The sequence below is a fragment of the Nocardia sp. NPDC004582 genome, from assembly GCF_053602115.1.
Genome location: NZ_JBSGCY010000008.1, coordinates 1 through 99,991 on the forward strand (window position 1 = coordinate 1; position 99,991 = coordinate 99,991).

At 68.4% G+C, this 99,991-nt stretch carries 89 protein-coding genes; 45 read left to right on the forward strand and 44 right to left on the reverse strand.

Going from position 1 to position 99,991, the window contains the following annotated elements; all coding sequences use genetic code 11:
• Positions 1 to 70: 70 nt before the first annotated feature.
• Positions 71 to 946, reverse strand: a complete 876-nt coding sequence (locus tag ACWELJ_RS04240; protein ID WP_452364730.1) for a hypothetical protein — start codon at positions 944 to 946, stop codon at positions 71 to 73.
• 10 nt (positions 947 to 956) lie between these two features.
• A complete protein-coding gene (locus tag ACWELJ_RS04245) occupies positions 957 to 1,523 on the reverse strand; it encodes a TetR/AcrR family transcriptional regulator (RefSeq protein WP_452364731.1) in 567 nt (188 codons plus the stop codon).
• 78 nt (positions 1,524 to 1,601) lie between these two features.
• On the opposite strand from ACWELJ_RS04245, the gene ACWELJ_RS04250 reads away from it, so the two are divergent.
• The gene (locus ACWELJ_RS04250) at positions 1,602 to 3,173 is read left to right on the forward strand and encodes an MFS transporter (RefSeq protein ID WP_452364732.1); all 1,572 of its coding nucleotides are present in this window, start codon (positions 1,602 to 1,604) and stop codon (positions 3,171 to 3,173) included.
• A 73-nt stretch (positions 3,174 to 3,246) separates the two neighbouring features.
• On the opposite strand, the gene ACWELJ_RS04255 is transcribed toward ACWELJ_RS04250, so the two are convergent.
• Entirely contained in the window at positions 3,247 to 5,106 is a 1,860-nt protein-coding gene (locus tag ACWELJ_RS04255) for a DUF4407 domain-containing protein (RefSeq protein ID WP_452364733.1), read from the reverse strand.
• A gap of 882 nt (positions 5,107 to 5,988) precedes the next feature.
• Between ACWELJ_RS04255 and gltB the strand changes: the two genes are divergently transcribed.
• From gltB to ACWELJ_RS04280, 5 genes are all read left to right on the forward strand, one after another.
• On the forward strand, positions 5,989 to 10,638 hold the full coding sequence (gene gltB, locus ACWELJ_RS04260; protein WP_452364734.1) for a glutamate synthase large subunit: 4,650 nt from the start codon (positions 5,989 to 5,991) through the stop codon (positions 10,636 to 10,638).
• Between the two features lie 71 nt (positions 10,639 to 10,709).
• Positions 10,710 to 12,179, forward strand: a complete 1,470-nt coding sequence (locus ACWELJ_RS04265; RefSeq protein ID WP_452364735.1) for a glutamate synthase subunit beta — start codon at positions 10,710 to 10,712, stop codon at positions 12,177 to 12,179.
• 294 nt (positions 12,180 to 12,473) lie between these two features.
• Positions 12,474 to 13,133, forward strand: a complete 660-nt coding sequence (locus ACWELJ_RS04270; RefSeq protein ID WP_452364736.1) for a hypothetical protein — start codon at positions 12,474 to 12,476, stop codon at positions 13,131 to 13,133.
• 42 nt (positions 13,134 to 13,175) lie between these two features.
• Positions 13,176 to 14,195 carry an alpha/beta hydrolase gene (locus tag ACWELJ_RS04275; protein WP_452364737.1) on the forward strand — a complete coding sequence of 340 codons (1,020 nt, stop codon included), beginning with the start codon at positions 13,176 to 13,178 and terminating at the stop codon, positions 14,193 to 14,195.
• A 320-nt stretch (positions 14,196 to 14,515) separates the two neighbouring features.
• Positions 14,516 to 15,361: a cutinase family protein gene (locus ACWELJ_RS04280; protein WP_452364738.1), complete on the forward strand. Its 846-nt coding sequence runs from the start codon at positions 14,516 to 14,518 to the stop codon at positions 15,359 to 15,361.
• A 114-nt stretch (positions 15,362 to 15,475) separates the two neighbouring features.
• Here the strand turns inward: ACWELJ_RS04280 and ACWELJ_RS04285 are convergent, their stop codons facing one another.
• The 3 genes from ACWELJ_RS04285 to lysX all read right to left on the reverse strand — a co-directional run bounded on the left by ACWELJ_RS04285 (position 15,476) and on the right by lysX (position 19,828).
• Entirely contained in the window at positions 15,476 to 16,093 is a 618-nt protein-coding gene (locus tag ACWELJ_RS04285) for a histidine phosphatase family protein (RefSeq protein WP_452364739.1), read from the reverse strand.
• A 51-nt stretch (positions 16,094 to 16,144) separates the two neighbouring features.
• A complete protein-coding gene (locus ACWELJ_RS04290) occupies positions 16,145 to 16,342 on the reverse strand; it encodes a hypothetical protein (protein ID WP_452364740.1) in 198 nt (65 codons plus the stop codon).
• Positions 16,343 to 16,462: 120 nt separating this feature from the next.
• Positions 16,463 to 19,828 carry a bifunctional lysylphosphatidylglycerol synthetase/lysine--tRNA ligase LysX gene (gene lysX, locus ACWELJ_RS04295; RefSeq protein ID WP_452364741.1) on the reverse strand — a complete coding sequence of 1,122 codons (3,366 nt, stop codon included), beginning with the start codon at positions 19,826 to 19,828 and terminating at the stop codon, positions 16,463 to 16,465.
• 172 nt (positions 19,829 to 20,000) lie between these two features.
• On the opposite strand from lysX, the gene ACWELJ_RS04300 reads away from it, so the two are divergent.
• Positions 20,001 to 20,222 (forward strand): RNA-binding S4 domain-containing protein, encoded by a 222-nt coding sequence (locus tag ACWELJ_RS04300; RefSeq protein WP_357088410.1) that lies wholly within the window; start codon positions 20,001 to 20,003, stop codon positions 20,220 to 20,222.
• Positions 20,223 to 20,288: 66 nt separating this feature from the next.
• Here the strand turns inward: ACWELJ_RS04300 and rraA are convergent, their stop codons facing one another.
• The gene (gene rraA / locus ACWELJ_RS04305) at positions 20,289 to 20,780 is read right to left on the reverse strand and encodes a ribonuclease E activity regulator RraA (protein ID WP_452364742.1); all 492 of its coding nucleotides are present in this window, start codon (positions 20,778 to 20,780) and stop codon (positions 20,289 to 20,291) included.
• 5 nt (positions 20,781 to 20,785) lie between these two features.
• Complete coding sequence (locus ACWELJ_RS04310) at positions 20,786 to 21,292, reverse strand: nitroreductase/quinone reductase family protein (protein ID WP_452364743.1); 507 nt, start codon at positions 21,290 to 21,292, stop codon at positions 20,786 to 20,788.
• A gap of 176 nt (positions 21,293 to 21,468) precedes the next feature.
• Here ACWELJ_RS04310 and ACWELJ_RS04315 point away from each other — a divergent pair, with 176 nt between their 5' ends.
• Entirely contained in the window at positions 21,469 to 23,673 is a 2,205-nt protein-coding gene (locus tag ACWELJ_RS04315) for a serine/threonine-protein kinase (RefSeq protein ID WP_452364744.1), read from the forward strand.
• On the opposite strand, the gene ACWELJ_RS04320 is transcribed toward ACWELJ_RS04315, so the two are convergent.
• The 8 genes from ACWELJ_RS04320 to ACWELJ_RS04355 all read right to left on the reverse strand — a co-directional run bounded on the left by ACWELJ_RS04320 (position 23,666) and on the right by ACWELJ_RS04355 (position 28,589).
• Positions 23,666 to 24,118 (reverse strand): DUF1707 and DUF4190 domain-containing protein, encoded by a 453-nt coding sequence (locus ACWELJ_RS04320; protein ID WP_452364745.1) that lies wholly within the window; start codon positions 24,116 to 24,118, stop codon positions 23,666 to 23,668. The genes ACWELJ_RS04315 and ACWELJ_RS04320 overlap by 8 nt on opposite strands.
• A 95-nt stretch (positions 24,119 to 24,213) precedes the next feature.
• Complete coding sequence (locus ACWELJ_RS04325) at positions 24,214 to 24,594, reverse strand: DUF5313 family protein (protein ID WP_452364746.1); 381 nt, start codon at positions 24,592 to 24,594, stop codon at positions 24,214 to 24,216.
• 75 nt (positions 24,595 to 24,669) lie between these two features.
• Positions 24,670 to 25,152, reverse strand: a complete 483-nt coding sequence (locus tag ACWELJ_RS04330) for an SRPBCC family protein (RefSeq protein WP_452364747.1) — start codon at positions 25,150 to 25,152, stop codon at positions 24,670 to 24,672.
• A gap of 96 nt (positions 25,153 to 25,248) precedes the next feature.
• Complete coding sequence (locus tag ACWELJ_RS04335) at positions 25,249 to 26,217, reverse strand: copper resistance D family protein (protein WP_452364748.1); 969 nt, start codon at positions 26,215 to 26,217, stop codon at positions 25,249 to 25,251.
• Entirely contained in the window at positions 26,214 to 26,744 is a 531-nt protein-coding gene (locus ACWELJ_RS04340; RefSeq protein ID WP_452364749.1) for a copper resistance CopC family protein, read from the reverse strand. Before ACWELJ_RS04340 ends, ACWELJ_RS04335 begins: the two co-directional genes overlap by 4 nt.
• A complete protein-coding gene (locus tag ACWELJ_RS04345) occupies positions 26,741 to 27,394 on the reverse strand; it encodes a YcnI family copper-binding membrane protein (protein WP_452364750.1) in 654 nt (217 codons plus the stop codon). The genes ACWELJ_RS04340 and ACWELJ_RS04345 overlap by 4 nt, the downstream gene beginning before the upstream one ends.
• A gap of 48 nt (positions 27,395 to 27,442) precedes the next feature.
• Entirely contained in the window at positions 27,443 to 27,943 is a 501-nt protein-coding gene (locus ACWELJ_RS04350) for a hypothetical protein (RefSeq protein ID WP_452364751.1), read from the reverse strand.
• A 7-nt stretch (positions 27,944 to 27,950) separates the two neighbouring features.
• Positions 27,951 to 28,589, reverse strand: a complete 639-nt coding sequence (locus ACWELJ_RS04355) for a DUF6474 family protein (RefSeq protein ID WP_452364752.1) — start codon at positions 28,587 to 28,589, stop codon at positions 27,951 to 27,953.
• A 177-nt stretch (positions 28,590 to 28,766) separates the two neighbouring features.
• Here ACWELJ_RS04355 and ACWELJ_RS04360 point away from each other — a divergent pair, with 177 nt between their 5' ends.
• The 3 genes from ACWELJ_RS04360 (at position 28,767) to ACWELJ_RS04370 (ending at position 32,885) form a co-directional block, all read left to right on the forward strand.
• Positions 28,767 to 30,416 carry a TM0106 family RecB-like putative nuclease gene (locus ACWELJ_RS04360; protein WP_452364753.1) on the forward strand — a complete coding sequence of 550 codons (1,650 nt, stop codon included), beginning with the start codon at positions 28,767 to 28,769 and terminating at the stop codon, positions 30,414 to 30,416.
• Complete coding sequence (htpG, locus tag ACWELJ_RS04365; RefSeq protein WP_452364754.1) at positions 30,413 to 32,368, forward strand: molecular chaperone HtpG; 1,956 nt, start codon at positions 30,413 to 30,415, stop codon at positions 32,366 to 32,368. Before ACWELJ_RS04360 ends, htpG begins: the two co-directional genes overlap by 4 nt.
• A gap of 316 nt (positions 32,369 to 32,684) precedes the next feature.
• Positions 32,685 to 32,885: a cold-shock protein gene (locus ACWELJ_RS04370; RefSeq protein WP_033085228.1), complete on the forward strand. Its 201-nt coding sequence runs from the start codon at positions 32,685 to 32,687 to the stop codon at positions 32,883 to 32,885.
• A gap of 161 nt (positions 32,886 to 33,046) precedes the next feature.
• Here the strand turns inward: ACWELJ_RS04370 and ACWELJ_RS04375 are convergent, their stop codons facing one another.
• Positions 33,047 to 33,814: an SDR family NAD(P)-dependent oxidoreductase gene (locus ACWELJ_RS04375; RefSeq protein WP_040802270.1), complete on the reverse strand. Its 768-nt coding sequence runs from the start codon at positions 33,812 to 33,814 to the stop codon at positions 33,047 to 33,049.
• Between the two features lie 141 nt (positions 33,815 to 33,955).
• On the opposite strand from ACWELJ_RS04375, the gene ACWELJ_RS04380 reads away from it, so the two are divergent.
• Both ACWELJ_RS04380 and ACWELJ_RS04385 read left to right on the forward strand, forming a co-directional pair.
• Positions 33,956 to 34,864 (forward strand): SDR family NAD(P)-dependent oxidoreductase, encoded by a 909-nt coding sequence (locus ACWELJ_RS04380; protein WP_452364755.1) that lies wholly within the window; start codon positions 33,956 to 33,958, stop codon positions 34,862 to 34,864.
• A 28-nt stretch (positions 34,865 to 34,892) separates the two neighbouring features.
• Positions 34,893 to 35,537 carry a TetR/AcrR family transcriptional regulator gene (locus ACWELJ_RS04385; protein ID WP_452364756.1) on the forward strand — a complete coding sequence of 215 codons (645 nt, stop codon included), beginning with the start codon at positions 34,893 to 34,895 and terminating at the stop codon, positions 35,535 to 35,537.
• On the opposite strand, the gene ACWELJ_RS04390 is transcribed toward ACWELJ_RS04385, so the two are convergent.
• The 3 genes from ACWELJ_RS04390 to ACWELJ_RS04400 form a co-directional block, all read right to left on the reverse strand.
• Positions 35,478 to 36,218, reverse strand: a complete 741-nt coding sequence (locus tag ACWELJ_RS04390; protein WP_452364757.1) for a TMEM165/GDT1 family protein — start codon at positions 36,216 to 36,218, stop codon at positions 35,478 to 35,480. The two genes, ACWELJ_RS04385 and ACWELJ_RS04390, sit on opposite strands and share 60 nt — an antisense overlap.
• Before the next feature lie 291 nt (positions 36,219 to 36,509).
• Positions 36,510 to 37,031: a peptidase gene (locus ACWELJ_RS04395; RefSeq protein WP_452364758.1), complete on the reverse strand. Its 522-nt coding sequence runs from the start codon at positions 37,029 to 37,031 to the stop codon at positions 36,510 to 36,512.
• 214 nt (positions 37,032 to 37,245) lie between these two features.
• The gene (locus tag ACWELJ_RS04400; protein WP_357088365.1) at positions 37,246 to 37,869 is read right to left on the reverse strand and encodes a superoxide dismutase; all 624 of its coding nucleotides are present in this window, start codon (positions 37,867 to 37,869) and stop codon (positions 37,246 to 37,248) included.
• A 150-nt stretch (positions 37,870 to 38,019) separates the two neighbouring features.
• Here ACWELJ_RS04400 and msrA point away from each other — a divergent pair, with 150 nt between their 5' ends.
• A complete protein-coding gene (gene msrA, locus ACWELJ_RS04405) occupies positions 38,020 to 38,685 on the forward strand; it encodes a peptide-methionine (S)-S-oxide reductase MsrA (protein ID WP_452364759.1) in 666 nt (221 codons plus the stop codon).
• On the opposite strand, the gene ACWELJ_RS04410 is transcribed toward msrA, so the two are convergent.
• Positions 38,682 to 39,293 (reverse strand): hypothetical protein, encoded by a 612-nt coding sequence (locus ACWELJ_RS04410; protein WP_452364760.1) that lies wholly within the window; start codon positions 39,291 to 39,293, stop codon positions 38,682 to 38,684. The two genes, msrA and ACWELJ_RS04410, sit on opposite strands and share 4 nt — an antisense overlap.
• Before the next feature lie 310 nt (positions 39,294 to 39,603).
• On the opposite strand from ACWELJ_RS04410, the gene ACWELJ_RS04415 reads away from it, so the two are divergent.
• The 4 genes from ACWELJ_RS04415 (at position 39,604) to ACWELJ_RS04430 (ending at position 42,830) form a co-directional block, all read left to right on the forward strand.
• Complete coding sequence (locus ACWELJ_RS04415) at positions 39,604 to 39,975, forward strand: rhodanese-like domain-containing protein (protein ID WP_387304689.1); 372 nt, start codon at positions 39,604 to 39,606, stop codon at positions 39,973 to 39,975.
• A gap of 18 nt (positions 39,976 to 39,993) precedes the next feature.
• A complete protein-coding gene (locus ACWELJ_RS04420; RefSeq protein WP_452364761.1) occupies positions 39,994 to 41,085 on the forward strand; it encodes a DUF4328 domain-containing protein in 1,092 nt (363 codons plus the stop codon).
• Positions 41,082 to 41,849: a glycerophosphodiester phosphodiesterase gene (locus tag ACWELJ_RS04425; RefSeq protein WP_452364762.1), complete on the forward strand. Its 768-nt coding sequence runs from the start codon at positions 41,082 to 41,084 to the stop codon at positions 41,847 to 41,849. Before ACWELJ_RS04420 ends, ACWELJ_RS04425 begins: the two co-directional genes overlap by 4 nt.
• Before the next feature lie 66 nt (positions 41,850 to 41,915).
• The gene (locus ACWELJ_RS04430; protein ID WP_452364763.1) at positions 41,916 to 42,830 is read left to right on the forward strand and encodes a DUF5926 family protein; all 915 of its coding nucleotides are present in this window, start codon (positions 41,916 to 41,918) and stop codon (positions 42,828 to 42,830) included.
• 140 nt (positions 42,831 to 42,970) lie between these two features.
• Here ACWELJ_RS04430 and ACWELJ_RS04435 read toward each other — a convergent pair whose 3' ends face one another.
• The 4 genes from ACWELJ_RS04435 to ACWELJ_RS04450 all read right to left on the reverse strand — a co-directional run bounded on the left by ACWELJ_RS04435 (position 42,971) and on the right by ACWELJ_RS04450 (position 46,893).
• Entirely contained in the window at positions 42,971 to 43,522 is a 552-nt protein-coding gene (locus ACWELJ_RS04435) for a ferritin (RefSeq protein WP_452364764.1), read from the reverse strand.
• A 92-nt stretch (positions 43,523 to 43,614) separates the two neighbouring features.
• Positions 43,615 to 45,084: an LCP family protein gene (locus tag ACWELJ_RS04440; RefSeq protein ID WP_452364765.1), complete on the reverse strand. Its 1,470-nt coding sequence runs from the start codon at positions 45,082 to 45,084 to the stop codon at positions 43,615 to 43,617.
• Positions 45,085 to 45,135: 51 nt separating this feature from the next.
• Complete coding sequence (locus ACWELJ_RS04445) at positions 45,136 to 45,930, reverse strand: CPBP family intramembrane glutamic endopeptidase (protein ID WP_452364766.1); 795 nt, start codon at positions 45,928 to 45,930, stop codon at positions 45,136 to 45,138.
• A gap of 192 nt (positions 45,931 to 46,122) precedes the next feature.
• The gene (locus ACWELJ_RS04450) at positions 46,123 to 46,893 is read right to left on the reverse strand and encodes a DUF2470 domain-containing protein (protein WP_452364767.1); all 771 of its coding nucleotides are present in this window, start codon (positions 46,891 to 46,893) and stop codon (positions 46,123 to 46,125) included.
• A 147-nt stretch (positions 46,894 to 47,040) separates the two neighbouring features.
• On the opposite strand from ACWELJ_RS04450, the gene ACWELJ_RS04455 reads away from it, so the two are divergent.
• The 3 genes from ACWELJ_RS04455 to ACWELJ_RS04465 all read left to right on the forward strand — a co-directional run bounded on the left by ACWELJ_RS04455 (position 47,041) and on the right by ACWELJ_RS04465 (position 49,181).
• Positions 47,041 to 47,460, forward strand: a complete 420-nt coding sequence (locus tag ACWELJ_RS04455) for a hypothetical protein (protein WP_452364768.1) — start codon at positions 47,041 to 47,043, stop codon at positions 47,458 to 47,460.
• A 144-nt stretch (positions 47,461 to 47,604) separates the two neighbouring features.
• Positions 47,605 to 48,522, forward strand: coding sequence for a prephenate dehydratase (gene pheA, locus ACWELJ_RS04460; protein ID WP_452364769.1), 918 nt, complete (start codon positions 47,605 to 47,607; stop codon positions 48,520 to 48,522).
• A complete protein-coding gene (locus ACWELJ_RS04465) occupies positions 48,519 to 49,181 on the forward strand; it encodes a histidine phosphatase family protein (RefSeq protein WP_452364770.1) in 663 nt (220 codons plus the stop codon). Before pheA ends, ACWELJ_RS04465 begins: the two co-directional genes overlap by 4 nt.
• Here ACWELJ_RS04465 and ACWELJ_RS04470 read toward each other — a convergent pair.
• The 6 genes from ACWELJ_RS04470 to ACWELJ_RS04495 all read right to left on the reverse strand — a co-directional run bounded on the left by ACWELJ_RS04470 (position 49,178) and on the right by ACWELJ_RS04495 (position 54,985).
• The gene (locus ACWELJ_RS04470; protein WP_452364771.1) at positions 49,178 to 50,011 is read right to left on the reverse strand and encodes an ESX secretion-associated protein EspG; all 834 of its coding nucleotides are present in this window, start codon (positions 50,009 to 50,011) and stop codon (positions 49,178 to 49,180) included. The two genes, ACWELJ_RS04465 and ACWELJ_RS04470, sit on opposite strands and share 4 nt — an antisense overlap.
• Positions 50,008 to 51,294 carry a PPE domain-containing protein gene (locus ACWELJ_RS04475; RefSeq protein ID WP_452364772.1) on the reverse strand — a complete coding sequence of 429 codons (1,287 nt, stop codon included), beginning with the start codon at positions 51,292 to 51,294 and terminating at the stop codon, positions 50,008 to 50,010. Before ACWELJ_RS04475 ends, ACWELJ_RS04470 begins: the two co-directional genes overlap by 4 nt.
• A 9-nt stretch (positions 51,295 to 51,303) precedes the next feature.
• A complete protein-coding gene (locus tag ACWELJ_RS04480) occupies positions 51,304 to 51,615 on the reverse strand; it encodes a PE family protein (RefSeq protein ID WP_452364773.1) in 312 nt (103 codons plus the stop codon).
• 76 nt (positions 51,616 to 51,691) lie between these two features.
• Positions 51,692 to 52,045, reverse strand: coding sequence for a metallopeptidase family protein (locus tag ACWELJ_RS04485; RefSeq protein ID WP_452364774.1), 354 nt, complete (start codon positions 52,043 to 52,045; stop codon positions 51,692 to 51,694).
• Between the two features lie 20 nt (positions 52,046 to 52,065).
• Positions 52,066 to 53,226 (reverse strand): septum formation family protein, encoded by a 1,161-nt coding sequence (locus ACWELJ_RS04490; RefSeq protein ID WP_452364775.1) that lies wholly within the window; start codon positions 53,224 to 53,226, stop codon positions 52,066 to 52,068.
• A gap of 169 nt (positions 53,227 to 53,395) precedes the next feature.
• A complete protein-coding gene (locus tag ACWELJ_RS04495; protein ID WP_452364776.1) occupies positions 53,396 to 54,985 on the reverse strand; it encodes a GMC family oxidoreductase in 1,590 nt (529 codons plus the stop codon).
• A 154-nt stretch (positions 54,986 to 55,139) separates the two neighbouring features.
• Here ACWELJ_RS04495 and serS point away from each other — a divergent pair, with 154 nt between their 5' ends.
• From serS to ACWELJ_RS04510, 3 genes are all read left to right on the forward strand, one after another.
• A complete protein-coding gene (gene serS / locus ACWELJ_RS04500) occupies positions 55,140 to 56,399 on the forward strand; it encodes a serine--tRNA ligase (RefSeq protein ID WP_452364777.1) in 1,260 nt (419 codons plus the stop codon).
• 150 nt (positions 56,400 to 56,549) lie between these two features.
• On the forward strand, positions 56,550 to 58,343 hold the full coding sequence (locus tag ACWELJ_RS04505; protein ID WP_452364778.1) for a putative bifunctional diguanylate cyclase/phosphodiesterase: 1,794 nt from the start codon (positions 56,550 to 56,552) through the stop codon (positions 58,341 to 58,343).
• A 109-nt stretch (positions 58,344 to 58,452) separates the two neighbouring features.
• Positions 58,453 to 59,751, forward strand: a complete 1,299-nt coding sequence (locus tag ACWELJ_RS04510; protein WP_452364808.1) for an MFS transporter — start codon at positions 58,453 to 58,455, stop codon at positions 59,749 to 59,751.
• 57 nt (positions 59,752 to 59,808) lie between these two features.
• Here the strand turns inward: ACWELJ_RS04510 and ACWELJ_RS04515 are convergent, their stop codons facing one another.
• The 3 genes from ACWELJ_RS04515 to ACWELJ_RS04525 form a co-directional block, all read right to left on the reverse strand.
• Complete coding sequence (locus ACWELJ_RS04515; RefSeq protein WP_452364779.1) at positions 59,809 to 60,285, reverse strand: hypothetical protein; 477 nt, start codon at positions 60,283 to 60,285, stop codon at positions 59,809 to 59,811.
• A 281-nt stretch (positions 60,286 to 60,566) separates the two neighbouring features.
• A complete protein-coding gene (locus tag ACWELJ_RS04520; protein ID WP_452364780.1) occupies positions 60,567 to 60,773 on the reverse strand; it encodes a DUF397 domain-containing protein in 207 nt (68 codons plus the stop codon).
• Entirely contained in the window at positions 60,763 to 61,650 is an 888-nt protein-coding gene (locus ACWELJ_RS04525) for a helix-turn-helix domain-containing protein (protein ID WP_452364781.1), read from the reverse strand. Before ACWELJ_RS04525 ends, ACWELJ_RS04520 begins: the two co-directional genes overlap by 11 nt.
• 597 nt (positions 61,651 to 62,247) lie before the next feature.
• Between ACWELJ_RS04525 and ACWELJ_RS04530 the strand changes: the two genes are divergently transcribed.
• Together ACWELJ_RS04530 and ACWELJ_RS04535 are read left to right on the forward strand one after the other, a co-directional pair.
• A complete protein-coding gene (locus tag ACWELJ_RS04530) occupies positions 62,248 to 62,466 on the forward strand; it encodes a hypothetical protein (protein ID WP_452364782.1) in 219 nt (72 codons plus the stop codon).
• Between the two features lie 21 nt (positions 62,467 to 62,487).
• On the forward strand, positions 62,488 to 63,429 hold the full coding sequence (locus ACWELJ_RS04535) for a DMT family transporter (protein WP_452364809.1): 942 nt from the start codon (positions 62,488 to 62,490) through the stop codon (positions 63,427 to 63,429).
• A gap of 120 nt (positions 63,430 to 63,549) precedes the next feature.
• Here ACWELJ_RS04535 and ACWELJ_RS04540 read toward each other — a convergent pair whose 3' ends face one another.
• On the reverse strand, positions 63,550 to 65,094 hold the full coding sequence (locus ACWELJ_RS04540; RefSeq protein WP_452364810.1) for a Rieske 2Fe-2S domain-containing protein: 1,545 nt from the start codon (positions 65,092 to 65,094) through the stop codon (positions 63,550 to 63,552).
• A 143-nt stretch (positions 65,095 to 65,237) separates the two neighbouring features.
• Here ACWELJ_RS04540 and ACWELJ_RS04545 point away from each other — a divergent pair, with 143 nt between their 5' ends.
• Positions 65,238 to 65,990, forward strand: a complete 753-nt coding sequence (locus tag ACWELJ_RS04545) for a lysophospholipid acyltransferase family protein (protein WP_452364783.1) — start codon at positions 65,238 to 65,240, stop codon at positions 65,988 to 65,990.
• 88 nt (positions 65,991 to 66,078) lie between these two features.
• On the opposite strand, the gene ACWELJ_RS04550 is transcribed toward ACWELJ_RS04545, so the two are convergent.
• The 5 genes from ACWELJ_RS04550 to ACWELJ_RS04570 are packed head-to-tail and all read right to left on the reverse strand — an operon-like array spanning position 66,079 to position 72,245.
• Positions 66,079 to 66,687, reverse strand: coding sequence for a hypothetical protein (locus ACWELJ_RS04550; protein ID WP_452364784.1), 609 nt, complete (start codon positions 66,685 to 66,687; stop codon positions 66,079 to 66,081).
• A 38-nt stretch (positions 66,688 to 66,725) separates the two neighbouring features.
• Entirely contained in the window at positions 66,726 to 68,417 is a 1,692-nt protein-coding gene (locus ACWELJ_RS04555; RefSeq protein ID WP_452364785.1) for an ABC transporter family substrate-binding protein, read from the reverse strand.
• 44 nt (positions 68,418 to 68,461) lie between these two features.
• Positions 68,462 to 70,318, reverse strand: a complete 1,857-nt coding sequence (locus tag ACWELJ_RS04560) for an ABC transporter ATP-binding protein (protein WP_452364786.1) — start codon at positions 70,316 to 70,318, stop codon at positions 68,462 to 68,464.
• On the reverse strand, positions 70,315 to 71,268 hold the full coding sequence (locus ACWELJ_RS04565) for an ABC transporter permease (protein ID WP_452364787.1): 954 nt from the start codon (positions 71,266 to 71,268) through the stop codon (positions 70,315 to 70,317). Before ACWELJ_RS04565 ends, ACWELJ_RS04560 begins: the two co-directional genes overlap by 4 nt.
• A complete protein-coding gene (locus ACWELJ_RS04570; protein ID WP_452364788.1) occupies positions 71,268 to 72,245 on the reverse strand; it encodes an ABC transporter permease in 978 nt (325 codons plus the stop codon). Before ACWELJ_RS04570 ends, ACWELJ_RS04565 begins: the two co-directional genes overlap by 1 nt.
• 225 nt (positions 72,246 to 72,470) lie before the next feature.
• Here ACWELJ_RS04570 and ACWELJ_RS04575 point away from each other — a divergent pair, with 225 nt between their 5' ends.
• A complete protein-coding gene (locus tag ACWELJ_RS04575; protein ID WP_452364811.1) occupies positions 72,471 to 73,271 on the forward strand; it encodes an HAD family hydrolase in 801 nt (266 codons plus the stop codon).
• 1 nt (position 73,272) lies between these two features.
• On the opposite strand, the gene ACWELJ_RS04580 is transcribed toward ACWELJ_RS04575, so the two are convergent.
• On the reverse strand, positions 73,273 to 75,366 hold the full coding sequence (locus ACWELJ_RS04580) for an N-acetylmuramoyl-L-alanine amidase (RefSeq protein WP_452364789.1): 2,094 nt from the start codon (positions 75,364 to 75,366) through the stop codon (positions 73,273 to 73,275).
• Between the two features lie 318 nt (positions 75,367 to 75,684).
• On the opposite strand from ACWELJ_RS04580, the gene ACWELJ_RS04585 reads away from it, so the two are divergent.
• The gene (locus ACWELJ_RS04585) at positions 75,685 to 77,250 is read left to right on the forward strand and encodes a SpoIID/LytB domain-containing protein (protein ID WP_452364790.1); all 1,566 of its coding nucleotides are present in this window, start codon (positions 75,685 to 75,687) and stop codon (positions 77,248 to 77,250) included.
• Positions 77,251 to 77,418: 168 nt separating this feature from the next.
• On the opposite strand, the gene ACWELJ_RS04590 is transcribed toward ACWELJ_RS04585, so the two are convergent.
• Positions 77,419 to 77,919, reverse strand: coding sequence for a MarR family winged helix-turn-helix transcriptional regulator (locus ACWELJ_RS04590; RefSeq protein ID WP_452364791.1), 501 nt, complete (start codon positions 77,917 to 77,919; stop codon positions 77,419 to 77,421).
• A 110-nt stretch (positions 77,920 to 78,029) separates the two neighbouring features.
• On the opposite strand from ACWELJ_RS04590, the gene ACWELJ_RS04595 reads away from it, so the two are divergent.
• Both ACWELJ_RS04595 and ACWELJ_RS04600 read left to right on the forward strand, forming a co-directional pair.
• A complete protein-coding gene (locus ACWELJ_RS04595; protein ID WP_452364792.1) occupies positions 78,030 to 78,959 on the forward strand; it encodes an EamA family transporter in 930 nt (309 codons plus the stop codon).
• A gap of 30 nt (positions 78,960 to 78,989) precedes the next feature.
• On the forward strand, positions 78,990 to 79,628 hold the full coding sequence (locus ACWELJ_RS04600) for an NAD(P)-dependent oxidoreductase (protein WP_452364793.1): 639 nt from the start codon (positions 78,990 to 78,992) through the stop codon (positions 79,626 to 79,628).
• 91 nt (positions 79,629 to 79,719) lie between these two features.
• Here ACWELJ_RS04600 and ACWELJ_RS04605 read toward each other — a convergent pair whose 3' ends face one another.
• Positions 79,720 to 80,451 (reverse strand): S1 family peptidase, encoded by a 732-nt coding sequence (locus ACWELJ_RS04605; RefSeq protein ID WP_452364794.1) that lies wholly within the window; start codon positions 80,449 to 80,451, stop codon positions 79,720 to 79,722.
• A gap of 270 nt (positions 80,452 to 80,721) precedes the next feature.
• Here ACWELJ_RS04605 and ACWELJ_RS04610 point away from each other — a divergent pair, with 270 nt between their 5' ends.
• Complete coding sequence (locus ACWELJ_RS04610; RefSeq protein ID WP_452364795.1) at positions 80,722 to 81,174, forward strand: DUF4189 domain-containing protein; 453 nt, start codon at positions 80,722 to 80,724, stop codon at positions 81,172 to 81,174.
• Positions 81,175 to 81,286: 112 nt separating this feature from the next.
• The gene (locus ACWELJ_RS04615; RefSeq protein WP_452364796.1) at positions 81,287 to 82,042 is read left to right on the forward strand and encodes a MerR family transcriptional regulator; all 756 of its coding nucleotides are present in this window, start codon (positions 81,287 to 81,289) and stop codon (positions 82,040 to 82,042) included.
• Between the two features lie 112 nt (positions 82,043 to 82,154).
• On the opposite strand, the gene ACWELJ_RS04620 is transcribed toward ACWELJ_RS04615, so the two are convergent.
• The gene (locus ACWELJ_RS04620) at positions 82,155 to 83,378 is read right to left on the reverse strand and encodes a hypothetical protein (protein ID WP_452364797.1); all 1,224 of its coding nucleotides are present in this window, start codon (positions 83,376 to 83,378) and stop codon (positions 82,155 to 82,157) included.
• A 232-nt stretch (positions 83,379 to 83,610) separates the two neighbouring features.
• Here ACWELJ_RS04620 and glf point away from each other — a divergent pair, with 232 nt between their 5' ends.
• The 12 genes from glf to ACWELJ_RS04680 form a co-directional block, all read left to right on the forward strand.
• Complete coding sequence (gene glf, locus ACWELJ_RS04625; RefSeq protein ID WP_452364798.1) at positions 83,611 to 84,807, forward strand: UDP-galactopyranose mutase; 1,197 nt, start codon at positions 83,611 to 83,613, stop codon at positions 84,805 to 84,807.
• 23 nt (positions 84,808 to 84,830) lie between these two features.
• Complete coding sequence (locus tag ACWELJ_RS04630) at positions 84,831 to 86,759, forward strand: glycosyltransferase (protein WP_452364799.1); 1,929 nt, start codon at positions 84,831 to 84,833, stop codon at positions 86,757 to 86,759.
• Positions 86,756 to 87,340 carry a phosphatase PAP2 family protein gene (locus tag ACWELJ_RS04635; RefSeq protein ID WP_452364800.1) on the forward strand — a complete coding sequence of 195 codons (585 nt, stop codon included), beginning with the start codon at positions 86,756 to 86,758 and terminating at the stop codon, positions 87,338 to 87,340. The genes ACWELJ_RS04630 and ACWELJ_RS04635 overlap by 4 nt, the downstream gene beginning before the upstream one ends.
• Positions 87,341 to 87,366: 26 nt before the next feature.
• On the forward strand, positions 87,367 to 88,314 hold the full coding sequence (locus tag ACWELJ_RS04640; protein WP_452364801.1) for a decaprenyl-phosphate phosphoribosyltransferase: 948 nt from the start codon (positions 87,367 to 87,369) through the stop codon (positions 88,312 to 88,314).
• Between the two features lie 46 nt (positions 88,315 to 88,360).
• Positions 88,361 to 90,280 carry a flagellar motor control protein ZomB gene (zomB, locus tag ACWELJ_RS04645; protein ID WP_452364812.1) on the forward strand — a complete coding sequence of 640 codons (1,920 nt, stop codon included), beginning with the start codon at positions 88,361 to 88,363 and terminating at the stop codon, positions 90,278 to 90,280.
• 329 nt (positions 90,281 to 90,609) lie between these two features.
• Entirely contained in the window at positions 90,610 to 91,590 is a 981-nt protein-coding gene (locus ACWELJ_RS04650; protein ID WP_452364802.1) for an alpha/beta hydrolase, read from the forward strand.
• Positions 91,591 to 91,824: 234 nt separating this feature from the next.
• Positions 91,825 to 92,883: an alpha/beta hydrolase gene (locus ACWELJ_RS04655; protein ID WP_452364803.1), complete on the forward strand. Its 1,059-nt coding sequence runs from the start codon at positions 91,825 to 91,827 to the stop codon at positions 92,881 to 92,883.
• Positions 92,884 to 93,056: 173 nt separating this feature from the next.
• Positions 93,057 to 94,103 (forward strand): alpha/beta hydrolase, encoded by a 1,047-nt coding sequence (locus ACWELJ_RS04660; protein WP_452364804.1) that lies wholly within the window; start codon positions 93,057 to 93,059, stop codon positions 94,101 to 94,103.
• Between the two features lie 566 nt (positions 94,104 to 94,669).
• A complete protein-coding gene (locus ACWELJ_RS04665) occupies positions 94,670 to 95,629 on the forward strand; it encodes an alpha/beta hydrolase (RefSeq protein ID WP_452364805.1) in 960 nt (319 codons plus the stop codon).
• 86 nt (positions 95,630 to 95,715) lie between these two features.
• Positions 95,716 to 96,726: an alpha/beta hydrolase gene (locus ACWELJ_RS04670; RefSeq protein ID WP_452364806.1), complete on the forward strand. Its 1,011-nt coding sequence runs from the start codon at positions 95,716 to 95,718 to the stop codon at positions 96,724 to 96,726.
• A 173-nt stretch (positions 96,727 to 96,899) separates the two neighbouring features.
• Positions 96,900 to 97,925, forward strand: coding sequence for an alpha/beta hydrolase (locus tag ACWELJ_RS04675; protein WP_452364807.1), 1,026 nt, complete (start codon positions 96,900 to 96,902; stop codon positions 97,923 to 97,925).
• Between the two features lie 142 nt (positions 97,926 to 98,067).
• Positions 98,068 to 99,991, forward strand: a 1,924-nt coding sequence (locus ACWELJ_RS04680) for an alpha/beta hydrolase-fold protein (RefSeq protein ID WP_452364813.1), incomplete at its 3' end; no start/stop codon positions are given.

Genomic DNA, 99,991 nt, shown 5'->3' on the forward strand with positions numbered 1-99,991 from the left:
GCCGGGCCCAGCGCCGGCTCGGGCGGTGCGGTGTGGGGGTGCTCGGGCGGTGCGGCGTGCGGGTTTTCGGTCATCGGGCGCCTCCCGTGGGTACCCGGATGTCCCAGGCTTCGCGGCGGCAGCGCCGGTCCACGTAGGTGACGACCTGGGTCGCGGATTCCACCAGCTCGCCGACCGCCACGATGAGCAGCGCCACCGAGAAGATCAGCACCGTCACCGTCCAGCGGTGGGTGCCGGAGAAGTCGGCGATGAACTGCGGCAGCGCCAGCAGCGGCACGATCAGCACCAGCAGCAGCGCGCGCAAATACAGCCACAGCCCGACCAGCTGCCATTCCGTGCCGCCCGCAAGCAGTTTCGCCCGCCCGGCCGCCTCGCGATAGCCGACCGAGCCGTCGAAGATGCTGGGCACCAGGGTGAATCGCCGTCCGCGCAGCCAGGCCAGCCAGATCACCGCGAACGGCGCGGTGAACATCAGAGGCAGGCCCACGGCCAGTACGCCGACCCCGATCAGCGTGTACATCACCTGATAGGCGAGTAGCGGTCCCGCTCCGGATCGCAGCCGCCCCAGGACACCGCGCCAGGTCGACGGCCTGCGATGAATGACGTCCAGTCCGGCGGGCACGGTCACCCCGCGCACGAAAAACCGTAGCCCCCAAGCACACAGCAGGCTGGTGAGCAGCGCACCCCAGAAGGTGCCGAGGTCGGAATCGCCGGTGATCGCGGCCGCGGCCACGGTGCCCGCGACGGACACCAGCACGGCAGCCACCCACGCCACCCCGAGCAGGGCCGCCAGGATCGTGATCCGCGCCTGGATCAGTGCGAACGGCAGGTCCAGCAGTTCCCGGAACTGCATCGGGCGAATCGGAACAACCGCCGGTTCGGTCGAAGTCGGTTCCCCCACCGAGCCGGTCGGCGAACCGACGGAGTCGGCGGCGGTCGGCAACACGGGCCCGAGTCTATCCGGACTCGGGGCCCAGGAGCCGGGCGACGACCTGCCGGTACATGTCCGGTTCGATCGGCGGCAGTCCCAGCAGCGCGCGCAGGTAGACGCCGTCGCCGACCAGTCGCACGATCTCGGCCCGCACCGGGTCCTCGATCTCGTTGTCCAGGGCCGTCTTCCAGGAGGTCATGACCTCGGTGATGGCCCGATCGGTCTCGGCCTGGGCGCTGTCGGGCGGCGCGTCGACGGTTCGCATGGCGGCGAGCATGGATCGGTACAGCGCGAGTTCCACGGCGTCGGATTCGTCGTCCGGGTGCGGCGCCTGCAGGTACCACTCGGCCACCGATCGGCCCTGTTCGATCGCGGTGCGCACCTGCTGGTCGGCCCGTTCGGTGACGCGGCGCAGCAGTCCGGCGAGCAGCGCGTCCTTGCTCTTGAAGTGATAGAGCAGCCCGCCTTTGGAGACGCCCGCGGTGGCGGCGACGTTCTCCAGGGTCACCTGGGACAGGCCCTTGTCGAGCAGCAGGTTCTCCAGGGCGTCGAGGATCCGGTCGCGGGTGCCGGCGGGGTCGCGGGTGGTCACGGGGCTTGACTGTACCGGCTGGACGGTTCAGGCTGGTACTGTACCGTCTGGACGGTTCAGAACCGAAAGTGAAAGCTGATGACCACCCACTCGACCGCACGCTCCGGAACCCCTTCGACCATCGACCGGCCCGCGGCCATTCGAGCCGTGCCCCAGGCCCGGCCCCGGGACTGGGCCGGGCTCGCCGTGCTGGCCCTGGCGCTGCTGCTGATCGCCGTCGACGCCACCGTGCTCGACCTGGCGGTCCCCTCGATCACCGCGGATCTCGCGCCCACCACCCCGCAGCTGCTCTGGATCATCGACGTCTACTCGTTCGTGCTGGCCGGCCTACTGGTCACCATGGGCACCCTCGGCGACCGCATCGGCCGCCGCCGCCTGCTGCTCATCGGCGCGGCCGGATTCGCCGCCGCCTCCGCGCTCGCGGCCTGGGCGATCAACCCCGAGATGCTCATCGCCGCCCGCGTCCTGCAGGGTGTCGCCGGCGCGACTCTGATGCCCGCCACCCTGGGCCTGATCCGGTCGATGTTCGCCGACGCCCGCCAGCGCACCCTGGCCATCTCGGTCTGGGGCGCGATGGCCGCCTCCGGCGCGGCGTTCGGCCCGCTGCTGGGCGGCTGGATGCTCGAGCACTTCTGGTGGGGCTCGGTATTCCTGGTGAACCTGCCCGTCATGGCGCTGCTGCTGGTGCTGGCACCGATCCTGGTACCGGAATCGCGGGACCCCGACCCGGGTCGCTTCGACCTGGTGAGCGCCGGACTGTCGATGCTGGCCCTGATCCCGGTGGTGTACGCGGTCAAGGAATTCGCGGCCCACGGCCCGAGCCTGAACCTGCTGATCAGCGCCGGTGTCGGGGTGACGGCGGGCGTGCTGTTCGTGCGTCGTCAGCGCGGGCTTTCGGCGCCGCTCATCGATCTGGACCTGTTCCGGCTGCCCGCCTTCCGGGCCGCGGTGTTCACCAACCTGCTGGCGGTGTTCGCGCTGGCGGGGGTGCTGTTCTTCGGCTCGCAGTATCTGCAGCTGGTGCTGGACAAGTCGCCGCTGGAGGCCGGACTGCTGCTGATTCCGGGCACGGTCGGTTCCATGCTGGGCGCGCTCGCCGCGGCCTGGCTGGTCCGGTACTGGCGTCCGGCGACCGTCCTCGCGGGCTCGCTGGCGACGGTCGCGCTCGGCGCCGGCCTGTACTGGCTGCTGCCCACCGATCCCTCGGGTTCGGTGACCCCGTTCATCGTCGGCTTCCTGCTGATCGGACTGGGTGAGGGTGTGGCCCTGACGGTTTCGGCCGACATGATCGTGAGCACCGCACCGGAGGCGCGCGCGGGCAATGCCGCCGCCATCTCGGAAACCGCGATGGAGATGGGTATCGCCCTGGGTGTGGCGGTGCTGGGCAGCGCCGTGATGGCGGCCTTCCGCGGCGGTCTGGACCTGACGCACGTGCCGTCGGGTCAGGCGGACGCGGCGCGTGAGTCGCTGGGCGGCGCCATCGAGACCGCCCGGGCGCTACCGGAACCCGCGGCCGGGGAACTGCTGCACTCGGCGCACTCGGCCTTCGTCAGCGGCATCCATCTGGCGGCCACGTCGACGGCGGCCATCCTGCTGCTGACCGCGTTCGTCGCCTACCGCGCGGCGACCCGCAAGACCGCGGCGGCGTAGTCGAAAAAGGCTGTGGCCCGGATGTTTCCGTGTTCAACGTGAAACATTCCGGGCCACAGCGCGTTCCGAGGGGCTACTGCTGCCCCTTGCCCGGCGGCAGTTCACGCGGGGCGCGGTAGTCGAGTTCGGGATTGCGGCGGCCCGCCAGCGCGTCCTGCTGCGGGGCCGCGGGCAGCGGATAACCCGGATCCACCACAGGGCCCTGGGGGAGCGGGGCGTAACCCGGGTAGGCGGCATAGGGCTGATCCACCACGGTGGCGGCCACGCGCTGCGCGTAGACCTGCTGGGGCGCGCCCTGCGGCAGGTACCCGTACTGCTGGGGCTGCGCGAACATCTGCTGTTGATGCTGCTGCGGCTGCGCGGAATCCTCCGAGTCCACCGTGACCTTGCGCGTGCGGCGCAGGGTGAAGGTGATCTCCTCGGCCTCCTCGAACGCCTGCCGCACGGTGCGCAGCGGGTGGGTGGCGGTGTCGAGGGCATTGGCCACGAAGGACGGGACCAGCGGCCGGATCCACCGGGCGGCGGTGTCGGTGAACGGCACGGTGCCGATGATCGGCAGTTCCAGCCCGCCCCCCTTGGCGGGCTGCGGCGCTTGCCCGGCGGGCGCGAGCGCGCCGCCGGACGGCATGGGGGCCAGCGCACCCGAGGTGAGCTGGGCGGGCAGGTTCGGCGACTGTGTCACGATCCCCTCTTGGGACACGGTGCTGTCCTTTCGATCTCCGGCCGCGGTCCCGGCCGGAAGTTCCAGTCTGGTGGCGGAGTCGAATTCGGCCACCGCCCGCTGCGCGGGCTCGGTGATGCCGATCTCGAAATTGCCGATGGCGGCGATGATGCGGGTGCGCTGCCGTTCCCGGTCGATGGCGGTGTCGGCGTGCGCGGCCAGCCGCGCGGCGGTGAGTTGTTGTTCCGCGCGCAGGTTTTCGGTCTCGACCCGCACCTCGGCCTGTTTGACGGCGATGGCGGTGGCGGCGGCCTGGTCGATCCGATCGGTCTCGGTGCTGACCGCGACGCTGCGGTCGAACGCCGTCTCGCCGCGCCACCAGCGCAGCAGCAATGGCAGCAGGGCGAGCGTGATCAGGAGCAGCGCGGTCGCGAGCCGCAGGACGAACGGCCCGAAATGCGCTGTGGTGTAGTCGTTCATGGCCACCCACCGGGCCCCGAGTCCGCGGTCGCCGTCGGTGTAGGCGGCTTTGCGGGCCTCGGCGAGGCTCTTGTCCTGCTCGGCGACCTTGGCGTCGAGTCCGTCCACCTTCGCCTGTGCCGCCTTGAGCTGGCCGCGGGCGTCCTCGAGCATCTGAGCGGCGGTGCGTTCCTCCGGACCACGTCCGGGCACGCCGGTCCTGGGGACCCCATCGCAGTCCTGAGCCGGGTTGATCTCGCAGCGCGCGATCTTCAGCGCGGTGTCGACAGTGTTCTGCGCCTTGGTGATCTGCTGATCCAGTGCGGTGCGCGCGGTCTTCGCCTGATCGAGGTCGGTGCGGGCGGTGACCACGGCGGGCGCGGATTCCACCGCGCGCTGCGCGTTCTCGTCGAGCAGCCGGTGCACGGTGCCGGAGAACAGCAGGGTGCCGGCCAATTCGGCCACCACCACCCCGGCCAGCGCCGCGACGGCGATGCGCCCGGCGAATTCGGCCACGGCCCGCCGGTTCTCCCGCCGATCGGGCGTCGCGGCGGTGGCGAGGGCCCGGGACAGCGCCCCGACCAGGAGGGTGGCGATCAACGCGATGGCCACGACGCCGAGGGCGGGCCAGCCCGCGGTCCCGGTGGCGGCGGCGGTGATCGCTCCCGCGGTGGCCGCGAACAAGGCCACCACCGCGCCGGTGACGGTGTAGCCCGCGCGCTCGGGACCCACGGTGAGCTGCGGTTGCGCCCCACCCAGCCAGACCAGCAGGTCGCCGGGTCCGGCCGGGGAATGGACGTGGGGATCGGTCATGGGCGGCTCACATCCTCTACGTCCCAGGTGGTTCGGCAGAGCGAAACTGTCGCTGATTCGTTGTCTCAGCGTGACAGGCGTCCGGCGGTTACACCGACCGCGGCGGGTGTGATGTGGCCAGGCTCACATCGCCCGTTTCGGGCCGCTGACGTGGTGTTGATCACCTGGGCCCGGTCTCGGGTATCGCCGAAAACCGTGCCGGGAGACAGTTTTACGGTTTGCTGAACGTGTGCTGAATCCCACATTCAGGAAAAATTCCGTACGGTCCGCACGTTGCGAGGCCATGTCGCCGGGGCGGCCGCCGGAGCGACGGAACTTGTCCGGAAAGTTAGCGGCCTAACGCCCGGTTTGCCGGATCAGCTGGTGGGGAAACCTGTTTCATTGCAGGTGGGAGGCAGTCTGGAGCTGCGCTGGACCGTCCGGCCGTCGACCTCGCGCGTGTGCGTCACAGTGGTGAACTCAACTGAAACGCACGGGCACCCCTGCCTTACACTGGAGAACGCGCGTGTGTTGGAGGACCGGATGTAGAAGCCCAGCTAGAAGCTGGAATTAGCCTTACCTGAGTTGGTTGGGCTCCAGTCCTGACTTATCGTTTGCTCTTACGCCGAACTACACAATTCGGCATATCTCCCCATACGGACGAGGCCCGATCGGTGCTCAGACTAGCGGGCGAGAACGGCACGGTGTGTAGCCAACGCGTAAGAGTTCCGTTACCACCGAGCACCCGACTAGGTAATCGAAGCGGGTGGACAACTGCAAAGTTGACTGCACGGAGTGACCATCAGCGCCGCTGGTCTCCGAAACGTCCGGACGCAGTCCAGACCGGAGGCGTTCGACGAAGGCCGCATTCTTCGAAGGCCTGTTTTTTGTGAAGGCAGAGGCATGACGCAACTTCCTGGCCACAGGTCCCCTGGACCCATCGGGCTCTATGACCCGGCGAATGAACATGACGCCTGTGGCGTCGCATTCGTCGTCGACATGCACGGCCGCCGCAGCCGCGACATCGTCGACAAGGCTATTACGGCATTGCTGAACCTGGAGCACCGTGGTGCGGCCGGCGCCGAACCCAACTCGGGTGACGGCGCGGGCATCCTGATCCAGCTCCCGGACAAGTTCTTCCGTGCCGTGGTCGACTTCGAGCTCCCCGCTGAAGGTTCCTACGCGACCGGTATCGCGTTCCTGCCGCAGGCACGCCGCGAGGCCGCCCGCGCCGGGTACGGCGTCGAGAAGATCGTGCGCGAGGAGGGCCTCGAGGTCCTCGGCTGGCGCGAGGTCCCGATCGACGAGTCGTCGCTGGGCGCGCTGTCGCGCGACGCCATGCCGACCTTCCGGCAGATCTTCATCGCCTCCCCCAAGGGCGGCGCCGAGCAGCTCTCCGGCATGGACCTGGAGCGCCGCGCCTACGTCATCCGCAAGCGCATCGAGCACGAGCTCGGCAAGTCGGGTGCCGGTGAGGGCGCGACCGGCAAGGAGTCGGTGTACTTCCCGAGCCTGTCCGGCGAGACCTTCGTCTACAAGGGCATGTTCACCACCCCGCAGCTGCGGGCGTTCTACCTGGACCTGCAGGACGACCGGGTCGAGTCGGCGCTGGGCATCGTGCACTCGCGCTTCTCCACCAACACCTTCCCGTCGTGGCCGCTGGCGCACCCGTTCCGGCGCGTCGCCCACAACGGTGAGATCAACACCGTCTCCGGTAACGAGAACTGGATGCGGGCCCGTGAGGCGCTGCTGAACTCCAACGTGTTCGGCACCGATCACGAGGGCAACAACCGCCTGGAGAAGATCTTCCCGGTCTGTACCCCGGGCGCTTCGGACACCGCGCGTTTCGACGAGGTGCTCGAGCTGCTGCACCTGGGCGGCCGCAGCCTGCCGCACGCCGTGCTCATGATGATTCCGGAGGCGTGGGAACGCCACGAGTCCATGACCCCGGAGCAGCGCGCGTTCTACCGCTACCACTCCTTCCTCATGGAGCCCTGGGACGGCCCGGCCTCGGTGTGCTTCACCGACGGCACGGTCGTCGGCGCGGTGCTGGACCGCAACGGTCTGCGCCCCGGCCGCATCTGGGTGACCGAGGACGGTCTGGTCGTGCTGGCGTCGGAGGTCGGCGTGCTCGACATCGACCCGGCCAAGGTCGTCTACAAGAAGCGCCTGCAGCCCGGCCATATGTTCCTGGTCGACACCTCGCAGGGCCGCATCATCTCCGATGACGAGGTCAAGTCCTCGCTGGCCGCCGAGTTCCCGTACCAGCAGTGGCTGGACGAGGGCCCGACCAAGCTGAGCGACCTGCCCGCCCGCCCGCACGTGCACATGTCGCACGACCGCGTGCTGATCCGCCAGCAGATCTTCGGATACTCCACCGAGGAACTGAACATCCTGATCTCGCCGATGGCGCAGACCGGTGGCGAGGCGCTCGGCTCGATGGGCACCGACACCCCGATCGCGGTGCTGTCGTCGCGGCCGCGGCTGCTGTTCGACTACTTCTCGCAGCTGTTCGCGCAGGTCACCAACCCGCCGCTGGACGCCATCCGCGAAGAGGTCGTGACCTCGCTGCGCAGCATGGTGGGCCCGGAGGCCGACCTGCTGAACCCGGGCGCGGAGTCCTGTCGTCAGATCACCCTGACACACCCGATCCTGGACAACGACGAGCTGGCCAAGCTGGTCCACATCAACGACGACGGCTCGCGTCCCGACCTGCGTTCGGTCGTCGTGCACGGCCTGTACCCGGTCAAGAAGGGCGGCAAGGGGCTGCGCAAGGCCATCGAGGCCGTGCAGCGCCAGGTGTCGGCGGCCATCGACGGCGGCGCGCGGATCATCGTGCTGTCCGACCGCGAGTCCAACGAGAAGCTGGCCCCGATCCCGTCGCTGCTGCTGACCGCCGCGGTGCACCACCACCTGGTCCGGGAACGCACCCGCACCAAGGTCGGCCTGGTCATCGAGGCCGGTGACGCCCGCGAGGTGCACCACATGGCCATGCTGGTGGGCTTCGGCGCGGCGGCCATCAACCCCTACATGGCCTTCGAGTCCATCGAGGACATGCTGGAGCGCGGCGCGCTGCAGATGCCGGGCAGCACCGGCGATCACGCGGCCGACTTCAAGAAGGCCGTCTACAACTACAACAAGGCGGCCGGCAAGGGCGTGCTGAAGGTGATGTCCAAGATGGGCATCTCCACCATCGCCTCCTACCGTGGCGCGCAGCTGTTCCAGGTCGTCGGCCTGGCGCAGGAGCTCGTCGACGAGTACTTCACCGGTCTGCGTTCGCCGCTGGACGGCATCGGCCTCGACGACATCGCCGACGAGGTCGCGCAGCGGCACCGGATCGCGTTCCTGGAGAACCGCAACGAGCGCGCGCACCGCGAGCTGGAGATCGGCGGCGAGTACCAGTGGCGTCGTGAGGGCGAGTACCACCTGTTCAACCCGGACACGGTGTTCAAGCTGCAGCACGCCACCCGCTCGGGCCAGTACAAGGTCTTCAAGGAGTACACGAAGCTGGTCGACGACCAGTCCGAGCGTCTCGCCTCGCTGCGTGGTCTGTTCAAGTTCAAGAGCGAAGGCCGCCACGCCATTTCGATCGACGAGGTCGAGCCGGCGTCGGAGATCGTGAAGCGCTTCTCGACCGGTGCGATGAGCTACGGCTCCATCTCGGCCGAGGCCCACGAGACCCTGGCCATCGCGATGAACCGCCTGGGCGGTCGCTCGAACTCCGGTGAGGGCGGCGAGCACCCGGCGCGCTTCGAGCCGGAGGAGAACGGCGACTGGCGCCGGTCCGCGATCAAGCAGGTGGCCTCGGGCCGCTTCGGCGTGACCGCGCACTACCTGACCAACTGCACCGACATCCAGATCAAGATGGCGCAGGGCGCGAAGCCCGGTGAGGGCGGCCAGCTTCCGGCGCACAAGGTGTACCCGTGGGTCGCCGAGGTCCGGCACTCCACCCCGGGCGTCGGCCTGATCTCGCCGCCGCCGCACCACGACATCTACTCGATCGAGGATCTGGCGCAGCTGATCCACGACCTGAAGAACGCGAACCCGCAGGCGCGGATTCACGTGAAGCTGGTCGCGGAGCCCGGCGTCGGCACCGTCGCCGCGGGTGTGTCGAAGGCGCACGCCGACGTGGTGCTCATCTCCGGCCACGACGGTGGTACCGGTGCGTCGCCGCTGACCTCGCTGAAGCACGCGGGTGGCCCCTGGGAGCTCGGCCTGGCCGAGACCCAGCAGACCCTGCTGCTCAACGGTCTGCGCGATCGCATCGTGGTCCAGGTCGACGGTCAGATGAAGACCGGCCGCGACGTCATGATCGCCGCGCTGCTGGGCGCCGAGGAGTACGGTTTCGCGACCGCTCCGCTGGTGGTCTCGGGCTGCATCATGATGCGCGTCTGCCACCTCGACACCTGCCCGGTCGGCGTCGCGACCCAGAACCCGGTGCTGCGTGAGCGTTTCACCGGCAAGCCGGAGTTCGTCGAGAACTTCATGCTCTACATCGCCGAGGAAGTCCGCGAGCTGCTGGCGTCGCTGGGTCTGCGGACCCTGGACGAGGCCGTCGGCCGGGTGGACCTGCTCGACACCACCGCCGCCAAGGCGCACTGGAAGGCCGCCAAGCTCGATCTGTCGCCGATCCTGGACGACGTCGAGACCGCGTTCATGTTCCAGGACCGCCGCCGCACCAAGGACCAGGACCACGGCCTGGACAAGGCGCTGGACAACGAGCTGATCGCGCGTTCGGCCGACGCCCTGGAGCGCGGCAAGCCGGTCAAGTTCGAATCCAAGATCACGAACGTGAACCGGACCGTCGGCACCATGCTCGGCCACGAGGTGACCAAGCTGTACGGCGGAGTCGGCCTGCCGGACAACACCATCGACATCACGTTCACCGGTTCCGCCGGTAACTCGTTCGGTGCGTTCGTCCCGGCCGGTATCACCCTGCGGGTGGTCGGCGACGCCAACGACTATGTCGGCAAGGGTCTTTCGGGTGGTCGCATCACGGTGCGGCCGTCCGACGACGCGCCGGAGACGTACGTCGCGGAGCAGAACATCATCGCGGGCAACGTGATCCTGTTCGGCGCCACCAGCGGCCAGGCGTTCCTGCGCGGTGTGGCCGGCGAGCGCTTCGCCGTCCGCAACTCGGGCGCGACCGCGGTCGTCGAGGGTGTGGGCGACCACGCCTGTGAGTACATGACCGGTGGCCGCGTGGTCATCCTCGGTGAGACCGGCCGCAACTTCGGCGCGGGCATGTCGGGCGGTATCGCCTACGTGTACAACCCGAACGGCACCTTCGAGGCCAACCTCAACACCGAACTGGTCGACCTGGAGCAGCTCTCGGCCGATGACGCGCAGATCGTGCACGACATCGTCGCCCAGCACCGCGACGAGACCGGTTCGGCTGTCGCCGAAGGCATCCTGAGCGACTGGTCGCAGCAGGTGACCAAGTTCGTCAAGGTCATGCCGCGCGACTACAAGAAGGTCCTGCTCGCCATCTCCGAGGCCGAGAAGGCCGGCCGGAACGTGGACGAGGCCATCATGGAGGCGGCTCGTGGCTGACCTCATCCTTGCGGTGCAACGCAGCACCATCGTTGTTCCGTGCGCGCAGCGCATTAGTCAGGAGTTCGTAAATGGGTGACGCACAAGGCTTCCTGAAGCACACTTCCCGGGAACTGCCCAAGCGCCGTCCGGTTCCGCTGCGGCTCATGGACTGGAAAGAGGTCTACGAGGAGAATTTCTCCCACGAGACCCTGCAGAAGCAGGCCAGTCGCTGTATGGACTGCGGTATCCCGTTCTGCCACAACGGCTGTCCGCTGGGGAACCTGATTCCCGAGTGGAACGACCTGGTGTTCAAGGGCGCGTGGAAGGAGTCGTTCGATCGGCTGCACGCGACCAACAACTTCCCGGAGTTCACCGGCCGCCTGTGCCCGGCTCCGTGTGAGGCGTCCTGTGTCCTGGGCATCAACCAGGACCCGGTGACCATCAAGCAGGTCGAGGTCGAGATCATCGAGAACGGTTTCGACGAGGGCTGGGTCACCCCGGTCTACCCGACCCGTCTCACCGGCAAGCGCATCGCGGTCGTCGGCTCCGGCCCCGCGGGCCTGGCCGCCGCCCAGCAGCTGACCCGGGCCGGTCACACCGTGACCGTGTTCGAGCGCGACGACCGCATCGGCGGCCTGCTGCGCTACGGCATCCCGGAATTCAAGATGGAGAAGCGCTTCATCGACCGCCGCGTCGCGCAGATGGAGGCCGAGGGCACCATCTTCAAGACCGGTGTGAACGTGGGCGTGGACATCACCGCCGAGCAGCTGCGCAAGCAGTTCGACGCGGTCGTCCTGGCCGGTGGCGCCACCATCGCGCGTGATCTGCCGATCCCGGGTCGCGATCTGGACGGCATCCACCAGGCCATGGAGTTCCTGCCGCTGGCCAACCGCGTGCAGCTGGGTGACCAGATCACCGACGAGGACGGCCTGCCGCGCATCAACGCGCGTGGCAAGAAGGTCGTCATCATCGGTGGCGGTGACACCGGCGCGGACTGCCTGGGCACCTCGCACCGTCAGGGTGCGGAGTCGATCCACCAGTTCGAGATCATGCCGCGTCCGCCGGAGGAGCGGGCTGCGTCCACCCCGTGGCCGACCTACCCGCTCATGTACCGGGTCTCCTCGGCGCACGAGGAGGGCGGCGAGCGCGTGTTCTCCGTCAACACCGAGCGTTTCGTCGGTGCGGACGGCAAGGTCACCGGCTTGCAGGCGCACGAGGTGAAGATGGTCAACGGCCGTTTCGAGAAGGTCGACGGCACCGACTTCACCCTGGAGGCGGACCTGGTGCTGCTGGCCATGGGCTTCGTCGGCCCGCAGAAGAACGGCCTGCTCGAGGGTCTGGGCGTGGGTTACGACCAGCGCGGCAATGTCATGCGCGACCGGGACTGGGCCACCACGGTGCCCGGCGTCTTCGTGGCCGGCGACATGGGCCGCGGTCAGTCGCTGATCGTGTGGGCGATCGCGGAGGGCCGCGCCGCGGCCGCCGCGGTGGACAAGTACCTGGAGGGTGAGACGGCGCTGCCGTCGCCGATCACCCCGACCATGGTGGCGCAGCGCTGAGCCGAGCCCGGCTCGAAAGCCTGAAAAGCACCCCCGGACTTCGGTCCGGGGGTGCTTTTTTCATACCGAAATCGTATGTGAAATGTTTACTAGTCAGTAGCTTCGGGGAGTTTTTCGAAACCCTGGACAGGGGACCAGTTACACCTGTTAACTTACACCCCGTGTGGAGTCCACCACTCCGAGTCGTCCGCAGCGCTCGGTAAGTATGGATCGGTCCCGGAGGATCTCGGGACATCTTGGAGGAGAAAAATGTTCCGCAATCGCCGCGCGGCCGCAATCGCGACCTCTACCGCAATGGTTTTCGCCGGTATGGGCATGACCGCGCTCGAGACCGGTGTCGCTGCCGCCGATGGCACCTGTGCCATCAGCTCGCACGCCGAGAAGAATGACATCAGCACCGTCGGTATCACCATGACCTACGACAAGTCGGTCAACGGTGATTCGCTCGGCGTCGGCACCACCGCCACGTACAAGATCGTCGTCGGTACCACGGGCATCGGCAACCCGTACGTCAACACCATCACCGACTACCCGCCGGCCGGCTTCGGCACGCCGCTCGAGGCCAGCGTCACCGCCTACCACCTGGCCGGTGGCCAGCGCACCGAGGCGGTCACCCCGGAGCCCAACGGCGGCGGCTGGAAGGTCACCAACCCGGGTTGGTTCGTGAACTCCGGCAACCCGGTGACCTACACCATCACCTACCGCGTGCCCACCAACCTGTCGGCCGGCCAGCAGGTCACCAGCGGTGGCATCGGCGTCGCCGGCACCGTGGGCGTGAGCAACAGCCTGCCGAACCTGACCGCGTGCTTCACCGCCCGCCCGAACACCGTCGGCGAGTCCGCCCTGGGCAGCCTGAACAACAACGGCCTGGGCTCCTCGGACGGTCAGACCAGCTCGACCGGCTCGATCTCCGACATCATCTCGGACGCGATCCGCAAGTACATCGGCAGCTGATCCCCGACCGGGCCGATTCGATCGATAGGAACACCCGTACCGATGCGCACCCGTAAGTCACCGGCGCTCACCGCGATCGCGGGCCTGGCGTTCTCGCTGGCCCTCTCGTTGTCGCCGGAAGCCATCGGTACGGCCACGGCCGATCCCGCGAATTCCACGGAATCCCATCTCGTTTCGATCGATCGGCCCGGACAGCGGCAAGAAGAGTTCAAGGTCTATTCGGCCGCCATGGATCGGGAGATCACGCTCCAGGTCCTCACCGCATTCGACAACAGCGTGCCGCGGCCGACGCTGTACCTGTTGAATGGCGCGGGCGGCGGCGAAGATGCTGCGACCTGGTATCGGCAAACCGATATTGTCAGTTTCTTCTCCGACAAGAACGTGAATGTGGTATCGCCGGTCGGCGGTAAATTCTCGTATTACACCGACTGGCAACAGGATGACCCGGCGATCGGCCGCCAGAAATGGGAAACCTTCCTGACCGCCGAACTGCCGCCGATCATCGACAAGGCGCTGAACACTTCCGGGGTGAACGCGATCGCGGGCGTCTCCATGTCCGCGACCTCCGCGTTGAACATGGCCATCCTCGCGCCCGATCGCTACCGCGCGGTCGCCGCCTACAGCGGCTGCGCCTCCACCGCCGACGACAACAGCCGCAAGTACATTCAGATGGTGCTCGACCGCGGCAACGCCGACTCCCGCAATATGTGGGGTCCGCCCGGCGACCCGGACTGGGCCCGGCACGACGCGGTGCTCAATGCCGAAAAGCTGCGCGGCAAGGCGCTGTTCATCTCCAACTCCACCGGACTGCCCGGTCCGATGGACACGCTGGACTCGCCGTCGATCGGCGGTCGCCCGGCGACGCTGGCCAACCAGATCATCCTGGGCGGCCTGATCGAGGCCGCGACCAACGGGTGCACCCATCAGCTCGCCGACCGGCTGGGCGCGCTCGGGATCCCGGCGCAGGTCGAATTCCGGCCCTCCGGAACGCATTCCTGGCGGTACTGGGAAGACGCGTTGCACCGCTCCTGGCCGCTGCTCGAGGCCGCGCTCCAGGGCTGATCCGCCGAGGTTGCCGGATAATGCTGCGCCGGTGAATGTTCGGCCGGAATCGGACGTCTCGAGCCACTCGCCTGGCACTGCTGACTAGGCCCCTTTATGCTTGTCGGCGGTGTGTCGCTGATCTCGTCGACCAGTTTGTTTCGGCGAACTCATACGGGGCGGTTACGTGGGTTAACCCGGAGTGCACCGGAGTGTCATCCGGCGACCGCACCATGATCGGGAATACGGGACGGTGAGATGTCCCGGCACAAGCGTGAACTGGAGCAAGGGTGCGGTTGAAGAATATTGTCGCGGCTGCGGGGGCAGCGGCGAGCGTGCTCATGTCGGGAATCGTCCTGGGCAGCGGTCCCGTTTCGGCGGACCCGGGTTGCCCGCGTCTCTACACGGTCGCCGTCCCCGGCACCTGGGAGACCGGCCACGACAAGGACCCCAAGCCCGGCATGCTGGCCACGGTGACCAACGGTCTGCCCGGTGAGGTCGACTACGTGACCTACGCGGCGACCGCCTTCCCGTGGGAGGGCGACATCTACGCCGCCTCCAAGAAGGAAGCCGTCGACAACGCCCGCGGTCTGGTCCAGGCCATGGCCGCGCGCTGCGCGGGCACCAAGATCGCCATCACCGGCTACAGCCAGGGTGCCGACGCCGCAGGCGATCTCGCCGCCGAGATCGGCACCGGACACGGCGTGGTGCCGCCGGATCGCGTCGCGGCCGTCGCGCTGATCTCCGACCCGCGGCGTTCGCCCACCGACGCCCAGATCGGCCCGTTCGCCCCGGGCGCGGGCGCGGGCGGGGCGCGCGCGGGCGGCTTCGGCTGGGTCAGCGACAAGGTGCGCACCGTGTGCGCCATCGGCGACCTGTACTGCTCCACCGAGGAGACCGACTTCGTCACCCGCTTCGCGGGCTTCCTGGCGCAGGCCACCAACCCGAACAACTTCAACCCGTGGCAGACCCAGCTCGAGTTCGGGTCGATCCTCAATGACCTGATGGCCCAGGGCGGTTTCGGCACCCTGCAGGCGCAGCTGGCCGAGGGCGCCGACAGCGAGTACGCGCACCAGCTCGAGCAGTTCTACCGCAGCGGCAAGCACACCAGCTACGGCAGCTACGGCGTCGGCGGCGGCCAGACCGCGCTGACCTGGATGCACAACTGGATCGCGACCAACGCCTGATCCTGGAGTGAGAGGTCTTGCGCCGCAGGACCGCATCGCATCGAAAAGGCCGCTCCCATTCCGGGAGCGGCCTTTTCGATTGTCCGGGGGTTGCCGGCCGCAGGAGTACCGGGGTCAGGGCAGGGCGCGTTGCGCGCGCGGCAGCAGGTCCCAGACATGGCCGTTCTCGTTGACGGTGGCGGCGGTGCGGCCACCGGTGCGCGAGTACAGGATTCGGGTGATCGAGCAGTAGTCGATCGGGAAGGTGAGCGGCCGCGCCAGTCCCAGCACGTCCTGCAGCAGCACATTGATCACGCCGCCGTGGGCGAACACGACCACGGTGTCGGCGGGCGCGGCGGCCGCCACGATGCCGGTGACGCTGTCACGCACCCGCGCGACGAAGGCGTCGCCGTCGATCTGCTCGGGCAGGTGCCCGGCCTTGATGCGCGCGTAGGTTTCCTGGAAGTCGCGCTGCGCGTCCTCGATCGGGATGTACATCGGCAGATCGCGGTCGTATTCGGCGAGCCCGTCGACGATCTCGATGTCGAGTCCGAGCTTCTCCGCGGTGGGCCGCGCGGTCTCGCGGGCCCGCCGCTGCGGGCTGCTGACCACCCGCGCGATCCGGTGCTGGGCGAGTGCGGCCGGAACCCGGCCCGCCTGTTCGATCCCCAGCGCGGTGAGATCCGGGTCGGCGTGGCCGGACTCGGCCTGGACGCGCTGCGGCTGGGCGTGGCGGACGAGGATCAACTGCACACCCCCACTCTGCCGCACCCGGCCCGCGGCGCACCGCGGGGGTGCCGGGGGTCAGCTCTTCTTGCGGCGCATCAGGTAGACGATGCCCAGCACCAGGATCACGATGCCGATGCAGCAGACTCCCAGGAAGCCCCAGAAGCCCATGCCGCGTTTGCTGCTGGAGCGGCGGGCGGCGGTGTTCTCGAGGGCGGCGTTCCAGGTGTCGGGGTGGGTCCACACATTGTGGTCCAGCAGTGTCGCCTGGGTCATGAGATCTAGGTAGTGCATGGAATCCCCAATCGTGTGGCCGGCGGCCCCTCCCGGGCCGAACCCCCAGACTAACCGGGGAGACGGCCGCGGGAATCAGGGTTTACCCGGGTCCTGCCGGGATCAGCTGCCCGCGCCGCGCGGTTTCACCAGCGGGAACGGCAGGGTTTCGCGGATACTGCGACCGATCAGCAGCATGACCACCCGGTCCACGCCGACGCCGAGCCCGCCGGTGGGCGGCATGGCGTGTTCGAGGGCCTGCAGGAAGTCCTCGTCGAGTTCCATGGCCTCCGGGTCGCCGCCGGCCGCCAGCATGGACTGTTCGGTGAGGCGGCGGCGCTGTTCCACCGGATCGGTCAATTCGCTGTAGGCGGTGGCCAATTCGACGCCCCAGGCGACCAGGTCCCAGCGCTCGGTGACACCGGCGACATGCCGGTGCGCGCGGGTGAGCGGGGAGACCGAGGTCGGGAAGTCGATGTAGAAGGTGGGGGCCTCGGTGGTCGCCTCCACCAGGTGCTCGTACATCTCGAGCACGAGCTGCCCGGCGTCCCAGCCCAATTGGAACGGGACGCCCGCCTTCTCGCAGAGCAGTCGCAGCCGTTCGGCGTCGGTGTCGGGGGTGATGGTTTCGCCGATCGCCTCGGAGACGGCCCCGTGCACGGTCTTCACGGTCCAGTCGCCGGAGATGTCGATCTCGGTGAGCGCGCCGTCGGGTCCGGGCCGCAGCGCCACCATCTTTCCGTTGGCGGCGACCGCGGCGGCCTGGATGAGCTGGCGGCAGGCGTGCATCATGCGTTCGTAATCGCTGTGCGCCTCATAGGCTTCCAGGATCGTGAACTCGGGGTTGTGGCTGTAGTCGACGCCCTCGTTGCGGAAGACGCGGCCCAGTTCGAACACCTTCTCCATACCGCCCACGCACAGCCGCTTGAGGTACAGCTCGGGCGCGATGCGCAGGTACAGGTCCAGGTCGTAGGCGTTGATGTGGGTGGTGAAGGGCAGCGCGTTGGCGCCGCCGTGCACCTGCTGCAGCACCGGGGTCTCGACCTCGAGGAAGCCCCAGCCGTGCAGGCTGTCCCGCAGCGACCGCACCACCGCGCTGCGCTTGGCCAGCACCTCGCGGATATCGGTGTTGATGGCCATGTCGACGTAGCGCTGCCGCACCCGGGCTTCCGGATCCGACAGGCCCTTCCACTTGTCGGGCAGCGGGTGCAGGCATTTGCCGATCATCCGCCAGTCCTGTGCGAGCAGCGACAGTTCGCCGCGGCGGCTGCGGCCCAGCTGGCCGCTCACCTCGACCAGGTCGCCCAGATCGAAGAACTCGGTGAACGATTCGCTGCGGTCCGCGCCCACCCGGCCGCGGTCGATGAGCAGCTGGATATCGCCGGACCAGTCGCGCAGCACGGCGAAGATGACGCCGCCGTAGTCGCGAATCCGCAACAGCCGACCGCAGACTCGCACCGTGGTGCCCTGCGGGCAGGCGCGGGCGGCGGCCACGGTGTGGGTGGGCGGATAGGCGACGGGGTAGGCCTCGACCCCGGATTCCTGCAGCTTGACCAGCTTGTCCATCCGCACCCGCACCTGTTCGGGGCGGCGCGGGCCGTTCTCCTCGAGCTCCTCGGGCGGCAGGTCCGGCGGGCTGCCGTCGGCGTGTAAACCGTTGACGCCGGCCGGAACCGAGGGCCGCAGGCCGGTGTGGGCGGAGGCGTCGTGTTCGCGGCCGAAGCGGGGCAGGAAGCCCTCGGCGAGCGCGCTGGCGGTGGCGACCCGCAGCAGGTGGCGGCGTTCCTCGAACATGGAGAACCGCGGCACCCATTCGGGCTGGTATTTCACATTGGAGCGGTAGAGCGCCTCGAGCTGGTACCAGCGGGAGAAGAACATGAGCACGCCGCGCCACAGCCGCAGCACCGGGCCGGCGCCGATCCGGCCGCCCTCCTCGAAGACCGCGCGGAAGACCGCGAAGTTCAACGAGATCCGGGTGATGCCGTACTGGTCGGAGGTGAGCGCGAGCCGCGAGATCATCAGTTCCATCAGCCCGTTGGGGCCGGTGCGGTCGCGGCGCATGAGGTCGAGGGAGACGCCGGTGCGGCCCCACGGCACGAACGACAGCATGCCGAGCACCTGGCCGTTGGGCGCGACCGCCTCGGCGAGCAGGCAGTCGCCGTCGAGCGGGTCGCCGAGCCGGTCCAGGGCCATGGAGAAGCCGCGTTCGGTCTCGGTGTCGCGCCATTCGTTGGCGCGTCGCATGACGTCCCGCATCTCTTCGGGAGAGATCTCCTTGTGCCGTCGCACCCGCACCGTGATGCCTTGTTTGGCAAGGCGATTGGCGGCCTGGCGGACCGGCTTCATATCGGGTCCGGCCAGCGAGAAGGTGCGGGTCTCGAGGATGGCCTCGTCGCCCAGGCGCAGCGCGGACAGCCCGGCCCGGCGGTAGGCGGTGGCGCCGAGCTCGCTGGCGCCCATCACCGCGGGGGCCCAGCCGTACTGGTCGGCGAGCCGCAGCCAGGCGTCGATGGCGTGCGGCCACGCCTCCTTGGGCCCGATCGGGTCGCCGGAGGCCAGGCAGACGCCGAGCTCGACGCGGTAGGTGATGGCGGCCTTGCCGCTGGGCGCGAACACCACGGCCTTGTCGCGGCGGGTGGCGAAGTAGCCGAGCGAGTCCTCGACGTCGGATCGTTCGATGAGCCCGCGCAGCGCGGATTCGTCGAGCCCGGTGAGCGCGTTAGAGGAGCGCTGTGACCGGAACAGGGTGATCACCGCGGCCAGCAGCGCGATGGCGCCGAACAGGCCGAGCAGCAGGTTCACCGGATGCGGCGGATGCCCGTCGAAGTCCTCGTTGGACACCAGGATGGTGGCGGTCACCCGCGACACCGCCCACAGCGCGCGCTCGGTGTGGTCGGGCAGGCTGCCGGGGAACAGTTCGACCAGGCCCCACCCGGCGAGGCTGCCCAGGGCCAGCCCGCCCGCGAGCACGCCCAGCGCCCGCCACACCGCGCCCTGCTGCACGTGCGTGTAGAACTCCGACCAGGACGCGATCAGCACGCCGATCACCGTGAGGTGGATGATCAACGCCACCAGGGCGTTGATATCGCCCTCGGAGGCGAAGTCGAGGGCGTTGGCGAGCGCGAAGGCCGCCATGTAGCCGACCAGCAGCCACCAGGCGATCCGTTTGCGGCTGGCGGTCGCGCCCGCCAGCAATCCGATGACCAGGGCCCACACCAGGGAGGTGTCGGGGGCGTCGAAGTAGTAGGTGTCGACGAAGTGGCGCAGATGCGTGGTCAGGTAGCGCAGCCCGGGCGAGATGCTCCAGGCGAAGCACAGAACCGAGAAGATGCCGAGCGCGGTGCCCGCGAGGTGCGGCAGCTCCCGCAGCCGGCCGTGCCCGCGGTGCGGCACCTCCGGAGACCGCGGCTCCGGTCTGTGGTCGGAGTCGGGGTGCGGCCGGTCCTGCGTGGAAGTCACCGCACCAGTGTGAATGTTGCCCGTACCCATGTGCACTCAGAACCCGGTTCGTGTCTCGTCGCCGCGGTGCGGCCGGTAGCTATCGCCGCGGTGCGGCCGGTGGCTACTGCCGCGGTGCGGCCGGTGGCGGTTATCGCCGCGTGGCGGCCGGTGGTGGGGGCGCCGTTTGGTCTCGCGGCGGCCACGGGTGAGGATGTATCCCATGTCGGATCCATTCGATGTCCCGATCGAGGACGAGGTCATTCGACTCGGCCAGTTCCTGAAGCTGGCGAACCTCATCGATTCGGGTTCGGAAGCCAAGACGGTTATCGCCCAGGGCCTGGTACGTGTCAACGACGAGGTGGAGCTGCGCCGCGGGCGGCAGCTACACGCCGGGGATGTGGTGGCGTTGGCCGGGCACAAGGCTCGGGTCACCAGCGGCTGAAGGCACACGGGTTCCCATTGTCGGGGGTTCCGGGCTTCAGCCGCTGAGAGCTTCCCGAGAGTCGGCCTAGTCTTCGCTGCGAACCACGACGCCGTCATGGTCGCTGTAGAGCATGTCGCCGGGGACGAAGCTGACGCCGCCGAATTCGACGGTGACGTCCTTCTCCGCATTGCCTTCCAGCTGGGTGCTCTTGCGCGGGTTGGTGCCGAGCGCCTTGATGCCGATGGGCATGGTGCGCAGCACGGCGGAGTCCCGGACCGCGCCGTTGATGACGACGCCGGCCCAGCCGTTGTCCACGCCGCGGCCCGCGATGATGTCGCCGACCAGTGCGGTGTGGATGCTGCCGCCGCCGTCGACGACCAGCACGCGGCCCTGGCCGGGCTCGCCGAGGGTCTGCTTGACCAGCAGGTTGTCCTGGAAGGTCTTGATGGTCACGATGCGGCCGGCGAAGCTCTCACGGCCACCGAACTGAATGAACTGGGTGTCGCAGCTTCGGATCTCGGGGCCGATCTCGTCGGCTAGGTCGGCGGTTGCCACTACGTTCGTTGATTCGGTCACGAGAACTATCTTGTCAGGGCGAATATCCGCAAGTCACGGGCGGTGCGATTGCGGTAGGCGGTGTACGCCTCGGTGGTCTCCTCGAAGCGTTCGAAGATCGCCCGCTTGCGGTCCTCGTCGGTGACCAGGGTGGCGGTGACGGGCAGGTGCTGCCCGGCGATGGCGACCTCGGCGGCCGGGTTGGCGAGCAGGTTCGCGGTCCAGGCGGGGTGGTGGGCCTGGCCGAAGTTGGAGCCGATCACGTACAGGGTGTCGCCGTCGTGCACGTAGAGCAGCGGCGTGGTGCGGGGTGCCCCGGACTTGCGGCCGACGGTGGTGAGCAGGATGACGGGCGCGCCGATCGGGCCCAGGACGGTGTATTTGCCGCCGCTGCGTTCGAGCACCCGGCGATCGAGCGGGGTCAGCTTGCGGATGACCAGTGATCCGAGCTTGGTGGCGGCGAACGGGCTGGCCAGCCGGGACAGCAGGTTGGTACGGGAACCCCAGATCCGTTCCGGGAACTGCTCACTCATACCGCGACAATAGTGCTCCGCGACCGGCCGTGCGGTGGCTCGGGTCGGCTGCCTCGGGCCGGTGGTGATGCGCTCCGCGCTCGCTCCGCGATCTATCTACAGGAATGAATCAACCGCTCAGTCGGATTCTCGGGCGCATACTGGCGACCACCCGGTGAATCCAGGTCGGGGGAGGCATGAAAATGGAACCGGCGATCGACTCCGATGGCGTCGACGAGATCCGTTCGCTGCTGGCGTCGACCATCGCCGGATTCCAGGCCGCCTGGGAGGCCGCCGGATCCCCGCCGAACCTGGTCGAATTCCTGCCGCGCGCACCGCGATTGCGCCGCGTCGCGCTGATCGAACTGATCAAGGTGGACCTCGAATACCGCTGGATCCGCTACGACTTCCCCAAACGCCTGGCCGAATACCGCGGCGAGTTCGACGAATTGCGTTCCGGCCCACTGCCGCCGGATCTGGCCTACGAGGAGTTCCACGCGCTCGAGCGCTGCGGCGTCGCCCTCGACATCAGCTGCTATCCGACCGAAGCCGCCCCCACCGAATGGGCCGAGCACGACTACCGCAGCACCCTGATCGCCCGCCCGCAGGCCCAGCACGCGCTGGAGGGCATCGAGGTCGGCGACCGCATCGACGATTTCGATCTGCTGGTGGAGTTGGGCGCGGGCGCCTTCGCCCGGGTCTTCCTGGCCCGGCAGCGATCCATGCAACGCCTGGTGGCGGTGAAGATCTCGCAGAATCACGGCACCGAGTCCGAGACCCTGGCCCAGCTCGACCACGAGCACATCGTGCGCGTCTTCGATCAGCGGCTGCTGGCCGATCGGGAATTGAAACTGCTGTACATGCAATACCTTCCGGGCGGCACGCTGTCGAAAGTGCTGGCGCTGGTGCGTTCCCGGGAACCAGCCGAACGTGACGGCGGCATCCTGCTGGAGGCCGTCAACGCCGCCATGCGCGACAAGGGCGGCCTGATTCCGGGCGAATCCGCCACGCGCACCGCGCACGCGGACCGGACCTGGCCGGAAACCGTCGCGTGGCTGGGCGCCCGGCTGGCCCGCGCGCTGGACTACTCGTCCGCGAGCGGCGTCCTGCACCGCGATATCAAGCCGGCCAACGTGCTGCTCACCGCCGACGGCAGCCCGAAGCTCGCGGACTTCAACATCAGTTTCAGCCTGCACGTGGCGGGCGCGAGTCCGCTGGCCTACTTCGGCGGCTCGCTGGCCTACATGTCCCCCGAACAGCTGGCCGCCTGCCACCCGCAACTGCCGGAGACGGCCGAGGAGCTGGACGGGCGCAGCGACATCTACGCCCTCGGCGTGGTGCTGTGGGAACTGCTCACCGGCCGGCGTCCCTTCGACGACGAGACCCGCGCGGGCGATTCGGAGTCCTCGCTCGAGCGCATGCTGCGGCTGCGCCGCCACGAGGTGGATCCGGTCCACCTCGTGGCGCTGCCGCCCGACTGCCCGGCCACCCTGCGCCGGGTGCTGCTGAAATGCCTGGCCCCCGACCGCGAGAACCGCTGGGCCGACGGCGCGGCCCTGGCCCAGCAGCTGGAGCTGTGCCTGGACGAGCGGGCCCGCGATCTGGTGGATCCGCCCGAACACAGCTGGCGGGCCCGGGTCGGGCCGTGGTCGCTGCTGGCGTTGATCACGGTGGCCAGCCTGGTCGGTGACGCGCTCGGCATGGCGTACGCGAATCTGCACAACCATCCGCTGTGGGCGCTCTGGTTCACGCCCGAGGAGCGGGCGCGGTTGCAGGTGGTCGGCAACGCGCTGGTATTGATCTCGACGCCCGCGGCCATCGCGGTCACCAACTATCTGTGCCGCCGGGCCTTCATCGTGTGGCGCGGGCTGCGGCGGGGCCGCACCTATGATTCGGCCGCCCTGTCGCTGGCCCGCCGGGACACGTTGAAGAACGGTGACCGGGTGGCGCTGCTGGCCTTCGCGTGGTGGGTGCTGGCGGCGGTGGTGTCGGCGGTGTCGCTGGCCGTCCTCACCGACCTGTCGCCGGGGCGGATCGCGAATCTGGTGGCGACGCTGCTGGTTTCGGGCGCGATCGCGGTCGCCTACCCGTTCTTCGTGGTCACCTTCTTCATCGTGCGCTGCTTCTATCCGCGGCTGCTCACCCACGGCGAGACGGCCGAGGATCGGGACGCGTTGCGTGCGCTGGGCCGCCGCTGCACCCGCTATCTGGCGGTGGCCGTGGCGATTCCGCTGGTCGGGGTGATCGCCAGCCTGATGTTCCTCGACGCCGGGGAGGTGGCGCTGGTGCTGGTCCCGATCTACGGCCTCTGCGTGGCGGGCGTATTCGGCTTCCTCGGCGACTACTGGCTGTTCCGCCAGACCGAGGCCGACCTGCTGGCCTTCGAGCGCGCGGTCAGCTGAAGTAGACCCACGCGAAGATCAGCATCCACATCGCGCCCACCGCGAGCCCGGCGATCGCGAACCCGCGGTCGTCGCGGCGCTCGGGTTCGACGGTCAGCGCGACCAGGCCCAGCACCACCGCCGGAACCGCGGTGAGTCCGCACAGGAATCCGAACACCCCGAGCACGAACGCGGCGATCCCCATCCCCTTCGACCGCGCGGGCGGCGGCGTGTAGGGCGCGTAATAGGCGGGATACCGCATCGGAGTGACCGGCTGCCAGGGCAATCCGCTCATCACCCGATCGATTTCCCCGCAGGTCCGCGCATTGAGCGCGTGCCCGATGCGTTCGGACAATTCCTCGACCGTGATCCGCCCGGACTGAAAACTCTGTTTCAGCGCCTCGATCGCGTGTTCCCGATCGGCATCACTGGCCAGGAATTGCGGTGCCGCCCATTGAGGTTCCATCTGGTTCTCCATCGAACCCGAAGCCGACTGTCACTGCTTTCGAGCGTATTCCTCGCGGCGGTCGAGGGGTTCGAATCGAGACGGGGGACACAGGGTCAGGCGCGGCCGTGGCGCCGTTCGTAGGCGTTGCGGTCGGCGGCCTCGCGGGCGCGGCGGTCGGCGTCGGCCAGGGCGGGGTCCAGGCCGTTCTTGATCAGCCGGTTGCGCCGGAAGACGTAGGTGAGGGCCGCGGTGAAATAGATGAGCGGCAGGTACAGCAGCGCCATCATGGCCAGGCCCATCCAGAGCGGGCCGGGGATGAGCAGGAACAGGCACAGCACCGGGATGATCGGGATCAGCATGCGCGACAGATAGCGGCGGGTGGCGCCGGGGCCGGTGAGGTCGCGCAGCACCCAGTCCCGCATGGACGGCGGGAGCGGCCGGCCGCAGATGTAGCCGAGGCGCTGCAGCGGGCTGGGGGTCGTGCGTTCGGGCATGCGCCCAGGATCCCTCAGCGGGGGAGCGGTGGACAACCGCGGGGGGTCGGCGGCTCTGACGACCCGTGGGCTGGATCAGGCGTTGGTGCGGTCGGACTCGGCGGCGGCGCGCTCGGCGTGGAAGGCCGAGACCTGGCTGACCAGGTTGCTGGTGGAGCTCTTCACCGCGAGCTTCACGAAGGGCTCGATGGTCTTGCCGAGAATCTTGCCCGCCAGGCCGCCGGGAACCCGGTAGTCGACGATGGCGTCGATGGTGCAGGATTCGGCGCCCTTGTCGTGGAACAGGAAGGTGGATTCGATCTCGAAACCCTTGATGGATTTCACCGCGATGGCGTATCCGGGCTCGTGCCGCACGATCTTGATGGTGGAGTGCAGCGCGATCGGCCCGAGCTGAATGGTGCCGTCGAAGGTGGCGTCCACGCCTTCGATCTGGTCGGTCAGCGGGGTGAAGGCGCTGATCTCATTGATGAATTTCGGCAGGTGCCGGTAATCGTTGACATAGGCGAAGGCGGATTCGGCCGAGGCGGCGCAATCCGCGACGATCTTGACTTCGGTCATGGGCGCAACTGTAACGTGTTCTAGTTTTGTCCGCAGGTCTTGTGATGCATGCCATCTATGAGCCGGCGCACCCGAATTCGGCCCTCGCGACGCAGGTCACGCCGTCACGGCGAGCGTCGCGGCCAACCCGAACACTAGCGCCATCACCAGCACTTCGGCAATCGCGCGCCGCAAGGACTGCTCCGCAGTCATCCGATGATCGGCGGCCTTCGGCACCCAGCTGCGCCGCCACCACCAGCCCAGCCCGATCAGCACCGCCACCAGCAGCGTCTTCGCCAGCAGGATCCGCCCGTAGCCGCTGGTCACCAAGGGGCTCACGCCGCCGAGCCGCACCAGCCCGTTCACCAGACCGGTGAGGGCCACCGTCACCACCAGCGGCAGCGCCCGATCCGAGTACCTCGGCAGCAGCTCCGCCCACTCGCCACGGGTGCGCACGGTCAGCGCCAGCGCCAGCAGCAGCCCGAACCAGGCCGCCGCGGCCAGCGCGTGCACCGCCGCCAGCACCGACCCGAAGGCCTGCTGCGACATGTGCCCGGTGATCGGCCGCAGCGCCAGCGTGACGGCGGTGAACACCAGCACCAGATCCGCGGTGGCCCGATCCGGCCGCCGGAACCCGAAGGCGCTGTAGACCGCCACCACCCCGGTCCCGATGAGCAGCGCGATCCCGATCTGGCCGCCGCTCACATGCGCGAGATAGTCGCCGAACCGGGCCCCGGTCAGCCGCCGCGCCGGAATCCCTTGCACCTCCGCGGCTTCCAGCACCAGCATGGTGAATTCGGTAGCCGCCCACGCGGCGGCGGCCACGGTGAGCGCCCGCCAGTGCGGGGCCAACCGGTCCGAGAGCCGCGGCAGCGCCGCCAGCCCCAGCACGGTCGCCCCCGCGCAGTCCGCGAGCACCCGGATCGGAGCCTCGGCCTGCACCGGATCGTCGGCGGCCAGCGCCCAGGCCAGCGCGGCCCCGGCCAGGGCGGCCGGAATGACCAGCAGCAGTAGCCATCTCGGTGAGCTGCTGCCGCCGGTCGTCCCGCGCTCCCGGCGACGATCGATGCGGCCGGGCCGGTTCACGAGCGCCGCTTGCCCCGTCCGCCGAACAGGGCGAAGGCCAGGCCGCCGCCGAACAACGCCACCGCGCACACGATGAAGATCCACAGCGGCACCCCGCCGTCGGAACCGCCCGACTTGGCGCCCGCGTCCGACTTCGGGCCGGGAGTTCCGTTGCCCGCCTTGGTGAGCGTGAACGACCGGGTGCCGCTGACCGGGTGCCCGTCGGCGGAGGTGACCCGGTAGGCGATCTTGTACTCGCCCACCGGACCCAGCTCGCCGACCTCGACGCTGAGCGTCGCGCCATCCACCTTCGGCTGGCCCTTCGACCACAGATTGCCGTCCGGACCGGTCACCGTCATGGACGGGTAGGCGGGCTGCAGGCTCTCGTTGAAGGTGACGCTGACCGTCGCGGGGGAGGTGTCGATCTGCGCGCCGTTGTCCGGGCTGGACCCCACGACCGCCGAATGCGCGCCCGCGACACCGCCGCCGAGCAGCGCGAACACGGTCACCAGGAGACCGGTGATCAGACCGGCGAGTTTGCGGCTCATGACCGCCGTCCCCGGATGACGCTGCCCAGGCCGAGCGCCGCGCCCAGCGCGCCGAGCGCCAGGCCGACGCCGCCGAGCCAGCGGGCGGTGTCGTCGGTGGCCTTGTCGCCCTTGTCCGCGTCGGCCGCGGCGGGGGCGTCGTCATCGCCGCCGGTGCTCTTGGCCAGGGTGAGGGTGGGGGCCGGGTGCTCGGGCTCGGAGCCGTCGGCGTTCGCCGGCTGGTTCCAGTCCACGACCTTGCCGTCGCTGTAGGTCTGGCTGGCGTTGAAGCTGACCTTCGCCTGCTCGGGCAGCGGCCCGAGGGAGACCGCGAAACGCTGGAACTGCCCGGGCGCCACACCCGGGTTGCCCGGATCGGCGGTCCAGGTGACCGATACGGCCTGGCCCTGCGCGTTCTTCTCGACCTTGGAGGTCCAGCCCGCGATCGGCTCGGTGCGCGCGCTCGTCAGATTCGGCAGCGTCACCGAGACCTTGGTGGTGGAGGCGGTATCGGATTCGGTCGGCACCCGGAAGGTCGCGACCGTGTATCCCTTCTGGGTCGCGCCGGGGGCGTCGACCACCACGTGCGCGGAGGCGATGCCCGCGCCGGACAGCAGCAGCCCCGCGGCCGCCGCCGACGTGATCAGGGCACGTGAAAGAGCGGTGTTCATGATGTATTGCCTTCTCTGACAATGGTTACGGGAAGGTAGGAAGCGGGGTTACACCGTGACCGGGGGCGCGCGCGGTCCGGCCGCGCCCAGTGCGAGAAGGGTTTTCGAAGTGGGGGAGTGGTGCGCCGGGCGCAGCCGGGCGACCCGCGCGCGCGGACCGGCGGGGTGGGTGAGCGCGACCCGGACAGCCCGAGAGATCACCTCGTAGAGGCGCTCGGCGACCAGGATCCCGAACGCGCAGACCAGCCCCGCGATCGCGTGCGCGAACACCATCGGCCCGTGCGCGGTGAATTCCATTGCCCGCGCGGCGTGCCCGTGCTGCACCAGGCCGCTCAGCGCGACGTGGCAGACGGGCTGGCCCGCCAGCATGAGCAGCGGCAGCGCGGCGGGCGGGCGCAGCAGGGCGGCGATCGCGCCGAGGGCGGCCGCCGCCAGCATCAGCAGCATCAGCCCGGAGCTGCCGGGGTAGCCGCCGCCCGCGAATCCGTGCGCGCCGACCGCCAGGGCGGCCATGGCCACCCCGGCCGATCCGCCGCGCACCGAGCTCATGGGTGACTCAGCGCACGCCGAGGCGGTTGAGCACGTCGGCCTCGATGCCGGAGAGCTCGTTGGAGATCGAGGCGTGCACCGCGCGGCGCCGCGGCACCGGCATCTGGGCGGCGGTGCGCACCGCCGCGGACAGGCTGTCGAGCCGGTCGCGGCTGGCGGTCACGAACTTCTTGGTCTCGGTGTCGGTGTGCTTGGCCTCGATCTCGGCCAGCGTCGACTCCACGCCCGCGATCCGGGCCTGCAGCTTGGCGCCCGGCCCCGCGAACTCGCCGAGCTGATCCAGGCCGACGCCGAGCTGCTGGGCGCGGCGGGTGTCGAGCTGGCCGCGCACGAAGGTGGCGCCCCGGTAGGCGAGCGGCGCCAGCACCGGCACCAGGATCCGGGCCACGCCCAGGTACTTGCGGATCGAGGCCGCGCTGAACGGGTCCCGCTCGGCGCGGGCGGCCAGCTTCTCCGCCGCCTTCTCCTCGGCCTGCAGCTTCGCGATCTCGGCCTTGGCGACCTGCTTCTGGGTGCGCGCCTCGGCCCGGTTGCGCTTGCGCTCGTTGCGCGCCCCGAGCTTGGCCTCCATGCCGGCCTTGTGCTTGAGGGCTTTCGCCTCGGCTCGGCGGCTGACCCGCTTCTTGCGCTTGGTGAACAACCCCATTGATGGCCTCCGTCATGCTGGTTCGCCATGGCAGTACAGGGCCGGGGGAAATGCCTGTCCGCCCATGAAACACAGTGTGCGAATCACCCTAACGGGTGGGTTCCCGCCACAGCGAGCGCCTGGCGGAAACAGGGCGGCCCGCCGACCCTGTCGGGGGATGAGGCCATACTGACTGGCGTGTATTCGGGCATCGGTGACCATGGCCAGCGGGCCGCGTTCGTGGACGCGCGCGCTCTGATCGGGTGCCGGCACCGGCTTTTCCTGGACGCCACCCATCCGGGCGTGTTGACCGGAGTCGCCGAGGACGCCGGCGTGCAGCAGCGACGAGAAGCGGCGGCCGCGCACAGATCTCAGGTGCGCGACACCCTGGTCGCCGCCGCCCCCGAGAGCTGGACGGTGATCGATCCGCAGCAGCCCGCCACCGCGCGGGCCGCCGCCACCATGGCCGCCATGGCCGCGGGCGCCGACCGCATCTGGGGCGGGCTGCTGCCGCAGGAGACCGACACCGGCCGCCGCGGCGGCTGCGAAATCCTGTGGCGCGACGCCGATCGCGGCGGATACCGCCCGGTCATCGTGGTGAACCACAAGGTGACCGACCCCCGCCAGCCCGACCCGGCCGACCACCACCCGCTGACCAGCGACCTGTACCAGTGGAATCCCCACGAGGACAGGCATGTCCGCACCCGGCCGCAGCCGCGCGACCTCCAGCGCCTCGCGCACCTGTACCGCATGCTGCAGCGCCACGGCCTGGCCAGCCCGGCCCTGACCGGCGGCGCCATCGGCTACCACTTCGACCGCATCCTGGTGCACGATCTGGCCCCGCTGCTGGCCGACTACGACATCCGCTACGCCGACCGCATCGCGGTGGTGCGCGGCGAACTCCCCACCGTCCCTTCGAAAGTCCCCGAATGCCGCCAGTGCCCCTGGTTCACCAGGGCCCCTGAGGAGGGCGGCCGCAGCTGCGAGCAGTGGCTGGTCGCGCACCGCGACGTGAGCCTGGTCGCCCCGGGTTCGCGCGCCGAGGTGCTGCGCCGGCACGGCGTCGAGACCATCGACGAGCTGGCCGCCTGGAGCGGCGACGATCCGGACGACTGGCAGTACGAGCCGTTCACCGAGGCCGTGGTCACCGCCCGCGCCTGGGCGACGGGCGCGCCGCTGGTCCGCCGGGTGGACCGGGTGCGGGTGACCCGCGCCGACGTCGAGGTGGACGTGGACCTGGAGAGCTTCCAGGAGCACGGCGCCTACCTGTGGGGCACCCTGCTCGACGGCGTGTACCGCCCGTTCGTCACCTGGGATCCGCTGCCCACCGAGGACGAGGGCCGCTCCTTCGCCGAATTCTGGACCTGGCTGATGGGCGTGCGCGCGCAGGCCGCCGCCGACGGTAAATCCTTTGCCGCCTACTGCTATTCGCGCACCGCCGAGGACAAGTGGCTCTACGAGTCGGCGCGCCGGTTCGCGGGCCGCCCCGGCATCCCCACCGAACGGGAGGTGCAGCGGTTCGTTGACGGTCCGCAATGGGTGGACATGTTCCAGGCGGTGTCGGAGCAGTTCATCTGCCCGAACGGCAAGGGCCTCAAGAAGATCGCGCCGGTCGCGGGCTTCCACTGGCGTGACGCGGAGGCCGGCGGCGAGGCGTCGATGGCCTGGTACCGCCTGGCGGTCGGCTACGACGGCGGTGCGCCCGACCTGTCGCAGCGCACCCGCATCTTCGAATACAACGAGGACGACTGCCGCGCCACCCAGGTGCTGCGGGATTGGATGACCGACCGCGCGGACGCGGAGGTTCCCGCCATCGCCGACTTCGACCGTCGTAATATCGCGTCGTGACCGAACACGTCGAACACCTGGAGTTTCAGGCCGAGACCCATCAGCTGCTGGAGCTGATGATCCACTCGGTGTATTCGAACAAGGACACCTTCCTGCGGGAGTTGGTCTCCAATGCCTCCGACGCGCTGGACAAGCTGCGCCTGGAGACCTTCCGCGACAAGGACCTGCACGCCGACACCTCGGATCTGCACATCGAGCTCGAGGTCGACCGCGACAACCGCGTGCTCACCGTGCGCGACAACGGCATCGGCATGTCCCGCGCCGAGGTGGTGGACCTGATCGGCACCCTCGCCAAGTCGGGCACCGCCGCGCTGCGTCAGCAGCTACTGGAGGCCAAGGCGGGCGACCAGCAGGCCGAGGAGCTGATCGGCCAGTTCGGCATCGGCTTCTACTCGACCTTCATGGTGGCCGACAAGGTCACGCTGACCACCCGCAAGGCCGGCGAAACCACCGGCACCCGTTGGGAATCGGAGGCGGGCAGCCCCACCTACACGATCGAGGAGCTCGACACCGCCCCGCAGGGCACCGCGGTGTCGTTGCACCTGATGGCGGCCGACGAGGACGATCACCTCTTCGACTACACGCAGGAGTGGAAGCTCCGCGAAATCATCAAGAAGTACTCGGATTTCATCGCCTGGCCGGTCCGGATGGACGTCGAGCGCACCGTCATGGAGGGCGAGGGCGAGGACAAGGTCGAGAAGACCCTGGTCGAGACCCAGACCCTGAACTCCCAGAAGGCGTTGTGGACCCGCCCGCGCGGCGAGGTCACCGACGAGGAGTACACGGAGTTCTACAAGCACGTCGCCCACGCCTGGGACGATCCGCTCGAGATCATCCCGATGAAGGCCGAGGGCACCTTCGAATACCAAGCGCTGCTGTTCATTCCCTCGCACGCGCCGTTCGACCTGTTCACCCGCGAGCACAAGCGCGGTGTGCAGCTCTACGTGCGCCGGGTGTTCATCATGGACAACTGCGAAGAGCTGATGCCGGAGTATCTGCGCTTCGTCAAGGGCGTGGTCGACGCCCAGGATCTGTCGCTCAATGTGTCCCGCGAGATCCTGCAGCAGGACCGCCAGATCCAGATGATCCGCAAGCGCCTGGTGAAGAAGGTGCTGTCCACGGTCAAGGATCTGAAGAACGCCGAGGACCAGGCCAAGTACCAGGAGTTCTGGCGCGAGTTCGGCCGCGTGCTGAAGGAGGGCCTGCTCTCCGACGCCGACAACCGCGAGACCATCCTGGGCGTCTCGTCGTTCGCCTCCACACACTCCGAGAGCGAGCTGACCACGCTGGCCGGGTACGTCGAGCGCATGCCCGAGACCCAGTCCGCGATCTACTACATGACCGGCGAGTCCCGGCAGCAGATCGAGAACTCGCCGCACATGGAGGCGCTGCGGGCCAAGGGCCTCGAGGTGCTGGTGCTGACCGACCCGGTCGACGAGATGTGGGTCGGTTCGGTCACCGAGTTCGAGGGCAAGCCGATCATCTCCATCGCCAAGGGTGAGGTCGACCTCGAGACCGAGGACGAGAAGAAGGCCTCCGAACAGCTGCGCGAACAGCGGGAGAAGGACTTCTCCGAGGTGCTGGACTGGCTGCGGGGCGTGCTCGACGCGGAGGTGAAGGAGGTGCGCCTGACCAACCGGCTCACCACCTCCCCGGCCTGCATCGTCGGCGATGTGTTCGATTTCACTCCGATGCTGGAACGCATGTACCGCGCCTCCGGGCAGGAGCTGCCGCACAGCAAGCGCATCCTGGAACTGAACCCGGACCACGCTCTGGTGACGGGTCTGCGCGACGCGTTCGCGAAGGTGTCCGGCGACGAGGAGAAGCCGCTCGCTCTCACCGAGACGGCCGAATTGCTCTACGGCACGGCGGTTCTCGCCGAGGGCGGGGAGCTGAAGGACCCGGCGCACTTCGCCCGGATCCTCGCCGATCGCCTCACTCGCACGCTCTGATCGGGCGCGACGGATCGGGTCGTGGCGGCCTCGCCGGCACGTTCCCGATCCATAGCGAGCGGGAATCGGTCATGCTCGAGCGGGTCCGGGTGTGACGATGCACATGTCTTGGTGATTTCCGGGAACTCGAGGCGAGGGCGTACGTTGTATGTCTTGGTCGTTAGTTTTTCGTGTTCGTGTTTCAACATGCTCGCGCGGAACAGTGTGCGGGCGTCGCTTCACCTTGCCAGTCAAGTTGCAAGCCGCCTTCTGATCGACCCGGGTGCCGCAGCCGCGGTACCCACGCAATAAAGAAACACCTCGTCAGGAGAAGGTAATGGTTCAGGGCACCGTCAAGTGGTTCAACGCGGAGAAGGGCTACGGCTTCATCGCCCGCGAGGACGGCCCCGACGTTTTCGTCCACTACTCGGAGATCGAGGGCAACGGCTACCGTCAGCTCGAGGAGGGCCAGGCGGTCTCGTTCGAGATCACCGAGGGCAAGAAGGGCCCCCAGGCGGCCGCTGTTCGCCCGCACTAAGGGAGGCCGCGGGGTTTCCCCGCTCACCCAAACGTGAAATAACAAGGCCCGCACCGATTCTGGTGCGGGCCTTGTTGCTGTCCGGGGGCTCCGGGGGCTCGGGGGCAAGGCCCCCGAATTCCCTTATGGGGGTGTGGGGGCGAAGCCCCCAAGACCGAGCGTCAGCGCGGCGCCATGCGGAGAGCGCCGTCCATGCGGATGGTCTCGCCGTTTAGGTAGTCGTGCTCGGTGATGTACTGCGCGAGCTGCGCGTACTCGTCCGGGCGACCCAGGCGGGACGGGAACGGGACGCCGGACTCGAGGCCCTTGCGGTACTCCTCGGTGACGCCGGCCAGCATCGGGGTGTCGATGATGCCGGGCGCGATGGTGTTCACGCGGATGCCGAACTGCGCGAGGTCACGCGCGGCCGGGATGGTCATGCCGGCCACGCCGCCCTTGGAGGCGGAGTAGGCGATCTGCCCGATCTGGCCCTCGAAGGCCGCGACCGAGGCGGTGTTGATGATGACGCCGCGCGAGCCGTACTCGTCGACCGGATCGGTCTTGGCGATGGCGTCGGCGGCCAGGCGCATGACGTTGAAGGAGCCGAGCAGGTTCACGGTGATGACCGTGCGGAACAGCTCGAGGTCGTGCGGGCCGTTCTTGGACAGGATGCGTCCCGCCCAGCCCACACCGGCGCAGTTGACGACAATGCGCAGCGGCACACCGGATTCCACGACCTTGGCGACCGCGGCGGCCACCTCGTCACCGCTGGTGACGTCGGTCGGGATGAGGGTGACGCCGGCGGGGACGCTGTCACCCGCGCGCTCGATGGACTGAGCCAGATCCAGGCCGAACACGGTCGCGCCCGCGTCGGCGAAACGCTTGGCGGTGGCCGCACCCAGACCGGACGCACCTCCGGTCACAATGGCGGCGGAGCCCGAAATCTCCACGGTTTGGTCCTCTCGACAGTGGACGGCCCTCTCACTGGCCACCCGTCAATAGGCACCCTAGCCGGACTGTGTGCGGGCCTACACAACAGGCTCGCCAGATTTGCGAACATAGGTGTTCGTCTAAGTGGTAGCTTCGCATACATGAACGCCAGCACGGTCGGTCAGCGCCGTGGTTTCCGCCGCCGGATCCCGCGCGTGGCCGGCAAACGCATCCTCATCACGGGCGCGGCCCGCGGCATCGGGGCCGCTCTGGCCCGCCAGCTGCATGCGCACGGGGCGCACGTCGCACTGCTCGGCATCGAGGAGACGCTGCTGGCCCAGGTCGCGAGCGAATGCGGCGACGCGCCCTGGCGGTACTGCGATATCGGCGATCCGGCCCAGGTCGAGCGAGTGGTGACCTCGCTGACCGCCGAACTGGGCGGTCTGGACGCGGTGGTCTGCAATGCGGGCATCGCCCGGCAGCTGTCCCTGCTCGGTGGCGACCCGACCGTGCTCGAGGAGACCCTCACCGTCAACGTGCTGGGCGTCTACTACACGATGCGGGCGGCCGGACCGCACATCGCGCACCCGGGCGGGTACGTCCTGATCGTCTCCTCGCTGGCCGCCGCCATCCACCTACCCCTGGCCGGGGCCTACAGCGCCTCCAAGGCCGCGGTCGAGGCGTTGGGCGACACCTTGCGCATCGAACTGCGGCACACCGGGGCCAAAGTGGGCCTGGCCTATTTCGCCGAACTCGACACCGAGATGACCAGCCGTGGGTTCGGCACCGAGGCCGCCCGCAGTATTCTGGGCCGCTCGTCGGTCTCCGGCGTCGCCCCGCTGGGCCCGGCCATCGACGCCTGTGAGCGGGCGCTGGCCCGCCGTTCCCGCCATATCGTCTCGCCGTATTGGGTGAGCATGGCGCTGTGGTGCCGTCCGCTCACCCAGCACCTGATCGACTTCTCGCTGCGGAGGGGTGTAGCGAGTGGACTGGCTATCGCCGATACCGAACCAACGGGGTTCACCACCGAGCAACCGGCCCGGCCCCGCAGAATGAGAAAGCTCGCCTGAACGACCGAGGCCACCTGGAGTCCCCCGCATGACCGAATCGGCAACCCGCCAACTTCCCCGCGGCCGGCACGGCCTGTCCCGGGAGCACGTGGTGGCCGCCCAGCGTGACCGCATCCTGGCCGCCATGGCCGAGGCGATGGCCGAGAACGGTTATGTCGGAACGCCGGTGGCCGCGGTCATCAAACGCGCGGGGGTTTCCCGTGAAACCTTCTACGAGCAATTCCGTTCCAAGGAGGACTGTTTCGAGGCCGCCTACGAGCGGGCGACGGAACTCATGCTGACCGGCATCCTGGCGGCCACCGGCGCCGAGTTCGACGGGGAGACCCGTGCCGAGCGGATGGAACGACTGCTCCGTGCGTATCTGGAGGCGCTGGCCGCCCAACCCGCGTACGCCCGGGTCTTTCTCGTCGAGGTGTACGCCGCGGGTCCGGACGCCATCGCGCGGCGCACCCACCTGCAGGAGACCTTCGTGGCCATGGTCGCCGACGTGCTGGGCGCCGAGACCGAGTCGCAGCGCTTCGCCTGTCAGACCCTGGTCGCGGCGCTGAGCTCGATGGTCACCGCGCGCATCGCGGTCGGCGACCCGGAGGGGCTGCGCGAATTGCGCGCTCCGCTACTGGACCTCGTGCGGCGCAGCGGGGACCTGTTCGGCGACAACGTGCTCGGCGACTGAACCAGCCGGGCGCGCGGCGCGGCGGCGCAAGACCAGCAGCACGCCGCCGGCGAGCGCGGGGGCGACCAGCGACAGCAGCGCGGCCAGCGGGGTGCCCAGCCCGTGCGCGAAGGCCTCGAGCAGGGTGAGCGCACCGAAGTACAGGAACAGCAGGCCCGAGCAGACGGCGATGATCCGTTCCGGAATGTGCTTGCCGACGGTCACGCCGATCACGATGGCCAGCGCGCCCGCGGCCACCATGCCCGCGACCGAACCGATCCACACCGCGACCCAGTTGTTGTTGGTGGCCAGCGCCATGGTCGCGAACATGGTGCGGTCGCCGAGCTCGGCGAGCAGGAAGGCCGACAGCACCACCAGGAACGCGGACCGGGACCGCACCTGCGGAGCGACCTCGTCCTCGGCGTCCGCGGAGTTCGACAGGGATTCGCGCAGGGTCCACAATCCGACGCCGATCAGGGTGGCGGCGGCGAACAGCGAGATGACGCCGGTCGGCAGGGCCGCGCCGAGGAAATGGCCGACGCCGACCGCGATCAGGTTCACCAGCACGCTCGCGACGGTGATCCCGGACAGCACGGTCCACCAGTGGTAACGCAGCGCGAAGGTCAGCGCCATGAGTTGCGATTTGTCGCCCAGCTCGGCGAGGAACAGCACGCCGAAACTCAGCAATACCGTGGCGATCATGAAGTCAGCTCCCAGGTCTCCGGCCTGTCGGCTGAATGCGGGGGCGCTTCAGCCGACACCGCACCGGTAAATCGGTTTGGTTCTCGTCGGCCGAAGGTCTCGCCCACCGGAGGTTTCCGGTTCACGCGCCGGATCCCGGGGGATCAGTATGTCGACGGCGTGATTGGGGGCTACTCCCCTTCGCTCGGGGGCAACTTTACTCCGGCAAACCGGGCGCAGGCAAACCGATGTCGCCCAAATCGCAATGCGCACAATAAGTTTGGCGATGCTGCCGAAAGGTTTCGGGAACCCTTACGCGGCCAGCAGCATAGCCAGAACCGCGGTGTCGGGATCACTGATCGGATCCACCCCCACCCGCGAAACCATCGAGGTCACCACGCCGTCGGAATCGGTTTCCACCCAGGCCGCGCGGTGTTCCAGTCCCAGATGCGGCAGGCCCGGCAGCAGCAGGCATCCGGAGGCCGCGCCCGAGCATTCGGGCAGTGACGGCTGGGTCTCGCGCGGCGGATGCAACATGATCAGGGCCGGTGGCACATGTTCGGCAAACCGGCCGGGCCGCAACGCTTCCGCCCCGAGCACGGGTCCTTCCGCGATCACCAGCCCCACCATGGCCGGATCCGGGTCATCGGGCAGCTCCTCGCGCGCCCCGAACACCGTGGAGGTGGGCAGCAGGCCCGGAAGTCCGGCCACGCGCACGGCCAGCACCAGCAGTTGCGCCCATTCCTTGGTGGAGTCGGGCCAGCGCCCGGAGATCACGAATCCTTGCAGCGAGCCATGGGCCTGGAAGGGCATGACGCCGATCTGACCGCTCATGATGTGCCTCCCGAACTTCCCAGGGGGCGGCTGTGCCCGGTGTTGCTGGTGGGAACACCAGGTTGTACCCGAAGCTAACTGGCACACAAGTACCAAAGAGTGCTAGCACCCGGCCCCCTGAAATGCCGAAAGGCCCGCGAACCGACCGGTTCGCGGGCCTCCGCAAGCGATATCCCCCGACTCAGGGGGTGCGGGGGCGTGGCCCCCGACGGCATCAGCCGAAGATCAGGCCCTTGCCCTGGGAAACCGCCTTGGAGTAGCGGTCCTGGATCTCGGCCCAGTTGACGACGTTCCAGAACGCCTTCACGTAGTCGGCCTTGACGTTCTTGTACTGCAGGTAGAAGGCGTGCTCCCACATGTCCAGGCCGAGCAGCGGGATGATGCCGAGCGGCACGTTGCCCTGCTGGTCGGTGAGCTGGAAGGTGAGCAGCTTGTTGCCCAGGGTGTCGTAGCCCAGCCAGGCCCAGCCGGAGCCCTGCAGGCCGTTGGCCGCGGCGGAGAACTGCGCGACGAACTTGTCGAAGGAGCCGAACTCCTCGTCGATGGCCGAGGCCAGGTCGCCGACCGGCTTGTCGCCGCCGTCCTTGGACAGGCTCTTCCACCAGATGGAGTGGTTCACGTGGCCACCGAGGTGGAACGCGAGGTTCTTCTCGTTGAGGAAGATGGCGGCGTGGTCGTCCTTGGCCCGCGCTTCTTCCAGCTTCTCGAGGGCGGCGTTGACGCCCGCGACGTAGGCGGCGTGGTGCTTGGTGTGGTGGATCTCGTTGATCTGCCCGGAGATGAACGGCTCCAGGGCGCTGTAGTCGTAATCGAGTTCTGGCAACGTGTAAACAGCCACGATGTCCCTTTCCGTGTCGGGGCCGCGTGCCCTCGGCATGATCCGAGGCGCACCCAACCATCATTCGTACACCCGCTCGTTCGCAACCGGGCTGCGTGCCCCCACATTCCGGCCCAGATATATCTCTCGCACGTCCCGTAGCCTGGAGTCATGTCGTGGTACGACGAGTTCGTCGGTCGCGTACGACTACCGGAACCGACCATGGTGACTCCCGGGCAAGCCTTGCGCGGGCGTGCCGAACCCCTGATCGTCCCCGCCGAACACTTCGTCAGCGGTCATCCCCTCAAACCTCCGTTCCCGGCGGACATGCGGCTCGCGGTGCTGGCGATGGGCTGTTTCTGGGGCGCTGAACAGGGGTTCTGGGAGCTGGCGGGCGTGTACAGCACGGCCGCGGGTTACGCGGGCGGCTACACGCCGAACCCGACCTACGAGGAAACCTGTTCCGGCCGTACCGGTCACACCGAATCGGTACTGGTGGTCTTCGATCCGCGGGTGATCGACTACGCCGCGATCCTGCGGCGGTTCTGGGAGAACCACGATCCGACCCAGACCATGCGGCAGGGCAATGATCGCGGCACCCAATACCGTTCGGCCATCTACACCTTCGACGACGAGCAGGCGCGGACGGCCGCGGCGTCGCGGGCCGACTATCAGGAACGCTTGTCGGCGGCCGGGTTCGGGGAGATCACCACCGAGATCGCCCCGCTCCCGGACCTTTCCGCGTTCTTCTACGCCGAGGGTTACCACCAGCAGTACCTGGCGAAGAACCCCGGCGGTTACTGCCCCGATCACGCGACCGGGGTGAGCGCCGCCTAGAGCGGCGGGACCACGTCCGGGCGCAACGTGCGCGGGTCGCCCGCGTCGTGAGCCTGCCACCAGCGCACACCGCCGGCGATGAACTCCGGTAACGGGATCGGGTTGCCCTGCTTGTCGGTGACCTCGGCGTCGTCGAACCACACGCGGATGTCGAGTTCGCGCGGGTCGATGCCCTCCTCCTGGGAGAACTCCATCAGGTGGGCGCCGGGTTCGTCGCGCAGCACCGTGTCGAAGCTGAGCAGCTTGCGCCACTGGCTCCAGGAGCTGTCGCTGAGGTCGAGGAAGTCCCAGCCGTGCAGGGCGCCGCCGCCGAAGCTGTTCACGGCGTCGTGCAGGCCGTCGATCGTGAGCGGGAGCACAACCGGTTCGAGGTCGTCCCAGCGCTGGCGGCGCAGGGAGGCGGCGATCCGGCTGACGCCGCGGAGGTTGAGGTAGATGTCGCAGCCGGCCGGTGGCGGGCCGTCCGCGGGGAGGGTCAAGACGTCCAATTCCAGCCTCAGCGTGGCCGCCGCCGGATCGACGTCGATGCCGAGGCAGGTCGCCTCCGACAGCGCGAGGTTCAGTCCCTTGATATCCAGGCCGTCGAGTAGCCCCCTGCTCACAGTCATAGCGCCAGGCTACCGATCTTGCCTGGCTGGACCGAGGATTTCCGGTTTTCTCTAGTTATGTCGTTTTTTTCCGGTGCGAATGGAACCGCGGGCCGACCTGCGGCGTCAGACTGGATGAGGCCTTCTGAGACAGGCCTTCGGGTCGGCCGCTCCGGAACGGGGAGGGGACTTCCGGATCGGCCGACCCGGACGAATCAGTCGTCTATCAACCTGTGGATCAGGTTGTGGATTATGTGGATAACTCCCGAAACCAACCCTGTGCAGGTACGGAACTCCACAGCCCTCGCGCGCGCGTGGCAGGATCGAAACCGTGACGAACCCCCACGTGCCCTCGGTGCCCATCGATGAGGTGCCCGCGGAATTCGACGCCGCGGACGGCTGGGGGTCCGCCGCGCCCGCACCGGCCCAGCTCCTCGACGTCCGCGAGGACGACGAGTGGCAGCTCGGCCGCGCGCCCGGCGCCATCCACATCCCCATGACCGACGTCCCCGCCCGGCTCGACGACCTGGACATCGACGCCGAGATCTACGTGATCTGCCGGCAGGGCGGCCGGTCCATCGCGGTGGTGGAGTTCCTGAACCAGATCGGTTACGAGGCGATCAATGTCTCGGGTGGCATGGTGGCCTGGCAGCAGACCGGCCGTCCGCTCACCGGTGACGGTCCCGAGGCGAAGATCTACTAGGCGCGGAGAGGTGGAGCGATGAACGGGGGACAGGTGGGCCGATCGCGATCCGCCGTCGTACAGCCGTGCGCCCGCTGCGGCGCCCGCTGGGCGGTTCAGGGCAAACCACTGCACTGGTGCCCGCGCTGCCACGGCGTGCTGCTCTCACCGGCCCCGGTGGACGCGCCCGCCGACCGCCGCAACTACCGCTGGGTGGCCCGCCCGCCCGGTCGCAAATCCGCTGCGGCCCAGCCCGTCCGGCGGCCCGGTGCGACCGAGACACCGCGCTACCACCAGGTTCCGCGCTGGGGTTTGCAGGATCGGCCCCCGGCCGAAGCGCCCGAGCCGCATCGGCCGCTGGCCGCGTGGACCGACCGGCTGGACCGGTTGCTCATCGCGACCGCCGCCGTCTTCGTGGTGGCGGCGCTGGCCGAACTGGGCCGCTACGGGATCCTGCTGCGCAATCGCACCCGCCTCATCCAGCCCTGGCTGCTGTGGATCTCCGATGCGGCCGTGACCGTGTCGGCGGTGCTGGGCTTGGCGCTGGCTTTGTTGTCGGCGGTGGCGCTGGTCGGCTGGCTCGCCGAGACCCGCCGCGCCGCGTACGCGAATGTGGGCGAGTCGGATTCGCGGTCCCTGTTGTCGCTGGTGCTCGGCTGCGTGGTGCCGGTCGCGAACCTGATCTGGCCCGGCATCTACCTGACCGAGGCGGCGCGGCGCACCGGCGACGGTGATCCGCGGCTGCTGCGCGCGGTCCGGATCTGGTGGGCCGCTTGGCTGTTGAACGCGGTGCTGGTGCTGGTGGCGCTGGGTTACCGGCTGGCGCATTCGCTGCAGGTGCAGGCCGACGGCGTGCTGGTGGCGATGTGGACGGATCTGGTCGCGGCCGGTGTCGCGGTCGCTTCGCTGGGTTTGGTGCGCGAGTTCGCGGGCCTGGACCTGCGGGGTCATCCGAAGACGCCGCGGCGCTGGCTGATCGCGACCGGCCCGGCGCGCCCGGTGATCGAACCCGTGCGGCGCGCGCCCGCGGCTCCGGTCGGGGATGATGCTGTGGTCGGGGATGAGTCCGCCGCCGGCGAGGCCGCACAGGCGGCTCCGGGCGCGGAGCAACAGGAGGTAGTGGCGAAGTGAGCCGGGCCAGTCGCGCGCCGTTCGTGGTAGCGCACCGGGGGGCGTCCGCGGCGCGACCCGAACACACCCTCGCCGCCTACGATCTCGCCCTGCAGGAGGGCGCCGACGGCGTCGAATGCGATATCCGCCTGACCCGCGACGGGCATCTGGTCTGTGTGCACGACCGCACGGTGGACCGCACCTCGAACGGGACCGGCGCGGTCAGCGAGATGACCCTCGAGGAGCTGAAGGCGCTGAACTTCGGCACCGCCGCGGAATCCGAGGGCGTGCTCACCCTGCGCGAACTCATCGAACTGGTGCTGGACTGGAAGAGTCGTCCCACCAAGCTGTTCATCGAGACCAAGCACCCGGTCCGGTACGGCGCCCTGGTGGAGACCACCCTGCTCAACGAGCTGAACCACTACGGCATCGGCGCGCCCGCCTCCGCGGATCACTCACGCGCCGTGGTCATGTCGTTCGCCGCGACCGCGGTCTGGCGCATCCGCCGCGCCGCCCCGCTGTTGCCGACCGTCCTGCTCGGCGAGTCCTCCCTGTACCTGTCCGGCGGCGCCGCCCACACGGTCGGCGCGACCGCCATCGGCCCGTCCGTCCGCACCCTGCGCGAGCACCCCGACCTGGTCGACAAGGCCGCCGCCGCGGGCCGCGCCACCTACGTCTGGACCTGCGACGACCCCGAGGACATCCAACTCTGCGCCGACCTGGGCGTCGACTGGGTCGCCACCAACCACCCCGCCCGCACCAAAGCCGTCCTCACCACCGCGTGAACGCGCGGCTCACCACGGTGTGAGCGCACGTCTCGGTGATTCGCAGACCCTGTAGGTTCTGCTGTCATGGGTAAGAGCAAGCGCAACAGTCCCAAGCCGGACTCCAATCGGGCGCAGAAGCTGGCCGCCCGCCGTGCCGAACAGGAGGCGGCGGCGTCGGCGGTGACGCGGCCCTTCGCGGGCTTGGCCGCGGAATGCGATCTGGTCGCGCTACGGGAGTTCGTGCCGTCGGCGACCGCGACCTTGAAGCTGGCGCCGAGCGTCGGTGCGGAGCGCGAGGTCACCCTCGCCACCGTGCTGCCAGGTGCGGTCGCCGCGCTGGTGCGGGCCGGTGACGAGCCGGTCGGTTTCGTTGGCACGCAGGTGCAGTTCCAGTCCGCCGATCCCGCCGCGGATCTGGCCGCCGCCATCCTGTGGACCCAGTCCGCCACGCCCGGCGACTCGCTCGCCTCCGCGAGTGTCGGCGGCGCGCCGCTGACCGAGGTGCTGGATCCCGGTGCGGCGCTGGACCTCACGGTGCACCAGGACTTCAACTGGTGGGTGCCGGCGGGCGTCACCCCGGACCCACAGGTGGCCGCCACCATCGAGCAGGCCAACCGGGCCATCATGCCCTCGGCCCGCCTGGAGCTGGGCGCGGACGCGATCGGCGCGGCCTGGTGGGTCGACGCCGGCGAGAAGGCGCACATCCGCTGGGTGCGGCCCGAGGACGAGGATCAGCTGATGCTGGCCCTGGCCCGCCTGCACGCGGCCGGCGATCTGCACCTGGGCGAAGGTTCGCGGTTCGCGGGCTCGTTCCGCACCCACGGCCTGCTGGTGCCGGTCTTCGACCTGGACCGCGAGCGTCACGCCAGCGAATGGGAAGCTCCCGCACGCGAATTCGGCGCGAAGCTGGCGGCCGCGCTGCGGTCGGACGCCCCGCTGAGCTCCGACGAGCGCCGTTCCCGCGACGGCCTGCGGTCGCGTCAGGTCACCTTGCGCTGACCCTCCGCGGTTTCCCCGCGATTTTTCCCAGGGGGAAACAGCGACAGGCCCGGTCCGAGTTGCGGACCGGGCCTGTGCCGTCTATCCACCGGACGGAGCCGAATCAGGTTCGGCCCCACGGATTATCGCTGAGAGTCGCGCTAGGAGAGCGAGCCGCCCGCGGCGTGCGGCGCGCCGGACGCGTCCTTCGGGGCGCTCATTTCCCGCTGCACGAAATTCTCCAGGTCGAACAGATTCGCGCTGGCCCGCTCGGCGACGGTGAGCAGGGTCTTCATGGTGGCGACTTCTTCGACCTGTTCCTTGAGGAACCACTGCATGAACTGCTCACCCTGGTAGTCGCCCTCTTCGCGGGCGGTCTTGGCGAGCTGGACGATCTGGTCGGTGACCGACTGTTCCTGCGCGACGGCCAGCGCGATCGGTTCCTTCGCGTTCGCGAAATGCGAAGTGGCCGATTCGACCCCGGGCATCTCGACGTTGATGTCCAGGTCGATGAGGTACTGCGCGATCATCATCGCGTGATTGCGCTCTTCCACGGCCTGCTTGTAGAAATACTTGGCCAGGACCGGAAGATCGGCATTGTCGAACCACAATGCCACCGCGATGTACTGGTGCTCGGCATTGAATTCGTTGCGGATCTGATCCTGCAGCAGGGCGTGGAACTTGCTGCGCTTGGTCTGGGTTCGGGTGGACATGCGGAAGACATTAATCCTGGTAAAACCGCGTGTCATCCAAGTGCAGCCTTATTGAGCACAGCCTTAATGAGGCAAGTATTGCCTAATTCGAACTAACTTCCGACCGTGGTGATCAAGTCCGCCGGGATCTGCTGATCCTTGGCCAGCGCGTCGAAGAACGCACTCGCCTTGGTCTTGTCCCAGAGCAGCACATTGCCGCTGCCGGAGACATTCTCGAAACCGCCGACCGGCACCGTCGTGGTGATCGGATCGCTGCTCAGCGCATTGCCCAGGCCCGCCAGATTCCACACGTGCGCACCGTCGTCAACTTTCAACGCCGAGGTCAGATCCCTTACCAGCGGCCAGGATCGGAACGGATTCGCCAGCGTGGCCGGGCTGGACGCCTTCTTCAACAGGGCGCTGAGGAATTTGCGCTGATTGAGCATGCGATCCAGATCGGCGCGCGGGGTGGCGCGGGAACGCACGAAACCCAATGCGTTCGGGCCGTTCAGCGTCTGGCAGCCCGCGGGCAGATCGATACCCGCCAACGGGTCTTTCATCGGCTCGTCCAGGCACATGTCGATGCCGCCGACCGCATCGACGATATTGGCGAACCCGCCGAATCCGATCTGAACATAGTGGTCGATGTGCACGCCCGTCGCGCCTTCCACGGTGCGGGCCAGCAATTTCGCGCCGCCCACCGAGAACGCCGCATTGAGCTTGTCCTTGCCGACGCCCGGGATGTTCACATAGGAGTCGCGCGGCAGGCTGACCAGAGTGGGCCGACCGGATTTGGGAATGTGGACCAGGATCACGGTGTCGGTGCGTTCGCCCGCCACATCGGACCCGGTGGACAACTCGTCCTCCTGGGCCTGGGACAGCCCCGCGCGGCTGTCGGATCCGACCAGAAGCCAATTCGTCCCGGGCGTGTCGCCGACCCGTCCGGAGTAGTCCGCGAGCGCGTCGATCCGGGTCAGGTGGGTGTCGACGTAGATGGCCGCCGCGATGGGCAGCACCAGCAGCACCACCAGCAGGGACAGAATCCAGCGGAACCAGTGCCGTTTGCGGCGCGGCCGGGTTCCGCGCGGGGGACGGCCGTCACCGCCGCGGCGCTTGCCGGGCAGCGGCGGCGGGGGAGTGCGGGGCGGGTCTTCGCGGAAGGGGACCGGCTGCTGCGTGGGCGCGTGTTCCATGGGCGTCGCGCTCCGGGCGGGCATCCGATCGCCCTGGGGCGGAACCCGATTCCCCGGGGGCGGTACCCGGTTCCCGGGCGGCGGCATCCGGTTCCCGGGCGGCCGCTGCCGCGGGTCCGGGTTCCGGGGCGGCACCTGCGAATACGCCAGGGCCTGACCGGATTCATCGCGTCGGATCACCTGGGTTGGTTCTACCCGCGGCCCGCCGTCGTTAACAGGCCGGTCGAAGTCGCGTCCCCGATCGGGCATGGGCTGCCGGGGAGCCGAAGGCCGCTGCGGTTGCCCGGGATTCGCCATCGGGCGCTGCGGGTGGGCCGGGGGCTCGCCCGGGCGTCCCGGCGGCGGCTCCCGGCGCATCCGTGCAAAGTGCTGGGGGTCGTCGCCGTTCATTACTGGAAACAGTACCGACCGTGCTCGCGCCGCGCCGCTTTCCGGGCGGATTCACGGCAGCCAGGAGACATGTCCGCGCAGGAAGGCGTACCCGAGGTAGGCGATGGTGTCGATGAGCGCGTGCGCCAGCAGCAGCGGCCACAGCCGGCCGGTGCGCTGCCAGTAGCGTCCGAAGATCAACCCCATCACCAGGTTTCCGAGCCCGCCGCCGAGGCCCTGGTACAGGTGGTAGCTGCCGCGCAGTAGCGCCGAGGCCAGCAGGGACCGGTTCTCGGTCCAGCCGAGCGCTCGCAGCCGGGTGATGAGATAGGCCACAACGAGCACCTCCTCGGCCGCGGAGTTGGCCCAGGCGGCCAGCACCAGCATGGGTAGTCGCCACCAGTGTTCGAGCGAGCTGGGGACGATGGTCACACTCACGCCGAGGGCGTGGGCCGCCAAATACAGCCCCAGCCCGGGTATTCCGATCACCGCGGTGAGCAGCAGTCCGGGCAGCACGTCCGCGCGCCATCGCAAGGACCGTGCCAGTCCGATGGCCCGCGGCGCGATCCCGCTGCGCCACAACAGATATATCCCGAGCGCCGCCCATCCGAGCAGTCGCGCCACGCTCAACAGCTGGAACAGCAGGTCGATGGCCGATTGGGTGGCGCGCGAGGGATTGAGGGCGACCGTCTGCCCGCCGACCCCGCCGGGGGACAGCGCGCTCTCCAGCAGTGACAGTGCCGCGTTGGCCCCGCTCAGCCCGAAGGTGACGACCAGCACCACCGCGATCTCGAGTGTGATCGCCCGCCGTCCCTGTTCGGACGATTCGGGCGCGGGCCACGCGGGTGCGGGATCAGCCGAAACCATGCCGCCAATCTAGGCGTGCCGTGCCGCGTCCATCCCTATCGCGGGGTCGGGCGCGCGTATCTCTCCGGTCGGACGCGAGTATCTCCGCGGTCTGCGGCGCTGCCCGGAAATCGGGTCCGAGGCGCTGCCCGGAAGTCGACTGGCGCGCCGGGCCCCCGCGGCGCCGGTGTCGGACCACGCGCCGCGGCCGCGTCAGATCCGGTGCATCCCGCCGTGGAATGGGTTGCCCGCCAAGGCGTGTACCGCGCGGCTGAGCGATTCGACGTCGTCGGCCGGGGCCTCGAAGGGGATGCGGATGTCGTGGTCGGCGTCGATCGCCTCGACGCGCAGCGTGACGCCGTACCGGTCGATGGCCAGCGGGTGGATGAGCGCGCCCCGGCGCAGCGCGTGCGGAAGCCGGCGAGCCAGCCGGTCGACCACGTCGGGGTGGTCGGCCTGAAGGTGTTGCAGCCAACCGGCTTCCAGCGCGCAGAACGGGTCGGGCCGGGCGTCGCGGAGTTGTTCGCGGTCGACCGAGGCGGCCCCGGAGGTGTCGGCCACCACCGCGGAGTCGACGACCAGCCGCAGCAGGGTGGCGGTGTGGCCGATGTCGAGCAGGTCGGGGTGCGGGTGGTCGGCGGCGATGGCTCCGGCGAGGGCGCGTTGCGCGTGCGTGGGCACCGCGTGCGCCCAGCCGCGCAGCCAGACCAGGGCGCGGACGCGTTCGCGCAGGGCCAGCGGCGCCTGGTCGGTGAGTTCGAGCACCGCCGGGGATCCGTTCGCGCCGCAGCCCCGCACGAGTCCGGCGGCGGTGGAGTTCATCGGCACCGCCATCACCATGTCGCCGCACTGGCGCAGCAGGTGCACGGAGGTGGGCACGGGGTCGAGGCCGGGTAGGGCCAGGACCGCGTGTTCGGCGTGCGCGCAGGCGCTGTGCACGCGTTCGGCGGTTGTGGGCGCGACGACCTGGGCCGCGTGCGTCATGGACACCTCCGGAATTAGTTAGGTAAACCTAAGCTAAGTGACGTGGGTCGCTCGCGCAAGACCTTCCTGGGCCCGCCGGGATCGCGCCCCGCCGCACACCCTCGGGGGCGAGGTCAGGTGGCCCGCCGCGGCCATTACCGTGGGGGCGTGCCGCACGATTCATCGCACGCGCCCGAACCGGTCGCGCTGAGCCTGTCCGTCCCGCCGCGCCCGGCGCGCGGGCTCACCGAGGACCTGGTCCGCCCGATCACCGACGACCCGGGCGTCGAGATCCTCGACCTCACCGCCGACGACGAGGCGGTCTCCGAATTCCTGGTGCGAATCGTGCACGGCGACACCGGTTTCGTGGCCCGCACCGACTCCGGCGAGCGCGCCCTGGCCATCGTCGCCGCGACCGTCGCCGCACTCTGCGGTGAGGACATCCGCACCGCGCTGACCGCCCCCGACACCGTCTTCCTGACCGGGCTGCGCCCGCCCGCCGTCGAGGCGTTCCGCGATGTCCTGCTCGCCATCGAGACCGCGGACGCGGTTGCCGTGCGGACCGGATTGGCGGTTCTGGGCGGCTGAATCGGCCCCGCCGCTGGTCGCCGTGCCGCCCTCCCGCCGCCCGGGCCTGCGGTTTTTATGGCGACACCGGGGATTTCGCCGAAAGTTACCCAGGAGTCGCACAAAGCCGGAGGTGACCGGGCGCACGCAAGTAATGTCGTAACCGTGCCGCGTATCGCCTACTTCGGGCCGTCGGGAACCTTCACCGAGATGGCCCTCGCCAAACTCGAGTCCACCGGAACCTTCGATGGACCGGTCGAGCGTGTCCCCGCCCCGAGTCAGGGCGCTGCCGTCGAACTGGTGCGCGCCGGTCAGGCGGCGGGCGCGGTGGTGCCGATCGAGAGCTCGGTGGAGGGGTCGATCGCGCCCACGCTGGACGCGCTGGCCGTCGGCCCCCGTCTGCAGATTCTCGCGGAGACCGATCTGGATGTGGCCTTCACGATCCTGGGCCGCCCCGGCATCGCGCTCGACCAGGTGCGCCGCATCGCCGCCTATCCGGTCGCGGCCGCGCAGGTCCGCATGTGGCTGGCCGTGAACATGCCGCTCGCCGAGCTGTACACCTCGGCCTCCAATGCCGCCGCGGCCGAGGACGTGGCGGCCGGGCACGCCGAGGCGGCGGTCTCCACCGCGCTGGCGGGCGAGCGCCTGGGACTGACCACCCTCGCCGACGGCGTCGCCGACGTGGAACGCGCCATCACCCGCTTCGTCCTGGTCGCGCCGCCGCGACCGGCGCCGCCGCGCACGGGTGCGGACCGCACCTCGATCGTGCTGGAACTGGCCAACGAGCCGGGTTCGCTGATGCGGGCGTTCGCCGAGTTCGCCACCCGCGGTATCGATCTCACCCGCATCGAGTCCCGGCCGACGCGCACCGGCATGGGGACCTATCGCTTCTACCTGGACTGTGTCGGACACATCGACGACACCGCTGTCGCCGAGGCCCTGAAGGCATTGCACCGCACCGCCGCCCGGATCCGTTTCCTCGGTTCCTGGCCCGCCACCGCGGCCACCGGCACCCCGCCGCCACCGGACGCGCCCGCCGCGGCCTGGCTGGCCGATCTGAAGAAGGGGGTGGCCGACCTGTGAGCGGCAAACTCATCCTGGTCCGCCACGGCGAGACCGAAGGCAATGTGGGCAAGATCCTCGACACCCGGCTGCCCGGGCTGCCGCTCACCGAACGCGGTGTGGCCCAGGCCAAGAACTTCGGCGCGACCCTGATCGCGCCGCCGCAACAGCTGTTCTCGTCGCAGGCGCTGCGGGCCCGCCAGACCGGCGGCTACATCGAGGCCGCCACCGGGGTCGCCCTGAAGGTGCTCGACGATCTGCAGGAAGTGCAGCTCGGCGAGCTGGAGGGCCAGACCAGCCGGGACGCGCACCTGGAATTCCAGAAGGTCTATCACGCCTGGCATTTCGGTGATCTGAGCGTGCGGATCCCGGGCGGCGAATCCGGCGAGGACGTGCTCGCCCGCTATCTGCCCGCGCTGCGGCGACTACGCGACGACTACCTGACCCGGCCCGGCGCCGGCGATGTCATCGTGGTCAGCCACGGCGCGGCCATGCGCCTGGTGTCGCGTGAACTCACCGGGGTGCCACGGCTTTTCGCCGCCAACAATCACCTCGACAACACCGAGACCATCGAGCTGCAGCCGTTCGAGGACGACCGCTGGGAATGCACCCGCTGGGGCCGCTATCCGGCACCGTTCACCGGCGCGTTCGCCGCCGGCGGCGACGACCCGATGGGCTAGCACCCGAATTCGATACGCGGCGGCAGGGATTCGATGAGATCCCGCACCGCCGTGCGCAACCGCGCGGGCGTGCCGCTCGCGAACGACGTCCACTCGGTTCCGTCGTCGGCGGCCGTGGTGATGGCGAGGAACCGGCCGTGCCGGGTGTTGTAGACGGCGACGTGCTTCCCGGCGACCTCACGAGTGCCGTCGCCGTAACCCACACCGACGATCTCGGCGTGTGAATGCACCTGCACCAGCGCCGATGCGATCGCCTGCGCGTCCCGCGCCGGATCGCACACCATGCTCAGCCGGGCCGCCGTGGTGGCGGCGTCGCCCGCGTCGTCGAAGATCGGCACCAGATCCGCGGTGGGCGCGTGCATTCCGGACAGCTCCAGCGCATCGGCCGGGCCGAGCGCGGCCAGCACGGTGCCCGGGAGATCGTGGCCGGCCTCCTCGACGACAAAGGACCCCGGGCCGCGCAGCGCGACCACCTCGATGTCGTCCCCCTTGGCGATACAGAACCGGTTGACCTGGCCCTCCACATACCAGCGCGACGCCAGCACCCAATGCGGCCGGTAGAGCACCCGCAGCCGTCCGGCCAGTTCCGGATGGACCTGACAGCCCTCGCCGTCCGGATCACCCGCGAGCAGTTCGCGTTCGGCGAGCGCGCCGGCCGCGGCGGCCATGGCGGCATCGTGGCCGGCCGCATTGTCATAGCGCCCCAGGGCATTCAGCACCACCGGCAGCTCGTCGATCCCCAATGTCTGCTGGAGATACCGCATTTCGTCGAGTGCCAGCGTGACCGAACCCAGTAACGACGGCCCGCGCCCCGCGCCGAGAACGGTCACCGGATCGCCCGGGCAGCGGTATCCGCGCAGGCGGCCGCATGCCTGACGGCCGTGTCCCCGCCGACGGCCATGTTGCCGCCGAAGACTGTGTCCCCGCCGACGGATGTGTCGCCGCTGAAGACCTTGTCGCCGCCGATGACCGCGGGCGCGACCACCCGCCCGTCCGTGAACACCTCGGCCGAGCGGCCGTAGTCGTGGCCGCTGTGCGTCTCCTCCTCGTCACCACCCCGAGTGCCGAGCAGCGGACCGGTGCCGGTCGACCGCACCGGCACGGTCGCCTCAGGAGACATGGGGCGTGCGCCCGGGGGTTCGGCGGCCGGCGCGGCCGGAGCCATTGCGCCGCCAGGGTTTCCGAGACCCGCGCCCCAGCCCTCGGGTAGACGCAGCGTGCCCGCGCCCTGGCCGATGTGCACCGATCCGCCACCGCCGGAGTAGGACACTGCCTGCGTGGTGAGCGCCGCCCCGCCCGCGGGTGTGGCCGCCGTGGTGCCGGGCAGACCCGGCGTCCCGAATCCTCGGGTCGGCGTCATCGCCGTGGCGACGGCCGTAATCGCTGTGCTCGCAACATCTCCCATGCTGGTCACACCGCTGGTCGCCACGGTCCCGGCTACCTGCGCGACCTGGGACAGCGCGCTGGTGACAGCCGGATTCTGGGCCGGCGCGGCCGCCGCGCCCAATGCCGCCCCGACCGGATCACCGCTATTCGTGAACGCGTCCCCACCCGCATTCGCCGAGCCCGCGCCCATCGCGATGGGCGGCGGCATCAGGAACTGGCCGGGTGTGGCGACCATCGAACTCGTCGCGGCCTCATAGGTTTCCATCACCAGCGCGGCCCGGATGTCGAGCGCCAGCTTCGCGGCCTCGGCGGCCTCCGCGCTGCCGTTGAGCGCGCCCCCCGTGGAGTAGGCGGCCATCCGCGCGGTCTCCACGAGCGCGATTTCGGGCAGGCTCGGCATGGCGATCGAGGCCACGGTGTAGGCGGTGGCGTTGGCGCCGGCCTTGCCCGCCATCACACTCGCCATGACGGCCTGCTGCTCGGCCCAGACGGTGAACCCACCGAGCCGGGCCAGCACATTGAGCCCGTTCGCGCCCTCGAGTCCGACGCCGATCTCGGCCATGACTCGCGCCACGGTGGTGGTGGCGTCCACCCAGGCGGCGGCGAGCCCGCCCCAGGCGCTGCCGGCGGCCGCGATCGGAATCGCGTGCGCCCCGGCATTGAGGGAGAGGGAGTTGAGCTCGGCCATGCGGGGCAGCCAGAACACCCCGGTGATTCCCAGCGTCATGGGTATCCCCTACACCTGGATCGCCGCGATAGCGGCCGCCCGCATCGCGTCCTGGGCGAGGTACTGGGCCAGCTGGCCGCGCAGGGTGGCGGCGGCGTGGTGCAGTTCGAGAATGCCCTGGGCGACGGATCGGTCGTGGGTCAGCGCGGCGGTGTTGAAATGCGCGGCGGCCAGGAAAGACACCTCTTCGGCGCCGGAGGGGAGCACGTGGGTCGCCGGCGCGGTCGCGCTCGCGGCGGCGGCCAGGCGTTCGGCGAGCAGGTCGAGTTCCAGGGCGGCCGCGAGGATCACCTCGGGCTGGACGAGGACGTGACCAACCATGATCGGGCTCCCTCTCCGCGTTCTTCTCCGGTTGTGAGGATTGGACGCGGAGGTTCGCCGATCGGTTCCCCGTGAATCAGCCCCAACCCAGCTGATGGAGGCGCTCGTCGTCGATCCCGAAATAGTGCGCTATCTCGTGAATCACCGTGATCGCCACCTCTTCGACCACCTCGTCTTCGCTGCGGCACAGCTCGAGGATGGCGTCGCGATAGATGGTGATGGTGTCCGGCAACGCGCCCCCGTAGTGGGTGAAGTCCCGATCGGTGAGCGCGATGCCGTGGTAGAGACCGAGCAGGTGGGGGTCCTCGTCGCTGCGCGGTTCGATGAGAACCACCACATTGTCGATCGCGCGGGCCAGCTCCGGGGGAATCAGGTCGAGCGCGTCGCCGACCAGCTCTTCGAAGCGGTCGTCGGACATGGAGACGGACATGACTGCGGTGTCCCCCGGGACTAACGCGGCTGGGGGATGACCGGCGGCACCGCGCCGGGCAGCGGCGGCGGGGTGTAGCGGCCGCTGTTGGGCGGCGGCACCGGGGCCTGACCGTCGATCTGGATGTCGCCCTTGGCCGATCCGGTGATGGCCGCGAAGCCTTCCTGATCCGCGCCCTTGCCGACCATGCAGTTGAGGCTGCGGCTGCCGGCCACCCAGCTGCGGGTGTCGAGCGCGTCCCAGAACAGGGTCAGGGTCTTGTTGCGCAGCGCGTCGGGGGAGCCGAGGTAGTCGGCGGCGTCCTTGGCGCACTGGTCTTCCATGAACTTGTCCTGCTCGTCCTTCGAGGGCGGGCCGCCGTTGAAGTGGGTGGCCAGGTCCACGGTGGAGACGATCTCGAAGGCGTGCGACTGGGTGCAGTCGACCGGATCGGTGGGCAGGTTCGATTTGATGCCGATGCAGGTGCCCACGTCGTAGACCTTGGACTGGTTGATGTCGCGCACGCTGCCGGTGATCGGCTTGGTGGCCAGGCCCTGGCTGCCGGAGACCTGCAGGCCGCAGCGCAGCGTGCGCTCGCCCGCCTTCCAGCCCGCCTCACCCGGATTGATCAGGCCGACAACGAATTTGCCGCGTGGGTCCAGTCGGCCGCCGAGGTACTCCTGGGCGGCACTGACGCAGTGCTCGTCGCGCAGTTCGGAGAAGCGCAGCGAGTCCGGGAAGCGGGAGCCCGGCCCGAATTCCTTGCCCGGGTACTTGCTCAGGTCGATGTCGGCGGTTACTTCGAACAGGTGCTTGCTGCCGCACTCCACCTTGGACAGGTCGCTGGCATTGGACTTGCTCCAGGTCAGGCAGTCGCCCTCCTTGGCCGTGCCGAAGGCCGCGCCCGCCACCGCGCCGGTGGGCTGTGCGGCCCCCGGCGCGTGCGCCTTGACCCGGTTGGAGTCGAAGCCGTGCGAGACGAACATGGTGATGAGCACGGCGAGCGTGACGCCGACCGCCATGGCCAGCAGCCCCCACCGCACGGTGGACGCCGAGAGCGGACCGTTCTTGTCCAGCTTGGCTTCCACCGCGCGGAAGGGCGTCAGCAGTCGATCCGTCGCCGTCGGCTTGCGACGGGACGGCGACCCGGGGCGCTGCGAGGACGGCGCGGACCACTGCGAAGGCGTCTTGTGCTCAGGCATCGCAGCCGAGCTTAATTGCCTCCGCTGCGCTCCGGCTGGTTCGCGGCCCCGTGGTCTCGATTCTTCCCTCCTCCGCTCCTCCGCTTCGCTCCCCCGCTCCGTCAGTCCAGAATCGAGACGGCCGCGAACCTCTAGGTGCTGTTTCAGTCCTTTGAGCGGGGCAGGACCCTCACGACAAGATCAGGTCGGCCGCCTTCTCGCCGATCATGACGGCCGGGGCGTGGGTGTGGCCGCGGGTGATCACCGGCATCACCGAGGTGTCGGCCACGCGCAGGCCCTCGATGCCGCGCACCCGCAGTTCCGGGTCCACCACGCTGGATTCGTCGCGGCTCATCGCGCAGGTGCCGACCGGGTGGTACAGCGTGTGCGAGTGGTCCTCGAGGCAGCGGCGCAGCACCTCGTCCATCGGGGTGTCGGCGGGGACGGCGGGCTGCATGAGTTCGCCGATGTGCTCCTTCATCGAGGGCTGGCCGGCGATCTCGACGCAGGTGCGCAGACCCGCGAGCAGGGCGGCGCGGTCGGCCGGTTCGGCGCAGTAGCGCGGGTTGATGCGCGGCGCGACGAACGGATCCGGCGAGGTGATGGTGACGCTGCCGATGGATTCCGGCTTGAGCAGCACCGCGGCGAAGGTGAGCGCGTGCCCGTCCGGTTCGCCCAGTCCCTCGGCGATGTAGGGGGCGGGCGCGAAGATGAGTTCCAGATCGGGCAGGTCGAGGTCCGGGCGGCTGCGCGTGAATCCGTACGCCTCACCGATATTGGAGGTGAGCTGCCCGCGCCGCAGCACGAAGTAGCTGGCCAGTTCGAGCAGGTTCTTGTCCGCGCCGTAGAGGCTGCCGCCCTGGGTCCGGTAGACGATGGGCGCGGCCAGGTGGTCGCGCAGGCCGCGCCCGACCTCGGGCAGGTGCCGCACCACGGGGATGCCGAGTTCCTGCAGCCGGTCGCCGTCGCCGATGCCGGAGAGGTTGAGCAGCTGCGGGGTGTTGATCGCGCCGCCGGACAGGATGACCTCGCGTTTGGCGCTGATCTGCTTGGTCTCGCCGCCGATCCGGAATTCCACGCCGATGGCGCGGGTGCCCTCGAACAGCACCCGGGTGGCGTGCGCGTCGGTGACGACGGTGATATTGCGCCCCTGCTGGCGGGCGGGCCGCAGGTAGGCGTCGGCGGTGCTCCAGCGGGCGCCGCGCTTCTGGGTCACCATGGTCTGCGAGAACCCTTGCGGCCGATCGCTGTTGGCGCGTTCCACCGGGTATCCGGCTTCGGCGGCGGCCTGCAGGTAGGTGTGGGTGAGCGGGCGCGGGCTGCGCTGGCGGGAGATGTGCAGCGGTCCCTTGCGGCCTTCGCCGGGCTCGCCGGCCTCCTCCACGGATTCGATCCGCTGGAAGTACGGGAGCACTTTCTCGAAGGACCATTCGGGTCCGGCGTAGCGGGCCCATTCGTCGTAGTCGGCGGCGAAGCCGCGCACCCACATCATGGCGTTCATGGAGGAGGATCCGCCGAGCATCTTGCCGCGCGGCCAGTAGACCCGCCGGTTGCTGAGTTCGGGCTGGGTCTCGGTGCGGTAGTTCCAGTCGTTGTCGCCCTGGAACAGCTGGTTGAACGCCGCGGGGATGTGCGCGAACTTGTCGTTGTCCTCGCCGCCGGCCTCCAGGACCACGACGCTGACGCCGGGTCGCTCACTGAGTTTCGCGGCCAGTGCGGCCCCCGCCGATCCGGCTCCGACCACGACGAAATCGGCGGTGTGCGGGGTGTATTGGGGCATGGTGACTCCTCGGAAAGACCACGGCGGAGCCCCTCCCGGGCCCCTGCCGTCCCATCGGGCTAACCCTATGGCGGAAATCACCAGGTTGTGGGGTGGATGAATTGATCGGACCTACACGAAAACCGGTAGCGCCTTCCCACTAGGCTGAATACCCATGATCGACCTTCGATTCCTGCGGGAAAACCCCGACGTGGTCCGTGCTTCGCAGCGTGCTCGCGGTGAGGACCCGTCTCTGGTGGATGCCCTGCTCGAGGCGGATGCCGCCCGTCGTGCGGCGGTCGCGACGGCCGACAATCTGCGCGCCGAGCAGAAGGCCCTGGGCAAGAAGGTCGGCAAGGCTTCCAAGGAGGAGCGCCCGGCGCTGCTCGCGGTCGGCCAGGAGCTGTCGGCGAAGGTGAAGGAGGCGGAGGCGGCCGAGCATGCCGCGAACGCCGACCTCGACGCCGCCCAGCGTGCCCTGTCGAACGTGGTGCAGGAGGGCGCGCCCGCCGGCGGCGAGGACGACTACATCGTGCTCGAGACCGTCGGCACCCCGCGTGAGTTCGATTTCGAGCCGAAGGATCACCTGGATCTGGGTGAGTCGCTGGGCGTGATCGATATGGAGCGCGGTGCGAAGGTCTCGGGTTCGCGCTTCTACTTCCTCACCGGTTACGGCGCGCTGCTGCAGATGGGTCTGTTGCAGCTGGCCGCGCAGAAGGCGGTGGCGAACGGTTTCACCATGATGATCCCGCCGGTGCTGGTGCGCCCGGAGATCATGCAGGGCACGGGCTTCCTGGGCCAGCATTCCGCCGAGGTCTACCACCTGGAGGAGGACGACCTGTACCTGGTCGGCACCTCGGAGGTGCCGCTGGCGGGGTATCACTCGGGCGAGATCCTGGATCTGAGCGCCGGTCCCAAGCGCTATGCCGGCTGGTCGTCGTGCTTCCGCCGCGAGGCGGGCAGCTACGGCAAGGACACCCGCGGCATCATCCGCGTGCACCAGTTCGACAAGGTGGAGATGTTCGTCTACACCACCCCGGAGCAGGCCGACGAGGAGCACCGGCGGCTGCTGGCCTGGGAGCGGGAGATGCTGGCCGCGATCGAGGTGCCCTACCGGGTGATCGATGTGGCCGCGGGCGACCTGGGCAGCTCGGCGGCCCGCAAATTCGATTGCGAGGCTTGGGTTCCCACCCAGCAGACCTACCGCGAACTCACCTCGACCTCGAATTGCACGACGTTCCAGGCCCGCCGCCTGAATGTCCGGTACCGGGACGAGAACGGTAAGCCGCAGATCGCCGCCACCCTGAATGGCACATTGGCGACAACGCGCTGGATTGTCGCGCTGCTGGAAAACCATCAGCAAGCCGATGGTTCGGTGCGGGTGCCCGCTGCGCTGGTGCCTTTCGTCGGCGCCGAGGTTCTGGAGCCCCGCTGAGTATTCGCTACTCGGCGTGGCTTATTCCGCCGGATGTGTCTACCGCTGGCTGGGCTTGTGGCTAGGCTGGGCAGCGTGCGAGGAATCGGGTCTCGCGGCGATGCCCGAACCCGGGTCCGGGCGGCATCGGCGCTGGCGACGGCAATGGTCATGGCTCGGACCACCGGGGCGTTCTACGTCATGGGTGGCTTGCTGGGTCTGGCCCTGACCGCCGTCGCTCCGGGTGATGAGGGCAATCGGCCGCTGGTGGGCGCGGCGGCGTTCGTGGCGCTGCTGCTGGGTATCAGTCTGCTCATCTGGGGTCCGCGGCTGCCGCATTCGGTGCATCACGCCTATGTGGCGACCGCGACGGTGCTGGTGACCGTTGCGGTGCATTGGTTTCCGAACACGGTCGGCGCGATCAGCCTGGCCGCGTTCTATGTCTTCGTGGCCTGTGACGCCGCGATCTTCTTCTCCTGGCGCTGGCTGGGCGGGCATCTGGCGTTCGCCATCGCCTGCTGCCTGTGGGTGGTGCCGTCGCGCGGGCTGCCGTGGTGGTCGGGCATCATTCCGGCGGGCATCACGTTCGGAATCGGCATCGTGGTCGGCATTTTGACGCGCATGGCGTCCGACGCCGATATCGACGTGCTGACCGGTCTGCTGAATCGCCGCGGGTTCGATCGCGCGCTGAGCAATGCGATCGCGCACGCCACCCGCACCGGTCAGGGTCTGGCCCTGGTGCTGGTGGACCTGGACCGCTTCCAGAAGATCAACGATCACCTGGGTCACCGGGCCGGTGACGCCGTGCTGCAGCGGGTGGCCGACACCTGGTCGAAACTGCTTGCGCCGGATCAGCGCCTGGCCCGCTACGGCGGTGACGCTTTCGCGCTGCTGCTGCCCGGCACCACCGAGCAGGCCGCGATCCTGTTGACCGAGGAGCTGCGCGCCGCCGTCACCACCGGGTGCTCGGCGGGTGTGACGTCCTGGCAGCCGGGCGAATCCGGTTCGCTGCTGGTGTCGCGCGCGGATGTGGGCCTGTACCGGGCCAAGCAGGCGGGCCGCAATCGCACGGTGCTGGAGTCGTCGCGGCAGCTGCCGCTGGCGGTGGAGCTGCGTGAGGCCATCGACCGCGGCACCCTGGACGTGCAGTACCAGCCGATCGTGAGTCTCACCGACGGCAATACCCGCGCGGTCGGTGTGGAAGCCTTGCTGCGCTGGTCTTCTCACGCGCAGCCGGAGGTCACCACCGAGGGCCTGATCCGGGTCGCCGAGGAGTACGACCTCATCTCCGATCTGGACGAGCTGGTGTTGCGCCGCGCCTGCGCGGACGCCGCCCGCCTCCAGGAGACGTTCGCGCAGCTGGATCTGACCCTGAACGTCAATGTGAGCGGTCTGGAGCTGGCCGAGTCCGAGTACGCCGCCCGGGTTTCCGGGATTCTCGAGGAAACCGGCTGGCCCGCCGCGCAACTGGTGCTCGAGGTGACCGAGAGCGAGCTGGCCGCCGAATCCGAGACCGCGATCGCGAACCTGCACAAGCTGCGCGAGTTCGGCGTCCGCATCGCCATCGACGATTTCGGCACCGGCTACTCCTCGCTGAGCCGCCTGGCCACGCTGCCGTCGGACATCCTCAAGGTGGATCAGTCCTTCGTGGCGTCGATCCGCTCCGATTCCCCGGCCCCGCCGCTGCTGGGCGTGATCGCCGCATTGAGCAAGTCCCTGGATCTGCAGGTCATCGCCGAGGGCGTGGAAACCGAATACCAGGCCGCGGTCCTGACCGAACTCGGTTTCGCGCTCGCCCAGGGCTACCACTACAGCGACTCGCACCCGGTCACCGAACTCATCAACGACCTCAACGACCGCCACGGCCTGGTCGGCGCGTCGGTGTCGGAGGGCGAGCCGGCCGGCAACGGCTGGATCCCGCTCGATAATCCGGTTGACGGCGGTACGCCCGGCGCGCAGAGTTGATCGCATGCGGATGCTGATCTACGCCTGTTGATTCGTCCTTCGTAGTGCTCTGCCCCGAACCCGCACCGAGCGTGCGGGCTCGATTCGGGCGCTCACCGTCCGAGCGGTCCTGTTCGCGTTCACCGCGGACCTGATCCCGCTCTACGCCATCTATGCCCTGCTGTTCGCCGACCACGGCCTGAACCCCGCGCAGATCTCCTCGCTGTTCGCGATCTGGTCCGCCACCGCGTTCCTCCTGGAGATCCCCTCCGGCGCCTGGGCCGACACCGTCTCGCGGCGTGGCCTGCTCATACTGTCCGGCGCACTGCTGGCGGCAGGCTTCGCGGTCTGGACTCTCTACCCGTCCTACCTGGGTTTCGCTCTCGGCTTCGTGCTCTGGGGCACGTCCGGCGCGCTTCGATCGGGCACGTTCGAGGCACTGATCTACGACGACCTGCACGCCCGCGCGGCAACCGGCGAATACCCGCGTCTGATGGGCTATGTCCGCGCCGCCACCGAAGCGGCCGCGCTCGCGGGCATTCTCGCGGCCGCCCCGCTGTACGCCTGGGGCGGTTACGCCCTGGTCGCGTGGTCGAGTGTCGCGATCGCCGCGGCGCACACGTCGACGGCGGTACTGCTGCCCCACGCACCGAAGTCCCTGTCCACCACCGAGATCGAGGGCCTCGAGGACGCGGAGGGCATGCTCGACGCGGGGACGGCGCCCGTCGATCAGGGGCTCGGCTGGGACGGCGAGCCGGATCGGCCGTGGCGCACCGTGGAGTGCCGCGATGCGCCCGAGCTGGAATCGCCTCCCCGCGGGTACGTCGCCATGCTGCGCGCCGGCATGCGAGAAGCGCTGCGGGTGAGGGTGATCCGTCGCGGTGTGATCCTGGTGGCGCTGCTGAACGGCATCACCGCGTTCGACGAGTACTTCTCGCTGCTGGCCGCCCACGCCGGCGCCGGACCATCCTTGGCGGCGGTGCTGGTCGGCATCACGGTCGCCGGATCTCTCGCCGGTGCGATGCTGGCGGGCCGCACCGAGCGAATATCCGCCCGCGTCATGGCATGCGTCCTGGCCGTGGCCGGTGTCCTGTTCATCGGCGGCGCGCTGCTGGCCGGAGCGGCTGCCGTTCACCCGACCGCCCTGTATGTGCTGACCGCCGTGGGCTTCTCGGCGGTGAGCGTCGCCTACGGCATCGACTACAACGCCGACGTCATAGCCTCGGCCCGGCTCCAAGACGCCATCACCGGCCCCGCCCGAGCCACAGTGACCTCGGTAGCGGGCTTCACCACGGAGGTGATCGCCCTGCTGGTCTTCGTTTTCGCCGCCGTAGCCACCGCCTGGCTTCCCTTGCCGCTCATGGTCGCGGCACTCGGCGCACCCCTTCTCCTGGCCGCCGCCCTCACCCCAACCTGGCTCCCGCGCTGAACACCTCGGCTCCTGCCGAACCGATGATCTGGTTATCGCCGAGGCGATGGTCCGAGCTCAAGGAGTGTTCGCTGCGTACCCCCCGTCGAATTCCTCTTGGAAGATCGGCGCAGCGATTTCGAACAAGGTTGCGCGAGGGCCGGTGAGGTTCCGGTCCAACGACTCATCGAGCTTGTTGTGGGCCCCCTTGTGAAGTACTTCGACGAAGGGCAGGGCAGCATCGCGGATCGCCCGCGGGCAGAACACGGCGACCTCTTGCCATCTGAGCCACATCGCCGAAGTCGCCGCCGAAACGTCCGAGTCGTCCAGCGTCTCGCCGTTTTCACGACGTTCGACGATCAACTCGACCTTCTTGCCGGCCGCAAGCATGTCACGGAAGACCGCAATGCTCAGTGCGTTTACCCGTCCAATGGCGACATGACGCAGCTTCTCGCGCTCGAGCAGGACCATTTGCCGCTGTATGAGGATAGTTGTCAGCGCTCCAAGGCTCGCGCCCAACAGCGCAAACGCCCCAGATGCCACAGCAGTCCACATGGCGATAATCCTACGCACTCACTACCGCTCTCGCCCTGTGGCACAAGCGAACTCGTCCCAGGAACAAACCCAGCCACGCCCCTCTCCTCGGCCAGCACCCCTGAAATGCCGAGTGGCACTTGGTGGAGGCAAACCGGACACACCCCCTCCAGGCGGTGCCACTCGGCGAGCTCGAGGGGGCGCGATGAAGATCGACCGACATGGCGAACCCTCCCCGGTTTCGCAGCGGACGAGGCCTCCGGCATGAGCTCCCCGCACCGGCGAGGAACGCCCTACGTCGCTCAGGCCCGGTCGAATTCGCCGCGTCGCACGCCGCCGGTGAACGCATTCCACTGGGCCGGAGTGAACACGAACGCCGGCCCGTGCTGATCCTTGCTGTCACGTACGGCGACACGTCCGCCCTCGACGAAGGCGACCTCGACGCATTCCCCGCCGCCCTGGCTGTAGGTGCTGGTGAACCAGTTCGCCTCGGCAAGATCATCTTTCACGGTTTTCATACTCTCTCGTTAGCCACGTCAGGAGCTTGGCGGCGTCGATGTCGGACAGACTGGCTTGTTCGAGCAGCCGGTATTTCCGAGTGTAGAAGTCGACGTCGTCCTGGTCCTCGAGGTACATGCCGCCCACGGTGACCTCCAGGAAGACCAGAGGTGGTTCCGTTGGCTCTCCGGTTGCTTCGGTCGCGAAATTCAGGACAACGAAAGCGGGCATCGATACGCCGCCTGGGAATCCGGCATCGAACGGCAGGATGTGCAGGTGGATGTTCGGATGTAGTGCTGGGAGCTCGATCAGCCGCCGCAGTTGGTTCGCCATCGTGGCGGGAGATCCAACCATGTGGCGCAAGGCAGCTTCGCCGATGACCACGTCCAAAGTGGTCGGCTCGAGCTTGCGCAAGATCATGTTCTGCCGATGGGCTTTGATTCGCCCACGGCTGATCCACTCGTCCACCGGTGCGTCTGGCCAGATCTGTTGGACCAAGGCCCGGTCGTAGTCCTCCGTCTGCAGTAGGCCAGGTATCAAGTTCGGCTGGTACGAGACGATCCGGCGCGCAAAGGCTTCGAGGCTCATGTACACGTCGAAGTCCTTGGGGATGACGTCGCCGTACGCGTGCCACCAGTTGGTACCCGTCGCGGCCTGTTTGGCCAGACCGACCATGCCCTCCCGGATATCGGGCGGAACGCCGTATAGCTCGCAGGCCTTTTCGACGAAGTACGACTTGATGCGCCGGTTGCCGCCCTTCTCGGCGCGATGCAGGGTGGTCGACCCGACCTCGAGCACCTTGGCGGCTTCCTCGAGGCTCATCGAGGATCGAATCCGCCAGTCGCGCAAGTACCGCCCGAGCTGGCGCAGCGGCAGCGTCAAACCCATGTCCGGCATGACAGTCCTTCCGTTTCGGATGGCTGCTTCTTCCCGCTTCGGGATAAGCATGGCACTCATCTCGGAAGGCGTGCTGGGCATTTGGAAATTGCGAGTCGGAAATCCCGAATCTGGCTGACACCCGGCGTATTCCAGGCGTCTCATGGGATTGCGTCCGGTTGAGGGTGCACTCCACTCCGACACCCTCGCCGGGCGCTTCTATTCGCACCGATTGAGAGGTTTGCGATGAATCTGCTTGATTGCGAATCGGATCCGGGACCGTTGACGAGGGGCGACGCTCGGCTGGCGTGGCAGGTGCACCGGTTCTGTGACCGGGAGGTGTGCCGGGTGCGGCGGCGGGCGCGGGCCGTGCTGGAGGGATTCGTCAGTGCGGCAGGGGATTTCGGGGGAGAACGGCAATGAGCGGGGGAGAGTCTGGGACGCGGGTGGGGGATCACTGCGCTGATGGGCGGATTGTCCCTATTTCTCGGGAGCGGGCGGAGGGGATTCTCGTTATTCACGCCGGCTGTGATCCGGCGTGTGCGCGGAAGGCGAGTGCGGCCGCGTATTTGCGCGGGCGGACGGTGGAACCGAGCGAAAGGCATTCCGATGCTGGTTGAACTGTTCTTCGCGGCGGCGACGGTGATTCTGTGCGCGCTGGCCGCGGTGCGGATGACCCAGGACGTGCCCGTGCCGGCGGCGCGGCATGGGCGGGACAGGTACTCGGTCGCCGCGATCCGGGCGCGCATCGAGGCCGAGAATCGGGCGGAGGGCCGGGCCGCCGCCGCGCACACGATCCGGCCGGTCGGGCGTGGAAGCGCCCGATGAGAGCAGAATCGGGCGGTGGCGATGCGGCGTTGGGTGGGGTTGGGGTTCGGGGGTGCCATCGGCGCGGCGGTGGCCGTGCAGGCGCGGATCAATGGGGAGTTGGGGCACCGACTCGGGGATGGGATCGCGGCCGCGGCCATCAGTTTCGGGAGCGGGTTGCTGATTCTGGCGGTGGTCTTCGCGCTCAGCGGCCGTTTGCGGGCCGGGATCGGCCACGTGCGGAACGCGCTGGATACGGGCGAGTTGCGCTGGTGGCAGCTGCTCGGCGGCCTGTCGGGCGCGTTCTTCGTCGCGTGTCAGGGGCTGACGGTGGCGACCATCGGGGTCACGGCGTTCACGGTGGCCACGGTGGCGGGGCAGCTGGCGAGCAGCTTGGTGGTGGATCGGCTGGGTTGGGGGCCGGGCGGACCCACGCCGGTGACCGGGCTGAGGGTCGGTGCGGCGTTGCTCGGTCTGGTCGCGGTGCTACTCGCGGTCGTCGGCCGCAGCGGAACGGGCACGGCCGTGCACTCCGCGACGTCACTGCTCCTGGTCCTGCTGCCGTTGGTCTCGGGTGTGCTGGTGGCGTGGCAGCAGGCGGTGAACGGCCGGGTGGGCGCGGTCGGCGGTCCGCTGACGGCGACCCTGGCGAATTTCGCGACCGGTACCGCCGCGCTGCTCGTCGTCGAGGCGGTGGTGCTGGTTCGGCGCGGTGGTCTGCACAGCCCTCCCACCGAGCCCTGGCTGTATCTCGGTGGGTTGATCGGGATTTCGTTCGTCGCGCTGGCCGTGGCCGTGGTGCGCTGGATCGGCGTGCTGCTGCTGGGCCTGGCCTCGGTGGCCGGTCAGCTGCTCGCGTCGGTGGTGCTGGATGTGGTCGCGCCGACCGGTGCCGGTGTGTCCGCGCTGGCGGTCACGGGTTGCGCCTTGACCTTCGTGGCGGTGGCGGTGGCCGCGAGGTCCCGCGCGGGACAGCCCGCGTGAGTACCCCCGGATCATCAGGGAGGTGCTGCCCAGGATGGCGCCAGATCCCGATAGATCCGCTGTGTGACAACGGTTTCAGGTTCGCGGCCGATACCCCTGGCACCGCCCGCGATCACGCTGTCAGGCCAGTTTCTTCGACCGCAGCTCGTGCCCCTTGGACGTCTTGCAACGCCCCGACTCCAGATCCCACTGCCACCCGTGCAGGTTGCAGGTCAGCGTATTGCCTTCCACCACACCGAACTTCGACAGATCGGCCTTGAGATGCGGGCAGCGGCGCTGCACTTCCCAGCCGTCGAGTTCGGTGGAGGCGGTGTCGTCGTGGGCTTCGGAGAACCAGCCGTCGGCGTAGGCGATGCGCTCGTCGGTGAGGCACTTGAAGAAGGTGTAGAGGAATTCGTTGTAGCCGCCGATGCGCCAGGTGGTGAAGCGCGTGGACAGGAAGATGGTGTTGACCCAGTCGGGTTCGTCGTCGCGCAGCACGGTGCGGACCAGCTGCGGGGCGATGCGGAATCCGTAGCGGTACTTGCCTTCGCCTTCGACGGGAAGGCGAACCTCGCGCTTGGGGAAGTCGAGCACCACGGTCTCGTCGCCCATGACCAGGCCGACGGGGTAGCCGATGCCGTCGCAGATCAGGTCGCTCTGCTTCATGATCGGCTCGAACTTGGTCTTCAGCGCGGGCAGCAGCGGTTCGCCCTCGGCGGGAGCCCAGGTGGCCTTCTCGGCGGCCAGCACCGGAGCCATGCGCTGGGCCATGTCCTCGATGTAGGCGGCCTTGTCGCCGTAGATGGTGTCCGGGTCGACCGGGTGGGTGAGCGAAAGCAGTTCCTTGCCACGCAGATCCGCGGTCGAGCCGGGGATCAGCAGCAGTCCGCCCTCGTTGCCGTGGATCTTCATCTGATCCAGGAACGTGATCTGGTCGGGGAAGATGTTGCCTTCGTCGCCGCGGTCGTCGTTGAGGTAGCGCAGCTCGTCGTCGAGGAATACCGGCGGTCCGGCGGACGGGACGACCCAGGTGGCCCCGACCTGTTCGATGTAGGAGCGCGCGCGGTCCATGCCGCGCTGCCGCTTCTGCTTGCCGAAGTTGGCCTTGGTCTTGGTCGGAATGTCGTAGACCATCGGGTACCAGATGGCCCCGGAGTACTGCAGCAGGTGGATGTCCACATGCCCGAAGGCGTCGTGCAGCACATCCATGTCGACGGGCCGCGCGTCGTTCATGTTGAAGCAGACGGTTTCCCCGTCGGCCACGACGAGCGCGGAGTCGCCGATCGGTCCGTCGGCGGGCGCGCGCAGCGCGATGATCATGATGTCGAGGTCGCCGCCGGGACCGGTGACAGTGGTCTTGACGGAATCCTCGGTCTCCACGAACTTGGTGAACCCGAGCGCTCGCAGCTCCCGCTCGAGATCCGGCACCGGATAGTCGGGGAGCAGGACGGTGGCGTCCTTGTTGATCTTGTCCGCGAGCAGCTTGGCGTCCCAGTGATCGCGGTGCAGGTGCGATACGTAGAGGAAGTCGCAGTTGCCGAGCTCGTCCCAGTCCAGCTGGGTGTTGTCGGGGAACGGGAACCATGATCCGAAGTAGGCCGGATTGACCCACGGATCACAGAGGATCGTTCCGGCCGCGGTCCGGATGTGGAATCCGGCGTGTCCGACGCTGGTGATCTGCACGAGCTTCATTCCTCCCTGACCGTTACCAGCCACCCAGACTACTGGCTGGCCGGAGACGGCACCGATGCAGTAACCGCATCAATCGAATCGCTGTTACCTGGATCACTGGATGCCGCGCGGGCAGCGACTACGCTAGCGGAACTGTGGAACCCGTCTACTACCCGATCATCGGGCTGGCCCGCACCGTTTTCGCGCTGCAGGGCCTGAAGTTCGCCATCAAGGGCGATGAGAACATTCCGGCCACCGGTGGTGCGGTGATCGCGATCAACCACACCGGGTACATGGACTTCACCTACGCGGGCCTGCCCGCCCGTGCCACGAAGCGCTACATCCGCTTCATGGCGAAGAAGGAAGTCTTCGACAATTCCATCACCGGTCCGATCATGCGTGCGCTGAAGCACATTCCGGTGGACCGGTCGGCGGGCGCGGATTCCTATCACGAGGCGGTGGCCCGCCTGAAGGCCGGCGAACTGGTCGGCGTCTACCCCGAGGCGACCATCAGCCGCAGCTTCGAGTTGAAGGACTTCAAGTCCGGCGCGGCCCGCATGGCTCTCGAGGCGAATGTCCCGATCATCCCGATCGTCATCTGGGGCGCCCAGCGCGTCTGGACCAAGGGCCACCCGAAGCGCCTGGGCCGCACCAACACCCCCATCTCCATCGCGGTCGGCAAGCCCATCCAGCCCTTCGAGCCCGCTTCGGCCCTGACCGAGCAACTCAAGGGCACCATGCACGACATGCTCCTGGACCTGCAGCAGGGCTACTCCCACGAGCCCGGCGCCTACTGGGTCCCGTCCCGCCTCGGCGGCGGCGCCCCCACCCTCGACGAGGCGAACGCCATGGACCAGGCCGAGGCGGCGGAGAAGGCCGCTCGCCGCGCCCAGCAGTCCGGCGACTAGCCGATTCCCGCGAATCGCGACGGCCTGCCTCGGGACGGAGCACTCCCGAGGCAGGCCGTGCTCGTCCATGCGCCCTCCGCCGCGCGGCTCAGCTGGGGTCGGACCCCCGCACCGCCGACAACCAGGTAGCGGCGGCCATCGCGACCACCGTCGCCCCCGCGAACGCGGCGATCCCCCCGCCATCCACGTACACCCACAACAACCCTGCGAACGGCCCCGCAACGGCCGACTGCGCATCGAACACCAGCCGCCGCCCGAACCCGGTGCGCGCCAACGCCTCCGGATCGGGCCGCATCGGATTGTCGACCAGCCGCCCCACCGGCTCCGAATCCCGCGCCCGGCCCGACGGATACACCCGCCGCCCGCCGATGGACACGGCCCGGCCCGAGATCTCGGCCGTCTCCCGCGCCCATGTCACCAGCTCCGGTTCGAAATACACCGGCAGCCACCGGTCCCGACCGTCGACATTGATCTCCAGCCACGACCGGCTCACCAACCGATGCTGCTGCCGAACCCGCCGCACCCCCACTTCTCTCGCCCTACCCCGCACCCCCGCGGGCAGATACCCGAGCGCGACCATGAACCGAAACCCGGTGTAGCCCAAGATGACCGCCACCACGGCGACCAGCATCGCCACCTGCTCCGGATCAGCGAACGGGACCCAGGCGATGGTGATCGCCAGGGTCCCGATCGTCACGAGCGCCGGATAGGCCAGGGGATGGCCCACCCGGGAATTCACTTCAGGAAGCCGATTTTGGTGTAGTCAAGGCTGGCCAGACCGGCGGCACCGTAGTTGGCGAGGTTGGCGCGAACGGCCACATTGCCCGCCGACTGCATGAGCGGCAGGGAGTGTCCTTCCGCGAAGATCTGCTTGTCGACCTGGTTGGCCAGTTCGATGGCCTTGTCGGGATCGAGCTCGGAGACGGTCTTCTCGATCAGGTCGTTGAGTTCGGGCGAGCCGATCCGGCCGTAGTTGCCCTGCAGGTCATTGGTTTCGGGGTGGTAGCCCCAGATCTGATCGATGCTGCCGAGCGGGAACAGGTCTCCGACCCAGCTCCAGTGCGCCATATCGAAGTCGCCGGGCTGGATCACCTTGGTGAAATAGTCCTGGCCGGGCTTGGTGACGATGTTGAGCTTCACGCCGATCGAGGCCAGATTCTGCTGCATGACCTGTGCCATCTGCACCCAGGTGTCGGCGTTGTACATGACATCGCGGAACTCGAGCTTCTTCCCGTCCTTCTCACGGATTCCGCCACCGGCGGGCACCTTCCAGCCGAGATCGTCGAGTTCCTTGGCGGCCTCGTTCGGGTCGAAGGCCGGAGCGTTGTCCTGATAGCCCTTCTGTCCCGCCATATAGATGTGGTTGTTGAGCGGCTTGGGATCGATGACCAGGCCGGTCTGGATGGCGGTGGCGATACCCTGCCGGTCGATGGCCTTGCCGATGGCCACGCGCAGCTTGGGGTCGGCGAAGATCGACCCGGGCGCGCCGTTGAAGGTGATGTGCGACCACGAGTTACCGGGCGAGTGGCGAATGACCACGCCCGGAGTGTTCTCGGCGGTCTTGCGATCGTCGCGCGAGCCGATACCGACCGCGTCGATCTCGTTGTTCTGCAGGGCCGGCATGGTTGCCTGGTCATTGAGCACGCTGAAGGTGATGGTGTCGAGTTTCGGGGTGTCACCCCACCACTTCGGGTTGTGCCCCAACACGATCCGGCCCTGCCCACGATCGGTGGACTGGACGATGAACGGTCCCGAGGTCAGCCCGATGGCATCCACGGATCCCTTGTTGAAGGACTCCGGCGTGCCGGTCACGGACTTCGGGTAGAGGAAGGAGTTGCCGGCGAACTGGCCCTTCCACTCCGAGAAATGCTTGTTGAAGGTGAGGACGGCCTGCCGGTCGTCGGTCCCGCGCTCGATCTTCTCGACCCGGTCCCAACCCTGGTTGTTGGCGAGCAGGAAGTCCTTGTTGCGCCCGCTGAGCGCGTTGCCCTGGGCGGCGATGTCCTCCCAGGTGATCGGCGATCCGTCGGACCAGACGGCCTTGGGGTTGATCGTGTAGGTGACCTGCTGCGGATTGGTATTCGTCAGCTGGACATCGGTGAAGTAGTTGGTGTCGAGCGAGAGGTTGCCCGACGCATCGGATTTGAAGGCGCGCGGCATCATGGACCGTTCCAGGCCCATGACCTCGGCGTCATTGCCGTCGATGTTCAGCGTGTTCCAGTTCGCCGGGAACGCCGACATGGCCAGCCGCAGATTGCCGCCGTCCTTCAGGTCGGCGACGTCGTGCGGATTGATATCGCTGGTGGTGCCGAGCTCGGCTTTGCCCTGCGGCGCGGTGCCGTCGTCGCCGCCACCGCATCCGGTCGCCACCATTGTCACGGCGACCAGTGGGACCGCGAGCTTCGTTCCGATCGAGCGAATCCTCACCGGTTGCTCCTTCCGTTGGAGTTCTGCTGGAACACTCTCCGCTCCTATCCCGAGACGACCGGGACGGGAACGGCGTCGATGAGGGCGCGGGTGTACTCGTGCCGCGGATCGCTGAAAACCTGCTCGGCCGCACCATATTCGACGATCTGACCGCGGTACATGACGGCAATGTCGTGGGCTAGATTGCGTACGACCGACAGGTCATGGGAGACGAACAGATACGACAGTCCGCGTTCGGCCTGCAGGTCGCGCAGCAGATTCAGCACGCCGGCCTGGATCGACACGTCCAGCGAGGACACTGGTTCGTCGAGCACCAGGATCTCCGGATCCAGCGCCAGGGCTCGCGCGATATTGATGCGCTGCTTCTGCCCGCCGGAGAAGTCGGCCGGATAGCGGTCCGCGTGTTCGGGGCGCAGGCCGACGAGGTTCAGCAGTTCTTTGACGCGGCGCTGGATTTCGTCCTGGGGGCGGCCGTTGATGCGCAATGGCTGGGCGAGCGCGTCGGAGATCGGAAGCCGGGGATCCAGCGAGGCCGCTGGATCCTGGAACACGATCTGCAGCTTGCGCCGGATCTCCCGCCGCCGGGCTTTGGTGATGGTGGCGACATCGCTGCCCAGCACCTCGATGCGGCCGCTCTCCGGCGCGATGAGGTCCATGATCTGGGTCAGCGTCGTCGATTTCCCGGAGCCGGACTCACCGACGAGGGCCAGCGTGCGACCCGACTTGATCTCGAAGCTGACGCGGTCGACCGCCTTCACCTCGCCGGTGCGGCGTTTGAACACCACACCGGAGGTGATCGGGAAGGTCTTCTTCAGGTCCGAAACCCGGAGCACCACTTGCTCATCGGTGGGTACCGGGGTTTCGGCGGGCGGGACCTCGCGGCGGTAGGCGGTGAAGAGGTCGGCGGTGCCGACCTCGGCGACCCGGATGCAGGCCGCCCGGTGTCCGGGTCCGGTGTCCTGCAGGGGAGGTTCCGCCGCTCGGCAGTCGTCGATCGCGACGGGGCAGCGCGGGGCGAACGGGCAGCCCGGCGGCAGCGCGTGCATGGCCGGAGGCGCGCCGACAATCGGCACCAGCGGCGCCCGTGCCGGACCGTCCAGTCTGGGGATGGAGCCCAGCAGACCGACCGTGTACGGCATTCGAGGAGCGTTGAAAAGCTCGGTGGTGCGCGCGGTTTCGATGATCCGACCGGCGTACATGACGGCCACGCGATCCGCGAGGGTGGCCGCGATGCCCATATCGTGGGTGATGAAAACGACGCCCGCGCCGGTGATATCGCGCGCCTTGCGCAACAGATTCAGGATCTGCTTCTGTACGGTGACGTCGAGCGCGGTGGTCGGTTCGTCGCAGATGATCAGTTCGGGATCATTGGCGATGGCGATGGCGATCACCACGCGCTGGCGCATACCGCCGGAGAACTCGTGCGGGAAGGCTTTGGCGCGCAGTGCGGGATCCGGGATGCCGACCAGGTCCAGCAGCTCCACCGCCTTCTCGGCGGCTTCGCGCTTGCTCATCTTGCCGTGCGCCAGTAGCGCTTCGGCGATCTGGTCTCCGACCCGGTACACCGGCGTCAAGGCCGAGAGCGGGTCCTGGAAGACCATGGAGATCTTGCTGCCGCGCAGTGTGGACAGCTGCCGGTCACCCATGCCGACCAGTTCCTGCCCGCGCAGCCGAATGGATCCCTGCACTCGGGCCTGATCCGGGAGCAGCCCCATGACGGCCAGGGAGGACACCGATTTGCCGGAGCCGGATTCACCGACGATGGCCAGCACCTCACCGTCCTGCACGGTGTAGTTCACTCCGCGCACGGCCTCGACGCGGCCCTCCTCGCTCGGGAAGCTCACCCGGAGATCGGAGACCTCGAGCAGCGGTGCGGTGGTGGTCCGGTTCGTGTCGGTCATGCCGCGGCCCTTCCGGCGGATTTCTTACCGGCGACCCGGTTCTTGCGGCGCGAGCGCGCACGTCCCGCGCTGGGGTCGAAGGCATCGCGCAGACCGTCGCCGGCGACGAACGTGCAGAGCACGGTCAGGATCAGGAATCCACCCGCGAAGAGGAACAACCACGGATACGTGAGGGCCGACTTGGTGCCCGAGGCGATCAGCGTGCCCAGCGACACATCGGGCGGCTGCACGCCGAATCCCAGGTAGCTCAGCCCGGTTTCGCCCATGATCGCCGCGCCCACCGCCAGGGTGGTGTCGATGATGAGGAAGGAGGCGACATTCGGAACGATATGGGTGGTGATCACCGTCCAGGTGGACGCGCCCATATACCGTGCGGCCCTGACGAATTCACGCTCGCGCAAACTGAGGGTGAGACCACGAACGATGCGCGCGCTGATCATCCAGCCGAATCCCGCGAGCAGCACGATGAGCAGCAGAATGCTGCCACTGCCCTTCGCCCGCGGCGCGAACAGCGCGACGATGATGAAACTGGGCAGGACCAGCAGCAGATCCACCAGCCACATGATGGCCATATCGGGCCAGCCGCCCAGCAATCCGGCCACCGAGCCGGTCACGGTCGCGATCAGGGCCGAGATGAACGCCACCGCGAAGCCGATCAGCAAGGACTTCTGCAGGCCCCGCAGTGTCTGGGCGAGGACGTCCTGACCGATCTGGTTGGTGCCGAAGGGATGCCGTGAGCTCGGAGGCTTGAGCAGCGCGGTGTAATCGAGCTGCTGATAGTCGTACTTCAGGAAGGGTGGGAGCGCGAACGCGAGGATCAGCATCAGGATGAGCAGCGCCAGCCCGATCACCGCCGGCTTGTTCCGCAGGAAGCGCCGCACCACCAGCTTGCGACGGCCCGCGGCCATCGGCTCGGGGGCGCCCTGAACGATCAGTTCGGTTTCGGTCATCACGCACGCACCCTCGGGTCGAGAATGGCGGTGACGATATCGGACAGCAATCCGGACAACAGGATCACCAGCGCGATGAATCCGGTGATCGTCACCACGGGATAGATGTCCTGCAGAGTGATCGAATCCACCAGCCACTCACCGACACCGTGCCAGCCGAAGATCTTCTCCACGAAGGCCGCGCCGGTGATGAGCCCGCCGAAGCTGTACGCGAACAGCGTCGCCATCGGGATGAGCGCGGTGCGCAGGCCGTGCTTGTACAACGCGCGGGACCGGGTGAGGCCCTTGGCCCGCGCGGTTCGGATGAAGTCGTTCTGGAAGACGTCGAGCATGGCGGCCCGCTGGTAGCGGCTGTACCCGGCGGCCGCGCTGAGAATCAGGGCGGCCGTGGGAACGATCATGTGCTGCAATCGATCGACGAACTGATTCCAGGTGCCGTGCACCGCGTTCGCCGAGGTCTCGCCCGTGTAGTAGAAGATCTGCTGCCCGGTGGCCGTATTGATCTCGTACGCACCGTATTTCAGCAATGTCGCGAGCAGGAACACCGGCGTGCTGATGATCAGCAGGGAGATCACCGTGGTCAGGTAGTCGCTGAACTTGTATTGCCGGATCGCCCCGGCCGCACCGATGAGCACGCCGAGGATCGACCCGACGATCGAGCCGACCAGGACGAGTCGCAAGCTGATGCCGATCCGCCGTGGCAGTTCCTCGCTCACCGGCTGTCCCGCCAAGGTCTTGCCGAAGTCTCCGTGCGTGACGATCCCGCCGACCCACTCCGCGTACCGCTGCGGGATCGGCATATCCAGCTTCAGTTCCTCGCGCTTGGCGTCGATCACCGACTGCGGCGGCCGCGGATTGCGATGTTCGAGGCTGTCGAGCGGGCGAAACGTGAGGGACGCGAGCCCGAACGCCAGGAACGACGCCAGCACCAACAGCACGACATAGTTCAGCGCACGTCGCAGCAGAAAACCGGCCATCATTCCCTTTCGGGGTCGAGTTCTGCCCCAGATCATAGGGAGTGGAGTGGGGAAACGCGGGGTACGGACCGCGGACGCCCCGGCAATCCGTGTGTTAACCGGTGCGGCCGGGGTGGTGCCGGAAAGGTCTCGTTTGTACGGCGGGGTCCGTAATCCACGGGCGCACGGGTCGCGGCTCGAGGCAGGATGGAGTAGGTGACGCTCTTTCACCTGCCCAAACCCAAGATGGTCGCCTCCGACGTGGACGGCACGCTCATCGACCACCGTGAGCAGGTGAGCGCCCGCACCAAAGCCGCTGTCGATGCCCTGATCGCGGACGGGGTGCCGTTCGTGCTGGCGACCGGCCGGCCGCCGCGCTGGATCGATCCCGTGGTCGAGGGGCTCGGCTACGCGCCGCTGTGTGTGTGCGGCAACGGTGCGGTGATCTACGACAGCGCCTCGGATCGGGTGCTGGACAGCCGGACCCTCGATATCGAAACCCTCACCTGGATGGCCGATCTGGCCGAGCGCTTGCTGCCGGGCTGCGGACTGGCGGCGGAACGGGTCGGCGCGACCGCGCACGATGCCGCGACCCCGCAGTTCGTCAGCTCCCCCGAGTACGAGCACGCCTGGCTGAACCCGGACGACACCCAGGTCTCGCGCGCCGAGGTGATCTCCGCCCCCGCCATCAAGATGCTGATCCGGCTACCCGGAACGTCCAGCGCCGTCATGCGCACCACCCTGGAACCGCACCTGGCGGGCCGCGCGGACCTCACCTACTCGACCGACAACGGCCTGATCGAGTTGTCGGCGCCGGGCGTCACCAAGGCGACCGGTCTGGCCGCGGTCGCCCAGCGCCTGGGCGTCCAGCATTCCTCCCTCATCGCCTTCGGCGACATGCCCAACGACGTGCCGATGCTGCACATGGCAGGTCACGGCGTCGCCATGGCGAACGCCCACCCGGAGGCCATCGCCGCCGCCGATGAGGTGGCTCCCTCGAACGTCGACGACGGCGTGGCCCGCACCCTGGAACGCTGGTGGTCCTGACCTAGTTGGGGGCTACCGCGGGAATGGGTTTGATGGGGTCCTGGACCGCGCCGTAGTTCTTCAGCACGGTGGTGACGATTCCGGTCATCTTGTCGAAAATCAGTGCGCCGTTTTGGAAGTCGGTGCGGATGCCGTTCGAGACCGGGTATTCATTGCTCGTGGGCAGGCCGAGAATGCCTGCGTTCGAACCCAATTGCAGGAATCGTTCCAGGATCTTGCCGACCACCGAGACGATTCGGCCGGTCGAATTCGCGTAGACGAAGCCATTGGTGAATTCGCCGTATTGGCCGCCGTCGGCGAGTGCTACCGGTTCCGCTTTCGGTTGTCCCAGTGGGCCTTGGGCGCCACCCTGCTCGTTCCAATAGCGGGCGACGGCACTCCGGTCGAGCATGCCGAGGATCCGCTGCGTGAGATCGGCGAGCGTGGCCAGGTCCGCTTGGCTGGAACTGGGTGCGGGCGGCGCCGGGGCGGCCTGGACCTGCGGGTTCGCGCCCGCGTTCTGGCCGGGTCGGCTCCGGTTCGGGCTGGTCGGGGCGACGGTGTCGGTGCCGCCCGCGGCGTCGGCGGCGATCTGCCGGATCTTGTCCATCAGGGCGTAGGCGGCGTCACCGGGGCAGGTGGTGTTGCCGACGTCGCGGTGGGCGAAGATGTTCGGCAGCTTCACCGCCTGTCCGAGCGCGTATTTCGTGTAGTCACTGCCCTCGGAGTACATGGTGGTGGAGCCCTGCGGGTCGAAACCCGCCACCTTGGCCCGCCAGCCGATGAACTTGCCGAGCGCCTGGATGGAGACGTCGGTCGGATCGTCCTCCTCATAGTCGCCCATCAGCGCGACGCCCGCGGTGTCGATATTGAACCCGCCCGCGTGCGCGCCCTCGACCGGGCGGTCCAGGCCGCCGTAGCGTCCTTCGAAGATCTGCCCGTACTTGTCGACCAGCGCGTTGTAGCCGATGTCGCACCAGCCCAGCGTTTTCGCGTGATACGAGTAGATGGCGCGCACGATGCCCGCGGACTCGGCCTTGGTGTAGTCGTTGCGGCCCGCGGTGTGGTGCACGGTGATCGCGGAGACGCCGTCGTCGTAGGTGGGTTCCTCGCAGCGCAGCGACTCGTCCGCACCCCACTGCGCCCGGGAGATCACCTTCGGTCCGCCGCCGGGCAGCGGGGCGGCCACCGAGGTGAGGTTCTCGTCGATGCCGCCGCGGCCCGGATCGATCAGCACCGCGGCCAGTTTCTCCAGGTTGATCTGCGCGGGATCGGCTTTGCTGTCGTCCAGCGGTGTCGGTTCCGCGGGCGTGGCGACCGCTTTCGCCTTGGGCGTCACCAGCATCTGCACGGTCTTGGTGTTGCCCACGTAGATGGGTTCGGTGCCCTTGCGCTTACCCGGCTGGGCCTTATCGCTGCCGGATTCGGACTCCGCGTCATACCAGGGACCCCAGGTGCCGTCGGGGCGCTGTGCGCGAATCTTGGTGGTGGCGTTGAGAACATCGGCCGCGGTGAGCGCGACCATGCTGAACGGGGTGTCGCGGGTCAGTTCCTTGACCTGCGCTCCGACCTTGTCGACCAGGTCGGTGGGGACCGCGCCGGGGGAGAGGGCGGGGGTGCGCAGGTCACCGGTGAGGCCGGGAACCGGGTGTGGGCCCGGGGCCGCCGGGTTGTCCGCGGCCGGGACCGGGGCCGGTGCCACGCCGCCGGGGGCGGGAGTGGCTGGAGCGGAGGGGTTTTCGGCGTTCGGCGCCGCCGGAATCTCAGGACCCGGTTCGGCGATGAAGCTGGGTGCGCCCGCCGGGGCGGCCGGTTTCGCGGAGCCGGGCACGACCGGTGTGGCGTTGGGGAGGGAGCCCGGCACAGTGGGCCGGACGGCGTGTGGAGCGGGGGCCGGGGCGGGCCCGACCGGCTGCTGCTGGGAATTGTTGAGCTTGGGCAGCGGGATCTCGGTCGGCAGCGGCACGCCCGGGATCAGGTTCTGCGGGATCTGAATCGAGCTGGGCAGCGGCAGCATCCGCAGATCGGACAGGCGCAGGTCGGGCAGGTTCAGCCCGGTGAGGTCACGCAGCGGCAGCACGATGTCCGGCGCCGAGGACAGGGCGACTTCGGCCATTTGTGCTGGTATAGCTGCCAAATTGCTTTGATCCGCGTTCCGGACATCCCGGGAATCGCTCAGTGCGAGGACACCGACGGGCACGGTCAGCGCGAGGGCGGTGACAACCGGGAGCGTGTAGGCATGTTTCGGTCTGCGATACGGCACAAGCATCTCCCATTCAGGTAAATCGGTCTAACCGCGCCCCGAGCACAAGCTTGCTACTTGGCGCATCAACGATCACACTAGTCCCTACTGTCACATTCCCTGAACGTATGGTTGAGGCTTAGCTTTGGATAACTCGAATGTAGCTTCAGCCCATGAGAGAACGGGTATGACATGCCGAACGGGTACCTAGCCGAGCGCCGTAGACGGCGCGGCCTGCTCACCCTGTCCCTCGCAGTCGCCGCCACCACCGGCGGCGCCGCCCTCCTCGTGTGGGCCTGGCCCGAGAACGCCCTGAACCTGACGGTGGGCGCCGGCCACGGCCGCGGCTTGAGCCAGCACGGTGCGTTCGAGAAGGCCGCCGCAGGCTGGACCGCCGACCGCATCCTCGCGAACTACTACTCCGGAGCCGATCTCGCCGACATCGGCGCGACCTCCGTCCGAGTCCGCATCATGGAGCAGGACGACAAAACCCTCGATGTCGTCTCCGACTCCGTCTTCTACGTCGCCGGCCGCCGTGTCATCCCCGGCCAGGCCGCCCACCTCACCCCCACCGCCTCCGGCGCGGACGTCACCATCACCCAGGGCTGCGACGGCAACACCCTGTGGGAAGGCGCCACCGACGACCCCTGGGCCTACCCCGTCGCCGAGGGCACCGCCCGCCCGGCCGAAGAACAACTGGAGATCTGCGGCGGCAACGCCTTTCGCGGCGTCCTCGGCGTAGCCCTCGAAGGCGACGCCTTCCGCACCGTCAACGAAGTGGACCTCGACGACTACCTCAAAGGCGTGGTCCCCGCCGAAATGATCCCCGGCTGGGCCGACCAGGGCGGCGCCGAGGCGCTCAAAGCCCAAGCCATCGCCGCCCGCTCCTACGCCCTGGCCGAAGACCGCTACACCTACGCCCAAACCTGCGACACCACCGACTGCCAGATGTACCTAGGCACCGACAAAGAGGACCCCCGCACCACCGAAGCCGTCGAGTCCACCTCCGGCCGAGTCCTGGTCCGCGACAACCACGTCCTCCGCGCCGAATACTCCGCGGCCCCCGACGGCGGCCTCCCCACCCCCGCCGCCGCCATGGAAATCGGCCCCGCCCTCTCCGACTTCCCCGCGGTCCAATCCCCAGGCGTCCTCCCCAGCCTCCCCTTCCTCAACACACCCCAAACCCAACCCGCCCCAACGGAATCCACCCCGGACTCCGCCTGCACCCCGGACGTCGCCACCCCGCCGGCCCGCACCCCGGCCGCCGCCAAACCTCACGCGACCACCCCGACCCCCAGCGCCCCGATCGCCCCCACGGTGAACGCCGGCGCACCAGTCCTCCCCACTCCGAACTCCGGCGCACCAGTCGCCGTTGCTCCGGACCCGAGCTCCCCCGCGACCGCCACTCCGGATTCGCTCGCACCCGGCCCCGAGGCTCCCGCCCATCCGGACCAAACCTGCGCCGCAGTCACTGTCCCGAGCGCTGAAACCCCTACCACCCCAGACAATTCCACCCCAGCGCACCCAGACCCCGGCAACCGCGCCCGAGCCGCCGTCCCCCTACCGAGCCCAGGCAGCGCCGACCCGAACTCGATGTACTCCGATTCCCACCGATCCCCGGACCCGGCCACCCCACTGACCCCGCTCGCGCCGGCAACCCCCGCCGCGCCACCCCGAACGGCCCCCGGACCCAACTCACAGACATCTCCGTCGCCGTCCCACGCCCCGGTCGCGCCCGCCAACCAGTCACCGGAGTAGTTGGCACGAATTGTGATCGGTTGTCTGATGGAATCCATGCACTCCGATCGTCGGCCTTGGTTCGAAGGTGTTGGCCTACGGTGACGGCGGTTGAGCTCGCCCGGATGGAGGGTGAGGTGGACGCGGGTATCGACGCCAAGGTCGCGGAGCTCTCGGGGCATTCGTGTTTCAGTCCAGGGAGAGGTCGCCGAGGGATTCGGAGAACTTGCGGAGGAGGGGGATCAGGGCTTCGCGGTCGGTGGGGGTCAGGTCGGTGAGGAGGCGTTGTTCGTTTTCCATGTGCAGGGGGAGGACGTTGTCGACGAGGGTGCGGCCGGTGTCGGTGAGGCGGACTCGGATGGCGCGGCGGTCGGTGGCGTCGGGGACGCGTTCGACCCAGCCCTTGGCGGCCAGGCGGTCGATGCGGTTGGTGATGGCGCCGGAGGTGCGCATGGACGCCTTGTTGAGGGCGCCCGCCGTGAGGCCGGATTCGTTGCCGGAGCGGCGGAGGGTGGCGAGGACGTCGAACTCCCAGAACTCCATGCCCTGGGCGCGGAAGAAGTCGGTGAGTTCGCGCTCGATGATGTGGGCCAGGCGGGAGATGCGGCCGAAAATCTCCATGGGGGAGCTGTCGACGTCGGGGCGCTGCTGACGCCAGGCGGCGGTGATCTGGTCGACTGCGTCGGGCATGTGACCTGCTCCTTTCGGTCTCGGAAATAATCTCAACGTTGAGATACTTGACGCTGAGGTATCCGGGATGGTGTTATCTCAACGCTGAGATTATCAATGAGGAGCTATCGATGACCACCACACGCGCTGGAGCCGCAGGACTCGCGGGAACCCTCGCCGTAACCGCCCTCGCCCCGCTGGTCTTCGGATCGACGTACGCGATCACCACCACGTTCCTGCCGCCGGACCGGCCCATGTTCACCGCGCTCATGCGCGCGCTGCCCGCCGGACTGCTGCTGCTGGCCATCACCCGCAAGCTGCCGCACGGGCAGTGGATCGGCCGCGCGGCCGTGCTGGGCGCGCTCAATATCGGCATCTTCATGCCGCTGCTCTTCCTCGCCGCCTACCGCCTGCCGGGCGGCGTCGCCGCCGTACTCGGCGCGGCCGCACCGCTTTTCGCGCTCGGCATCGCCAGCGTGGCGCTCAACGAGCGGCTCACCGTCCGCAAGGTGCTGGCGGGCGTGATCGGACTCTTCGGCGTCGCGCTCGTAGTCCTGCGGGCCACAGCGGTTCTCGACACCGTCGGCGTGATCGCCGGTCTGCTCGGCGCGGCCTCCATGGCGGGCGGCACCGTGATGACCAAGCGCTGGGGACGCCCGGACGGCGTGAGCCCCTTGGCCATGACCGGCTGGCAGCTCACCGCCGGCGGCCTGATGCTACTGCCGCTGGCCGCCATCATCGAGGGCGCGCCGCCCGCGCTGGACGCCCGCAATATCGGCGGCTACCTCTACCTGGGCCTGATCGGCACGGCCGCCGCCTACGCCATCTGGTTCCGCGGCATCGCCAAGGCCCCCGCCACCTCGGTCTCGTTCCTCGGCCTGCTCAGCCCGCTGTCGGCGGCCGTCATCGGCTGGGCCGCGCTCGGCCAGGCACTGGCCCCGCTGCAGATCCTGGGCATGGCGATCGCGCTGGGCGGCACCCTGCTCGGCCAGACCGGAACCGCGCCCAAGGCACCCGAACCCGTCACCGACACGCCCGCACCGGCCCGCACCGCGGCCTGATCCGAAAACCTTGCGAAGGAGCGAAACATCATGCAGATCACAGTGTTCGGAGCCAGCGGAGACACCGGCAGCCGGGTCGTGGCCGAAGCGCTGAGCCGGGGCCACCGGGTGCGGGCCGTCGCCCGCGACGCCGAGCGGCTGCGGCACCTGCCCGAGCAGGTCGAGGTGTGGACGGGCAATGCCGCCGACCCCGCCGCGGTCGAGAAGGCCAGTGCCGGTAGCGATGTCGTGGTCAGTGCCACCCGCCCGGTCCCGGGCAGCGAACACGAGCTGGCCGAGGTCGCCGCCGCGCTACTGGAAGGGCTGGCGGACAGCGGAATTCGGCTGCTGGTGGTCGGCGGCGCGGGCACTCTCACCGTCGCCGGCACGGGCAAGACGCTGGCCGAGCAGACCGGCTTCCCGGCCGCACTGGGTCCCATCGCCGAGGGCGGCCGCCGCCAGCTCGAGGTGTTCCGGACCACCGCGCACCCGGTGAACTGGACCTATGTCAGCCCGCCCGCGCTGTTCGAGCCCGGCGAACGGACCGGCGGTTACCGGCTCGGCCTCGACGAACTGATCGCCGACGAGCAGGGCAATTCCTCGATCTCCATGGAGGACATGGCCATCGCGCTGCTCGACGAGATCGAGCATCCTCGCCACCACCGCGTCCGATTCACCGTCGGCTACTGAAAGCCGCTACCGCACAACGAGAACACCGCGGGGCGTGACCGATGATCCGGTCGCGCCCCGCGGTGTTCGCCGATTACCCGGCTCGAAATGCTTACGCCACGCGGAAACCCGCGCCCGCCCCACCGTGGTGGTCGATGTCGGCCAGCACGGCGGTGATGTTGGTGGACAGCTCCGGCTCGTGGATCAGGTTGCCGCCACCGGTGCACAGCGGCAGTTCGACGGTGATCGGCCCGGCCCGGAAGTCGGTGCCCGCCACCACCATGCCGACCAGCTGGTCGCCGCGCAGCACGGGCGCGCCCGAGTCACCGTGGTTGGCACACACCTGGCTACGGAAGTAGGTGGACTTGGTCTCCCACACCGGACCGCAGGTGAAACCGGTGGTGCGGCCGTTCTTGCAAACGTTCTCGCCGATCTGCGGCGGCGCGCCCACCGAGTTGATGACCGACTGCGCGACCTGACGGGTCGGGATCACCCGCTCGGGGTTGAAGACGATGATGGCCCAGTCCATCTCCTCGTCCTTCTCGGCGATGACACCGATGCCGCCGGAGCGGGTGTACTCGGCGGCGATGCGCGCGCCGACCTCACCGCAGTGGCCGGCGGTCAGTCCGACCAGCTGGTTCTTGTTGTCGTAGCCCATCGCGGTGATGGTGCACTCGCTGACCGAGGTGGCGTCCTGAAGGTCTTCGACGTAGACGCCCGAGCCACCGCCGAGCGTCACCACCGGGGCGGCGTCCGCGGTGCCGGCGAACAGGAGGGTGGAGCTCACCGCGGTGACGGCCGCGGCCGCCCAGTGCAGAACTCGGGCGCGGCCCGCAGACTTCATCAGGTTTTCCCCATCCCACGAAAAGTCGATTCCTGCGCGCCGAAATCGGGAGTCCGGGGGCGCGCGCGTGGAGCATGTCACGCCCGCAAGTGATTGGCAAGTCCCGACTTCCGGAGCCATTCGGAAAAGCTATGCCCGGCAGCCGGTTCCGGCGGAAACAGACTTGGACGTGTCGGTGGCCCGTGATAGAAATCGGGCAGTGGTGATCGCACCACCGAGAGCAGTAGCGGCCCATGCGCAGCGGCCGCTGCGAAATTGGGGAGAATTCGAATGGCTTTCTCGGGCAAGCTCGCCTTGACCATGTTCGTATCCGCGGCCGCCGTGCTGGTGACGTCGCTGGGGGCCGGTACCGCCAACGCCGAGCGGGGACCGGATGGATCGCTCTACGGCACGCTCGCGCTGAGCACCGACGGCGGCACCTTCTACGGCGCCGCCTGGAACTACCCGAGCTGGGGCGCTTCCGACACGGCCGCGCTGAACAAGTGCGCCCACCGCGGCTGCAAGGTGATGGTGCAGTTCGCCAACGGCTGCGGCGCCATCGCCGAAAGCGCCGACCACGCCTACTACTACGGCGGTTCCGGCCGCAACCGCGCCGAGGCCGAGCGCGATGCCATGGACCGGCTCACCAACTGGATGCCGTCCCCGCCCGCCCTGTTCGGCAGCTCGGCCCCGCCGAAGCAGTCCGTGCACGTGCGCTACAGCGAGTGCACCGCCGGCGCGTAAGCCCTCGAACCAGCCCCGACCGGCGCATACTGGTCGGGGCTTGACCTTGACGCTGCGTCAACTTGCATCCTGAATTCGTCGAGGAGAACGAGAGGATACGAAAGGCCGGAACGTGGCAGCCGAATGGTCCATCCAGCAATTGGCAGCGGTCGCCCGAACCACCAGCCGCACCCTGCGGCATTACGGTGAGCTCGGGTTATTGCCGCCGAGCCGGATCGGATCGAACGGTTACCGCTATTACGACCAGGAATCCCTCGTCCGGTTGCAGCGCATCCTTTTACTCCGAGAACTCGGTCTCGGCCTGCCGGCCATCGCCGAAGTGCTCGCCGGGCAAAAGGACACCGCCGCCGCCCTGCGCACCCATCTGGAATTGCTGAAAAACGAGCAGGACCGGATCGCGCGCCAGATCGCCTCGGTGCAAACAACATTGCGCAAGACGGAAGCAGGTGAACAACTGATGGCAGACGAGGTATTCGACGGATTCGACCACGCCCAGTACAAGGACGAGGTCATCGAACGCTGGGGCAAGAACGCCTGGGACAGCGGCAACAAGTGGTGGAACGCTCTGACCGACGCCGAGAAGAAGGCGTTCCAGCAGGTCCACCTCGATATCGCCGCCGACTACGGCCGCGCCCACGCGGCAGGCCTCCCGGTCGACAGCGCAGAGGTGCAGGCCATCGTGCAGCGCCACTACGACTGGCTCGGCGCGTCCCCCACCGGCGGGCCGGTGACCGCCCAGTACTTCAACGGTCTCGGCGACATGTATGTCGCCGACCCGCGCTTCGCGAAGAACTACGACAAGCACGGCGACGGCACCGCCGCGTACGTCCGTGACGCGATGCGGGTGTACTCCGCCGCCCGGCTGTAGTCCTCGGGCAGTGCCTCCGGTCACGGGGGAGTGGGCCGAGAAGTGAACAGCCGCCCGGTCTTTCGGCCGGGCGGCTGTTTCGGTACTCGATCGAGCTCAGGTCAGGGCCCGGTCAGGCCGCGCACATCGACTGCATGACACCGCGCAGGATCGGCGCGCCGTAGGTGGTGGGCGCGAAGGCGATGGTCTGCGCCATGCTCAACGGGGTCGTGATGACCGAGCCCACCCCGGTGAACCCGGCGATCGTGGTGCCCGCGGTGAGCAGCAGGCTGGTGGCGTCGAGGGCGAAGGTGATGAGCGAGAAGAGGTTCTCCACCTTCACATCGGCCAGCGCCACGGTGTCGAGCGCGCGGCCCTCGTAGATGTCGAAGCCCAGGTTGGCCAGGAAGGTCAGCGGGCCGTAATCCATGGCGTCCACGATCGGGCCGAGCTGCTCGGTGCGGCGCAGCATCATGATGTCGGCGACCCGGTTCTCGTGCAGGAAGCCCTGCAGCGCATCGGCATTGGCGTTCACCGACGCGGGATCGACGGGCAGCCCGGCCGCGGTGGTGAGGAACGCGCGGGTGCGCTCGACCAGGTCGGCGGTCTTCAGCTCGGCCAGTGTGGTGCAGGTGCCGTCGGCCTTGGTGAGCTGGTTGGCCAGGTCGATGAGCGGCTGCGGCACGTCCACGTGCTCGTCGGGCAGCTCCAGCCGCAGCTTCTGATACGGACCGCTGACATCGCAGCCCAGCGACAGCTGCGACTGCACCGACCGCGCCAGCGACTTCACCCCGTTGAACAGCGCGCCCACCACCGGCTTGAGCACGAACCCGACGGTCGGCACCAGGCTGGCCGCGAACTGCGCGGGGATCTTCACGATGCGGGTGGCGAGAATGAACACCTCGACCACATCGCGCACCTTCAGCTGCGAGAGCGCGATCGTCTTGTGCAGGTCGCCGGTCTTGACGGCGTCGAGGTTGTTGACGATGTAGGTGACGATCGGGTCGTCGAGGAACTGGGTGCGGTCGTTCACCTCGTCCGGGCCCAGCGGCAGGCCGTTGCGGTGCACATGGATCGACGCGACGTGCTGCCGGAAGTCCTCGACCGACCGGTCGTAGGCGGTCTGCTGCTCGGCCGGAACCACCGTGCGAATGGCCGTGGCGGCCGCGGTGATGACATCGTCGAAAGTTGCCGCGGGCTTGCCGCAGACGTCGCCGGCGTCGGCGATCTGGGTTGCCGCGAGTGCGTCGCCCTCGTCGGCGCGCGCGGGCGCCGCACCCGGGACGAGGGCGGCGGTACCGAGGATGGCGGTGATGGACAGGGCCCCGATGAGCGGGGCGAATCGAGCGAGGCGCATGTAGATGGTCTTTCGAGGGGTTGCGCAATCACGCGGCAACAAACCGGTCGGTGTTACAAATCGAGTCGATATGTAATACAGCTTTCATGGCGCAACCGTCAGCGGTTTCGTGAACGCTGAGCGAAAACCAGGCGACGAATCCCGCTTGCCGGGACGGCCCGCGCCACCCCTGTCAACCCGCCCCGCCGGAGCCCAAGCGCGTCCCGCGGCACTGCCGGTAGTCTGGGCGACCGTGACCGTCGCATCCCCCTTCGATCTGATCGTTGTCGGCTCCGGCTTCTTCGGGCTGACCATCGCCGAACGCACCGCCAACCTGCTCGGTAAGCGGGTGCTGGTGGTTGAACGCCGTTACCACCTGGGTGGCAACGCGTACTCGGAGGCGGATCCCGAAACCGGCATCGAAATCCACAAGTACGGCGCCCACCTGTTCCACACCTCCAACAAGCGGGTGTGGGACTACGTGAACCAGTTCACCGAGTTCACCGGCTACCAGCACCGCGTCTTCGCCAAGCACAAGGGCCAGGCGTACCAGTTCCCCATGGGCCTGGGACTGCTGTCGCAGTTCTTCGGCCGCTACTTCACCCCGGACGAGGCCCGCGCGCTGATCGCCGAGCAGTCCGCCGAGATCGACACCAAGGACGCCTCCAACCTCGAAGAGAAGGCCATCTCCCTGATCGGCCGCCCGCTCTACGAGGCGTTCATCCGCGACTACACCGCCAAGCAGTGGCAGACCGACCCGAAGGAGCTCCCGGCCGGGAACATCACCCGCCTGCCGGTCCGCTACACCTTCGACAACCGCTACTTCAACGACGACTACGAGGGCCTGCCGAAGCACGGCTACACCGCGTGGCTGTCGAAGATGGCCGAGAACGACCGCATCGAGGTCCGCCTCGACACCGACTGGTTCGAGGTGCGCGACGAGATCCGCGCCCAGAACCCCGACGCCCCGGTCGTCTACACCGGCCCGCTGGACGCCTACTTCGACTACGCCGAAGGCGAACTCGGCTGGCGCACCATCGATTTCGAGACCGAGGTGCTCGAAACCGGTGACTTCCAGGGCACTTCGGTGATGAACTACAACGACGCGGACGTCCCCTTCACCCGCATCATCGAGCCGCGCCACTTCCACCCCGAGCGCGACTACCCGACCGACAAGACGGTCATCATGCGCGAGTTCTCGCGCTTCGCCCAGACCGGCGACGAACCGTACTACCCCATCAACACCCCCGACGACCGCGCCAAGCTGCTGGCCTACCGCGAGCGCGCCAAGGCCGAGACCGCGTCGGCGAAGGTGCTGTTCGGTGGCCGTCTGGGCACCTATCAGTACCTGGATATGCACATGGCCATCGGCGCCGCGCTGAGCATGTTCGACAATGTGCTGCGCCCGCACCTGGAGTCGGGTGCGCCGCTGGTGGACACCGCCGAATGACCGCCCAACTCACTCGGGAAGACATGAGCACCGAGACTCGCGCCGTATCCCTGCTCCAGCGCATCATCCTGCCCCGGCCGGGTGAGCCGCTGGACGTCCGCAAGCTGTACCTCGAGGAATCCGACACCAATTCCCGTCGCGCGCATGCCATCACGCGCACCGCGCTGGCCATCGGCGCGGAGTCGGAGGTGTCGTTCTGCACCTACTTCAACGCGGTCCCGGCCAGCTACTGGCGGCGCTGGAGCGTGCTGAAGTCGGTCGTGCTGCGGCTGGAACTGTCCGGCCACGGCCGCGTCGACGTCTACCGTTCCAAGGCCGACGGCTCCCGAATCCACGTGCAGGGCAACGAGTTCAGCACCCCGGGCGAGGGCGCGGCCGCCGCGGACTTCGTCGAGTTCGAGGTGGACCTGGGCCCGTTCGAGGACGGCGGCTGGATCTGGTTCGACATCACCACCGACAGCCACGTCGAAATGCGCAGCGGCGGCTGGTACGCGCCCATCGAGGCGCCGGGCGAGGGCAGCATCGCCGTCGGCATGCCGACCTTCAACCGCCCCACCGACGCGGTCAAGACGCTGACCGCGCTGGGCTCCGACCCGCTGGTGCTGGAGAAGATCAAGGCCGTCATCATCCCCGACCAGGGCACCAAGAAGGTCGTGGACGAGCCCGGCTTCACCGAGGCCGCGGCCCGCCTGGCCGGTCGTCTCGCCATCCACGACCAGCCGAACCTCGGCGGGTCCGGCGGCTACAGCCGCGTCATGTACGAGGCGCTCAAGACCACCGACGCCGAGTACATCGTCTACATGGACGACGACATCGAGATCGAGCCGGACTGCATCCTGCGCGCCCTGGCCTTCTCGCGCTTCGCCAAGTCGCCCATCCTGACCGGCGGCCAGATGCTCAACCTGCAGGAGCGCTCGCACCTGCACGTGATGGGCGAGGTGGTGGACCGCTCCATCTTCATGTGGACCGCGGCCCCCAATGTGGAGTACGACCACGACTTCGCCAAGAACCCGCTGCGCGACCGCGACAACTCCAAGCTGCTGCACCGGCGCATCGACGTCGACTTCAACGGCTGGTGGACCTGCGTCATCCCGCGCCACGTGGCCGAGGAGATCGGGCAGCCGCTGCCGCTGTTCCTCAAGTGGGACGACGCCGAATACGGTTTGCGCGCAAGGGAACACGGCTACCCGACCGTCACCCTGCCGGGTGCGGCGGTGTGGCACATGGCCTGGTCCGACAAGGACGACGCCATCGACTGGCAGGCCTACTTCCACCTGCGCAACCGCCTGGTGGTCGCCTCGCTGCACCTGCCCAACGACGGCCGCCCGATGGTGGTCAACACCATCAAGGCCACGCTGAAACACCTGCTGTGCCTGGAGTATTCGACGGTCGCCATCCAGAACGAGGCGATCCGCGACTACCTCGCCGGCCCGGAGAAGCTGTTCGAGCTGCTGCCGACCGCGCTGGGCAAGGTGCACGCCATGCGCAAGGAATACCCGGACGCGGTCGTGGTGCCGTCCTCCACCGAACTGCCCCTGGCCTCGCGGGCCGAGGTCGGCGCGGTCGGCGAACCGGGCAACCCGCTCGCCAAGGTGGTGCGCCTGGGCAAGGGCGTGCTGCACAACTTCCGCAAGGCCAACCCGAAGCATCACGACACCCCGCAGTTGAACGTGCCGACCCTGGACGCGCGCTGGTTCCTGCTCTCGCAGGTCGACGGAGTCACCGTCACCACCGCCGACGGCCGCGGCGTCGTCTACCGTAAGCGGGATCCGCGCAAGGCCAAGGAGCTTTTCACCGAGGCCATGCGCCTGCGGAAGGAGCTGGCCGAGCGCTTCCCGGAGGTGCGCGAGCAGTATCGTCGCGCGCACGCGCATCTCACCAGCCAGGCCGCGTGGGAGAACGTCTTCGGTATCGACACTTCCGCCGCCCAGACGAGGAATGAGCCCAAATGACGGCTGCACAGCCAGCTTCCGGCGTGGACCGCGGACTGCACGCGGTCCCGGACGCCCCGGCGACTCCGGCCGCACCCCCGGCCGAGGTCAAGATTCTCAACCTGGTGCAGGGCACCATCGGACAGCACCCGGCGGTCGTGCGGGCCGCCCGCGGCATGTCCCACTTCGGTGAGCACTCGCTGGGCTGGATCGGCATCGCCGCGGTCGGCGCGCTGGTCGACAAGCCGCGGCGCCGCCAGTGGGCCGGGGTCGCGGTCGGCGCCTTCGGCGCGCACGCCGCGTCGGTGGTGATCAAGCGCATCGTCCGCCGCCCCCGCCCGAACGATCCGTCCGTGCAGGTCAACGTGTCGACGCCGTCGAAGCTCAGCTTCCCGTCCTCGCACGCCACCTCCACCACGGCGGCGGCTGTGTTGCTCGGCCGGTTGACCGGGCTACCCTTGCCTGCGGTGCTCGTCCCGCCGATGCTGCTCTCGCGGGTGGTCCTCGGTGTGCATTACCCCTCCGACGTGCTCGCGGGTTCCGCGCTGGGCGCAGCATCAGCCGCCGCCGTGCTCGCCGCCGAAAAGAGACTCGCGAAGTGACCGCCCAGGAAGAAGCCATCGTTGACATGAGCGAAGAGCCGACCAGCACCGACCTAGCAGAGGCGGTCGTCAAGGGACCGCCGAAGACGTTGGGCGGCGGCTTGATCAAGGCCATGCGCCCGCGCCAGTGGATCAAGAACGTGCTGGTCCTGGCCGCGCCGCTGGCCGCCGGCAAGACCGCCGCGGGCGATCTGGTGATCAGCGACGTGTCGGTGCTCGGCCACGTCGCTCTCGCGTTCGTGGTGTTCTGCATGGCCGCGTCGGGCATCTACCTGGTCAACGACGCCCTCGACGTGGAAGCCGACCGGGCGCACCCGACCAAGCGTTTCCGGCCCATCGCGGCCGGCGTGGTGCCGGTGAACCTGGCCTACGCGCTCTCGGCGGTGCTGCTGGTCGGCTCGATCGTGCTGTCCTTCGCCGCGAATTGGCATCTGGCCGTGGTGATGGCGGTCTACGTCGGCATTCAGCTGGCCTACTGCTTCGGTCTCAAGCACCAGGCGGTGCTGGACATCTGCATCGTGTCGTCGGGCTTCCTGCTCCGCGCGGTCGCCGGCGGCGTCTCCTCGGATATCCGTCTGTCCCAGTGGTTCCTGTTGATCATGGCTTTCGGTTCGCTGTTCATGGCGGCCGGAAAGCGTTACGCCGAACTGAAGTACGCGCTCGACACCGGCGCGAAGATCCGCAAGTCGCTGGAGTACTACACGCCGACCTACCTGCGTTTCGTCTGGACCCTGTCGGCCACCGCGGTCGTCGTGTTCTACGGTCTGTGGGCGTTCGAGCAGGATCGCGCCAAGGACACCATCTGGTTCGCCATCTCGATGATCCCGTTCGTCATCGCCATCATGCGGTACGCGGTGGATGTCGACGGCGGCGAAGCGGGTGAGCCGGAAGAGATCGCCCTGGGGGATCGTGTCCTCCAGTTCCTCGCAGTCGCCTTGATCGGAGCTCTGGGTGTCGCTGTCTATCTCACCTGACGTGGTAGAGGGAGAAGAGCGAGAGACGGGCGCGCCGACGGCACAATTGCCGGTCGGTCGCGCCCGTCGGCGTGCGGACGACTCCGCGCGCGGTGCCTCGCGACTATCCCGAGCCACGTTCATCGGTGGGATCGCACTGACCGCGACACTGTTCGCGGCCGGTGCGTGGCAGCGGCGCTGGATCGCCGACGACGGCCTGATCGTCCTGCGCACGGTGCGAAACCTGCTGGCGGGCAACGGTCCGGTCTTCAACGCGGACGAACGCGTCGAGGCCAATACCAGCACGGCCTGGACCTACATCGTCTACTTCTTCAGCTGGCTGACCCAGGCCCGGCTGGAATACGTGGTGCTCGGGATCGCGCTCACGCTGTCGGTGCTGGCCATCGTGTTCGCGATGCTCGGCACCGCCCGGCTGTGGGGCGGAACGGGTTCCGCGCTGCTGCTCCCGGCGGGCGTGCTGGTCTACATCGCGCTGCCCCCGGCGCGCGACTACGCCACCTCCGGACTGGAGTCCTGCCTGGTCATCTTCTGGCTGGCGGTGCTCTGGTGGGCGATGGTGCGCTGGAGCCAGGCCGAGAAGGTGCGCCCCGCGGGCTTTCTCGCACTCGTCTTCTTCGCCGGATTGGCCCCGCTGATCCGCCCGGAGATGACACTGGTCGGCGCGCTCGCGCTGCTCATGCTGTTCTGCGCCCCGGTGCCCGAGACCCGGTTGCGGCCCTGGCAGTTCCGGGTGCTGATCGTGGTGGTCGCCGGGCTGCTGCCGGTGGCGTACCAGATCTGGCGGATGGGCTACTACGGCCTGCCCTACCCGAACACCGCGGTGGCCAAGGACGCCGGCGGCGCGAAGTGGGGTCAGGGCCTGGTCTACCTGTGGGATCTGGTCGGGCCCTACTGGCTGTGGCTGCCGCTGCTGGTGCTGCTGGTGGCCGGTGTGGTGGTCGGGCGGCAGCGCCGCGACCAACTCTCCGGTTCCCATTACCCGGGCGAATCCCGGAAACCCGGATGGCGCGGGCGAATCGACGCCTTCAGCCACTGGCTGCGGACGCCCGCCGCGGTGGTCGCGCTCATGCTGGGCAGCGGATTCGTGCTCACCGTCTACGAGATCCGGGTCGGCGGCGACTTCATGCACGGCCGCATGCTGCTGCCGCAGGTGTTCTGCCTGATCCTGCCGGTGGCGGTGCTGCCGCTGCGGCTGCCGCGCCAGGCGGCGGCGGGTGGAACGCGCCGGCTGGACTGGGCTTTCGCGATCGTGCTGGCCGCGTTCGCCGGAACCACCGGCTGGGCGTTGTTCGCGGCGGACACCACCGCGATCACCACCGGCACCAAGATCCGGGCCAACGGCATTGTGGACGAGCGCATCTACTACGTGCTCAACACCGGCCACGATCACCCGATCCGGGCCGAGGACTACCTGGACTACCCGCGCATTCGCGCCATGGTCCGGGACATCGCGAATTCGCCGGACGGCGCGCTGCTGCTCAGCTCGCCCTCGTTCATGAACTGGTACCTGGTGCCCGCCCCGGTCCCCGAGGGCAATCAGGAGCACGTGGTGTTCTTCCTGAATCTCGGCATGACCAGCATGAACGTCCCGCTGAACGTGCGGGTCATCGATCAGATGGGCCTGGCGTATCCGCTTGCCTCGCACACCGATCGGCTGACCGACGGTCGTATCGGCCACGACAAGAACCTCTACTCCGACTGGGTGGTCGTGGACACCGGCATGGTGGACAAGCATCCGTGGATGCCGTGGTTCCTGGACGAGAAGTGGACCACGCAGGCTCGAACCGCGCTGTCCTGCCCCGCGACCCAGGACATGCTGGCCTCGGTGCGCGCGCCGCTGACCTTCGACCGCTGGCGGCACAACGTGATGCAGTCGCTCGATTTCGCCAAGTACCGGATCGATCGGGTCCCGAAGTACGAGATCCAGCGCTGCGGTTTGGTCGACCCGACCCAGCCGCCGCGGTAATCGGACCGACCAGCAGGTAATCGAACAGGCAACAGCCCCGTATCCGTCGGATGCGGGGTTGCTTGCGCTGTACCCCAATTGATTTGGGCGTTTTGTCACGAACTGGAGATGAAATTTGAAATTCTGTCTCAATTAGGTAACGCCTGGCAGGTGGTTCCGCGATACGCTACTCGACAGGCCGCTGCGGGTGATCTTCCTATGTGTCACAGCGGATGTCATGAGTTTGGAAGGGCCGGAACAACACGATGCCTAACGCTGCCACCGCGAGTGGAAAACGGGGAGCTCGACCGAGGCGAGCGTGGTTCACGAGGGCGACATTCGGCCTGGCCATGGCGCTCATGCTGCCGTTCGGGGCGTCGGTGGCGGGCACCGGCGGCACCGCGCAGGCCGCGCTGAATCCGGCCGGTTTCGATTTCTACGTGGATTCCGCGATGGGCCCGATCAAGTCGCGCGTCTTCCGCGCCAATGACGGCAACACCAATCGGGTGGTCTACCTGCTCGACGGCATGCGCGCCCGCGAGGACCTCAACGGCTGGGAGATCGAGACCAATGTCGCCCAGGCGTTGATGGACGCCAATATCAATGTGGTGATGCCGGTCGGCGGCGCGTCCAGCTTCTACGCCGACTGGACCCAGCCCAGCACCTTCCTGGGCATGAAGCCCGGCACCGCGCCGGGCGACGTGACCGGTTCCGGCGCCTCGTCGGTGTTCTCGGGTGGCCCGGGCAAGTCCTACACCTACAAGTGGGAAACCTTCATCACCAGCGACCTGCGCAACGCGCTGCGGGATCGCCTGGGGTTCAGCCCGAATCGCAATGGCGTGGTCGGCGTCTCCATGAGCGGCAGCGCCGCGCTCATGCTGGCGGCCTTCCATCCGGACCAGTTCAGTTACGCCAGTTCGAATTCCGGTGTGCCGAACATGAGCACCCCCGGGATGCGGGCGGCGATCCGCGCCGCGATGCTGGACTGCGGTGGTTACAACGTCGATGCCCTGGCGTCGTCGGAGGCCAGATGGCAGCACCTGGACCCGGCCGTGTTCGCAACGCGGTTGAAGGCCAACAACACCCGGCTGTGGATCTCCGCGGCGAGCGCCATTCCGGGCGGCGGCGACATTTCCGCGATGGCGACCAAGGAAGGCATGGGCATCGAGGCGGTGGCGCTGGCGAGCACCCGGATGTTCCAGGCCCGCTTGGCCGTCGTGGGTCTCGGCAATGTCACCTACGACTTCCCGCCCACCGGCATCCACAACTGGCACACCTGGGAGCCGCAGCTGATCAAACAATTGCCGGATCTCTCCTCACACATCGGGTGATACGCCGGGTTTTGTCTCGAGCCCTGTATTAATGAGCAGCTCAGGGCGCGTTTCCGGCAAACTGTGGCGCCCGTCACTTCTGTCACGAACCGATAACGAACAGTTCGCTAACGCACGATAGGCTCCCCGAGACCTTTCGCCGGGCGATGACCGAACCGGCGGAATTGCACGGAATGAACAGGACACGAAAGGCCGGACAAAGGCATGCGAGGCGAGTGGATTAGACGTCCAGCGATGGGCGGCGGATGGCTGAAACGATCGGCACTCGGGCTCGCCGCGGCCCTCATGGTTCCCCTGGGCGCGTCGGTGGCCGGCGTCGGCGGCGTCGCGCACGCCGCCTTCAACCCCGACGGGTTCGATTTCTGGGTCGACTCGGCCAGCATGGGCCCGGTCAAGACCCGCGTCTTCCGCGCGGCTGACGGCAACACCTCGCGTGTCGTCTACGCCCTCGACGGCATGCGTGCCACCCAGATCCTCAACGGCTGGGAGAACGACACCGAGGTCGTGCGCGCGCTGACCGCCGCGAACATCAACGTCGTGATGCCGGTCGGCGGCGAGTCCAGCTTCTACGCCGACTGGGCCGAGCCCAGCTCCATCCTCGGCATCGGCGGCGGCAGCGGCTCGGCCGGTTCCTCCTCGGGCTCCGCCTCGGGCTCGCAGTCGGGTTCCGGCGCGTTCGGCCTGTTCGCCGGTGGTCCGGGCAAGAGCTACCGCTACACCTGGGAAACCTTCATCACCCAGGACCTGCGCAACGCGCTGCGCGACCGGCTGGGCTTCAACCCCAACCGCAACGGCGTGTTCGGCCTGTCCATGGGCGGCTCGGGCGCGCTGACCCTGGCCGCCTACCACCCGGACCAGTTCAGCTACGCGGGCTCGTTCTCCGGCTACCTGAACGTCTCGGCGCCGGGCATGCGTGAGGCCATCCGCGTCGCCATGATCGACGCCGGCGGCTACAACGTGGACTCGATGGCCCCGCCGTGGGGTCAGCAGTGGCTGCGCATGGACCCGTTCGTGTTCGCGCCGCGCCTGATCGCCAACAACACCCGCCTGTGGATCTCCGCCGCCAGCGCCATCCCGGCCGCGGGCGACGTCAGCGGCGTCATGTCGGTGATCCAGGGCATGCCGCTGGAGGCGCTCGCGCTCGCCAACACCCGGGCCTTCCAGGTCCGGATGGCCACCCTGGGCGCGCAGAACGTCACCTACGACTTCCCGGCCAGCGGTGTGCACAACTGGCGGAACTGGGAGGCCGAGGTCTACCGCATGATCCCGGATCTTTCCAACAACATCGGCTAGAAAACCGCGCTCAGCGCGTAAAGTCCCTCGGGCGTAGGTCAAGATCTGGACTCGCCCGGGGGACTCGCGCGTTGACACGCCCGACACGCCGACCCGGACGTCCGATACTTGAGCAGTTCCGAAGAGAAGATCGTTCTGCTGGATCGTCTGTGCTCCGATGAGAGGCTGGGTCGATGCGGGTGCGTGGCTTCAAACGAACTGTGCTGGGTATCGCGACGGCGATGCTGCTGCCGTTAGGCGCCGGGGTGGTCGTCTCCCCGCCCGCATCAGCCGGTTTCAATCCCTCGGGATTCGACTTCTGGGTCGATTCTCCCGAGATGGGCCCGATCAAGTCCCGGATCTTCCGAGCCAACGACGGCAATACCAACCGCGTCGTCTACGTGCTCGACGGTGAACGCGCCCAGGGCGACCTGAACGGCTGGGAGATCAACACCAATGTCGCCGAGGTCCTGCAGGGCTGGAACATCAATGTGGTGATGCCGGTCGGCGGCCAGTCCAGCTTCTACGCGGACTGGGATTCACCCAGTACGTTCTTCGGCGTCGCACCCGGCTCCGGCTCGTCCGCGCCGAATTCCGGATCCGGCATGACCGAGGCGCTGGGCGGCGGTGAGGGCAAGAGCTACCGCTACACCTGGGAATCGCTGCTCACCAATCAGCTGCGCTGGGCATTGCGGGATCGCCTGGGCTTCAATCCGAATCGCAATGGCGTGTTCGGATTGTCGATGGGTGGCAGTGCCGCCCTCACGCTGTCGGCGTACCACCCCGACCAATTCAGTTTCGCCGGATCGTTCTCCGGTTATCTGAACATTTCCGCGCCGGGCATGCGCGAGGGCATTCGCGCGGCGATGATGGACGCCGGCGGCTACAACGTGGACTGCATGGCGCCGCCGTGGGGCCCGCAGTGGCTGCGCATGGATCCGTTCGTCTTCGCGCCCACCCTGATCGCGAACAACACCCGCGTCTGGGTGGCGGCCGGCAGCGGTCTGCCGATGCAGCAGGACCTCGACATTCCGTTCGGCGCGGCCGCCGACCGCATCGTCCGCGGCACCCCGCTGGAGGCGCTGGCGCTGGCCAATACCCGCGCGTTCCAGGTCCGCATGATGTCGCTGGGCGCGAGCAACGTGGTCTACGACTTCCCGCCCGCCGGCCTGCACGCCTGGACCAACTGGCAGGACAACGCGTACCGGATGATTCCGGACATGTCGGCGAATATCGGCTGACGTCCGAAATCCGCGCCACCGCAACACGGTTCGACCCGAGTTCGCACGATGTTCGATCAGCGGCATGAGACGGTGTCTCATGCCGCTGTTTTGTTGTGCCTGGTCGGCGGGCATCGGAGGCATTGCCGTCCAGTGAGATTGGGGGCTGTCGATTACCTGCTGAGCTGTTGTAATAGGAATGGCGAATAGGCGGGTGGGTGACACAAGTCACTGGTACCGAATCGCTGTTTGCGCATAGGTGAAATGCGAGTTCGTGTACGCGTCAGTTGCGGTTCGCGTCAGTGCCGCGACACTCGCGAGTCGGCGTGTTTCTCATTGTGCCGAAAGATCATTCGGTCCTGTTGCCGAGAGTGGGCTCCGTGACATATTGTCACGCGGAACCAATCTGATGAGGTTGTCGGGGATCTCGCTGTCCGGTGATGTAGCGGCCGTTGTCGGCTGCACTCATGGGGCGGGTTGGCCGTCAGCAGCGAAGTAGCCGGAGTAAAAAGAAAGCAGGATTCATGAGGTTCGGCAGGAACGGGGGGAGTACTGCGGCGCGACCGACACGCGGTGCGGGTACATGGATGAGGCGGACGCTGGTCGCATCGGTCGCCGCTCTCGCGCTGCCGGCGGTGGTGGGCGGCGCTCCGGCGCAGGCCCTGCCCGCTCATGGCATCACCCACCGGATGAACCCGGGCGCCACCGAGGACCTGATGGTGCCCTCGAGCATGGGCCCGATCAAGGTCCAGGTCCAGTGGGCCCGCAACGGCGGCAACGGCGCGCTCTACATGCTCGACGGCATGGCCGCGCGCGACGACCGCAACGCGTGGAGCTTCGAGACCAACGCCAACCAGCAGTTCTCGAACGACGACATCACCCTGGTGATGCCGGTCGGTGGTCAGTCCAGCTTCTACACCGACTGGCTGGCCCCGAGTAACACCAACGGCCAGAAGTTCACCTACAAGTGGGAGACCTTCCTGACCAAGGAGCTGCCCGCCTTCCTCGAGGGCTACGGCGTCTCCCGCACCAACAACGCGGTCGTCGGTCTGTCGATGAGCGGTGGCGCCGCGCTCGCGCTGGCCGCCTTCCACCGCGACCAGTTCAAGTGGGCCGGCTCGTACTCCGGCGCGCTGAACGTCTCCGCCCCCGGTATGCGGGAGGCCCTCCGCGTGGCCGTCCTGCGCTGGGGCGCCTACAACATCGACTCGATGGCGCCGCCGTGGAGCCCGCAGTGGCTGCGCATGGACCCGTTCGTGTTCGCCCCGCAGCTGCGTGGTCTGCCGATGCACATCTCGGCCGGTGGCGCGCTGCCCGGTGAGTTCGACCGCCCGGCCAACGCCGGCGCGGTGTTCGACACCGGCGTCGGTATGGGCATCGAGGCGGTCTGCCTGCTCAACACCCGCTCGTTCCAGGCCCGCCTGGCGCAGCTGGGCATCCCGGCGGAGTTCGACTTCCCGGCCACGGGTACCCACTCCTGGAAGTACTGGGAGGCCGAACTGTGGAAGTCCCGCATCGGCATCCTGCAGGCGCTGAACGCGATCTGATCTTCCGATAGCCCGAATGCCGGTCACCCTCTGGGTGACCGGCATTCGCCGTTTCCCGGACGGGTTCGAAAGCTAATGTGGCACAGGTGGTATCGCGACGACGGCGCACGTGCCGGATCCGGGGGACGGTCGCCATCGCGGCGGCCGTCGCGATAGTGCTCACCGGCGGGCCGGTCCGGGCGGAACCCGCGCCCGCGGCGGCGCCCGCCATCACCCAGGTCACCTCGCTGGGGCCGAGACGTGTTGCGCTGTGGGTGGATTCGCCCGCCATGCACGGCCGGGTCCAGGTGCAACTGCTGCTGCCGCGCGACTGGGATGCCAAGCCTGCCGCCAAGTTCCCGCTGTTGTTCCTGCTGGACGGAACGCAGGCCGGTGATCAGGAGAGCGGCTGGACCAAAAATGCTGGGGCGCAAGGTTTCTACGCCGACAAGAACGTGGTGGTGGCGCTGCCGATCGGCGGCGCGGCGAGCTACTACACCGACTGGAGGCAGGCCTCGGAAGGCAGGACCAATCGGTGGGAAACGTTCCTCACCAAGGAATTACCGCCACTGCTGGAACACGATTGGCGCACCACCGATGTGCGCGGCATCGCGGGACTGTCGATGGGCGGTGCGGCCGCCATGACGCTGGCCGCGCGCAACAAGGGGTTCGCGCGTTTCGCGGCGTCGTTCTCCGGACTGCTCACGACCACGACCATCGGTATGCCGCAGGCGATCCAGCTCGCCCAGCGGGCGGCGGGGGAGAACAACGCCGACTTCATGTGGGGGCCGCCGGGCGCCGCGGAGTGGTCCGCGCACGATCCCTATGAACTGGCCGAACGGCTCAAGGGTGTCAGCCTCTACATCTCCAGCGGCACCGGGTCCGGCGGCGTCCGGGGTGGTGCGGCGATCCCCAGAGTGAGTACCGACTGGTCGGGTACGGCGCTGGAAATCCTGGCGCGCATGTCATCCCGGCAATTCGCGGCGAAACTCGACAAACTCAGCATTCCGGTCTCGGTGAACTACCGGGCGGCGGGTACGCACTCCTGGCCGTACTGGGATTTCGAGATGCGACAGTCCTGGCCGCAGGCCGCGGCCGCGCTCGGTGTGGAGCCGTGATCGAGCATGGCGTGGAGCCGTGATCGCGCATGGCGTGGAGCCATGATCGAAACACGCGCCTGCTGAACGGGATACCCGCCGATTACCTCCGAGCCGGCGGTAGAGTGCACCGTTGTCCGTGACTCCCGTCACGTCGGTGTGGTTCCCCCCTGCGGTTCAGGAGATCGATCTCTATGGCAGTACAGGGCGCTTCGTCATGCCCACAGCACGGTTCGGTTCGGCTCACCACGCGCGCCCGCGTCCGGCGATTCTGGCGGCGCGCCCTGGTCGCGGCCCTGGCGATGGCCGCGCTCCCGGCGCTGGCCGGACCCGCGGCCGCCATGCCCACGCACCCGGTGCACCGCACCCCCGAGGGCGGATTCGAGGAGCTGTTCGTGCCCTCGAGCATGGGCCCGATCAAGGTCCAGGTGCAGTGGGCGCGGCACGGCGGCAATGCCGCGCTGTACCTGCTCGACGGGTTGCGTGCCCGAAATGACTTCAATGCCTGGACTTTTGAGACAAATGCCCTGAAACAGTTCGCCGAGGACAATGTCACCCTGGTGATGCCGGTCGGCGGCCAGTCCAGCTTCTACACCGACTGGCGCGCGCCCTCGTCCACCAACGGCCAGAAGTTCACCTACAAGTGGGAGACCTTCCTGACCGAGGAGCTGCCCGCGTTCCTCGAGGGCTACGGCGTCTCCCGCACCAACAACGCGGTGGCCGGACTGTCCATGGGCGGCTCGGCGGCGCTGGCGCTGGCCGCCTATCACCGCGACCAGTTCAAGCACGCGTCCTCGTTCTCGGGCTATCTGAACATCTCCGCGCCCGGTATGCGGGAGGCGATCCGGATCGCCATGCTCGACGCGGGCCGGTTCAACGTGGATTCGATGGCCTGGCCGTGGAGCCCGCAGTGGCTGCGCATGGACCCGTTCGTGTTCGCGCCGCAGCTGCGCAATCTGCCGCTGTACATCTCCGCGTCGTGGGGCGTGCTCGGCCCGCACGACGACCCGGACTCGGCGACCGGACTGTTCAACACCGTCAATGCCGTTGCGCTGGAGACCTTGTCGATGGTGAACACCATGTCGTTCATGGGCCGCATGGAACAGCTGGGCATCGACGCGCACTACAACCTGCCGGTGCAGGGCACCCACTCCTGGGGCTACTGGCAGGACCAGCTGGCCGACGCCCGGCCCGACATTCTGGCCGCACTGGGGGCTTGACGCCGGGTCCGGGCCGGCAACTGGGCGTTTGCTGCGGAACGGCAGGTTTGCGTGTGTCCTACCGGAACTCACGCGGTTCCGGAGGTACAACACTAGTGTGGCTGGAGTTGTCCGTGGGATCAGAGCAGGGCGCATGCGCAGGATGGCATGCGCCATGGCAGCGGTATTTCCGCTGGCAGCGGGCACTTTCTTAGTGCCGGGGGTGGCGAGCGCCGCCCCCGAGGCCCCGACTCCGATCGCGTCGGTCCAGAAGATGAACTGGCTCAACGACCACCGTGTGAATGTCTGGGTGAACTCCCCGGCGACCGGCGGACCGCTCCAGATTCAGCTTTTGCTGCCGCGTGACTGGAACACCAAGCCGGACGCCAAATTCCCGGTCGTCTACATGCTCGACGGCCTGCGCGCGACCGACGACGAGAACGGCTGGACCAAGGACGCGGGCGCGGCCGGCTTCTACGCCGACAAGAACGCCCTGGTGGTGCTGCCCATCGGCGGCCAGTCCAGCTTCTACGCCGACTGGCTGGCCCCCGACAACGGCCACAACTACCAATGGGAGACCTTCCTGGTGAAGGAACTCCCGCCGCTGCTGGAGAGCCAGTTCCGGGCCACCGATGTGCGTGCGGTGGAGGGCCTCTCGATGGGCGGCACGGCCGCCATGATGCTGGCCGCGCGCAACCCGGGCTGGGTCCGCTCGGCGGCCTCCTACTCCGGGTTCCTCACCCTGACCTCACTGGGCATGCCGCAGGCGGTCAACTTCGCCATGCACGACGCGGGCGGCTTCGACTCGTCCAAGATGTTCGGGCCGCCGTCCAGCGCCGCCTGGAAGGAACACGACCCCTACGAGCAGGCCGAGAAGCTCAAGGGCACAGCGCTGTACGTCTCCAGCGGAAACGGCGTCGCGGGCACCACCGACCCGCTCTCCGACATTCCCGGCATCACCACCAACTACGCGGGTCTCGGGCTCGAGGTGCTGTCGCGGCTGAGCACCCAGAACTTCGTGGCCAAGCTCAACAAGCTGAACATCCCGGTCTCGGTGAACTACCGCGCCTCCGGCACCCACACCTGGCCGTACTGGGACTTCGAGATGCGCCAGGCCTGGCCGCAGACCGCGGCCGCGATCGGCGTGGACTCCGCCCCGGTCGACTGCAGGATCGGGGGCGCGATCGCCGCTGTGGCGCAGGGCAACAACTGGCTCGGCGACTGCCTCACCGGCGAATACCCGATGACCGGCGGCGTCGGCCAGGACTTCCGCGGCGGCCGGGTGATGTTCTCGCAGGGCACCGGCGCGCAGCCGGTCGCGGGCGCGATCGGCGGCAGCTACGCCGGATTGGGCGGGCCCACCGGCGCTCTCGGCTTCCCGACCGCCGGCGAGGGCGGGCTGCCCGACGCCCGCGGCCGGGTGCAGCACTTCCAGAACGGATCCATCTACTGGACCCCGCAGACCGGGGCCCAGGCGGTGCGCGGCGCGATCCTCGACGAATGGGCCCGGCAGGGCTTCGAGCGCGGCCCGGCGGGTTATCCGAACGGGCAGGAGGCGCGCACGCCCCAGAAGGACGGCGTGGTCCAGGGTTTCGAGAACGGACCGGTGTACTTCACCGCGAAGACCGGTGCGCATCTGGTGCAGGGGCTGATCCTGGGCAAGTACGCCCAGCTCGGATTCGAGAACAGCCCTTACGGTTTCCCGACCAGCGGTGAGCAGGGACTGCGCGACTTCGGCCGCTACACCGCCTTCGAGGGCGGCAATATCTACTGGAGCCCGCTCTCGGGCGCCTGGGGCGTGCGCGGCGGCCAGATCATGGACGCCTGGGGCGCGACCGGATTCGAGAACGGACCGCTCGGCTTCCCGATCTCCGACGAGGGGCAGACCCCGGGCGGCCTGCAGCAGACCTTCCAGGGCGGAACCATCACCATCCGCGACGGCCGCGCCACCGCGGCCACCCACGACGGGCGGCCCATCGCCATTCCCGGCAGCGAGGCCCCCAAGCCCGACCCGGCCCCGGCCGCAGTTCCGGCGGCCACCCCGGCTCCGGCCAACGCTCCGGCTCCGGCTCCGGCCAACGTTCCGG

Coding starts and splice junctions, on each gene's coding strand:
- ACWELJ_RS04640 (WP_452364801.1), top strand. CDS start 87,367: ATGAGCGAAGAGCCGACCAGCACCGACCTAGCAGAGGCGGTCGTCAAG.
- ACWELJ_RS04320 (WP_452364745.1), bottom strand. CDS start 24,118: ATGGAACCTCAATGGGCGGCACCGCAATTCCTGGCCAGTGATGCCGAT.
- ACWELJ_RS04275 (WP_452364737.1), top strand. CDS start 13,176: ATGCGCACCCGTAAGTCACCGGCGCTCACCGCGATCGCGGGCCTGGCG.
- ACWELJ_RS04610 (WP_452364795.1), top strand. CDS start 80,722: ATGGCTTTCTCGGGCAAGCTCGCCTTGACCATGTTCGTATCCGCGGCC.
- ACWELJ_RS04300 (WP_357088410.1), top strand. CDS start 20,001: ATGTCGGATCCATTCGATGTCCCGATCGAGGACGAGGTCATTCGACTC.
- ACWELJ_RS04505 (WP_452364778.1), top strand. CDS start 56,550: ATGGCTCGGACCACCGGGGCGTTCTACGTCATGGGTGGCTTGCTGGGT.
- ACWELJ_RS04595 (WP_452364792.1), top strand. CDS start 78,030: ATGACCACCACACGCGCTGGAGCCGCAGGACTCGCGGGAACCCTCGCC.
- ACWELJ_RS04330 (WP_452364747.1), bottom strand. CDS start 25,152: ATGACCGAAGTCAAGATCGTCGCGGATTGCGCCGCCTCGGCCGAATCC.
- ACWELJ_RS04370 (WP_033085228.1), top strand. CDS start 32,685: ATGGTTCAGGGCACCGTCAAGTGGTTCAACGCGGAGAAGGGCTACGGC.
- ACWELJ_RS04385 (WP_452364756.1), top strand. CDS start 34,893: ATGACCGAATCGGCAACCCGCCAACTTCCCCGCGGCCGGCACGGCCTG.
- ACWELJ_RS04660 (WP_452364804.1), top strand. CDS start 93,057: ATGCGGGTGCGTGGCTTCAAACGAACTGTGCTGGGTATCGCGACGGCG.
- ACWELJ_RS04675 (WP_452364807.1), top strand. CDS start 96,900: ATGGCAGTACAGGGCGCTTCGTCATGCCCACAGCACGGTTCGGTTCGG.
- ACWELJ_RS04430 (WP_452364763.1), top strand. CDS start 41,916: ATGGGTAAGAGCAAGCGCAACAGTCCCAAGCCGGACTCCAATCGGGCG.
- ACWELJ_RS04655 (WP_452364803.1), top strand. CDS start 91,825: ATGGGCGGCGGATGGCTGAAACGATCGGCACTCGGGCTCGCCGCGGCC.
- ACWELJ_RS04265 (WP_452364735.1), top strand. CDS start 10,710: ATGGGTGACGCACAAGGCTTCCTGAAGCACACTTCCCGGGAACTGCCC.
- ACWELJ_RS04380 (WP_452364755.1), top strand. CDS start 33,956: ATGAACGCCAGCACGGTCGGTCAGCGCCGTGGTTTCCGCCGCCGGATC.
- gltB (WP_452364734.1), top strand. CDS start 5,989: ATGACGCAACTTCCTGGCCACAGGTCCCCTGGACCCATCGGGCTCTAT.
- ACWELJ_RS04480 (WP_452364773.1), bottom strand. CDS start 51,615: ATGGTTGGTCACGTCCTCGTCCAGCCCGAGGTGATCCTCGCGGCCGCC.
- ACWELJ_RS04270 (WP_452364736.1), top strand. CDS start 12,474: ATGGTTTTCGCCGGTATGGGCATGACCGCGCTCGAGACCGGTGTCGCT.
- ACWELJ_RS04530 (WP_452364782.1), top strand. CDS start 62,248: ATGCTGGTTGAACTGTTCTTCGCGGCGGCGACGGTGATTCTGTGCGCG.
- ACWELJ_RS04475 (WP_452364772.1), bottom strand. CDS start 51,294: ATGACGCTGGGAATCACCGGGGTGTTCTGGCTGCCCCGCATGGCCGAG.
- ACWELJ_RS04445 (WP_452364766.1), bottom strand. CDS start 45,930: ATGGTTTCGGCTGATCCCGCACCCGCGTGGCCCGCGCCCGAATCGTCC.
- ACWELJ_RS04560 (WP_452364786.1), bottom strand. CDS start 70,318: ATGACCGACACGAACCGGACCACCACCGCACCGCTGCTCGAGGTCTCC.
- ACWELJ_RS04620 (WP_452364797.1), bottom strand. CDS start 83,378: ATGCGCCTCGCTCGATTCGCCCCGCTCATCGGGGCCCTGTCCATCACC.
- ACWELJ_RS04630 (WP_452364799.1), top strand. CDS start 84,831: ATGAGCACCGAGACTCGCGCCGTATCCCTGCTCCAGCGCATCATCCTG.
- ACWELJ_RS04395 (WP_452364758.1), bottom strand. CDS start 37,031: ATGAGCGGTCAGATCGGCGTCATGCCCTTCCAGGCCCATGGCTCGCTG.
- lysX (WP_452364741.1), bottom strand. CDS start 19,828: ATGGGTACGGGCAACATTCACACTGGTGCGGTGACTTCCACGCAGGAC.
- ACWELJ_RS04605 (WP_452364794.1), bottom strand. CDS start 80,451: ATGAAGTCTGCGGGCCGCGCCCGAGTTCTGCACTGGGCGGCCGCGGCC.
- ACWELJ_RS04350 (WP_452364751.1), bottom strand. CDS start 27,943: ATGAGCTCGGTGCGCGGCGGATCGGCCGGGGTGGCCATGGCCGCCCTG.
- ACWELJ_RS04440 (WP_452364765.1), bottom strand. CDS start 45,084: ATGAACGGCGACGACCCCCAGCACTTTGCACGGATGCGCCGGGAGCCG.
- serS (WP_452364777.1), top strand. CDS start 55,140: ATGATCGACCTTCGATTCCTGCGGGAAAACCCCGACGTGGTCCGTGCT.
- ACWELJ_RS04525 (WP_452364781.1), bottom strand. CDS start 61,650: ATGGGTTTGACGCTGCCGCTGCGCCAGCTCGGGCGGTACTTGCGCGAC.
- ACWELJ_RS04310 (WP_452364743.1), bottom strand. CDS start 21,292: ATGAGTGAGCAGTTCCCGGAACGGATCTGGGGTTCCCGTACCAACCTG.
- ACWELJ_RS04600 (WP_452364793.1), top strand. CDS start 78,990: ATGCAGATCACAGTGTTCGGAGCCAGCGGAGACACCGGCAGCCGGGTC.
- msrA (WP_452364759.1), top strand. CDS start 38,020: ATGTCGTGGTACGACGAGTTCGTCGGTCGCGTACGACTACCGGAACCG.
- ACWELJ_RS04580 (WP_452364789.1), bottom strand. CDS start 75,366: ATGGCCGAAGTCGCCCTGTCCTCGGCGCCGGACATCGTGCTGCCGCTG.
- ACWELJ_RS04420 (WP_452364761.1), top strand. CDS start 39,994: ATGAACGGGGGACAGGTGGGCCGATCGCGATCCGCCGTCGTACAGCCG.
- ACWELJ_RS04575 (WP_452364811.1), top strand. CDS start 72,471: ATGGTCGCCTCCGACGTGGACGGCACGCTCATCGACCACCGTGAGCAG.
- ACWELJ_RS04290 (WP_452364740.1), bottom strand. CDS start 16,342: ATGACCCAGGCGACACTGCTGGACCACAATGTGTGGACCCACCCCGAC.
- ACWELJ_RS04280 (WP_452364738.1), top strand. CDS start 14,516: ATGTCGGGAATCGTCCTGGGCAGCGGTCCCGTTTCGGCGGACCCGGGT.
- ACWELJ_RS04345 (WP_452364750.1), bottom strand. CDS start 27,394: ATGAACACCGCTCTTTCACGTGCCCTGATCACGTCGGCGGCGGCCGCG.
- ACWELJ_RS04485 (WP_452364774.1), bottom strand. CDS start 52,045: ATGTCCGTCTCCATGTCCGACGACCGCTTCGAAGAGCTGGTCGGCGAC.
- ACWELJ_RS04565 (WP_452364787.1), bottom strand. CDS start 71,268: ATGACCGAAACCGAACTGATCGTTCAGGGCGCCCCCGAGCCGATGGCC.
- ACWELJ_RS04315 (WP_452364744.1), top strand. CDS start 21,469: ATGAAAATGGAACCGGCGATCGACTCCGATGGCGTCGACGAGATCCGT.
- ACWELJ_RS04390 (WP_452364757.1), bottom strand. CDS start 36,218: ATGATCGCCACGGTATTGCTGAGTTTCGGCGTGCTGTTCCTCGCCGAG.
- ACWELJ_RS04585 (WP_452364790.1), top strand. CDS start 75,685: ATGCCGAACGGGTACCTAGCCGAGCGCCGTAGACGGCGCGGCCTGCTC.
- ACWELJ_RS04535 (WP_452364809.1), top strand. CDS start 62,488: ATGCGGCGTTGGGTGGGGTTGGGGTTCGGGGGTGCCATCGGCGCGGCG.
- ACWELJ_RS04435 (WP_452364764.1), bottom strand. CDS start 43,522: ATGTCCACCCGAACCCAGACCAAGCGCAGCAAGTTCCACGCCCTGCTG.
- ACWELJ_RS04495 (WP_452364776.1), bottom strand. CDS start 54,985: ATGCCCCAATACACCCCGCACACCGCCGATTTCGTCGTGGTCGGAGCC.
- ACWELJ_RS04515 (WP_452364779.1), bottom strand. CDS start 60,285: ATGTGGACTGCTGTGGCATCTGGGGCGTTTGCGCTGTTGGGCGCGAGC.
- ACWELJ_RS04410 (WP_452364760.1), bottom strand. CDS start 39,293: ATGACTGTGAGCAGGGGGCTACTCGACGGCCTGGATATCAAGGGACTG.
- ACWELJ_RS04355 (WP_452364752.1), bottom strand. CDS start 28,589: ATGGGGTTGTTCACCAAGCGCAAGAAGCGGGTCAGCCGCCGAGCCGAG.
- ACWELJ_RS04665 (WP_452364805.1), top strand. CDS start 94,670: ATGAGGCGGACGCTGGTCGCATCGGTCGCCGCTCTCGCGCTGCCGGCG.
- ACWELJ_RS04570 (WP_452364788.1), bottom strand. CDS start 72,245: ATGGCCGGTTTTCTGCTGCGACGTGCGCTGAACTATGTCGTGCTGTTG.
- ACWELJ_RS04450 (WP_452364767.1), bottom strand. CDS start 46,893: ATGACGCACGCGGCCCAGGTCGTCGCGCCCACAACCGCCGAACGCGTG.
- ACWELJ_RS04255 (WP_452364733.1), bottom strand. CDS start 5,106: ATGACCGATCCCCACGTCCATTCCCCGGCCGGACCCGGCGACCTGCTG.
- ACWELJ_RS04490 (WP_452364775.1), bottom strand. CDS start 53,226: ATGCCTGAGCACAAGACGCCTTCGCAGTGGTCCGCGCCGTCCTCGCAG.
- ACWELJ_RS04340 (WP_452364749.1), bottom strand. CDS start 26,744: ATGAGCCGCAAACTCGCCGGTCTGATCACCGGTCTCCTGGTGACCGTG.
- ACWELJ_RS04650 (WP_452364802.1), top strand. CDS start 90,610: ATGGCGCTCATGCTGCCGTTCGGGGCGTCGGTGGCGGGCACCGGCGGC.
- ACWELJ_RS04590 (WP_452364791.1), bottom strand. CDS start 77,919: ATGCCCGACGCAGTCGACCAGATCACCGCCGCCTGGCGTCAGCAGCGC.
- ACWELJ_RS04325 (WP_452364746.1), bottom strand. CDS start 24,594: ATGCCCGAACGCACGACCCCCAGCCCGCTGCAGCGCCTCGGCTACATC.
- ACWELJ_RS04250 (WP_452364732.1), top strand. CDS start 1,602: ATGACCACCCACTCGACCGCACGCTCCGGAACCCCTTCGACCATCGAC.
- ACWELJ_RS04635 (WP_452364800.1), top strand. CDS start 86,756: ATGACGGCTGCACAGCCAGCTTCCGGCGTGGACCGCGGACTGCACGCG.